The 111,233-nt window shown below is 58.3% G+C and carries 119 protein-coding genes, 1 tRNA gene, 3 pseudogenes and 1 other annotated feature (2 of these 124 cut by a window edge); of the genes and pseudogenes, 75 read left to right on the top strand and 48 right to left on the bottom strand.

Features of this window, described 5'->3' with window-relative positions:
- The 4 genes from sctC to AC4ANK_RS22395 all read left to right on the top strand — a co-directional run.
- Positions 1 to 1,026: the 3' end of a type III secretion system outer membrane ring subunit SctC gene (sctC, locus tag AC4ANK_RS22410; RefSeq protein WP_002552408.1), read on the top strand. 1,074 nt of this gene lie to the left of the window's left edge; 1,026 of the gene's 2,100 nt are visible here — the last part of the coding sequence; its start codon lies beyond the left edge, outside the window; its stop codon occupies positions 1,024 to 1,026.
- Entirely contained in the window at positions 1,023 to 1,226 is a 204-nt protein-coding gene (gene hrpT / locus AC4ANK_RS22405; RefSeq protein ID WP_002552409.1) for an HrpT family type III secretion system protein, read from the top strand. Before sctC ends, hrpT begins: the two co-directional genes overlap by 4 nt.
- Before the next feature lie 2 nt (positions 1,227 to 1,228).
- Positions 1,229 to 1,576 (top strand): hypothetical protein, encoded by a 348-nt coding sequence (locus tag AC4ANK_RS22400; protein ID WP_002552410.1) that lies wholly within the window; start codon positions 1,229 to 1,231, stop codon positions 1,574 to 1,576.
- 357 nt (positions 1,577 to 1,933) lie between these two features.
- Entirely contained in the window at positions 1,934 to 2,395 is a 462-nt protein-coding gene (locus AC4ANK_RS22395) for a hypothetical protein (protein WP_223812463.1), read from the top strand.
- A gap of 89 nt (positions 2,396 to 2,484) precedes the next feature.
- Here the strand turns inward: AC4ANK_RS22395 and AC4ANK_RS22390 are convergent.
- The 13 genes and pseudogenes from AC4ANK_RS22390 to sctW all read right to left on the bottom strand — a co-directional run.
- Positions 2,485 to 2,589 (bottom strand): annotated as a pseudogene (locus AC4ANK_RS22390) (transposase domain-containing protein); the annotation flags it as partial.
- A 51-nt stretch (positions 2,590 to 2,640) separates the two neighbouring features.
- Positions 2,641 to 3,720 carry a type III secretion system export apparatus subunit SctU gene (gene sctU, locus AC4ANK_RS22385; RefSeq protein ID WP_004666089.1) on the bottom strand — a complete coding sequence of 360 codons (1,080 nt, stop codon included), beginning with the start codon at positions 3,718 to 3,720 and terminating at the stop codon, positions 2,641 to 2,643.
- Positions 3,717 to 4,511 carry a type III secretion system export apparatus subunit SctT gene (sctT, locus tag AC4ANK_RS22380; RefSeq protein ID WP_002552412.1) on the bottom strand — a complete coding sequence of 265 codons (795 nt, stop codon included), beginning with the start codon at positions 4,509 to 4,511 and terminating at the stop codon, positions 3,717 to 3,719. Before sctT ends, sctU begins: the two co-directional genes overlap by 4 nt.
- Positions 4,512 to 4,778: a type III secretion system export apparatus subunit SctS gene (sctS, locus tag AC4ANK_RS22375; protein WP_002552413.1), complete on the bottom strand. Its 267-nt coding sequence runs from the start codon at positions 4,776 to 4,778 to the stop codon at positions 4,512 to 4,514.
- Positions 4,779 to 4,785: 7 nt separating this feature from the next.
- Complete coding sequence (gene sctR, locus AC4ANK_RS22370) at positions 4,786 to 5,439, bottom strand: type III secretion system export apparatus subunit SctR (protein ID WP_002552414.1); 654 nt, start codon at positions 5,437 to 5,439, stop codon at positions 4,786 to 4,788.
- Positions 5,436 to 5,825, bottom strand: coding sequence for a FliM/FliN family flagellar motor switch protein (locus AC4ANK_RS22365; RefSeq protein ID WP_002552415.1), 390 nt, complete (start codon positions 5,823 to 5,825; stop codon positions 5,436 to 5,438). Before AC4ANK_RS22365 ends, sctR begins: the two co-directional genes overlap by 4 nt.
- Positions 5,815 to 6,531 carry a hypothetical protein gene (locus AC4ANK_RS22360; protein WP_002552416.1) on the bottom strand — a complete coding sequence of 239 codons (717 nt, stop codon included), beginning with the start codon at positions 6,529 to 6,531 and terminating at the stop codon, positions 5,815 to 5,817. Before AC4ANK_RS22360 ends, AC4ANK_RS22365 begins: the two co-directional genes overlap by 11 nt.
- Positions 6,528 to 7,100: a type III secretion system HrpP C-terminal domain-containing protein gene (locus AC4ANK_RS22355; protein ID WP_002552417.1), complete on the bottom strand. Its 573-nt coding sequence runs from the start codon at positions 7,098 to 7,100 to the stop codon at positions 6,528 to 6,530. The genes AC4ANK_RS22360 and AC4ANK_RS22355 overlap by 4 nt, the downstream gene beginning before the upstream one ends.
- Before the next feature lie 6 nt (positions 7,101 to 7,106).
- Positions 7,107 to 7,553, bottom strand: coding sequence for a YscO family type III secretion system apparatus protein (locus AC4ANK_RS22350; RefSeq protein WP_002552418.1), 447 nt, complete (start codon positions 7,551 to 7,553; stop codon positions 7,107 to 7,109).
- 2 nt (positions 7,554 to 7,555) lie between these two features.
- A complete protein-coding gene (locus tag AC4ANK_RS22345; RefSeq protein WP_002552419.1) occupies positions 7,556 to 8,905 on the bottom strand; it encodes a FliI/YscN family ATPase in 1,350 nt (449 codons plus the stop codon).
- Positions 8,902 to 9,876, bottom strand: a complete 975-nt coding sequence (gene sctD / locus AC4ANK_RS22340) for a type III secretion system inner membrane ring subunit SctD (RefSeq protein ID WP_010203248.1) — start codon at positions 9,874 to 9,876, stop codon at positions 8,902 to 8,904. Before sctD ends, AC4ANK_RS22345 begins: the two co-directional genes overlap by 4 nt.
- Positions 9,877 to 9,909: 33 nt before the next feature.
- On the bottom strand, positions 9,910 to 11,997 hold the full coding sequence (sctV, locus tag AC4ANK_RS22335) for a type III secretion system export apparatus subunit SctV (protein WP_002552421.1): 2,088 nt from the start codon (positions 11,995 to 11,997) through the stop codon (positions 9,910 to 9,912).
- Positions 11,994 to 13,100, bottom strand: coding sequence for a type III secretion system gatekeeper subunit SctW (gene sctW / locus AC4ANK_RS22330; protein ID WP_002552422.1), 1,107 nt, complete (start codon positions 13,098 to 13,100; stop codon positions 11,994 to 11,996). The genes sctV and sctW overlap by 4 nt, the downstream gene beginning before the upstream one ends.
- 243 nt (positions 13,101 to 13,343) lie before the next feature.
- Here sctW and AC4ANK_RS22325 point away from each other — a divergent pair, with 243 nt between their 5' ends.
- The 4 genes from AC4ANK_RS22325 to AC4ANK_RS22310 all read left to right on the top strand — a co-directional run bounded on the left by AC4ANK_RS22325 (position 13,344) and on the right by AC4ANK_RS22310 (position 17,722).
- Positions 13,344 to 13,898, top strand: a complete 555-nt coding sequence (locus AC4ANK_RS22325) for an RNA polymerase sigma factor (RefSeq protein WP_002552423.1) — start codon at positions 13,344 to 13,346, stop codon at positions 13,896 to 13,898.
- 73 nt (positions 13,899 to 13,971) lie between these two features.
- Positions 13,972 to 16,278 (top strand): type III effector HrpK domain-containing protein, encoded by a 2,307-nt coding sequence (locus tag AC4ANK_RS22320; RefSeq protein ID WP_002552424.1) that lies wholly within the window; start codon positions 13,972 to 13,974, stop codon positions 16,276 to 16,278.
- 146 nt (positions 16,279 to 16,424) lie between these two features.
- On the top strand, positions 16,425 to 16,805 hold the full coding sequence (locus AC4ANK_RS22315) for a type III secretion system chaperone (RefSeq protein WP_032074428.1): 381 nt from the start codon (positions 16,425 to 16,427) through the stop codon (positions 16,803 to 16,805).
- 260 nt (positions 16,806 to 17,065) lie between these two features.
- A complete protein-coding gene (locus AC4ANK_RS22310; protein WP_460384456.1) occupies positions 17,066 to 17,722 on the top strand; it encodes a hypothetical protein in 657 nt (218 codons plus the stop codon).
- Here the strand turns inward: AC4ANK_RS22310 and AC4ANK_RS22305 are convergent.
- Positions 17,689 to 18,911 (bottom strand): IS3-like element IS51 family transposase gene (locus tag AC4ANK_RS22305; RefSeq protein ID WP_095178853.1). Its coding sequence is split into 2 segments (ribosomal slippage): positions 17,689 to 18,626 and positions 18,626 to 18,911, totalling 1,224 coding nucleotides; the frame shifts between segments, so codons are not numbered across the junction. The two genes, AC4ANK_RS22310 and AC4ANK_RS22305, sit on opposite strands and share 34 nt — an antisense overlap.
- Positions 18,517 to 18,633 (bottom strand) — a sequence feature (AL1L pseudoknot). (Overlaps the previous gene by 117 nt.)
- A 6-nt stretch (positions 18,912 to 18,917) precedes the next feature.
- Here AC4ANK_RS22305 and AC4ANK_RS22300 point away from each other — a divergent pair.
- Positions 18,918 to 19,280 (top strand): T3SS effector HopA1 family protein, encoded by a 363-nt coding sequence (locus AC4ANK_RS22300; RefSeq protein ID WP_460414694.1) that lies wholly within the window; start codon positions 18,918 to 18,920, stop codon positions 19,278 to 19,280.
- A 420-nt stretch (positions 19,281 to 19,700) separates the two neighbouring features.
- Here the strand turns inward: AC4ANK_RS22300 and AC4ANK_RS22295 are convergent, their stop codons facing one another.
- The 16 genes from AC4ANK_RS22295 to AC4ANK_RS22220 all read right to left on the bottom strand — a co-directional run bounded on the left by AC4ANK_RS22295 (position 19,701) and on the right by AC4ANK_RS22220 (position 29,700).
- Positions 19,701 to 19,922, bottom strand: a complete 222-nt coding sequence (locus AC4ANK_RS22295; protein ID WP_031595338.1) for a helix-turn-helix transcriptional regulator — start codon at positions 19,920 to 19,922, stop codon at positions 19,701 to 19,703.
- A gap of 2 nt (positions 19,923 to 19,924) precedes the next feature.
- On the bottom strand, positions 19,925 to 20,692 hold the full coding sequence (locus AC4ANK_RS22290; RefSeq protein WP_031595336.1) for a hypothetical protein: 768 nt from the start codon (positions 20,690 to 20,692) through the stop codon (positions 19,925 to 19,927).
- A complete protein-coding gene (locus tag AC4ANK_RS22285) occupies positions 20,689 to 21,033 on the bottom strand; it encodes a hypothetical protein (RefSeq protein WP_031595334.1) in 345 nt (114 codons plus the stop codon). The genes AC4ANK_RS22290 and AC4ANK_RS22285 overlap by 4 nt, the downstream gene beginning before the upstream one ends.
- Positions 21,034 to 21,047: 14 nt before the next feature.
- Positions 21,048 to 21,905 (bottom strand): phosphoadenosine phosphosulfate reductase domain-containing protein, encoded by an 858-nt coding sequence (locus tag AC4ANK_RS22280; protein WP_002552426.1) that lies wholly within the window; start codon positions 21,903 to 21,905, stop codon positions 21,048 to 21,050.
- A gap of 2 nt (positions 21,906 to 21,907) precedes the next feature.
- The gene (locus AC4ANK_RS22275) at positions 21,908 to 22,525 is read right to left on the bottom strand and encodes a 3'-5' exonuclease (protein ID WP_031595331.1); all 618 of its coding nucleotides are present in this window, start codon (positions 22,523 to 22,525) and stop codon (positions 21,908 to 21,910) included.
- A 62-nt stretch (positions 22,526 to 22,587) separates the two neighbouring features.
- Positions 22,588 to 24,342: an AAA family ATPase gene (locus tag AC4ANK_RS22270; protein ID WP_460384460.1), complete on the bottom strand. Its 1,755-nt coding sequence runs from the start codon at positions 24,340 to 24,342 to the stop codon at positions 22,588 to 22,590.
- A gap of 7 nt (positions 24,343 to 24,349) precedes the next feature.
- Entirely contained in the window at positions 24,350 to 25,180 is an 831-nt protein-coding gene (locus AC4ANK_RS22265; RefSeq protein WP_031595327.1) for a hypothetical protein, read from the bottom strand.
- A 9-nt stretch (positions 25,181 to 25,189) separates the two neighbouring features.
- Positions 25,190 to 25,390, bottom strand: coding sequence for a hypothetical protein (locus AC4ANK_RS22260; protein ID WP_031595325.1), 201 nt, complete (start codon positions 25,388 to 25,390; stop codon positions 25,190 to 25,192).
- 6 nt (positions 25,391 to 25,396) lie between these two features.
- Complete coding sequence (locus tag AC4ANK_RS22255) at positions 25,397 to 26,347, bottom strand: hypothetical protein (RefSeq protein ID WP_050512909.1); 951 nt, start codon at positions 26,345 to 26,347, stop codon at positions 25,397 to 25,399.
- A 6-nt stretch (positions 26,348 to 26,353) separates the two neighbouring features.
- On the bottom strand, positions 26,354 to 27,157 hold the full coding sequence (locus AC4ANK_RS22250) for a PD-(D/E)XK nuclease family protein (RefSeq protein WP_002552431.1): 804 nt from the start codon (positions 27,155 to 27,157) through the stop codon (positions 26,354 to 26,356).
- Positions 27,158 to 27,166: 9 nt separating this feature from the next.
- Positions 27,167 to 27,295, bottom strand: a complete 129-nt coding sequence (locus AC4ANK_RS22245) for a hypothetical protein (protein ID WP_460414675.1) — start codon at positions 27,293 to 27,295, stop codon at positions 27,167 to 27,169.
- Positions 27,283 to 27,537: a hypothetical protein gene (locus AC4ANK_RS22240; protein WP_460384463.1), complete on the bottom strand. Its 255-nt coding sequence runs from the start codon at positions 27,535 to 27,537 to the stop codon at positions 27,283 to 27,285. The genes AC4ANK_RS22245 and AC4ANK_RS22240 overlap by 13 nt, the downstream gene beginning before the upstream one ends.
- Positions 27,538 to 27,667: 130 nt before the next feature.
- Entirely contained in the window at positions 27,668 to 27,925 is a 258-nt protein-coding gene (locus tag AC4ANK_RS22235) for a hypothetical protein (RefSeq protein WP_031595319.1), read from the bottom strand.
- Positions 27,922 to 28,209 carry a hypothetical protein gene (locus tag AC4ANK_RS22230; RefSeq protein ID WP_031595317.1) on the bottom strand — a complete coding sequence of 96 codons (288 nt, stop codon included), beginning with the start codon at positions 28,207 to 28,209 and terminating at the stop codon, positions 27,922 to 27,924. Before AC4ANK_RS22230 ends, AC4ANK_RS22235 begins: the two co-directional genes overlap by 4 nt.
- 71 nt (positions 28,210 to 28,280) lie before the next feature.
- Positions 28,281 to 28,469, bottom strand: coding sequence for a hypothetical protein (locus AC4ANK_RS22225; protein ID WP_135000757.1), 189 nt, complete (start codon positions 28,467 to 28,469; stop codon positions 28,281 to 28,283).
- A 514-nt stretch (positions 28,470 to 28,983) separates the two neighbouring features.
- On the bottom strand, positions 28,984 to 29,700 hold the full coding sequence (locus tag AC4ANK_RS22220; RefSeq protein WP_002552437.1) for a LexA family transcriptional regulator: 717 nt from the start codon (positions 29,698 to 29,700) through the stop codon (positions 28,984 to 28,986).
- 89 nt (positions 29,701 to 29,789) lie between these two features.
- Between AC4ANK_RS22220 and AC4ANK_RS22215 the strand changes: the two genes are divergently transcribed.
- The 30 genes from AC4ANK_RS22215 (at position 29,790) to AC4ANK_RS22070 (ending at position 56,220) form a co-directional block, all read left to right on the top strand.
- Positions 29,790 to 29,978 carry a Cro/CI family transcriptional regulator gene (locus AC4ANK_RS22215; RefSeq protein WP_031595315.1) on the top strand — a complete coding sequence of 63 codons (189 nt, stop codon included), beginning with the start codon at positions 29,790 to 29,792 and terminating at the stop codon, positions 29,976 to 29,978.
- 2 nt (positions 29,979 to 29,980) lie between these two features.
- The gene (locus tag AC4ANK_RS22210) at positions 29,981 to 30,292 is read left to right on the top strand and encodes a CII family transcriptional regulator (RefSeq protein WP_031595313.1); all 312 of its coding nucleotides are present in this window, start codon (positions 29,981 to 29,983) and stop codon (positions 30,290 to 30,292) included.
- Positions 30,293 to 30,294: 2 nt separating this feature from the next.
- A complete protein-coding gene (locus tag AC4ANK_RS22205; RefSeq protein WP_160188671.1) occupies positions 30,295 to 31,191 on the top strand; it encodes a DUF1376 domain-containing protein in 897 nt (298 codons plus the stop codon).
- Positions 31,145 to 31,759, top strand: a complete 615-nt coding sequence (locus tag AC4ANK_RS22200) for a hypothetical protein (RefSeq protein WP_460414674.1) — start codon at positions 31,145 to 31,147, stop codon at positions 31,757 to 31,759. The genes AC4ANK_RS22205 and AC4ANK_RS22200 overlap by 47 nt, the downstream gene beginning before the upstream one ends.
- Positions 31,752 to 32,213, top strand: a complete 462-nt coding sequence (locus tag AC4ANK_RS22195) for a RusA family crossover junction endodeoxyribonuclease (RefSeq protein WP_031595309.1) — start codon at positions 31,752 to 31,754, stop codon at positions 32,211 to 32,213. The genes AC4ANK_RS22200 and AC4ANK_RS22195 overlap by 8 nt, the downstream gene beginning before the upstream one ends.
- The gene (locus AC4ANK_RS22190) at positions 32,210 to 32,485 is read left to right on the top strand and encodes a hypothetical protein (protein WP_031595307.1); all 276 of its coding nucleotides are present in this window, start codon (positions 32,210 to 32,212) and stop codon (positions 32,483 to 32,485) included. The genes AC4ANK_RS22195 and AC4ANK_RS22190 overlap by 4 nt, the downstream gene beginning before the upstream one ends.
- 2 nt (positions 32,486 to 32,487) lie before the next feature.
- Positions 32,488 to 32,739, top strand: a complete 252-nt coding sequence (locus tag AC4ANK_RS22185; RefSeq protein WP_080718875.1) for a hypothetical protein — start codon at positions 32,488 to 32,490, stop codon at positions 32,737 to 32,739.
- Between the two features lie 10 nt (positions 32,740 to 32,749).
- The gene (locus tag AC4ANK_RS22180; protein WP_031595303.1) at positions 32,750 to 33,013 is read left to right on the top strand and encodes a hypothetical protein; all 264 of its coding nucleotides are present in this window, start codon (positions 32,750 to 32,752) and stop codon (positions 33,011 to 33,013) included.
- A 130-nt stretch (positions 33,014 to 33,143) separates the two neighbouring features.
- Positions 33,144 to 33,395, top strand: coding sequence for a holin (locus AC4ANK_RS22175; RefSeq protein WP_031595301.1), 252 nt, complete (start codon positions 33,144 to 33,146; stop codon positions 33,393 to 33,395).
- Complete coding sequence (locus tag AC4ANK_RS22170; protein WP_002552444.1) at positions 33,392 to 33,901, top strand: glycoside hydrolase family protein; 510 nt, start codon at positions 33,392 to 33,394, stop codon at positions 33,899 to 33,901. Before AC4ANK_RS22175 ends, AC4ANK_RS22170 begins: the two co-directional genes overlap by 4 nt.
- Positions 33,898 to 34,347: a lysis system i-spanin subunit Rz gene (locus AC4ANK_RS22165; protein ID WP_031595299.1), complete on the top strand. Its 450-nt coding sequence runs from the start codon at positions 33,898 to 33,900 to the stop codon at positions 34,345 to 34,347. The genes AC4ANK_RS22170 and AC4ANK_RS22165 overlap by 4 nt, the downstream gene beginning before the upstream one ends.
- 70 nt (positions 34,348 to 34,417) lie before the next feature.
- Entirely contained in the window at positions 34,418 to 34,648 is a 231-nt protein-coding gene (locus AC4ANK_RS22160; RefSeq protein ID WP_031595297.1) for an Acb2/Tad1 domain-containing protein, read from the top strand.
- Positions 34,649 to 34,687: 39 nt separating this feature from the next.
- Complete coding sequence (locus tag AC4ANK_RS22155; RefSeq protein WP_002552447.1) at positions 34,688 to 35,116, top strand: hypothetical protein; 429 nt, start codon at positions 34,688 to 34,690, stop codon at positions 35,114 to 35,116.
- 5 nt (positions 35,117 to 35,121) lie between these two features.
- The gene (locus AC4ANK_RS22150; protein WP_002552448.1) at positions 35,122 to 35,325 is read left to right on the top strand and encodes a hypothetical protein; all 204 of its coding nucleotides are present in this window, start codon (positions 35,122 to 35,124) and stop codon (positions 35,323 to 35,325) included.
- Positions 35,322 to 36,923 carry a portal protein gene (locus AC4ANK_RS22145; RefSeq protein ID WP_031595295.1) on the top strand — a complete coding sequence of 534 codons (1,602 nt, stop codon included), beginning with the start codon at positions 35,322 to 35,324 and terminating at the stop codon, positions 36,921 to 36,923. The genes AC4ANK_RS22150 and AC4ANK_RS22145 overlap by 4 nt, the downstream gene beginning before the upstream one ends.
- Complete coding sequence (locus AC4ANK_RS22140; protein ID WP_031595294.1) at positions 36,923 to 37,156, top strand: Bbp19 family protein; 234 nt, start codon at positions 36,923 to 36,925, stop codon at positions 37,154 to 37,156. Before AC4ANK_RS22145 ends, AC4ANK_RS22140 begins: the two co-directional genes overlap by 1 nt.
- Positions 37,140 to 38,021 (top strand): hypothetical protein, encoded by an 882-nt coding sequence (locus tag AC4ANK_RS22135; RefSeq protein ID WP_050512907.1) that lies wholly within the window; start codon positions 37,140 to 37,142, stop codon positions 38,019 to 38,021. The genes AC4ANK_RS22140 and AC4ANK_RS22135 overlap by 17 nt, the downstream gene beginning before the upstream one ends.
- A gap of 181 nt (positions 38,022 to 38,202) precedes the next feature.
- Entirely contained in the window at positions 38,203 to 39,066 is an 864-nt protein-coding gene (locus AC4ANK_RS22130) for a phage capsid protein (RefSeq protein WP_031595292.1), read from the top strand.
- A gap of 44 nt (positions 39,067 to 39,110) precedes the next feature.
- Positions 39,111 to 39,572 (top strand): hypothetical protein, encoded by a 462-nt coding sequence (locus AC4ANK_RS22125; protein WP_002552452.1) that lies wholly within the window; start codon positions 39,111 to 39,113, stop codon positions 39,570 to 39,572.
- A 75-nt stretch (positions 39,573 to 39,647) separates the two neighbouring features.
- Entirely contained in the window at positions 39,648 to 40,241 is a 594-nt protein-coding gene (locus AC4ANK_RS22120) for a phage connector family protein (RefSeq protein WP_200877629.1), read from the top strand.
- Entirely contained in the window at positions 40,229 to 42,379 is a 2,151-nt protein-coding gene (locus tag AC4ANK_RS22115) for a phage tail protein (RefSeq protein WP_002552454.1), read from the top strand. Before AC4ANK_RS22120 ends, AC4ANK_RS22115 begins: the two co-directional genes overlap by 13 nt.
- Positions 42,372 to 42,815 carry a GNAT family N-acetyltransferase gene (locus AC4ANK_RS22110; protein ID WP_002552455.1) on the top strand — a complete coding sequence of 148 codons (444 nt, stop codon included), beginning with the start codon at positions 42,372 to 42,374 and terminating at the stop codon, positions 42,813 to 42,815. The genes AC4ANK_RS22115 and AC4ANK_RS22110 overlap by 8 nt, the downstream gene beginning before the upstream one ends.
- Positions 42,816 to 42,817: 2 nt before the next feature.
- Positions 42,818 to 43,324, top strand: coding sequence for a hypothetical protein (locus AC4ANK_RS22105; RefSeq protein WP_002552456.1), 507 nt, complete (start codon positions 42,818 to 42,820; stop codon positions 43,322 to 43,324).
- Positions 43,324 to 45,363 carry a hypothetical protein gene (locus AC4ANK_RS22100; protein ID WP_002552457.1) on the top strand — a complete coding sequence of 680 codons (2,040 nt, stop codon included), beginning with the start codon at positions 43,324 to 43,326 and terminating at the stop codon, positions 45,361 to 45,363. The genes AC4ANK_RS22105 and AC4ANK_RS22100 overlap by 1 nt, the downstream gene beginning before the upstream one ends.
- Positions 45,360 to 47,261 (top strand): hypothetical protein, encoded by a 1,902-nt coding sequence (locus AC4ANK_RS22095; RefSeq protein WP_147459579.1) that lies wholly within the window; start codon positions 45,360 to 45,362, stop codon positions 47,259 to 47,261. Before AC4ANK_RS22100 ends, AC4ANK_RS22095 begins: the two co-directional genes overlap by 4 nt.
- A 205-nt stretch (positions 47,262 to 47,466) precedes the next feature.
- A complete protein-coding gene (locus tag AC4ANK_RS22090) occupies positions 47,467 to 49,767 on the top strand; it encodes a hypothetical protein (protein ID WP_460414673.1) in 2,301 nt (766 codons plus the stop codon).
- 1 nt (position 49,768) lies between these two features.
- Entirely contained in the window at positions 49,769 to 50,107 is a 339-nt protein-coding gene (locus tag AC4ANK_RS22085; RefSeq protein ID WP_031595281.1) for a hypothetical protein, read from the top strand.
- Positions 50,097 to 51,722, top strand: a complete 1,626-nt coding sequence (terL, locus tag AC4ANK_RS22080; RefSeq protein WP_031595279.1) for a phage terminase large subunit — start codon at positions 50,097 to 50,099, stop codon at positions 51,720 to 51,722. Before AC4ANK_RS22085 ends, terL begins: the two co-directional genes overlap by 11 nt.
- 24 nt (positions 51,723 to 51,746) lie before the next feature.
- Positions 51,747 to 54,236, top strand: a complete 2,490-nt coding sequence (locus AC4ANK_RS22075; protein WP_122260426.1) for a hypothetical protein — start codon at positions 51,747 to 51,749, stop codon at positions 54,234 to 54,236.
- Between the two features lie 127 nt (positions 54,237 to 54,363).
- Positions 54,364 to 56,220 (top strand): hypothetical protein, encoded by a 1,857-nt coding sequence (locus AC4ANK_RS22070; RefSeq protein ID WP_002552464.1) that lies wholly within the window; start codon positions 54,364 to 54,366, stop codon positions 56,218 to 56,220.
- Between the two features lie 11 nt (positions 56,221 to 56,231).
- On the opposite strand, the gene AC4ANK_RS22065 is transcribed toward AC4ANK_RS22070, so the two are convergent.
- Positions 56,232 to 57,470 (bottom strand): tyrosine-type recombinase/integrase, encoded by a 1,239-nt coding sequence (locus AC4ANK_RS22065; RefSeq protein ID WP_031595277.1) that lies wholly within the window; start codon positions 57,468 to 57,470, stop codon positions 56,232 to 56,234.
- A 166-nt stretch (positions 57,471 to 57,636) separates the two neighbouring features.
- Positions 57,637 to 57,721: transfer RNA gene (locus AC4ANK_RS22060), tRNA-Leu, on the bottom strand.
- 117 nt (positions 57,722 to 57,838) lie between these two features.
- Here AC4ANK_RS22060 and queA point away from each other — a divergent pair.
- From queA to AC4ANK_RS22030, 6 genes are all read left to right on the top strand, one after another.
- Positions 57,839 to 58,903 carry a tRNA preQ1(34) S-adenosylmethionine ribosyltransferase-isomerase QueA gene (gene queA / locus AC4ANK_RS22055; protein WP_002552466.1) on the top strand — a complete coding sequence of 355 codons (1,065 nt, stop codon included), beginning with the start codon at positions 57,839 to 57,841 and terminating at the stop codon, positions 58,901 to 58,903.
- A 14-nt stretch (positions 58,904 to 58,917) separates the two neighbouring features.
- Complete coding sequence (gene tgt / locus AC4ANK_RS22050; protein ID WP_460385151.1) at positions 58,918 to 60,033, top strand: tRNA guanosine(34) transglycosylase Tgt; 1,116 nt, start codon at positions 58,918 to 58,920, stop codon at positions 60,031 to 60,033.
- Positions 60,034 to 60,086: 53 nt separating this feature from the next.
- Entirely contained in the window at positions 60,087 to 60,422 is a 336-nt protein-coding gene (gene yajC, locus AC4ANK_RS22045) for a preprotein translocase subunit YajC (protein WP_002552468.1), read from the top strand.
- A gap of 63 nt (positions 60,423 to 60,485) precedes the next feature.
- A complete protein-coding gene (gene secD, locus AC4ANK_RS22040; protein WP_004666080.1) occupies positions 60,486 to 62,354 on the top strand; it encodes a protein translocase subunit SecD in 1,869 nt (622 codons plus the stop codon).
- A 9-nt stretch (positions 62,355 to 62,363) separates the two neighbouring features.
- Positions 62,364 to 63,275 carry a protein translocase subunit SecF gene (gene secF / locus AC4ANK_RS22035; RefSeq protein WP_002552470.1) on the top strand — a complete coding sequence of 304 codons (912 nt, stop codon included), beginning with the start codon at positions 62,364 to 62,366 and terminating at the stop codon, positions 63,273 to 63,275.
- Positions 63,276 to 63,383: 108 nt separating this feature from the next.
- Positions 63,384 to 63,923, top strand: coding sequence for a glycine zipper 2TM domain-containing protein (locus tag AC4ANK_RS22030; protein WP_002552471.1), 540 nt, complete (start codon positions 63,384 to 63,386; stop codon positions 63,921 to 63,923).
- A 66-nt stretch (positions 63,924 to 63,989) separates the two neighbouring features.
- Here the strand turns inward: AC4ANK_RS22030 and suhB are convergent, their stop codons facing one another.
- Positions 63,990 to 64,805 (bottom strand): type III secretion system regulator SuhB, encoded by an 816-nt coding sequence (gene suhB / locus AC4ANK_RS22025; protein WP_002552472.1) that lies wholly within the window; start codon positions 64,803 to 64,805, stop codon positions 63,990 to 63,992.
- Positions 64,806 to 65,020: 215 nt separating this feature from the next.
- Between suhB and trmJ the strand changes: the two genes are divergently transcribed.
- From trmJ to AC4ANK_RS21915, 22 genes are all read left to right on the top strand, one after another.
- Positions 65,021 to 65,794 carry a tRNA (cytosine(32)/uridine(32)-2'-O)-methyltransferase TrmJ gene (gene trmJ / locus AC4ANK_RS22020; protein WP_005734184.1) on the top strand — a complete coding sequence of 258 codons (774 nt, stop codon included), beginning with the start codon at positions 65,021 to 65,023 and terminating at the stop codon, positions 65,792 to 65,794.
- Complete coding sequence (gene cysE / locus AC4ANK_RS22015) at positions 65,794 to 66,570, top strand: serine O-acetyltransferase (RefSeq protein WP_002552473.1); 777 nt, start codon at positions 65,794 to 65,796, stop codon at positions 66,568 to 66,570. Before trmJ ends, cysE begins: the two co-directional genes overlap by 1 nt.
- A gap of 158 nt (positions 66,571 to 66,728) precedes the next feature.
- Positions 66,729 to 67,220, top strand: a complete 492-nt coding sequence (iscR, locus tag AC4ANK_RS22010; protein WP_002552474.1) for a Fe-S cluster assembly transcriptional regulator IscR — start codon at positions 66,729 to 66,731, stop codon at positions 67,218 to 67,220.
- A 44-nt stretch (positions 67,221 to 67,264) separates the two neighbouring features.
- Positions 67,265 to 68,479, top strand: coding sequence for an IscS subfamily cysteine desulfurase (locus AC4ANK_RS22005; protein WP_002552475.1), 1,215 nt, complete (start codon positions 67,265 to 67,267; stop codon positions 68,477 to 68,479).
- 81 nt (positions 68,480 to 68,560) lie between these two features.
- The gene (gene iscU, locus AC4ANK_RS22000) at positions 68,561 to 68,947 is read left to right on the top strand and encodes a Fe-S cluster assembly scaffold IscU (RefSeq protein WP_002552476.1); all 387 of its coding nucleotides are present in this window, start codon (positions 68,561 to 68,563) and stop codon (positions 68,945 to 68,947) included.
- A gap of 75 nt (positions 68,948 to 69,022) precedes the next feature.
- Positions 69,023 to 69,346 (top strand): iron-sulfur cluster assembly protein IscA, encoded by a 324-nt coding sequence (iscA, locus tag AC4ANK_RS21995; protein ID WP_002552477.1) that lies wholly within the window; start codon positions 69,023 to 69,025, stop codon positions 69,344 to 69,346.
- 10 nt (positions 69,347 to 69,356) lie between these two features.
- Entirely contained in the window at positions 69,357 to 69,878 is a 522-nt protein-coding gene (gene hscB / locus AC4ANK_RS21990; RefSeq protein WP_002552478.1) for a co-chaperone HscB, read from the top strand.
- A gap of 44 nt (positions 69,879 to 69,922) precedes the next feature.
- Positions 69,923 to 71,785, top strand: a complete 1,863-nt coding sequence (gene hscA, locus AC4ANK_RS21985; protein ID WP_002552479.1) for a Fe-S protein assembly chaperone HscA — start codon at positions 69,923 to 69,925, stop codon at positions 71,783 to 71,785.
- Between the two features lie 3 nt (positions 71,786 to 71,788).
- Positions 71,789 to 72,130: an ISC system 2Fe-2S type ferredoxin gene (fdx, locus tag AC4ANK_RS21980; RefSeq protein ID WP_002552480.1), complete on the top strand. Its 342-nt coding sequence runs from the start codon at positions 71,789 to 71,791 to the stop codon at positions 72,128 to 72,130.
- Positions 72,131 to 72,144: 14 nt separating this feature from the next.
- Complete coding sequence (gene iscX / locus AC4ANK_RS21975; RefSeq protein WP_002552481.1) at positions 72,145 to 72,345, top strand: Fe-S cluster assembly protein IscX; 201 nt, start codon at positions 72,145 to 72,147, stop codon at positions 72,343 to 72,345.
- Positions 72,346 to 72,441: 96 nt separating this feature from the next.
- Positions 72,442 to 72,867: a nucleoside-diphosphate kinase gene (gene ndk / locus AC4ANK_RS21970; RefSeq protein WP_002552482.1), complete on the top strand. Its 426-nt coding sequence runs from the start codon at positions 72,442 to 72,444 to the stop codon at positions 72,865 to 72,867.
- A 33-nt stretch (positions 72,868 to 72,900) separates the two neighbouring features.
- Entirely contained in the window at positions 72,901 to 74,049 is a 1,149-nt protein-coding gene (gene rlmN / locus AC4ANK_RS21965) for a dual-specificity RNA methyltransferase RlmN (protein ID WP_002552483.1), read from the top strand.
- A gap of 26 nt (positions 74,050 to 74,075) precedes the next feature.
- A complete protein-coding gene (pilW, locus tag AC4ANK_RS21960) occupies positions 74,076 to 74,834 on the top strand; it encodes a type IV pilus biogenesis/stability protein PilW (protein ID WP_002552484.1) in 759 nt (252 codons plus the stop codon).
- Positions 74,834 to 75,838, top strand: a complete 1,005-nt coding sequence (locus AC4ANK_RS21955; protein WP_002552485.1) for a RodZ domain-containing protein — start codon at positions 74,834 to 74,836, stop codon at positions 75,836 to 75,838. The genes pilW and AC4ANK_RS21955 overlap by 1 nt, the downstream gene beginning before the upstream one ends.
- 3 nt (positions 75,839 to 75,841) lie before the next feature.
- Positions 75,842 to 76,951 carry a flavodoxin-dependent (E)-4-hydroxy-3-methylbut-2-enyl-diphosphate synthase gene (ispG, locus tag AC4ANK_RS21950; RefSeq protein WP_031597363.1) on the top strand — a complete coding sequence of 370 codons (1,110 nt, stop codon included), beginning with the start codon at positions 75,842 to 75,844 and terminating at the stop codon, positions 76,949 to 76,951.
- 22 nt (positions 76,952 to 76,973) lie between these two features.
- Complete coding sequence (gene hisS / locus AC4ANK_RS21945; RefSeq protein WP_002552487.1) at positions 76,974 to 78,263, top strand: histidine--tRNA ligase; 1,290 nt, start codon at positions 76,974 to 76,976, stop codon at positions 78,261 to 78,263.
- A 39-nt stretch (positions 78,264 to 78,302) separates the two neighbouring features.
- Positions 78,303 to 78,944, top strand: coding sequence for a YfgM family protein (locus tag AC4ANK_RS21940; protein ID WP_002552488.1), 642 nt, complete (start codon positions 78,303 to 78,305; stop codon positions 78,942 to 78,944).
- The gene (bamB, locus tag AC4ANK_RS21935; protein WP_003409122.1) at positions 78,937 to 80,091 is read left to right on the top strand and encodes an outer membrane protein assembly factor BamB; all 1,155 of its coding nucleotides are present in this window, start codon (positions 78,937 to 78,939) and stop codon (positions 80,089 to 80,091) included. Before AC4ANK_RS21940 ends, bamB begins: the two co-directional genes overlap by 8 nt.
- A 138-nt stretch (positions 80,092 to 80,229) precedes the next feature.
- Positions 80,230 to 81,702 (top strand): ribosome biogenesis GTPase Der, encoded by a 1,473-nt coding sequence (gene der, locus AC4ANK_RS21930; RefSeq protein WP_002552490.1) that lies wholly within the window; start codon positions 80,230 to 80,232, stop codon positions 81,700 to 81,702.
- A 110-nt stretch (positions 81,703 to 81,812) separates the two neighbouring features.
- On the top strand, positions 81,813 to 82,961 hold the full coding sequence (locus tag AC4ANK_RS21925; protein WP_002552491.1) for a pyridoxal phosphate-dependent aminotransferase: 1,149 nt from the start codon (positions 81,813 to 81,815) through the stop codon (positions 82,959 to 82,961).
- Positions 82,949 to 83,740 carry an amidohydrolase gene (locus AC4ANK_RS21920; RefSeq protein ID WP_460384487.1) on the top strand — a complete coding sequence of 264 codons (792 nt, stop codon included), beginning with the start codon at positions 82,949 to 82,951 and terminating at the stop codon, positions 83,738 to 83,740. Before AC4ANK_RS21925 ends, AC4ANK_RS21920 begins: the two co-directional genes overlap by 13 nt.
- Before the next feature lie 60 nt (positions 83,741 to 83,800).
- Positions 83,801 to 84,235, top strand: coding sequence for a hypothetical protein (locus AC4ANK_RS21915; RefSeq protein ID WP_002552493.1), 435 nt, complete (start codon positions 83,801 to 83,803; stop codon positions 84,233 to 84,235).
- 239 nt (positions 84,236 to 84,474) lie between these two features.
- On the opposite strand, the gene AC4ANK_RS21910 is transcribed toward AC4ANK_RS21915, so the two are convergent.
- The 4 genes from AC4ANK_RS21910 to xseA all read right to left on the bottom strand — a co-directional run bounded on the left by AC4ANK_RS21910 (position 84,475) and on the right by xseA (position 89,953).
- Positions 84,475 to 85,344, bottom strand: coding sequence for an isocitrate lyase/PEP mutase family protein (locus tag AC4ANK_RS21910; RefSeq protein ID WP_002552494.1), 870 nt, complete (start codon positions 85,342 to 85,344; stop codon positions 84,475 to 84,477).
- A 357-nt stretch (positions 85,345 to 85,701) separates the two neighbouring features.
- Positions 85,702 to 87,372, bottom strand: a complete 1,671-nt coding sequence (gene leuA, locus AC4ANK_RS21905) for a 2-isopropylmalate synthase (RefSeq protein WP_002552495.1) — start codon at positions 87,370 to 87,372, stop codon at positions 85,702 to 85,704.
- A 369-nt stretch (positions 87,373 to 87,741) separates the two neighbouring features.
- Positions 87,742 to 88,566, bottom strand: a complete 825-nt coding sequence (locus AC4ANK_RS21900; RefSeq protein ID WP_002552496.1) for a peptidoglycan DD-metalloendopeptidase family protein — start codon at positions 88,564 to 88,566, stop codon at positions 87,742 to 87,744.
- A gap of 7 nt (positions 88,567 to 88,573) precedes the next feature.
- A complete protein-coding gene (gene xseA / locus AC4ANK_RS21895) occupies positions 88,574 to 89,953 on the bottom strand; it encodes an exodeoxyribonuclease VII large subunit (protein WP_002552497.1) in 1,380 nt (459 codons plus the stop codon).
- A 131-nt stretch (positions 89,954 to 90,084) separates the two neighbouring features.
- Here xseA and AC4ANK_RS21890 point away from each other — a divergent pair, with 131 nt between their 5' ends.
- From AC4ANK_RS21890 to AC4ANK_RS21875, 4 genes are all read left to right on the top strand, one after another.
- Entirely contained in the window at positions 90,085 to 90,633 is a 549-nt protein-coding gene (locus AC4ANK_RS21890) for a sugar ABC transporter ATPase (RefSeq protein WP_460384491.1), read from the top strand.
- Between the two features lie 94 nt (positions 90,634 to 90,727).
- On the top strand, positions 90,728 to 92,197 hold the full coding sequence (guaB, locus tag AC4ANK_RS21885) for an IMP dehydrogenase (protein ID WP_002552499.1): 1,470 nt from the start codon (positions 90,728 to 90,730) through the stop codon (positions 92,195 to 92,197).
- 105 nt (positions 92,198 to 92,302) lie between these two features.
- The gene (gene guaA / locus AC4ANK_RS21880) at positions 92,303 to 93,880 is read left to right on the top strand and encodes a glutamine-hydrolyzing GMP synthase (protein WP_002552500.1); all 1,578 of its coding nucleotides are present in this window, start codon (positions 92,303 to 92,305) and stop codon (positions 93,878 to 93,880) included.
- Positions 93,881 to 94,188: 308 nt separating this feature from the next.
- Positions 94,189 to 95,409: a tyrosine-type recombinase/integrase gene (locus tag AC4ANK_RS21875; protein ID WP_031597370.1), complete on the top strand. Its 1,221-nt coding sequence runs from the start codon at positions 94,189 to 94,191 to the stop codon at positions 95,407 to 95,409.
- Positions 95,410 to 95,427: 18 nt separating this feature from the next.
- Here AC4ANK_RS21875 and AC4ANK_RS21870 read toward each other — a convergent pair whose 3' ends face one another.
- Positions 95,428 to 96,288: a hypothetical protein gene (locus AC4ANK_RS21870; RefSeq protein WP_460384494.1), complete on the bottom strand. Its 861-nt coding sequence runs from the start codon at positions 96,286 to 96,288 to the stop codon at positions 95,428 to 95,430.
- 79 nt (positions 96,289 to 96,367) lie between these two features.
- Between AC4ANK_RS21870 and AC4ANK_RS21865 the strand changes: the two genes are divergently transcribed.
- Positions 96,368 to 96,592 carry a helix-turn-helix transcriptional regulator gene (locus tag AC4ANK_RS21865; RefSeq protein ID WP_031597374.1) on the top strand — a complete coding sequence of 75 codons (225 nt, stop codon included), beginning with the start codon at positions 96,368 to 96,370 and terminating at the stop codon, positions 96,590 to 96,592.
- Between the two features lie 910 nt (positions 96,593 to 97,502).
- On the opposite strand, the gene istB (AC4ANK_RS21860) is transcribed toward AC4ANK_RS21865, so the two are convergent.
- Complete coding sequence (istB, locus tag AC4ANK_RS21860; RefSeq protein ID WP_002552598.1) at positions 97,503 to 98,258, bottom strand: IS21-like element ISPsy14 family helper ATPase IstB; 756 nt, start codon at positions 98,256 to 98,258, stop codon at positions 97,503 to 97,505.
- A gap of 20 nt (positions 98,259 to 98,278) precedes the next feature.
- Positions 98,279 to 99,793, bottom strand: a complete 1,515-nt coding sequence (gene istA, locus AC4ANK_RS21855) for an IS21 family transposase (RefSeq protein ID WP_054082386.1) — start codon at positions 99,791 to 99,793, stop codon at positions 98,279 to 98,281.
- 190 nt (positions 99,794 to 99,983) lie between these two features.
- On the opposite strand from istA (AC4ANK_RS21855), the gene AC4ANK_RS21850 reads away from it, so the two are divergent.
- On the top strand, positions 99,984 to 100,607 hold the full coding sequence (locus AC4ANK_RS21850) for a helix-turn-helix domain-containing protein (protein ID WP_230851537.1): 624 nt from the start codon (positions 99,984 to 99,986) through the stop codon (positions 100,605 to 100,607).
- Between the two features lie 192 nt (positions 100,608 to 100,799).
- Here AC4ANK_RS21850 and AC4ANK_RS21845 read toward each other — a convergent pair.
- Positions 100,800 to 102,313, bottom strand: a pseudogene (locus AC4ANK_RS21845) (TIGR04141 family sporadically distributed protein).
- A 298-nt stretch (positions 102,314 to 102,611) separates the two neighbouring features.
- Here AC4ANK_RS21845 and AC4ANK_RS21840 point away from each other — a divergent pair.
- Positions 102,612 to 103,298 carry an FRG domain-containing protein gene (locus AC4ANK_RS21840; RefSeq protein WP_031599092.1) on the top strand — a complete coding sequence of 229 codons (687 nt, stop codon included), beginning with the start codon at positions 102,612 to 102,614 and terminating at the stop codon, positions 103,296 to 103,298.
- 290 nt (positions 103,299 to 103,588) lie between these two features.
- Here the strand turns inward: AC4ANK_RS21840 and AC4ANK_RS21835 are convergent, their stop codons facing one another.
- From AC4ANK_RS21835 to AC4ANK_RS21805, 7 genes and pseudogenes are all read right to left on the bottom strand, one after another.
- Positions 103,589 to 103,909, bottom strand: a complete 321-nt coding sequence (locus AC4ANK_RS21835; RefSeq protein WP_031599091.1) for a hypothetical protein — start codon at positions 103,907 to 103,909, stop codon at positions 103,589 to 103,591.
- Between the two features lie 2 nt (positions 103,910 to 103,911).
- Positions 103,912 to 105,486, bottom strand: coding sequence for a P-type conjugative transfer protein TrbL (gene trbL, locus AC4ANK_RS21830; RefSeq protein ID WP_460384500.1), 1,575 nt, complete (start codon positions 105,484 to 105,486; stop codon positions 103,912 to 103,914).
- Between the two features lie 2 nt (positions 105,487 to 105,488).
- A complete protein-coding gene (locus AC4ANK_RS21825; protein ID WP_057442669.1) occupies positions 105,489 to 105,677 on the bottom strand; it encodes a hypothetical protein in 189 nt (62 codons plus the stop codon).
- A 2-nt stretch (positions 105,678 to 105,679) separates the two neighbouring features.
- Positions 105,680 to 106,474 (bottom strand): P-type conjugative transfer protein TrbJ, encoded by a 795-nt coding sequence (trbJ, locus tag AC4ANK_RS21820; RefSeq protein WP_081029271.1) that lies wholly within the window; start codon positions 106,472 to 106,474, stop codon positions 105,680 to 105,682.
- A gap of 293 nt (positions 106,475 to 106,767) precedes the next feature.
- Entirely contained in the window at positions 106,768 to 107,571 is an 804-nt protein-coding gene (gene istB, locus AC4ANK_RS21815) for an IS21-like element ISPsy20 family helper ATPase IstB (protein WP_031598096.1), read from the bottom strand.
- Positions 107,564 to 109,063, bottom strand: a complete 1,500-nt coding sequence (gene istA, locus AC4ANK_RS21810; RefSeq protein WP_122302115.1) for an IS21-like element ISPsy20 family transposase — start codon at positions 109,061 to 109,063, stop codon at positions 107,564 to 107,566. Before istA (AC4ANK_RS21810) ends, istB (AC4ANK_RS21815) begins: the two co-directional genes overlap by 8 nt.
- Before the next feature lie 113 nt (positions 109,064 to 109,176).
- A pseudogene (locus AC4ANK_RS21805) lies at positions 109,177 to 110,136 on the bottom strand (sigma 54-interacting transcriptional regulator); the annotation flags it as partial.
- Positions 110,137 to 110,265: 129 nt separating this feature from the next.
- Here AC4ANK_RS21805 and hmpA point away from each other — a divergent pair.
- On the top strand, positions 110,266 to 111,233 hold the 5' portion of the coding sequence (gene hmpA / locus AC4ANK_RS21800; RefSeq protein WP_057425446.1) for an NO-inducible flavohemoprotein. The gene runs 220 nt beyond the window's last position; 968 of the gene's 1,188 nt are visible here — the first part of the coding sequence; it begins with the start codon at positions 110,266 to 110,268; its stop codon lies off the right edge, out of view.

Raw genomic sequence — 111,233 nt, 5'->3', positions numbered from 1 at the left:
ACCAGTTCGACGATGTTCATTCAGAACGCGGGCAAGTTTTCTGCAGAGTTGCATGCGCTGGAAGGCAACGGTTCAGCGTCCGTGATCGGCAACCCATCCATTCTTACCCTGGAAAATCAGCCGGCTGTCATTGACTTCAGCCGGACTGAATACATCACGGCGACGTCAGAACGCGTCGCCAATATCGAGCCCATCACCGCCGGGACCAGTCTGCAGGTGATCCCGCGTTCACTGGACCACGATGGCAAGCCTCAGGTGCAACTGATTGTCGACATTGAAGACGGCCAGATCGATATCTCCGATATCAACGATACGCAACCCAGTGTGCGCAAAGGCAACGTCAGCACCCAGGCCGTCATCGCCGAACATGGTTCGCTGGTGATCGGCGGTTTCCACGGGCTGGAAGCCAATGACAAGGTCCACAAGATTCCCTTGCTGGGCGACATTCCCTACATCGGCAAGCTGTTGTTCCAGTCCCGCAGCCGTGAACTGAGCCAGCGCGAACGTCTGTTCATTCTGACGCCGCGGCTGATTGGTGATCAGGTCAACCCGGCTCGCTATGTGCAAAACGGTAACCCGCATGACGTCGATGATCAGATGAAAAGGATCAAGGAGCGACGCGACGGTGGAGAGTTGCCGACCCGCGGCGATGTCCAGAAGGTCTTCACGCAGATGGTCGATGGAACTGCCCCCGTGGGTATGCGCACCGGCGAAACACTGCCATTTGAAACTGATAGCCTTTGTGATCCGGGCGCGGGGCTGACGCTCGACGCTCAACGTTCGCAGTGGTACGCCAGAAAGGATTGGGGTGTTGCGGTTGTCGTGGCGCACAACAATACCGACAAACCGGTACGTATCGACGAGAGCCGCTGCGGCGGTCGCTGGGTCATCGGTGTTGCCGCCTGGCCTCACGCCTGGCTGCAACCGGGTGAAGAGAGCGAGGTGTATATCGCTGTGCGCCAGCCACAGATATCGAAAATGGCGAAAGAGAGTCGGCCATCACTGCTCAAGGGAGCGAAACCATGAAGATCAGTAGCATTGCAGTTGTGCTGGTGCTGTTCGCTACCCTGTCGGGGTGTGCCACCCATGGATGTACGGGAGTTGCCTGCAAACGTCCGGACTCCACAAACCGCGAACTGGTCATCTGGTGGCCGCCGGACATGCGCGACGGTCTGGACGACCAGGACCACGAGCGGGATTACACAGTCGTGAAGTTAAAGGATTAGAAATGATTGAGGTAAAGGAAAAAGCGGCGTTCTACTACAACGTCGCTGCCCAGAGTCCTGCTGTCTGGCCGGTGGCAAACGGAGTGTCCTTCGTCAGTCGGCGCGAGCATCATGACTGGGGCATCGCGCTGCACATCGAAGGGCGTGCGCTGCGTCCCGAGCAACTGAGAGAGGCGCTGCAAATGAGGTTCTCAGAGGCCGAGCGGTTCCGTAACTACTTTCTGTTTCTGGATGTACAGCGTGATTTTGTAGTGTGGCATGCCGTAAGCGACGCGCCGGATGCCGTCACCAACCTGGATGACATACGGCGACATGAGTTGATGCTGGCAGGCCTGGAACACCTGGCTTAGGCAATTCTGCCAGCATGAAAGAAGACCGCCCCTGCAGAGGAGGCGGTTTTTTTTTGGGGCAACTGAAAGAGGCAAGCTACAAGGTAAGCGTTAAGCGTCCGGGCATCACACCTTGCGTGATGAAACCGGTTGGCACTTAGAGGTTTTTCCTGGTTTCTCGATTCGGAGCCGCAGCGCGTCAAAGTCAGTTCAGGCTTGGGCAGATAGCTCACGCAGTGCTCGCCTGATAACCCCCCCGCCCGGGGATTAGCCGAGTGCTCCCCCTGAGGTACTGTGTCAAACTATGTCGTTTTTACCCGTAGCTCCTGGTTTCGTTAGGGGCTTTTTCATGCTCAGGACGAGTCATTCAAGATGTTGATGAAGCTGGCGCCGAAGAAGCGGCGCAACCCGCGTAATTTCTACCTAGGTATCGCTGCGGTGCTCCTGGTTGCCGGGATTGGGCGCTATTTCTCGCTCAAGGCAGAGCAGGAGAAGGTGGCCCAACAGGCTCTGCTTGTCGAGCGCCTCGCCCAGTTGGACGCGACCCTGCCAAAGCAACTGGATGCAATTACCACCCTTGAGTACGTGGGTTTGAGGTACGGTGACACGATCTTCTACCGCTACAGGATCGACTTGCCAGCTAGCAGCCTCTCCGAGGAACGCAAGGCCAGCATGGAGGCGAGAATACGTCTTGGTCTGGACCAACTGGCCTGCAAGGAACCGCAGTTGCTGGCTATGATGCGCAGGTTCAAGTTTCACCAGGAGCATAGCTACCTGGCCAGGGACAGCACGCTCTTTTCCATTGAACTTCACCCTGAACAGTTGAGCTGCCCAGGGTGAAGCCGATAATGGGAGCCGTCGCTCGTTCTTCGCCTCACGCCATTCCCTGAACCGCAAGCGTTCAGCAACTCCGTCTTGCATGACTGAAACGGCATCCGCTTATGCGGCAGCAGTTGATCAACTTCACTCGGCTGCGGCGTCGGTAGGTATGTGAGGACATCCTTCAGATAAGTGTACGGATCATGCCGATTGAGCTACGTTGAGTGCAGCGCTGGCGATGGAGGCTCCGGCTTGCAGCTCCCAGCTTAAAGCTCCACCTCAACCTGAATCACTTCATCGGTGATTTCATCCAGCTGGCGAACCACTTTGTAGATGTGCCCGACAGCTTGCAGCGTGGGGCGAGGGATGTATTTGCCCACCTTGGCGCGGTACAGCGTTCTTGTCAGCCAGATGCTCTGCACCACCGGGATACCGGCCTTTTTGGCCCGAGCAATCAGCGCCAGCGCTTCCTCGTCCTCACCCTTGCAATGAATCAGCGGCAGAGGCGTCTCGCCTGGCCGGTAATACAGCGCCACCGCGTAGTGCGTCGGGTTGACCAGCAGCATGTCTGCTTCCTCCACCGGATTGGGGGCGGCGCTGGGCTCCTGGTTGAGGATTTCATGGGACAGTTGTCGACGATGGCCTTTGACATGAGGATCGCCTTCGGACTGTTTGTATTCTTTTTTGATGTCCTCGTGGCTCATGCGCAGCTTCTTGGCGTGAAAGTATTTCTGCATGGCGAAGTCGACCATGGCGACGACCAGCAGCAACCCCAGAATCACGCGCAAAATATGACGAAAGAGTTCGACCAATGCGTGCCAGTACGTCGTCAGATCGCTGTTGGCCAGCAGGATAAGAGCGCCCAGCGCGGGCTTGACCTGCATGTACAAGGTCGCGCCAATGGCAACAGCTTTGAGGATACTGAGCAGCAGGTTGAGGATGTTCTGCCCGGAAAACATCTGCTTGGCATGCGAGAAGGGGTTGATCTTGTTGATGTCCAGCTTCAAGGCCTTGGGCGCGAACAGAAAGCCGATCTGCATCCAGCTGCTGACCAGGCGCATCAACATGGCCATGCCGACGCTGCATAACGTGAAGCTGAGCAACACGGAAAGGCCTTCGCTGGCGATCAGCTCGACGGATGCAGCGAAGCTCCGGTCAATACCTTTGAAAGACAGTGCGAGCAAGGCCTGCAACCGGTCGACGCTGTCATCGGCCAGGCCCAGGGTGATTTCACTGACGACCATCAGTACCAGCAGTTTGCCAAGGTCCTGACTCTGCCCCACCTGACCTTTTTCGCGAGCGTCACGTATCTGTTTGGGGGTAGCCTTTTCGGTTTTTTCACTCACGGCACTTGCACCAGAAGCGCCAGCAGCGACTTCAGATCAACCAGCTTCAACAGTTGACCGGTGCCCAGCTCCAGCAGCGTTGGCAGGTAGATCAACAGAAAGGCCAGGCCGGCCATGCTTTTGGCTGGCATGGCCAGAATCGATACGTTCAGTTGCTGTGCATACAGGCCGATGATCGCAAACGCGGCTTCGATCAACAGTAGCAGGGCAATGAAGGGCGCGGCATACAACAGCATGTGTTGCATGGTCTGGTTGAGCTGTTCCAGAAAGACGTCCAGACCGCCTGCGGTCATGCCCGGCAGCCAGGCAGTCGGTGGCCAGACGCTGTAGCTGTCCCAGATGACCTGAGTGATGAGTGAAAGACCGCCAGTGAGAATCACCAGCATGATCAGGGTTTCCTGAAACAAATCGCCCAGCGGTGTGGCGTCCGGACCGAGGGCCGGGTTCAACTGGCCACCGCTGAGCGCCCCGCGCTGACTGTCGAGCAGGGCGCCGACCGAGGCAAACATCCAGAACGGCGCATACAGCAACAGCCCCAATAGCGTGCCCAGTACCGCCTCTTTGATCATCAGGCCGCCGATGGCAAACCAGTTATCGTCAAGAGAACCCAGCGCGCGGCTGATTGCGGGGGCCGGGACCATCGCCAGCACGGCCACTACCGCATAGCGCAGCGGGCCTTTCAGGTATTTGAAACAGAAGGCTGGCACCAGAAGCATGCACGGCAGCAGGCGCGCCATCGCCAGACCCATGCCCAGCATGAATTGAAACGCTTCGTGGGCGTCGAAGGGCATTTAGTGATTGACCCCGGACCGTGCAATCAGGTCGAAAGCCATATTGATGAACTGAATCAGCTCGACGCCGATCCAGCGGCCGGTCATGGCCAGGGTCAGCCCGACCGCCCCGAGCTTGATGCCGAAGGGCAGCGTCTGATCCTGAATCTGCATGAGTGCCTGCAGCAGCGAGGTGAGCACCCCGACCAGCACAGCGACACCCAGCGGCGGAGCGGTCAGGATGACGACCAGAAACATGCCTTGCTTGAACAACGCCAACGCTTCCATGGCCGCCTCACATATACGAATAGAAGAGGCTGTCGAGCAGGCGGGACCAACCCGACACCAGCACGAACAGCAGCAGCTTGAGCGGCAACGACAGGGTCATCGGCGAGACCATCTGCATGCCCAGGGCCAGTAGCAGGTTGGAGACAATCAGGTCGATGACGATGAAAGGGATATAGATCAGAAAACCGATCTCGAAACCGGCCTGCAGTTCCGACAGCACAAAGGCCGGAATCGCCAGCAACAGGTCGTTTTTGTTGGCCTGATCGGCCATTTCCTTGGGCCACATACGCTGGGTATTTTCCAGCAGATGGGCGACCACATCCGGGTCGGTATTGCGCGTCATGAAGCGTTGCAGTGGCTCGATCACTGTTTTCAGACTGCTCTGCAGCTTGTCGGCGCTGCCCAGTTCCAGCGGGTGTTCATGGACCCGCTGCTGGATCTCATGCGCCACCGGGGCCATGACGAACATGGTTGCGGCCAGGGCGATGCCGTACAGGGCCATGTTCGGCGGCACCTGCTGAACGCCAATTGCGTTGCGGGTGATCAGCAGGGTCATGGCGATTTTCAGAAAGGCGGTGCAGACAATCAACAGAAAGGGGATCAGTGACAGCGAGCCGAGAAACAGCGCCAGCATGATCGGGTTTACGCCCTCCATGATCATGATCGGGTCACCAGGCGGGTAATCTGCAGACCCAGGCGACCCTCGACATCCACCAGCTCACCCTCGGCCACCACCTGTTCGCCATGGCACAACGTCGCGTGCCCCGGCGAAATGCCGGTGACTTCAAGGATAGTCCCGGCATCCAGCCGGCGCAGTTCGGCGAGCGTCAGCCTGAGCTCGCCGCAACGCAGGGTCAGGTCCAGTGCCAGCGAATCGAGTGCCGGGGGCTCGTCCTGTTCTTCCTGCGCTGCGTGATCGTCCGGTTCGGCCGTCGCATACCCGGATGGCTCGCCGTCTTCTTCTTCGGACCAGTGCTGTTCAGTCGATGGGTCTTCATAGTCGTCGAGCATCTCGACATCTTCCTGATACAGATCTTCAGTACTCATGGTGGCGGTGCTCCTCATGACTGAGCCGCAAAAAAAGACGCTGCGCGTGCTGGTCGGTCTGCGCCGCCCATTGCCGTCCTGCCAGGCTCAGGAACCCTTGACCGGCGCTGTCGAACTGGCAGTGGGCGGGCAGTACCACGTCACCGGGGCGCAGCGAGGCGATTTGTTCCCGGGTCAGCGACATTTCACCGATGATCAGGGGGCTGGCCACTGACCAGGACTCGTCCACAGTGCGCGTGCGGGCTTGCCAGGACGCTGATCGCAGCAGCCTGAGCAGTGTGTCGGGCGTTGCATGCAAGTGCGCGTGAAGCTGCTCACCACCACGCCGTATCTGAACCCGGCAGCCCAGGGTGGGTGCTTGCGGTTTGTTGTGCAGGGGTTCGACCGGTGCCAGCAGTCGGGCAATGGTCGGGCTCAGACGTTGATTGAACAGCTGCCAGTACCAGGCTTGTTGCTCGCCCCCGAGCGTAAAGGGGATATCGCCCAGCAGGCTGAGCAGCGCTTCGGCGTCGCTCAGCAACAGGGGCCCGATGGCTGTGCTCAGCCAGACAGCACCTGCCGGTTCGCCTGTGTCGGCAAGCAGTGGCAACAGGGTCAGTTCGGCGTCCTGACCTGCGGCGCTGAAGCCCAGGCTCTGACCGGCACCCAGCTCACGCGTGGCCTGAGCCAGCAGGGCATCGACCTTGCGCAGACGCAGCGCGCTCATGCTGCAAGATCTTCATGCAGGTCCAGCTCAACGTCATGGCCGAGTGCCCGCGACAGTGAGTCACGGCATGCGCCGGTATGACCCTGCAAACGTTTCAGAACGTCGCGACGGGCGAAGCCCAGCTGGATGCTCCAACGGTGTTCGGTTTTTTCGGCATTGACGCGTACTGTCCCCAGGCTGGGCATCAGCAGGGTAAACGCCAGCGGGCCGGCGGGCTGTTCGGGCAAGCGCTGCGCCAGCTCGTCGATCAATTGGGTCGGTACATTTTCGGCGTGTGCGGGGAGGGCGATGCTGCTGCCGCCGAAACCTTGCTGATCAGGCTCTTCACCGACCTGAGGTATCAGCAGTTGGGAAAAGAACAGGCCGTCGGCGCTCTCCGGTGTCTCTGTCGCCGAACGGTTTTGTGCGAAGCGGACCTTCGGCATGTCGGTACGCGTTGTGCTGCCAAAAGCCGGTGGCTTGTCATCAGCCTTGTCCGGTGCGCGCTGCGTGGGCGCAGAAGGCGGTGTGGCATGCACTACGGGTGGTGCCGTTGGCGCTTTGGCCGGGTGTTTGATCGGTGCGGTCATCGTCACTTAACCTTCTTCGTTGAGCGTCTCCTCCATGCAGGCGAGTTTCTCGACCGCCCGCTGAGACGCTTTGGCTTGCAGGCGCTTCTGCTCAAGCAACGCCTGCTGTTCGGCTACCCGCAATTGCTGTTGCTGCACGTCCTGCCGAATACAGGCCAGGCGGTCGAGCATGTGTTTTTCTTTCTCATGCCATCGGTCGATATCGTTCGGGCTGATGGTCTTTTCCAGGTGTTCCTGAGACAGGCCCTCGCGACGCCGCTTGTGGTTGTCACGTTCCTGATCCAGCGATGCCCGTGTTTTTGATAAGTGGTCGAGCATCGATTTCAGTTCCACCTGCGCGTGGCGATGAGCCCGTTCAGCGCTCGCCTGACGATGCTGGCGCAGCGGGGTCAGCAAGCTGATCACCTGTTCCAGTGCTGCTCGCTGCGGATCGTCTTCCAGTGTGTCTTCCATCGTTACTCCGGCAGTCTGGAAGTGAGCCGCAGCAACCCGTCCAGGGTTTCCTGCAAGGGCACCGGCTCACGCAGGTCCTGGCGCAGAAATTCGTTGATGTCGTCATTCAGTTGCACCGCGCAATCGGTCACCGGGTCTGCACCGGCCTGGTATTCGCCCAGCCGCAGGAGCATTTCCACTTGTTTGTAGGCAGCCAGTAGCTGGCGCAGACGATTGTTCGCTCGCTGGTGTTCGCGGCCGGTGACATTGCTGAGGATCCGGCTGATGCTGGCGGATACGTCAATGGCGGGGTAATGCCCGCGCTCGGCCAGCTTGCGGGACAGCACGATGTGCCCGTCGAGCAGTGAACGCACTTCATCCGCCACCGGATCGTTCATCGAGTCCTGCTCGATCAGCACGGTGTAGAGTGCGGTGATCGAGCCGTTCTCGCTCATGCCGGCGCGCTCGACCAGGCGTGGCAGCAAGGTGTAAACCGAGGGTGGCAGGCCGCCACGCCCCAACGGTTCGCCCGAGGCAATCCCTATCTCCCGCTGCGCACGGGCAAACCGGGTCAGGGAGTCGAGCAGCAACAGCACTTTCTGGCCTCGTGCGCGGAATGCTTCGGCGATAGCGGTCGCGGTGAACGCTGCGCGTGCGCGCTCCATGCTTGAGCGATCAGAGGTGGCACAGACCAGCACCGAGCGGGCGCGTAGGGTTTCGTCCAGTTCATGGTCGAGAAACTCGCGCAGCTCGCGGCCCCGTTCGCCGATCAGCCCGAAGACGATGACATCGCAGCCCATGTTGCGGGCCAGTTCGGCCATCAGTGTGGTCTTGCCACAGCCAGCACCGGCGAACAGCCCCACACGTTGACCCTCGCCCAGAAGAATGGCGCTGTCGATGGCGCGTACCCCGGTGGGCAGGGCGTTGGTAATGCGCGGGCGCTGGGTGGGCGGCAAGGCGTCGGCGATCACCGGCAGTGTTTCGCGACGATCATCCGACCCGGCAAAAGCACCGAGGCAATCACCGAGCAGTGGACGTCCGAAGCCATCCAGGACGCAGCCCAGCAAACTGTCGTCAACGCCAATCCTGTGGGCGATGCCCAGCGGGCGGATCGGAGCACCGACCTGGATTCCGTCGGGTGCGCCCAAGGCGCTGAGCAGCGTACATTCCTGAGTGAAACCGACGATTTCAGCCAGCAGAAAACTGCCGTCGGCTTTGCTCACCTCGCAAAGATCGCCCACCTTGGCCGCAGGAATCTTGCATTCCAGCAGAATCCCGCGCACTGCACTGACCCGGCCACTGACGCGCACGGCGCTGTAGTCACGCAAGCGTGCTGCGTGGGCGTCTTTCCACTGGCTCAGTGCAGCATTCACCAGTTCACCTCAATGTGCCGATTGCCGTCGAATTGCAGGCGCTGATTGTCGATTCGCGTCAGGCGCAAGCCATCCACCTCGTCACCCACATAAATACGGCGGCCGTCTGCAGTCACCAGATGCGCATGCGGGCCGGTCATGATTTGAACCACCACGAAGGGCAGGGCGCTGCGTGTGCTGGCGACGTTGTCGAACACCGTCACCGGCGACTCATAGCGGTCCTTGAAACGCTGCAGCATGCGTTGATAGACCAGCAGGGATTCCTCTTTGAGATCGCCGTTGAGCACCAGCCCCTCGGCTGTTTCTTCCACGCTGACATCGGTCAGCAGCCGGTCGCTGAGCATAGTGCCCAACTGATGGCGTACCGCATCCGCGCTGGTCAGGCGTATGCGTTTATCGGCCGCGGGTTTGATGATCTTTGCCGGTGTAGGAGATGTCTCTACCGGTGCCTCTGCTGTGACCGAGGCCATGTGGCCGGGGCTTTGGTCCATTGCAATGGCGGGCGGGCGGGTCAGGCTCCAGGCGCTGCCGATGACGCCCACCAGCAAGCCGGCGATGATCCCTGTGGTACGGATGAGCGATTGCGAGCGCGACTTGACCTTTTTCAGCGGCACATCATTGCGCACAGGCTCGGGGTCGGCCTGTGGCTGTTTCGGGATGACCGCTGGCACTGAAGGCCACTCATCGCCTGCGGGCGAAACGCACAGCCACACTGAGCCCAACAAGAATGCAGTGTTGAGTGTCAGATCAATACCGGGCCGGGCGTTACCCTCTTCGTCGCACACCGCGCCTTCTTCAGCGTTCAGTGTCCAGCTGTCGTCCAGGCGTTGCAGGCGGCAATGCAGGCTTTCCACTCCTGCGTCGTCCAGTGCCAGATCGTGTTGCGCGGCAGAGCCAATCGACCATTGCTCGCCCACCAGTGGCAAGGCTGCGCCTTGGTGCTGACCGTTCAGTACGCGTAATTCAAACATCTGAAAGTCTCCCTTTGCTCAAGCCTGAAAGGCTCAAGCTGCGTGCTCGTTGTCCATTGGCTCAAGATCGTCTTCAAGGTCGAAGCGACCCATTACCTTGACCTTGGCCGCGTTGCTGATTTCTGCGAAAGACAGTACGGGAACGTGATAGAACTCCTCCCTCAACAAGGTCCGCAGTGGGCTGCGCAGGTCCTGCGCGACCAGCAGTACCGCCTGTTCGGGCGCGCGCACCGGAAATGCGATATTCATTTGTTGCACGAGCATCTGGCTGATCTCGTTACTCAGTGCGAAGAACGTTTCGGTCTGTGTCTGGCGCAGACCGTCGCGCAGCAAGCCCTCGCTTTCCGGCGTGAGCAGCCACACCTGCAGGCCTTCGGCACCGCAATACTGGTGGTAGATCTGCGATTTGAGCGCGATGCGCACGTAGTCGGTCAGCACGTTGGTATCGCGTTCATGCTGGCAATGCTCGATCAGGGTCTCGGCGATCAGCCGTATGGCTCTGAGCGGTACGCGCTCCGACGCGAGACGTTGCAGAACCGCCGAGAAGCGCGTCAGCGTGAGCACTCGCTGTATCTCTTGTGAAAGCTCCGGCTGCTCGGATTCCAGCCAGCTGAGGATGGCTTTGGTCTCCTGCAAGCCGATGAACTGAGGCGCGCAGGACTGCAATGCGCGTTCCATGCGTTCGACGATCAGGGTCATGGCGCTGACCGGGTTCAGCTCACCGCACTGCTCGGCGGGCAACCACACCCATTGATCTTCCTGGCGGTCGGTATTGCCCGGAATCGCCGCCGGGAGGTTTTCACCACCCAGTTGGCGGGCGTCCACGGCGACATGGGACTGGGTAAATGTCGCCTTGAGCATGGGTACGTCGTAGACGGTGAAGCGAAACTCGTCCGGAGGAAGATGATCGGCATGTTCAATGATGAACGATGGCAGGGTCAGACCGTATTGCACCACCAGTCTATTGCGTCGCCGACGTATTTCGCTGATCAGTGCCTCTATCTGTGCGCTGTCCTGGCCAGGGTGAAACTGCAGGACGAACTGCCGACTCGGTGAGAAGGTACGCAGGTCTTCCTTGCCGTTCATTTCCGGGGCGACGGCAGTGGCGCGTTGTTCGTTGGGCTTGGGTTTTGCCCGTTGCAACTGCAGCATGCCCCCGGCACCGCAGATGATCGCGATGGTGATGAATACTCCCGTGGGCATACCCGGCAGAGCCGCGAAGCCGAGCATGGCCACTGCGGCGATGATCCATGCCTTGGGCTGGCTGGTAATCTGTTCGGCGATTTCACGGCCAATGTTGGCCTCCGCGCCAGCCTCGGTATTGGGTACGCGGGTGATGATCATGCCGCAGGTTACGGAGATCAGTAGCGCCGGGATCTGTGCAATCAGGCCGTCACCGATGGTCAGCACGGTGTACAGCTGCAACGCATCGCCCGCGCTCATATTGTGCTGCAACACGCCGATGGAAATACCGCCGATCATGTTGATGGCAACGATGATCAGGCTGGCAATGGCATCACCGTTGACGAACTTCATCGCGCCGTCCATAGCACCGAACAACTGACTTTCCTTGTTCAGCTCAGCGCGGCGATTGCGCGCCTCCTGAACGGTTATCAGGTTGGCACGCAGGTCACTGTCGATGGACATCTGCTTGCCGGGCATAGCGTCCAGCGTAAACCGCGCGCCGACCTCGGCGACCCGTTCCGAACCTTTGGTGATAACCAGAAAGTTGACCACTGTCAGGATCAGAAAGATCACCAGGCCCACCGCCAGGTTGCCACCCACCACGAATTGGCCGAAGGCTTCGACAATGTGCCCGGCGTCCTGATTGAGCAGGATCAATCGTGTTGTGGAAATCGACAGCGCCAGACGAAACATGGTGGTCAGCAACAGCACGGCCGGAAAGGTCGAGAATGCCAGCGGTCTTGGCAAATGCATCGCCAGCATGATCAGCAGGCACGAGATACAGATGTTCACCGCGATCAACACATCAACCAGCCCCGTGGGCAGGGGGGTGATCATCATGAAGACAATGGCGATGACGAAGAATGCGCCGACCAGCTCTGACCGGCGCATGGCCGACAGGGCAATCATGTTCAGAAAGTTGATGACTTGATTCATCCGGCAAGCCCCTCAAAAAGCTGCTTCTGTTCCTGTTGAGTCAGTTCTGCCATCAGGGTGAGCAGGTTATTCAGCGCAGCCTGGCGGCTTTTCATGTCCTTCCAGAGCAGGATGGGCAATTGCATCAGCATCGGCCGCAAGCCATTGAGAAATGCCAGCTGGTTCTTGAGCCTGGCACCGCCGATGTGTTGAGTCAGTTGCAGGGTCTGGTTCACGTTCATTCCATTGGCCGTCAGGGTCAGCAAGTGTTTGAGAAAGGCTGGCGGATCCACCTTCAGGTCAGGGTTCTTGTTGCGCATGCGCCCAAGCAGGTGTTCACAACCGCGCAACAACGTCGTCACGTGGCGTGCCGTGGTCAGCCCGTGCATCAATGTGCGCAGCTGTTCATGAGATGCCGAAGGGGTAATCGCCGAGAGATCGTCGGCAATGGCTCTGCGCATGTCGCGCAGATTGAGGTCGAAGTCTCCGGTCTCTTCCTGCTCGTTGATCAAGGCTTCGATCAGGCCGGTCACGTTTGGCTGTCCGGAAACCGCTACGCCATAAAGGTTGCGCAACGCGGCACGGCGTTTGTTGTCGACGTTCTGCCGCCCGAACGCCCTGGCAGTATTAATGCCTGCCCGGGCGTGTGGTCCGAACTTGCGTCGCAACTGTTTCAGCGTTTGGGTGAGCGCCACGTACTCGCCTTCAGCGCCATCTTCCTCAGCCTGTTTGCGTGCCGCTTGCAGCACCACGTGGGCCTTGGCCGCATCGCCATCGGCAAATTCCAGAACCTGTTCCAGTTCTGTGTCGTTCTCTTGCAGCAGTTTTTTGCGCAGCAGCCTCGCGGCGTTATCCAGACCGGTATCGTTGGCGCTCATCAACAACTGATAGAGCTCACCCAGTTTGACGGCCCGTGATTGCAGTGCATTTCTGCTTGCGATCAGTTCGCGCTGGCGCAGTATCCGGCTGTTTTGCACCAGTGCTGCGGCGAAGCGCGAGACCTGTTGCGATGACGTGCCTTTTTCCGACGACAGGGTCCCGGGAATCGCTCGCGCAGCGGGCGTGACGGCGCGAATCGGCGTGACCGTGTGGGTTGGCAATATAGGCGGGGCGACGATTTTCATAGGACGGTTCTGAGCCTGGTCATGACCGCTGAGTGGGGCCTGGCCAGGATTCGGTTCCCTTGTAAAAGGGGCTGACGCGTTTGTGCCAAAAGCTGTAGTGATAAAAACGGCGTTGCGCAAAAAAATGTATTACAAAGAATTACAAATTTTAAAATAATTATATAAATCAGTAACTTAAATAATTATTTTGGCTGGCACGGTTATCGCTATAGGGCTTGCACACCATTAAATTAAGGTAAGCCCATGTTTCCGAACCTAGTGATCCTTGATGCAACCCAGCCACGCCAGGACTCTTCGTCTGCCGGTATCCGTCAACTGACGGCTGATCAGATACAGATGCTCAGAGCGTTCATTCAGAAGCGCGTAATGAACCCGGATGATGTCGATGACATCTTGCAATGCGTATTTCTGGAGGCCCTGCGCAACGAGCACAAGTTTCAACATGCCAGCAAGCCGCAGACCTGGTTGTGTGGTATTGCGTTGAACCTGATCCGTAATCACTTCCGCAAAATGTATCGCCAGCCCTATCAGGAAAGCTGGGAAGACGACGTTCATTCAGGGCTGGAATGGAATGGCGATATCACTCATCAGGTAGACGGGCACAGGCAATTGGCACGCGTCATCGCAGCCATTGATTGCTTGCCGTCGAACATGCAAAAGGTCCTGGAAGTGTCGCTGGAGATGGATGGCAATTATCAGGATACGGCGAACACGCTCGGCGTTCCGATTGGCACTGTGCGCTCGCGACTGTCCCGGGCACGGGTGCAATTGAAGCAGCAGATTGACCCGTTCGCCTGAGTGGATATCTGTCTGGAACCAACTCGCACGCAAAACCACACAGTTGCCATCCTTCACCACTTGGATGGCAACCATGCGTATATCCAGTTCTCCCAGTCCTGCCCTCGGCAGCATCGTGAATCAACCCACCTCTGGCGAACTGGCTGCTGAGACGCCATTAGCCAAAGCCTCGCTCACGCAGAGCAGCGCAGGTGGTGATCAGGCCTTTGTGCAGTTCGGCCAGGCCAACGACAATACATCTTTCTTTTCTGATGCCGAGCAAAGCGGCTCATCGCTGATGAGTCTGCTGACTCGCAGCAGTAGTAGCGAGAGCACCTCCAGCGTTGATCAGGACAGTGATCAGGTGTCCCCAATGACATCGGTCTCAACAGCCAGCGCGTCACCTGCGGCGGCTGCCTCCGACCCGGCAAATGCTCCCAGCGCTACCGATGCCGCGTTTCTCGATAACTCCGAATACTCTTCGCCCGAGGCCCTCAAGCGCTGGGATCCGATGGTCGCCCATCTGCCGCCCGAAGAACGCGAGCAGGCGGCAAAAGAACTCAACCGGCCGATTGCGGCCGCCTGGATGGCCAGAGAGCACGGCCCCAATGCTGACAAGGCGATGGCGTTCATCAACGCCAACCCTGCGTTGAAGACGGCTGTGGACGTCGGCAAGGATGGCGGTAATGCGGATGGGAAAATCACCAACAAAGACCTCAAGGCGTTCGCCAAAAATATGGAGAAGGCGGCCGACAATGCCGACAAGGACTTGGCCAAGTACATGGAAGATAACCCCGGCGCTGATCCTCAATCCCTTGAAATGGTGCGCAGCGCAGCGGTGATGCGCGCCAATATGCCGTTGGCGACGGCAGCCGACCCTCATCATGCCGTTGGGGCGCCTGACAAAACCGATGTCGATGGTAATGTCAGCGCCGAGGGTCTGAAAGCGCTGATTAAAAGTAACCCCGGGTTGTCAGGTACGCTCAAACAGTCGTCCAACATGTGGTCGCAGGCGGGCTTCCTCAGCCAGGTGGATGAAGCCGGTCTGACCGGGCGCAAGAAGGCTGCGCATAGCCCCGACCAGGTGTTCGATGCGTCCAATATGAGCGAGTGGATCAGGAAGAGCGCCCCCAAAAATGGTGGCCAGTTCGCCAGCATGCTCAGCGACGCCGCGACGTTGAATTCGGTAGCCGGTATCGATATCAGCAAACTCAACGCTCAGGTTTTCGAGAAGCCCAAGGCTTACACCGGCGCGCAGAAGGCCGCTGTGATGATCAAGTTGCAGCAGACTCAGCAGAGCGTGATAGCCGGGCGGGATTTGCGCAATACCGAGAAGACCGAGGCGGGCCTTAATGAGCGAATCGCTCAGTTGCAAGCCGATCCCGATGTTCAGGAGTACCTCAACAAAAGCATTCCCGAACAGGAGCGCAGCCTGGTCAGCAGCGATTCGGCGCTGCAAAAGGCCGTGACTGAGCAGGTTCAAAACGTCAACAGCGGAAAGGCCTTGCAAACCGACCTGGCAACCGCAGACAAGGCCGTCGGCAAACACAACCCCGACCCCGATTACAGCGGCGCCATCACCGGCCTGTCGGCTCAACTGCAACTGCAAAAAGACCTGTTTCCCGATGCCCAAGTGCCCACTGCCCAGCAAGTATTCAACAACCAGCCTGATGAAGTGCAAACGAAGATTGCCGATTCCTACGTTCGCAACTTCAGCGAAGGTGGCGCACTGAAGCAATTGCTTGGCCAGAAAAAGGCCGATGCCAGCGAAGCCCTGCAAACCGCAGACAACCAGAAAGCGGCCTATGAAAGTGTGCTGCCCGCTGATTTCGTTGAAGGCGAGCATGAAAACTACACGACCAGCACATTGAATGAGCTGCAGAACTCCAAAAAAGGCCGCAAGTTGCTGGAAGGCAAAAGTGATGAAGAGGGCGGCCCCTCGCTGTTGGCTCAGCTTGCTGATGCCGGGGCGGGCGGCAAGGTGCTGAACTCAGTCATGGGCTTTGCATCGGTATCCACCATGCTCGCCAACGGCGACAAGCTTGGCGCGACGCAGGCCATTTACGACAGCACGAAGCTGGGCGCCGAGGCGATCAAGGGAGGGGTCGACGCCGGGGCGAAGATGATGGGCCGCGAGGCCTCCGCCGGTCTCGGGCGTCTGGGCGGGCAGATGATCGGCCGCGCTGTCGGCCTGGTCGCCGGCGAAGCCACAGGGCTTGCCGCAGGCGCGGCACTGGGTGCTGCAATCCCGGTTATCGGCTGGGCCATCGACGGTGCCATGGCCTTGGGCTTTGGTATCTCGGCGATCATTGATGCGGTCAAGAAGCACAAGGCGCAGAAGGCGTTCGATCATAACGTTGACCCGGTGCTGGATCAGTTCGGGATTGACCGGGCGCATTGATGCAATGGAGCAGGGCGGCGGCCTTATCTTCCGTCCTGGTCCGTGAATGCATTGTTTTGCAGGCTTCGATGATTAATACCCTGCCTGGGGAATTGATTTATCGACCTCGTCAATTCGTACATTTTTCAGCACGCCGAGGTGTATTAATGACTGACCGATTATACAAAACTGTTCTTGCCGACTTATCAACGTCATTGACGATGCAACCCTTGGTATTCGACGACACAGGCGCTTGTGATCTGGTGGTCGATGAAGAGATTGCGCTGAAAGTGGTCGTGGACCACGTATTCCAGCGCCTGCTGCTGATCGGGCTGATGGACATTTCCCCTGATCTTCCCTTGAAGCGTTTGTTGAGTGGCGCACTTAACCCTCTGTTCAATGATGGACCCGGGCTGGGGTGGCATGCAGGCAGCGAGCTGTATATCGGCTTTAAGGCAATTCCCAGAGAGAAGGTGAGTGTGGTGACGCTGAAGCAGGCGATCGCTGAACTTGTAGAGTGGATAAAAACGTGGCGCGACGCGCATTGAAAGAGGATGAGTCATGAACCCGATACAAACACGTTTCTCTAACGTCGAAGCGCTTAGACATTCAGAGGTGGATGTACAGGAACTCAAAGCACACGGTCAAATAGAAGTGGGTGGCAAATGCTACGACATTCGCGCTGCTGCCAATAACGACCTGACTGTCCAGCGTTCTGACAAACAGATGACGATGAGCAAGTTTTTCAAAAAAGCAGGGTTAAGTGGGAGTTCCGGCAGTCAGTCCGATCAAATTGCCCAGGTACTCAATGAAAAGCGCGGCCCCCGCCGGTCCCCGTCTTATACGCCAGGGGCAGACCCATCTGGGTCGTATGCCATTGAACATCGAAGAGGGGCAAGGCAGTTCGGCCACCACGTCCGTCCAGAAAAGCGGGCTGCCCAATGGCCGCCTGGTAAACAGCAGTATTTTGCAATGGGCCGAAAAGGCGAAAGCCAATGGCAATACAAGTTCCGGTGCTCTTTATCAGATCTACGCAAAAGAACTCCCGCGTGTAGAACTGCTGCCACGCGCTGAGCACAGGGCGTGTTTGGCTCATATGTATAAGCAGAACGCTAAGGACGGTATCAGTATTTGGCCGCAGTTTCTGGATGGAGTGCGTGGGGTGCAGCTAAAACATGACACAAAAGAGTTCATGATGAACAACCCCAAAGCAGCGGACGAGTTCTACAAGATTGAACGTTCGGGCGCGCAATTTCCTGATGAGGCTGTCAAGGCTCGCCTGACGATAAATGTCAAACCTCAATTCCAGAAGGCCATGGTCGACGCAGCGGTCAGGTTGACTGCTGAGCGTCACGATATCATTACTGCCAAAGTGGCAGGTCCTGCAAAGATTGAACCGCCCCGGGTTTCTCGGAGACCCTTTTGTTTGAGTCATGCCACCTGGGCAGACTCGGTGAGTTGCTGATAATAGATTGCTTCTGCTTCGACCGGTGGAATATGACCGATTGGCTCCAGCAGGCGGCGGTGATTGAACCAGTCCACCCATTTCAGGGTTTCCAGCTCCACCGCCCCCCGTGTGGGCCAAGAGCGTCGATGAATCACTTCAGCCTTGTAAAGACCATTGATGGTCTCAGCCAAAGCATTGTCGTAAGAGTCACCGACACTCCCGACCGATGGCTCAATACCGGCTTCGACAAGACGCTCGGTATAGCGAATGGACACGTACTGCACGCCACGGTCACTGTGGTGAATGAGTCCACCCTGCTTGACTGGGCGACGGGCGTAAAGGGCTTGCTCCAGTGCATCGAGTACAAAATCGGTACGCGCTGAACTGGACACCTTCCAACCGACGATGAATCGGGCAAAGACATCAATGATGAAGGCCACGTAAACAAAACCCTGCCAGGTACTGACGTAGGTAAAGTCCGATACCCATAGGGCGTTCGGGCACTCAGCCACAAACTGACGGTTGACATGATCCTGCGGGCACGGCCTGGCTTGGTCGCTGACCGTCGTCTTGACGGGCTTGCCGCGTACCACGCCTTGCAGGCCCAGCTCTCCCATCAGACGTTGCACCGTACAGCGGGCGACTTGCAGTCCGTCACGCAGCAATTGTCGCCAGACCTTGCGCACGCCATATACCTGGAAGTGCTCATCCCAGACTCGCTGGATGTGCTCACCCAGTTCCTGGTCACGCTGCGCACGCGCTGACTGCTGGCTGGGGTCAGCCTGCTGAGCAGCGTACCGGTAGTACGTCGACGGGGCGATTGGCAACACCTTGCAAATCGGCTCGACCCCGTAAGACTGGCGGTTTTCATCAATAAACGTCTTCATCGTTTGAATGGGCGGTCGAGCTCCGCCTGGGCAAAATAGGCTGAGGCCTTACGCAAGATCTCGTTAGCTTGACGCAACTGACGGTTCTCACGCTCCAAGAGCTTGACTCGCTCACGTTCGACTGTGCTCAGCCCATCACGCTGGCCGCTGTTGCGCTCAGATTGGCGAACCCACAGCCGTAATGTCTCGGGCGTGCAGCCGATCTTGGGGGCAATGGCACTGATGGTGGCCCACTGCGACTCGTACTCAGGAAGGTGTTCGAAAACCATCCTGATGGCCCGCTCACGGACCTCTGGGGAATACTTCGGTAGTTTTTTCATCGCTCCATCCTCTCAAAGGTTGGAGTCTCCGAGAAACCCGGGGCGGTTCAGATTGGCACGCTTACAGATGCTGCGGTTTTCTATGTCGGCGGAGATTTTTCCTCTGCGCAGACACTTGCAAAAGAGCTTCAGGCACTGCTCCCTGAAGATGCGTTTATCAATCATACGCCAGCGGGAATGCAATCCATGGGCAAGGGACTGTGTTACGCCCGTACACCGCAGGACAGGACAAGCCACGGAATGTCGCGCGCCAGCATAATCGAGTCTGCATTGGCAGATACCAGCATGTTGTCACTGGAGAAGAAGCTGCGTAATGCTTTCAAGAGCGCCGGATACAATCCCGACAACCCTGCGTTCAGGTTGGAATGAGTATGAATTGCTGAACATCCCAAAGGCGCGGGCGCAGGAAAACGGAACTGAGGGGGCTATTCTCAGGCGTATCCTTCCTTTGCTTGAACACAGGCTTGCCGAGAATCTGTTTCATGGTTCCAGACAGCCTGCCCTGACAGAGAACGGCGTTTTTAGAGATTGAGCCAAACAGATCTTTTCAGGAGATGCATGCGGTAAACGACAACAAACCACTTTCCACCAGACGAACAAAAAACCTTGAATTTCAAGGTCTTTTTTCAAAGGTGGTGCCCCGAGGGGGAACCTAATCTTTCAGGTAATGCAGGGTTTGTGGGTGTCTTGCGAGGGTAGCCATACAGGTGGCCATACAGGGCGGGGTGGGCTGATGCGATTTCATGAGGATATTGCCCCGCGCAGATGGCGGGGCGAGAGGTGATTTGATCAGGCCGCGTGGCGGCTGTCCATCTTGCGTTGTATCCACTCTTCAACTTCATGCTGGACGAAGTAGGCACGCGCCGTGCGGGCGGTGCCGTCCTTGATCGGCTTGGGGAAGGTGCTGTCCTTGTCGCGCAGGCGCTGGAGCGATGTGCGGCTGATGCTCAGCTTTTTCAGGACCTCGGTCAGGGAGAGCAGCACGCGGCCGCTTGGTTCAGTGCTGGTCATGATCAGTCAACTCCGTTATCAAAGCCGTCATATGCGGTGTTTTCGTTCGTGGCCTTACGCTGCATCCGCTCAGCCTCGCCATCACCCAGATCATCGTCATGGCAATCCTGCGTGGCCTCGGGTGGCTCGATGGGGCTGTCGAGGTCTGGCTCGCTCCCGGCTGGCTTGGACAGGGCTTCTAGTTCTACCCTGCGCATGGCTTCCAACACCCATTCATGCGGAGTCCAGTTCTGTGCGTCCTCCGGCAAGGCTGGCATATAGCTGTAACGATGGGCGCTGCTGATAGCTGCCTCACGAGCAACCAAAGTGAGGCGCTCGACTTCACCGCTTAAGCCCGTCGACCCCCGCTGATACTTCGGTAACAGAGCCTCCAGCTCATCACACCGCGCCTTGAGCTGGCCGAGCTCTGCCTTCAACTCGACGTAATCCCGTTTCACGCGCTTCAAATTCAAGGCCTGATCAGCTGACAGTATGCGGAGCTGGGCATTTTCGGCCTGTAGCGGGGCAAGGTGGGCGCGGTCGATCAGCTCAATCACAGCGCAGTTTTCGCGGGTCCACTGATCAATACCTCTATCAAAAATACCAACATCGACTTTGCCTTCGGGGTGTAGCCAATACCCAAATGCTTCCGGCTCCCCGCCGAGCGCAGGCGGTTGAGGGGCTGCGGCGCATTTGAAGCATGTAATCCAGTCAAAGTTAAAGTCCTTGGGGTCTTGCGGCCCGTGTGACTGACAGCGCCTGCAATACATCGGTTTAGATTGGTCATTCATTGCTGCGCTTCCTCTATCACGTCGATAACTGACCAGATGCCCAGCGCCTGACTGACCGGCTTGCCGGCCGCCGAGCGCTTGAGCGTCTGGATAAGGTCGTTGCGCCCGCGCACTGATCGAGCCATGGCGGGCATTGAGTTGATTGTTTCGATGGCGTACTGCCTGCCCTCGACAAAGCCGTAGCGGTCTGGGGGCTGGGTGACGGCAGGGCGGCCCGGTACTGCAAGCGTGGGCTTTTCTGCGCGTACCGCTTTCACTGGCGCGGGCTTGGGGGCTGGCTTACTCGCAGGCGCAAGGTGTTGCAGGGCCATGGATAGGGCCTGTCGTGCGATGGGGTTCATGGGGTTGCCTTGGGTCAATCGCCGCAGAAACAGGCAATAGCCTCGTCGTGGTCGGCGAACATATCGAATTGAGTGTCGGAGTAGTCGAGCATCTGCTGATAGCTCGGCCGGTCGAAGCGGAACAGCGCGCCGTTGGTTGTGGCGGCGCTGCTCTGGGTGGCGCTGCGCTCCATCCGGGCCCACCATTCCGCCTTGTTTCGGTCGCTGGCAATTATTGAATAGACCTGCTTCGCACCCTTGAGGAAGCACAGGTCGCAGTTACCTTCCAAGGTGCGCCCGTTGATCGTCGATAGTGCCAGGTCGAATGGTTGTTCTTTCCAGAATTCACCGATCTGCTGCACGCTAACGCCCGCATCTGCAAGCGGCATCACCATCGTGGCGTGTTTGCTCTCAGACGTGGTCTTGCGGGTCCGGATCTTCGCTACGCGCCGAGGCTCGTCTGCCCGGATGCCGGTCATCATGTCGACCGGGGTTTCTTCGGTGGAGCATCCAACCATCCGCAGATATTTGTGGATCACTCTGATTTTGAGATCGATGGTGCAGAACCTTGTTACCGGGTTTGGCAGGTAGCTGCGCTTGCGGATCAGCGCTTCAAACGGTTCGCCATCCCGACTGGCGGTTTCGTAAGTGACAATGGCGAAGCCGCGATCATCGTCGCGGTACTCCAGCCACACTATGGGCACTTGCCAGCGCCGTGAGCATTCGTTCACAAAATCGAGTGTGGCTGGGTGCTCCTTCCCGGTGTTTGCAAATGTGACAATCAAATCGTCCAGATCATCGTTGGCGTCCAGCACCTGGCGCAGCATGTAGGCACTGGTCCGACCGCCCGAAAAACTGACGACAGTTGTTCCGCGCAGTCGGTAAGGGCTCATTTCTAAGCCACCTGAGCAGGCGGGTTCATGGCGAAGTAGATGCGGGCGCAGGCCTCGGTGTCCGGGCGCGCGCGGTGGCCACCGACCAACTCCTCGCCGGTGAAGTGGCGCAGGGCTTCGGCCACGGTCGGGACCTTGTACATGCCAGGACGACCGAAACCTGCGGCGATCATCTTCGCGGTGGGCGGGCACTTGACGATGTTCTTGCTCGACTGGCATGTGCAGTAGTTCGGCATGGCCTTGAACTCGTTCGCCGCCTGCTCGCCGATAAACCGCTTGATGGCGATACGCATGATTCGGTCGTCGAAGCTGACGTTGTGCGCGACCCGCAGCCCGGCCTGTTCGTAGACGCGCAGGAAACCGCCCAGCGCTTCCAGTTCCGGGATGCCTTGCTCGAGCGCCATTTCGGTGGTGATGCCGTGGATAGCGGCCACTTCGTCGGGGATCGTCCAGCCCTCGGGCTTGATCATCGCTTCGAACGAATCGACCAGCTCGCCTTGCGGTGTGTACAGCAGGATGCAGATATCGACCAGATGCGGCTGGCGCGGATCATCGCTTGGGTCTTTGAAGCGCGGCAGGCCGGTGGTTTCGGTGTCGTAAAAAGCGATCAGTTGGGACATTTGGTTTTCTCCAGGCGAAAAGAAAGCGCCCGTAGGCGCTCTGTGGTGTTGCGTGGGTTGGGTTAGCTGGCTTGCTGCAACTGGACGTCGCCACCGGCAACGCCGCCTTCGATCCACACCGCGTTGATTTCGGCGGGCAGCTTGGCGGGTTTCTCCTTGAGCGAGCCGCACACGATGGCGGTTTCGATATCGCCGGACTTGGCCAGGGACATGAGCATGCCGAACAACTGGCCGCGAACGGTTGGCAGCAGCACGTCGAAGCGGTCCAGCACGATCAGTTTCAGGCCGCATGCAATGGTGATGGCCGTGCCGATCAGTGCATCACAGCGCCACCGCTCAGACTCGGACAGCAGCACGTAGGCGCGGCCACCGGCAGTGATTGCCATGTCGCCGCCGATGGCAGTGACCGGCCAGCCAGCGAGCGTGGACAGGCGTTTCAGGCTGTTGTTGATCGGTTGCAGCGCACCGGCAAGGATTTCACCGGGGATGCCGTCAGGCGCAAGGGCCTTCTCGATCAGAATCCAGTCCAGCACGTCTTTGTGGTGTTTGGCGGCGTCGGCAGCAATCTTGCCTGCGTTGGCGATGGTGTTCAGACGATCCCGGACCATAGTGGCTTTGGCTTCGGCGCGGGTTCGGATATCACGCTGCACCTGAATGGCACTTTCGCAACGAGTGATATCGGCTTCGCTGGAGCTTTGCGGCGTGCTTTCGATGTGGGCAGCCAGGTCACGCTGGGCGGCAAGTGCTGCATCGACGCGCAGGCGGTCATTGTTGCGCGTGCTTTCCAGAAGCTTCACGGCTTCGGCGGCCTTCTTCACTTCCGCCTGAGCCTCGGTCAGTTTCTTGGCGTCAGCAGTTTTGCCCTTGAACACCTCAACCTGCTGGCCTACAACCTTCAACTTGACGTGGCAGCTCGGGCACTCACACGGTGATTCGCCGTTGTACGCCTGTACAGCGTCCTGCCACTGCTTGAGCTTCGGTTGCCACTCGGCCAACGATTCCTCGGTTGCGATCAGCTTTGCACACTCCCGATCCAGCAGTTTCGCCTTCTCTTCAAGGTCTGTTTTGCGTGCAGACCACTTGGCGCTGGCGTTCAGATTGCCTTTGAGTTCGCCCAGGTACTGGTTGCCTTTGTCGATCTCTATCGCGGCCTTGCCCTGTTCTGCCTGTGCCGCCTCAAGGTCCGCTTGAGTCACCTCAGGCACGCCCTCTGGCATTTCGTCGATGAAGACAGCCCAGCATTCAGCCTTTTCAGTGCCGTAAGCCTCGCCGGTGATGGCTTTCCACGCGCCCCGGCTTTCGCTGGTGTTCGATTTGGCCTGTTCCTGAGCAGCAGCAAAGCCGCTCAACAGCAACGGCTTGATGGCCTCGACCTTCTTCGGATCGGCACCCTTGGCCATCAGCTTCTCGGCCACTACCGAAGGCTTGGCGCTGGATTTGGTCAGCGCGAACAACAGCGAACGCTTGGCCTTGTCGTCCAGCTTGGCGAAGGCGTCCGGGTTCAGCACGAACGGCAGGTATTCCTGGCCATCCACGTCGGTGCGCTCGCCCTTGCCGGTGGGCAGGGTGATGGTGCTGGCCGCGCCGTCGTGCCCGATGATGATCTGGCCTTTCTTCTGGCCCTCGGTGATGAGCATTTTGTAATCGCCCTTCTTGGCAACGCGGGCGGCTTCGCCCAGTGCCAGGCCGATGGCCTCTTTCAGGCTGGATTTACCGGCACCGTTGTGACCGCACACCATGGTGATGGGCGCGGTCAGCTCCAGATTGGCGTTGCTCAGACCTTGGAAGTTCTCGATGTAGATCGATTCGATTTTCATGCTTGCGTTACTCCACGCAAAGGCTGCCGAGTTCGGCAATGACCTTGTAGGTGTTATCGATGGACTGCTCGGCTTCGGTTTCCAGTTCGATGACCTGGTTGTCAACGAGGCGCAGCAGCAGGGTGGTGGCTTGATCGCTGTCAATGGCGAGACGACGCTGCAGCCATGCCACGTCCACGGTGGTGGCGTGCAGCACAACCAGTTGGCTGGCGTCTTCGTAGGTGTATTCGCCGAACTCTTTGCCGTGCAGTTGCTGGTGTTCTTCCATCGCCTGCTTGTGCTGTTGCGGTGCCTGCTCAAGATCCCGTTGCTCTACCTCGTCGAAGTCCCGGTCATTTTCCTCAGACTTGAAACGGCCCCGGTGCATAGCCTCGGCAATGGCTCCGGCGCTCAGCGGCAATTCGCGCTGATCACGCTCGGCTCGGATGCCGTCTATGCCCTCGGCGTAGTCGTTCGGGGCCAGCACCAGCAAACAAAGCTTGCCCGCCACGTCGATCAGCCCATGCCGGTTAGGGTCTTGAGCATCAATCGCGGCGGTTACTGTGATGGCCTTGGCCTTGAACTTGGCGTCAACCACTGTCACCGGGATGGTATCGACGCTGCGCGAGCTGATGATGCTGATAGCAGCGGTCACAGCGTCTTCTGTCAGCGCCGTGAGACGGTCGATCACTTCCTGCTGATCTTCTTCGCTCAGGCGGGGAAACGGTGCTTTGATGTTGCGCAGCTCGAACAGCGCAGCATCGACGATATCGTGCACCATCAACTGATGAGCAAGCACCATAGGGTGGACGCCATGCAGGCGGGCGCGCTCGATTGCTTCAATGTGTTCTATCTTCATGGGTGTTCCTCAGTTATTGGCGATGCGCTCCAGCGTCTCGCGCTGTGCGTGGCTCAGATGGGTGCGCGGGCCGTGGCGCTTGAAATTGGCCCGAATGTCGTCGGTAAAGGTCACTTCCCAGTTGTTGGCCGCCAGCAACTCGGCGGCGGCCAACAGCACGGCGAATTCCTCTACCCGGTCGTATTGCTCTTCGACGGATAGGGCGGCCATGGCGGGTTACTCGAAAGCCAGGCCGTCAGTGTCGGCGGGCTCTGATGTAACGTTTTCGGTGGTTTCTGTTGCAGGATCAGCGGTTTCTGTCGCGTTTTCCGCCGCATCTGTAACGATTTCTCCGGCTTCTGTATCAATCGACTGGCCGTCCTCTTCAATGATCGAAGGCGCTTCGGGCTCTTTGTTGCGCAGGTCGTTCATGTCCACCGAGTAGGTGCCAGCGCCGTCGGCGGTGGCGTCGATGAAGTCCTCGACCTCTTCGCGTGACTGCAAGCCCATCAGCAGCTCGGGCGCGTAGAGACGGCCCAGCATGCTGGCTGCCCGGTAGCGCAACATCACTTCCGGCATAGTCAGCCACTTGCTGCCGTTCTTGGTCAGCCAGCCTTCATCAATGGCCATCTGCATGGAAATGGTCGGGCCGTTGAGCCGGTCGCCGGTTTCTTTCTCGATCACCCAGGCTGTGCAGGTCTGGTGCTTGATCTTCGCCTTGCGCTGCTCTGTGACCTTCTTGCCGTCTTTCCAGAACGTGGCGCTGTAGGTCAGCTCCTCGGCCTTTCCTGGCTCGCTCAGGTCAAAGCGCAGCGGGCTGAAACGACCGCAGCTGTTGAGCATCGCGATAATGAACTGGCTTGACCAAGACGGCCGACCCTCGATCACGTACAGGTTCTGCATCACCATCAGCGGGTCAGCGCCCATGCGCAACGCCATGTTCAGCGCTACCACGCAATTGGGCAGGCCAGCAGGGTTTGGCACATGGCCGGTGACGCGGCCGTATTCCTTTGTTTCGGCAAAGGCGCGGTACTGGACTGGCACCAACGTGGAACCGGCGAGCGCTTTGGCAACACGCTGCAGTTGTTCGAAGCCGGAGCCGGTCAGCAGCGACATAGGGGCATCGTTCTTCGGCGGGGCGACAGCGCTGGTCTGCATTGCCGCCAGTGAGGTGGTTTGCTGGGTCATGGTCGTTTACTCGTGGTAAGGGCAGGTTGACCAGCGCGGGCAATACTTCGCGCTGCATAGGAAACTCTGTGGGTTGGGTGGAAACAGGCCGGTGCGGAACATCTCGGCACCGATCTGGATCAGGCCGGGAAAGTCTTCGGTACCCACCATCATTTGCTTGGCGCTACGAATCTCGCCGATGCCGACTTCCGGTTTGCCCTTCGTTTTCAGCCCGATGATGTGGGCCGGTGCGGTGCAGGGCTCGCCGGTCGTGTGTTCTTCAAGGATTTCGTAGGTGCCGATCTGTGCGGCGTGGCCTTTCGTCTTCGCCACGCCTTCACTGACGGCAGCGCCGCCCGTTTTCACGTCAGCGATACCCTTGCCGTCGCCGGTCTTGCAGATCCGCGCCCGGTCGAGCTGGCCGGTCAGGCGGATGATCACGCCACCGCCGCAATCAATCTCCAGCGGCGTGGCTGTGCGCTCGACAGCGAGGTAGTCATAACGCGGGCTGACCTCGTTGCAATACTTCGTGTGCAGGGGCAGGGCTATGCGTTCTGCCTCTTGGAGGGTCAGCTTGTCGGCCTTCCAATCGACCTCACGGTCAGGGTTGCGCAACGTGTGGATGAGCAGCTCGGCCGTGTCGTAAGCGCTCAGGTTGCTGCCGTTCATGCGGGAAACGTCGAACGCCGCGGTGCTGGCATGTATTGACGTTCCCAGGTGGGCGCGTGGGCTGCTCGGGCTTTTGATGCCCAGCAGGTGAACGCCTTCCCATTTGTAGGCGCAGTCAAACAGCGAGCCCCACGACGAGGCCCGCACGGTTGTGACGGACATGATGGATACCTATTGAGTGATCAGGCCGCCGATTGCGGGGCCGATGAGGGTGATTGCGCAGAACAGGGCGCCGGTGATGGCCGACACCCACCAGATGCGGCGGCGCTTTACGCGCTGGTGGCGGGTCATGGGATACATCGATCGCTACGCCCGCAGTAGCTGTAATCAGGATCGAATTCGCTGGCATCGCAGGCTGCCTCGTAGTCATTTCCGCAGGAACGACACTCAGCCACCCAAACGCCGCCATTTCGATGCAAGCCATCTGGCTCACGACCCTGCGCGGCTTCATTGCGGTAGTTACGCTCAATCCGGTTGTTGCGCTTTGCCTTGGCAGCACGTATGCAAAGTGTGTCCGTGGCGTCGAAGCGGCGATTTTTCATGCGCACCTCGCAATCAGCATCCCGCGCTTGCTCAGCTTGAGCCGCATGGGCCCAGGCAGATCAGCAACCAAAAAAATGCCCCGACGATGCAGGGCTTTGATGATTCCGTTCATGTCTCTGGCAATGATCGTCACTGCGCACCCCCGTGTAACAAGTTGAGGGCACCCAGCCGGCGCCCCATGCTTTCGCGGCGCAGCGCCAGGCGACGTGTCGACGCCGCCTCACTTGCACGGCTTTCGAACTCTTCCATCTGCTGCTCATCGATGAGCCCGTGCGCGTAGTTCGCTTGGATCATGCCCTTGCAGAACTCGACGTCCGGGTACTGCGACGTGCCGATCTGCGTTATCTGACGCTCGATCATGGCTACAGCGTTGGCTTGGCGGCTCATGCTGCCCACCGCTGCCGGAACACGCCGACGTCAATCTCGTGCCAGAGCGCGGTGCGGATCTGCGCGTCATGCAGCCGTGAGGCTTCTCGCAAGTCCCAACCGGTGCAGTCCATGCGAATACCGTCGCTGTCGTAGGTGATGCCCGACAGCAGTTTGTATTCAAGTTCGCGGGTGCCCATGCAATCCCAATCGCTGTCGCGGTTGTTCGGCTGGGGCGGGCTGTTCTCGCAATGGGTTACGTCCACTTGAAGGACAAACCCCTCAACAATCACTTCGTGGATCATGTGTTCGCCCTCCAAGGTGGCGCTGGTTACATCCGTCTGCCCACTCGTTGGAATGGACAGAGGTGATGCGGTCAGCCTTCCCGGCTCATCTGCTCGTGACTGGCGTGCTCTTCGCTGCAGAACGGCAAGCTTTGGGTGCGGACGTACTTCTTGTTGGTGATCGGGTGGATTGCCTGATCAATGATGTTTCGATAGATCACAGGGTCAGCAGGCTTGCGGCAGCGGGTGCATTTCACGGTTGTTTCGGTCGCTTGTTCCATGGTGTTTCTCCGGTTGATTTCCCAATGCACCCGGTTGCCCAGGTACATCAGTGAAATTTTCCGTTTGCCAACGGCCCCGAGGTCTATACGGCGCAGCCAGTGAGGGAATCGCCCCCGCCCAGCGCGTCAAAGCCTTTCCAAGCCATCAGCGGTGAATCGTTTGGTTTTTAAAGAGCGCTGACTTTCGCCAAGGCCCGCACATGCAAGCGGACTTGCATATATAAAAGCATGCTTGTGGTTTATGTGCAAGTTCCCTTGTGTTTATTTCCTTGGGACGAAAAAAAGCCCGCTCAATGGCGGGCTTCGGTGACTCTTGTTTCAGATTGGTTCTATCTGGACCGGGTTGACCTGATCAGGTCTCGGGTTTTCGATCCTTCCTCCTCCAACTGCCTGACAACCGCGTCAGGAGAGGCCGAGTAAGAGGCGTAACGTATTTCCTTGCGGATGACGTATGTGCAGGCCGCCATCGTGATGATCGTGGCAGTGAACCCAAGAACAAGAATGCGCTCGATCTTCATAGCTTCTTCGCATTCCAGGCCAGCAGCACCCGGGCATGTATGACGATACTGTTCAGCTCGTCGCCCTTGATGTCATACGGCGGGAACGTTTCATTGTCAGACAACATGCGCAACATCTTCGGAAGGCGCTGCAACCGCTTGATGTAGAGCATCCCGTCGAGCGTGAAGACGTACACGCCATCAACCACAACCTCGTTGATGCCTTGGTCGACAATCAGCGGATCGCCGCTGGCAAAGGTTGCCCCCATGCTTTCGCCAAACCCGGTGATCACCGATAGGTTCTTGTCATGGGTGTAGGTGATGCCCTGCTCACGTAGGTATTCAGTGCGCACCGTGATGTTGCGTACCGTCTCAATGTATTCCTTGGGCAGCACCTGGCCTGGGCCCATTGACCCAACGACGTCGTACTGAGGGATATCAATCTCGTCGTCTCTTTGATGCCGCGTGAAGTCACCCTGCGCGACGTTACCCGCAGCACGTCGCTGTGGTGGTTCGCCAGCGCCGTCCAGCAGCCAATCGACAGTCGTATCAAGGGATCGAGCGAGGGACAACAGATGCTCGTTCTTGATGTTTCCTGTGTCTCCCGCAAACCACTGGCGCACTGCCTCGTAGCTGACTCCACATGTGTTGGATATCAGCCGTTTCACGCCCCGCACGCCGGTTTCAGGCTTTCGGACCAGCACAAGCTTTGTCATTCGATCAGTGATGTTCATTTGCCCAATCTACAAGTTAGCTTGTCAAGCATGCTTGCTTATTAAGTACAAGCATGCTTGAATTTGACGAACGAGCATTGGAGGTGCCTATGAAACGTCAACAAGCTATCGATTTTTATGGCTCCATCCCCGCCCTCGCCAAGGCCCTCAAGATCACTTATGAGGCTGTGCGGCAGTGGGGGGAGGAGGTCCCTGAGTTACGTCAGTACCAGCTGGAAAAACTCACCAACGGGAAGCTGAAAGCAGGCGCGGACAGCGCGTCGCAGTCGGCGGCCTGACCATGTCAACGACCTCAGTAAGCCAAGAAACCGATGAAACCGCACGGGAGACGGAAACCCTGATCTTGCAGCGGGTTTTGTCCGTGGGTCAGAAAGAGATAGCCCGTGAAACCGGGTTGAGTGAGTCCACGGTTTCGAGGTGGAACGAGGGCGAGTACGCAAGATGGGCCAAGGTGCTGTCGTTCCTCGGCCTGCGCGTCGTTCCTCAGTCCGCGATGCTCGTCACGCCTGCCTACCTGCACTCGCTGGAAACCCTGGCAGAGATCGGGTTGAAGGCTGAGAAGAAGCGGCCGGGCCCGCTCGGGTGGGACTGATCATGGCCGCCCTCCCGTACATGCAGCTCTACGTCGCTGACTACCTCGCCGACACCATGCATCTGAACACCGAAGAGCATGGCGCGTACCTGTTGCTGATCTTCAACTACTGGCAGACCGGCAAGCCCATACCAGTGTCTCGACTTGCTCGTATCGCACGACTTTCCAACGAGCGTTGGACGGACGTTGAACGGTCGTTGAACGAGTTCTTCAACGAGCGTGATAACGAATGGGTTCATGACCGAATTGAGCGGGATTTAGAAGCGGTTCATGCAACACAAACTCAACGAATTGCAGCCGGAAAGGCTTCTGCCGAGGCTCGCAAGCAGGCCGCAAAGGCCCGTAAACCAAAGGCTGCGAACGCCCGTTCAACGCCCGTTGAAATCTCGTTGAACGAAAACCCAACGAATAAAGAAGAGAAGAGAAGAGACGAGATAAGAGATACACCACCACTCTACGCGCAGGACGTTTTCGACAATCGGGCCAAATTCAGCATGAATCCCGATTGGCTTCCCTGCGAAAAGACATTCGCCGCCGTGCTGACCATGAACGCCATGGCCAACCAGCAGTTCGACGAATCGCAACTGCTCGAATTCAAGTCTTTCTGGATCGCATCCCCTGACGAACACCGCACCCAGGCCAAGTGGGAACACGCACTTGCCCAGCATTTGAAACGTGACCTTCGCCACCAGCAGGCCAACGGGAGAAGTACCGATGGAAACCAAAACGCCGAACTATCGGGAAATTCCCAAAACAATCAGGGCCGTGGTCCCCAAGATCGCTACTCACGACCTGCTCGACAGGGCCCCCTCTCTGCTCCAGACCGTGTCCGAGCCGCAATCGCAGAGCGCGATGCTCTCGAGGACGCTTCTCGACAAGCTGTGGATCAAGATGGCTGAGTTCTACGGACACCGCTGGACGTCGAGCTTTGGCGTGATCGCTGATCCTGAACACACATGGGCCAAGGTCCTGGCAGGCGTCACCGGCATCCAGATCGCCAACGGCTTGCACGCGCTGATCGAACGCGGCGATGAATTCGACTGGCCACCACCTGCGAATGTGTTCCTGTCGCTGTGCTTGCAGGTCAAGGGCTTGCCGACTGAGGCGCAAGCATGGGACGAAGCCAGGTCAGGCAAGTACACCCACGAAGCCGTGCGCATTGCCGCAGAAGCCACCAGCACGTTCGACCTGCACGGTTCTGACAGCAACGACAAGGCCCTGCGCCAACGCTTCGAACGCAACTACGCCATCGTCATGCGCCGTGCACAGACCGGCCAAAATCTGGAAGGGCGCATTGCTCACGGCGTCGGCCACGACAGCATGCGCGACCCACGACAGGTCCAGCTCGAGCATTCCCGCAAGGAAGCTGAGGCCCTTGTCGCTGCGCAGGGCATACCAAACAACGCACAGGCGGCGCGTTACCAGCTGCTGACGATGCTTGGCATCCGGAGAAACGACCATGTCTGATCACAAGCCCGTCACGTTTCTGGTACCCGGTGAGCCAGTAGGCAAGGGCAGGCCACGCGTGCGCATGCTCGCCGCGAAGCCTGGGGGGAAGCCCATGCCCATGCTGTATACGCCAGCTGAGACCAGAGCCTACGAAGAACTGATTGCCCTGCACGCAGGCGTCGTGATGGCCGGTCGCGAGCTGATCGGCTGCCCGGTCCTGATGGAACTGCGAATCATGGTGCCCATCGCCGCGTCATGGTCGAAGAAGAAAACCGCCCAGGCACTTGCAGGTCAGGTCATGCCCACCAAGAAACCAGACGCCGACAACGTCCTGAAAGCCATCTGCGACGGCATCAACGGCATCGTGTTCAAGGACGACGTGCAGGTTGTGAACGTCTCCCTGAGCAAGCGTTTCAGCTCCACGCCCGGTGTGTACGTGCGTGTTGTTCCCCTCGAGGCATTGCCATCATGACCAATCCCAAATTGATCTGGACCACGCACAAGCTCGCCGATGGCTGGGTGCTGCTGTGTGTCGACGCCGACCTCGAACAGCCAGGAGAGCCCGAGGCAATGCTCGGTATGAGGCGCGCTGTACACCCGTTCCACTTCGACCAGATGAACGAACCGGTTATAGCTTTCACGCTGGTTATCGCTGAAATGACTAACGCGATTATGTGGGGGGTAAGTGGGGCGCAGTGCGCTCAATCACTGCCTGCCTCGCGTGCGCACGCGTTTGGGGCCTGACCTTGACGCCCCTACAGATCGATTGGTTTCAGGTCATCACGGTGCTTTTGCGCCGGGGCTACTCGCTGTCGTCTGTCGCGTCACACATAGCCGTACCCAAGTCCACGCTGATTGGCTGGAAGCAAGGCGCTGAACCGCGTTACAGCGAGGGAGAGCGCCTTATCTCGTTCTGGGTGCAGGTCACAGGTGGTGACCGCGCCGCACTTCCCATGGTCGCAATCGGCGACTGGTGGGCTTATCACTCCAAAGCATGAGGTAACACCGATGAAAATTTCACCCGAAGTCGAACAACGCGCAATCAACCTGTCGGACGCGGCTGCACGGGCGTCACTGGCGGGCAATCACGAACTGTCGAAGAAGCTGGAGGATTCTGCCAGTGCGTTGCTGGAAGGCTCAGCGCCAAGCTTTGAGGAGTTCGCAGCCATGCGCAATCACAACATCGAGCGCCACGAAGGCAAGTACATCAGCAAGCAAACCCAGGAGCTGTACGAGTGCTGGCAGGCTGCTGGTGGTGCGGCCCTGACCTGATGGCCAAATGAAATAGTCGGGAAACCGACCGATCCGCAGAACGATCCTGCTGTCATCGATGCCCAGCCACCGCGCTGGGCTTTTTTTTGACCTGGAGGCAACACCCATGAAGCCCCAGCAGGAGAGACACATGGCTAGTCCGGCACCGGAAAGCATCGTTGAGGTTGTCGGAGCGTCAGTTGCCAGCAAAGGCATGATGGTCGGCGGGGCCGCTGGCCTTGTCGGCTGGCTGTCGCAAGTGAACTGGATCGGGATATCAGGCGTTGTGATTGCCGTCCTCGGTCTGCTGATCAACCTGTACTTCCAAGTGCGCAAAGATCGACGTGAGGACGCCGAGAGCGCCGCCCGCATCGAAGCATTGCGCGAGCAGTTCCGCCGATGAGCGCCCGTAACCGCATCGCGGTCGCAGTGCTGACGATGAGCCTCGCTGGGCTTGGTGCCTGGAAGGCCAACGAAGGGTTCACCGATCACGCCATCATCCCCACCGTGGGCGACGTAGCCACCATCGGCCACGGCTCGACCCGGTACGAAGACGGCAGCCCCGTCAAGCTGGGCGACCGCATCACACCGCAGCGTGCTGACGTGCTGGCCCGAAACCTGATCAGTCAGGACGAGAAGAAGTTTGCCGCGTCACTGCCTGGCGTGCGCCTGCACCAAGCCGAGTTCGATCTGTACATGGACTTCGTCGGCCAATACGGACTGGGCAACTGGCGTCAGTCGTCGATTCGCTCCAACCTGCTGGCAGGGCGATACGCGCAGGCCTGCGAATCCCTGCTCAAGTGGCGCTATGCCGCTGGCTATGACTGCTCGACACCGGGCAACAAGCGCTGTCTGGGCGTGTGGACGCGTCAGGTTGAGCGCAACGCACAGTGCAGGGCAGCGCAATGAAGATCCTTGCAGGCATCTGCGCTGTGCTGCTGGTGGGCTTGTTGCTCGCCCTCTGGCGCATCGATCACGTCAGCACCAGCCTGACCAGCGCAACCAGCACCATTGCCACGCTCGAGGCCGCCGCCGAATCTCGCCGCAACACCCAACGACTGCTGCTCGACCTCGACACCAAGCACACACAGGACCTCACCAATGCCCAGAACACCAATGCTCAGTTGCGTGCTGCTGTCGCTACTGGCAAGCGCAGGCTGTCAGTCAAAGCCACCTGTCCCACTGTGCGAGGCACCGCCAGCCCCACCGGCATGGATGATGATCAAGCGCGAGCCGACATTGACCCAGCGTCTGCTGAACGAATTGTCACCATCGCCAACGACGGAGACGACGCCATCCGCGCCTTGAACGGCCTGCAGGACTACATCACCACCGCTTGCATCCCTCGCAAATAGTCGGGAAACCGACCACCCGCCACACCGATGCTGGCCCTCGTTGATCACATCCATCACGAGGGCAGCACCCATGGACAACCAGCACAAGAAAATCACCGGCTATCGCGACCTCACGCAATCTGAGATCGACGGTATCAACTCCATCAAGGCTCTTGAGGCTGATGCCGCTGCGCTGGTCAAGCAGTTGAAAGCGATCCCCGATGTTGATCAGCGCGCCATTGCCCTTGCCGTCACCAATTTGCAGCAGGCCTGCATGTGGTTGACCAAGGGTGTTGCCCGTTCGGACAACCCATTCGCCTGATCCCCGCCATTCACCCGCAGCAGCACCGGAGACACAACCATGCCAGCACCAGACGACCTCACCACCCAAACCCCAGGCCAACCGCTGGCCACCATCACGCCGCTTGCAGGCGCGATCAGTGACGCCAACACGGGCAACCCCAACGCTAACGAGAGCCTGACCGCCAATGCGCAGGCCCCGCTGTACGTCGCCAAGCACAACGGTGGCGGCCGCTGGATCATCGTTGATGCACAGGGCGAGCGGTTCAGCGAGTTCATGACCAATGACAAGCCCGAAGCCGAAGCCGAGGCGCTGCGCCTGATCGACGGTGGCGCGCCCTACGTCAAGCCCGACGAGTCAGCCAGTCAGGCCCAGAGCCAATCACTGGCCACGACCAAGCCTGACGCGGTCGACCCCACCAAGCTCAAAGCCGCAGTGATGACCGCCGATGGCTGGCTGTGCCCTGAGCCCGCAGCGGCAAAGGAGTAAGGCCCATGGGCAGCAAGCCAAGCAAACCGAAAGTCGTTGAGACGGAAGACCCGGCCGTCACAGCCCAGAAGGCAGCGGATGCCGCCGCCAAAGCTGCCAACGAAGAAACCGCCGTGCGCAAGAAACGCAAGTCCGAGAGCAGCCTGCTTTCGAGTGCTGGCGCGCAAGGCACCGTACTCAGCCAAGGTAAGAGCACTCTCGGATCATGATGACAGCCGCCCAGATCTGCAAAACGTTGAGCACGCTCAAGTCGTTACGCTCGCCGCACGAGTCGGTCTGGCGCGATTGCTTTGACCATAGCTACCCCATCCGGGGGAGTGGCTTCTGCATCGAACAGATCACGGCCATGGAGGCGCAGATGCGCAAGGCCAGGATGATCGACGGCACCACCACGGACGCTGCACGGATTCTTTCGTCCGGCATCATGTCGGGCCTGACCCCGGCCAACTCACTGTGGTTCGGCATGGACGTGGGGCAGGAGAGCGACGAGGAACGCCGCTGGCTGGACGGATCAGCCGACATACTCTGGCAGAACATCCACGCATCCAACTTCGACGCAGCCGCCTTTGAGGGGCTTATCGACGTTGTGTGTGCTGGGTGGTTTGCCCTGTACATCGATCAGGACATGGAGAAGGGCGGCTTCACGTTCGATCTGTGGCCTATCGCGAGCGTGTACTGCTCGGCGTCGAAGGCTGGCGGCAAGATCGACACCGTGTATCGCACGTACAAGCTCACGGCAGAGCAGGCGGTGAACGAGTTCGGCGAGGACAACCTGAGCGAGACCACGCGCAAGCTGGCCAAGGAAAAGCCGCAGGAGCTGGTCGAGTTCATTCACGCGATCTACCCACGCACCACACACATGGTCGGCGCTCGGCTGGCCAAGAACATGCCGGTTGCTTCGTGCAAGGTCGAAGTCGCCGCCAAGACGCTGGTTAGCGAGTCGGGCTATCACGAAATGCCAGTCGTTGTGCCGCGCTGGATGATGATCCCGGACAGCGTGTACGCGGTTGGCCCGGTGTTCGACGCACTGCCTGACTCGCGCACCCTCAACGAGCTGTGCCGCATGGACCTGGCTGCCGGTGACCTGGCCATCGCTGGTATGTGGATTGCCGAGGACGACGGCGTGCTGAACCCGCGCACGGTCAAGGTCGGCCCGCGCAAGATCATCGTTGCGAACTCTGTGGACAGCATGAAGCCCCTGCAAAGCGGCTCCAACTTCCAGTACGCGGAGACCAAGATTGCCCGCCTGCAAGGCTCTATCCGCAAGATCCTGATGGCCGATCAGCTTCAGGCACAGGACGGCCCGGCGATGACGGCAACCGAAGTGCATGTGCGTGTGAACCTGATCCGTCAGTTGCTGGGCCCAGTCTATGGCCGCCTGCAAACCGAGTACCTGCAACCGATGATTGAGCGGTGCTTCGGCATTGCGTATCGCGCTGGTGTGCTTGGTCAGGCCCCAGAGTCATTGGCCGGTCGTGACTTCACCGTTCGCTACCTGTCGCCGCTGGCACGCTCTCAGAAGCTCGAGGAGGTCAGCGCCATTGACCAGTTCGTGCAGGGCGCTCTGATCGTTGCTCAGGCAGATCCAAGCGTCATGGACAACATCGACATGGACGAGGCCCAGCGCTTCAAGGGCGAGGCTCTGGGCGTGCCGTCGTCGGTCATCCGGAGCAAAGCCGACCGCGACAAGCTCCGCGAGGATCGTGCAGCGCAGCAGAAGGCCGCGCAGGAGCAAGAACAGCAGGCAGCCATGCAGCAAATGGCTGCTCAGACGGCAATGAAACAGCAACCGGGAGCAGCAGCCTGATGGCAATTGAAGTCGATGCAGCCATGTACAAGCGCGTGTTCGAGGATCACCACGAAGGCCGGTTGATCCTCGACGCGCTCACGCAGCAGTTCGCCAGGCCAGCAGTGGTCAAGGGCGGGATTGATGCAGTCCTCGAAACCTACCAGCGTGACGGCCAGCGCCGTGTGCTGGAGTTCATCGTTTCCCAAATCAACAGAGCGGACGGAGTAGATACCAATGCGTTTGAAGAATAGTTTTTCCCAGTTCATGGATGTGTTCCTGATGGCCGAGGCGGGGACTGAGGGTTCGCCGGGCGGTGGTCCAGCACCTGCCCCGGCACCCGCTCCAGCAGCGCCAGCGCCAGCACCTGCACCCGGCTCAGTGCTGGCCAACGTCGCAGGCTCGGACTACATCCCGGAGAAGTATCGGACCAACAAAGAGGACGGCACCCTTGATCTGGAAGCATCGTCGCGCAAGATGTCCGAAGCGTACAAACACCTCGAAACGCGCCTTGGTTCCGGTGATGCGCCGCCCAAGACCGCCGAAGAGTATGCCCCCAAGGTCGAGATCGAGGGTTTCAACTGGGAAGAGTTCAAGGCGGACGAGAGCACCCAGTCGTTCCTGAAAGGCGCGCATGCCAAGGGCCTGACGAATGATCAGGTTTCGTTCGTGATCGGCGAATACATGCGTGTAGCGCCTGAACTGGTCGGCGGCGCAGCGCAGCTCACCAGCCAGGATTGCACCGCCACACTCAAGACACTGTGGCCAGACGATCAAGCAATGACGGGCAACCTGCAATCGTCCTACCGCGCAGCCCAGGCGTTTGCGGGCGAGGCGGGCAAGCCTGGCAGCTTCGAAGCGCTGATGAGCAAGTACGGCAACGACCCGGACTTCATCGCGTTCACCGCGAATATCGGCAAGGAAATCAGGGAAGACAGCCAGATCAACGGCGGCAACGTGGTCAATGACGGTGACTTCGACGTCAAGACGTCCGAGCTGCGCGGCCAGATTCAAGCCCTGCCAGCCCACGACCCCAAGCTGCCGGGCCTGCGCCAGCAACTGAACGATATGTACAACTCCCGCTACAACAAGCCCGCCTCACGCCTCGTCACCAAATAGTCGGGAAACCGACCGACTCCCCCGCACAACATCGCAGGCATTCCAGTAATGGACCGGCCTGCGATGGCATGCAGATACCCGGAAAGCCCCGAGGCGCAGCACAGCCGATGCACGCCAGGAACCCGGCCCACGCAAGTGGACACCCGGAAGGCAATCAACTATCTGCATTGGAGTGCATTACATGTCACAACAGATCACCGAAGCTTTTGTCCAGCAGTTCGCTGACAACTTCATGCACGTCGCTCAGCAGTCGCAAAGCCGACTGGAATCGACTGTCACCATCGAGCCGAACATCGTCGGTATGTCCAAGTCGGTTAACCGTCTGGGTCAACGTACCGCGACCCGCCGCACCCAGCGCCACGGCGATACCCCGATCAATGATCAACCGCACAGCACCCGGTACGTAGACCTCTACGACTGGGAAGACGGCGACATGGTCGATGATCAGGACAAGATCCGCATGCTGGTTGACCCGACGTCGGACTACGTCAAAGCAATGGTCAACTCTCTGAACCGCGCCAAGGATGACGTAATCATCGGTGCGCTCGGCGGCTTCTCCCGCGCCACGTCCGGCCAGATCATCCTGCCAACCAGCCAGAAAATTGCCGTGGGCGGCACTGGCCTCACCAAGGCAAAGATCATCCAGGCCAAGAAAATCTTCCGCCTGAACGAAGCCGACGAGGAAGCGGGCGAAGAGCTGTACATGGTGTACAGCGCACAGGCTGCCGCTGACATTCTCGCCGACCCAACCCTGACCAGCGCTGACTACCTGGCTGGCCAGTTCCTGCAACAGGGCAGCGTTCGCGGTAAGTGGATGGGCTTCAACTGGATTCCGTCCGAGCGCATGGGCAAGTCCGGTACCACCCGCTACCTGAACGCCTACGCCAAATCAGGCGTCGTTCTGGGCAAGGGCGCGGAGATCACTACCAAGGTCGGCGAAGATCCGGGCAAGGGCTTCAACGTCCGTATCTACGCAAAAATGTCCATCGGTGCGGTCCGCGTCGAGGAAGAGAAAGTTGTTGAGATCGCCTGTCTGGAGTCGTAAGCCAGGCGTTTCACCCTCAACCCCATGATTCAGGAGCTTCAACAATGGCAACCGTTCTCGCATCTCTCGCGGCAGCCCGAGTGGCTTACCCGCAAACGCTGGTGAAACCGAACCTTCAAGGTGCGGACATTCAAGTGCTGGTTAGCACCTACACCGTTCCAGCCGGTGGCCAGGCTATTGGCGACGTCATTTCGTGGGGCTTCTTGCCTCTCGGTGCGCGCCTGATGCCTGGCACCAAGTTCTATTTCGGCGCTGGCGCTGCATCGTCTGGCATCAACCTGGGCGACGCTGTTCTGGCCAACCGCTACATGACCACTGCCAGCCTTGCAGCCGCAGGCAGTGCGGCTGCTGAAAACCAGTACGCCGGTGGTGCGCTGTTCGAAGTGGGCGTGGTCAAGCCCAATGACGCTACCGACATGAGCGAACTTCGCTCGCAGGTGTTGGGCGCTGCGTTGCAGGCAGGTCAGGTGATCACGCTGGTGGCGCAGTACGCCGGTCAGAACTGATTCGGGCGCAGCCACGGAAGGCAATTATTCAACCGGGGCCGAGTGCCCCGGTTCTTTTATCTGGAGGTTGTGAGGATGACAATGGCGACCGCTGTGTCGATCTGTTCCAACGCGCTGCTGATGCTTGGTGCGCAGCCGATCAACGACTTTCAAGAGGCCGTGGACCGGGCCAAGATCGCTGCAAATCTTTATCCATCTACAAGGGATGACCTGCTGCGCAACCATCCGTGGAACTGCTGCATCCGGCGCGCTGTGCTTGCGCCTGACGCGGAGCCCCCAGCGTTTGGTTATGACCAGCAATTCGAGTTGCCATCTGACTGCCTGCGCGTGCTTGAGGTCGGATCAGCCGATGCTCAGATCGATTACGTGGTTGAGGGCAAGCGTATCCAGGCAAACACGACAGTGCTGGAACTCAAGTACGTGTTTCGCAACGAAGTGGAAAACACTTGGGACGCGGCTCTTGTTGAGCTGATGACGCTGTCCATGGCGGCAAAAATGGCTTACGCCATCACGCAGTCATCCGCCGTACAGCAGTCTGTAAAGCAAGACCTTGAAATGGCCAAGCGCAGAGCACGCGCCATTGACGGTCAGGAAGACCCACCGCAAACGCTCGGTGACGAACGTCTTTACGCGGCTAGGTTCCAGGGTGGCCAATCATGGCGAAACTGACCCTCATCCAGACCAACTTTACGGCCGGCGAGCTTTCCCCTCGCATGCTTGGTCGTGTCGATATCGCTCGTTACCAGAACGGGGCCAAGGTCATAGAGAATGCCTGGCCTCTTGTGCATGGTGGCGTCACACGGCGCAACGGCACTCTCTTCTGTGCTGCAGCCAAGTTTCCAGACCGGCGCGCACGCCTTGTGCCTTACGTGTTCAACACTGAACAGGCATACATGATCGAGTTCGGAGACTTCTACATCAGGATCTATTACCCCAATGGGGGGTGGACAGGTGTTGAGTTGGCAAGCCCCTATGGTCAGACGATGCTGGCGGCGCTGGAGTACGTGCAAGGCGCTGACACCATGTTCCTGTTTCATGGTCGAGTTCCGATCTATCGGCTCAAACGCATCAGTAACACCGAATGGAGCTTGGCCCCCGCGCCGTTTGTAACGACGCCATTTGAAGAGCGCGGTATGGACTTTGCCTTTGCAATGGCTATCACCAACCCCGCTGCCGGTGCCGCCAGCACAGTGACGCCGGGCGCGCCTGCGTTCTTTATCTCAGACGTAGGCCGGGAAATCTGGGCGGGGAGCGGCATTGCACGCATCACGGCGTTTGGTTCTTCAGGCTCCGTATCGGTGCTGGTGATCAATGCTTTCTCGCAGACCCTTTACCCTACATGGTCGCTCAAGGGTTCGCCCCAAACGACTTGCACAGCCAGTGCATTCTCGCCGGTCGGCGCAACGGTGACGCTGACGCTGGGCGCTGCTGGCTGGCGTCCCGAGGACGTGGGCAAGTTCGTCAAGCTGAACGGTGGGCTGTTCCAGATATCTGGCTTCACCAGTTCAACGGTTGTGAACGCCGTGATTCGATCTATCGCTACGTCCGTCGTGGCTGCGCCCGCTGGTGCCTGGAGCCTTGAGGCAAGCGTCTGGAACGATTTCGACGGGTACCCTAGCACCGGCACGCTTTACGAGCAGCGCCTCGTTGCGGCGGGATCACCGAACTACCCGCAGACAATTTGGGAGTCGCGGACAGGGGAGTATTTGAACTTCGAGCTTGGCACCAAAGACGACGACGCCATGTCGTTCAACGTGTCCTCTGACCAGATCAACCCAATCATGCACGTTGGCCAGGTCAAAGCGCTTGTGACACTGACTTATGGCGGTGAATTCACGGTCACAGGCGGTGTTGAGAAGCCAATCACCCCGACCAACATCCAGATCAAGAACCAGTCGGTGTACGGGTGCAATGGCGTGCGCCCGATACGAATCGGCAACGAGCTGTATTTTGTTCAGCGTGCCGGCCGGAAACTGCGCGCAATGGCCTACAAATACGATTCGGACAGCTACGGCTCGCCGGATATGTCTGTGCTTTCCGAGCATGCGACCAAGTCCGGGGTCGTGGACATGGCTTTCCAACAAGAGCCGGAATCGATTCTTTTCATGGTTCGCTCGGATGGCGTCATGGCCACGATGACTGTTGACCGTGATCAGGATGTGGTGGGCTGGGCAAGGCAGGTCACTGATGGCGCATACGAGTCAGTAGCCGTCATCCCTTCGGCCGAAGGTGATCAGGTGTGGGCTGTCGTTCGCCGGACTGTGAATGGTCAGAACGTGCGCTACCTCGAAAGGTTTGTTCCTGGCACGCAGGTCGATTGCGGTATCAACGCCTTTAGCGCAGCGGGTGCGAGCGTTTGGGGCGGGCTCGCTCATCTGGAGGGCAAGACCGTGGATGTCGTCGCCGACGGTGTTGTGCTGCAACCTCAGGTCGTAACGGGCGGCCAGATCACGCTGCCTCGTAACGCCTTCTCGGTTCAGATCGGCCTGCACTTCAAAACCAGCATCACTACTTTGACGCCAGAAGTTCAGGGCGGCACCGGCAGTGCCCAGGGCAACAGCATGCGGATTGCTGAAATAACGCTGCGCTTCCTTGAAACCATCGGGTGCAGCATCAACGGCCAGGTTGTTGCTTTCCGCAACATGGGCAATCAGGTGCTGGATAAATCCCCCGCGTTATTCACCGGCGTGCATCGCATGGAGAACCTTGGATGGGAGCGCGGCGAAGCCGTGTTGACCATCGAGCAGGATCAGCCGCTGCCATTCCATCTGCTCAACGTCATCAAGAAGGTCACATTCAATGATTAGGCCAGCCACCCACGACGACGTCCCACGCCTGATTGAACTGGGCACAGCTCTTCACCAGACCAGCACCTATGCCGCGATGGCCTTCATACCCGAGAAGGCCGCCAGCTTTCTGCACGCATTGATCGATGGCGTTGGCGTGATCTTCGTTGCCGAGGTCGGCGGCGAGGTTGTGGGCGGCTTTGCCGGTGCCGTGACTGAACAGTGGTTCTCTGACGATCTGCTGGCCTATGACTACTCGTTCTTCCTTGATCCCAAGACCCGCAGCGGTATCACGGCCACAAGGCTGCTGATCACGTTCATTGAGTGGGCTCGCATCAAGGGGGCGAAACGCATTCATATCGGAATCACAACCGGCATCCATGTGTCCGGAACGTCTGATCTTTATCGCAGCCTGGGCTTTGCTGATGCCGGGTTATTTTTCAGTAAGGAGCTTTGACCATGGGTGTTGAAACGGCAATTATCGCGGCATCCATTGCCGCAACCGCATTTTCGGCTTATTCGACGGTGCAGTCAGGCAAGCAGGCGAGCCTCAACGCCGAGGCCCAGTCGGATCAGGCTCAGATCGATGCAGACGGTGCGGCCAGTGCAGCAGTCGTCCAGGCTGACCGCATACGACGGTTGGCACGAACGCAGGCTGGCTCAGCAAACGCTGCGCTGGCCGCGTCTGGCGTGGAAGTGGGGGCCGGTACCGCGATCAACATCAACGAAGAGATCATTGGTAACGCCGAAGAGGATGCGGCTCTCACGATATTCAATGGTGAAAACCAGAAGAAGCGCGGGTACGTGGATGCCAGCAACATCGCGGCAGGTGGTCGGCAAGCACAATCGTCTGCCAATTCCCAAGCAGCTGGCACCGTGCTGGCTGGTGCTGCTCAGACGGGGATGGCATGGAAGGCGTCGGCAACCCGTAACGGGACAACGGCAAAAGTTGGGGGGGCAGACTGATGGCAAGAATTCCTATCGGTCCGGGCGTTCCTCAGGTCATGCCAGAGGTCCAGCAAAACCGAGTCATCACCCGCGATACAAGCGGCGAGGCGCGTGGCGCTCAGCAAATCGCCAACGCAGTGACGACGGGTGCGCTGGGATACCTTGAGCAGCAGCAGCGCGAAGACAGCGCACTTGCCAAGGTGAAGGCCAGCAACTCGCTGTTGGACCGTGAGACGGCCATCAGCGCAATCAATCGCGACCTGAGCGAGCAGGTGGCCACCGGCAAGCTTAGCTATGACCAACTCGAGGAAACCTATGGTTCGGCGGTGTCAAAGCTTGAGCCCTTGCAGGCGTCTGGCCTTGACCCTACCACGGCTGGCGAGCTGGAGCGCTCTGCCAAACGGATGCAAATCAAAGGGCTGGAAGGCGTTCAGACACTCAAGGTTGCCGCCCGGAAAGACTCTGCCGCTGCCGATCTGACGTCACGCATGGACCTGCTTGGCAAAGACGCTGCTATGCCTGGCGCAAACATCGATCAGATCAACGCCCGCATGGATGCCGAGGATATCGACATTGCCGGGCACCTGGCCTATGGCGAGCAGTGGCAGAACCGCAAGCAGCAGTTCAAGGACAACAACTGGACCACGCATGCCACGCAGCGCGTTGTCGAAGCCCGTGACAACCTGGGCACCATGCAGAAGATCCAGAACGACCTGACGTCTGGCGAAGGGTTCTACGCTGGCAAGCTTGATCCGGAGAAGCGCACCCAGCTGCTGAACACCATCACCGGCCGCATCTACCAGATCAAAGAGCACAACGAACGCCAAGCTGAAATCCGTGAAAACAAGGCCGAACGCGCCTTAACTCAGATGGACCGCCAAGCCGCCACTGGTATTCCGCCAACGCCCGCCGATCAGCAGCGTTGGCAATCGCTGGTTTCGGGTACGTCCGCAGCGGGCGAGTTCAAGGAACGCATCAACCAGATGGCAGAGGTTCAGGGCTTGTTGCGCCAGCCAATTGAGGCCCAGCAGCAGTACGTCGACCAGAAGCGTCAGCAGATGGCCGCAAATGGCGGGGGCGTTGCCGAACAGGCCAACCTCAACCGGCTGCAATCGGCAATCGATACCAACGTCAAACTGATGAAAACCGACCCGCTGTCGTTCTCGGCGCTGCGCACCGGCAGTGACGTTGAGCCGCTGGACCTGTCGCAAATCGGTACCACTGAGGGCCAGCAGGCTTTGGGCGAGCAGATCGCATCCCGTTTTGACGTGACCAATGCGGTGCGCAAGAAGTACGGCCCCGAGGTTTCCCGCGTTCCGTTCAAGGCACAAGAGCTGGAAGCGATCAAGGCAGGGTACGAGGCTGCCGACGACAAGACCAAGATCGGCATATTGGCCGCCGTTGGTGGCGCAGCGCCTACCGGCCCAGACGCTGCCGCTGCGATCAAAGCGATTGCACCAGAGCAACCTATCACGCTGCTGGCGGGCATGGCCCAGTATCGAGGCCTCAAGGCTGCAGACGGCACCGACGTTGCCAAAACCCTGATGGTGGGCAGCAAGATCCTGAAAGACAAGTCCGTTGCCACGCCAGAAGATTCGGTGATGCAAGCATCGTTTGAAAGCATCGTAGGCAACGCCATGCCCGGTGGCACGCAGCAGCGCGAGCATGCTTACACGGGCTTCAAGGCTATATACGCAGGCCTCGCAGAAGCATCAGGGAAGCGATACGACCCGGCTGTAAAAGACGTCGATGGTGCTCTGGCCAAAAAGGCCGCAGACATGATCACAGGCGGCGTAACAACCCGTGGTGGTGGGTGGTTTAGCGGGTCGAGCTACAAGGTCATCAAGCCATACGGCATGGACGATGATGCATTCGACAAGGCCGTTACCGGCCAGTTGGGTGCTGTTGCTGCAAGCGCGGGCCTATCGGTCGAACAACTGAACGACATGCCGCTGTCGGCGGTACCGGGCACTGAGGGGGCGTATTACCTGCTCAACGCTGGCCGCATTCAGCTTGATCCGAAAACCAATCAACCTGTCGTGGTGAAAGTCAAATGAGCTGGTTAGACGGAATGCTTGATGACAGCGAGGCCGCGAGCCAGGATCAGCGGCTTGAACGGACGTCTGAGCGCTTGGCTCCGACGTTTTTCGAAGGTGGCTATGACTCGCTGGGCAAAGGTCTGGTGCGTGGCGCTATCGAGGGCGGGGCGGCGGCAGAGTCAACGTACTGGAATGCCATTCTCAGTGGCGGGCCAGAACAGAACATCTTCGATTACACCCAGTCCACGACGCTCAGCCGGGAGTCGCAGCAGAAAATCGGGGATGACCTGAACACGCTGCGCGAGGAAACCGCCAGTGCCGTCATGGACCTGCGCCCAGATCCCGCAGAGGTCGGCATTGCCGGTCAGATCATTGGTGAGGCTGCTGCGATCCTGCCGCGTGCCGTGATCGGTGCCGTGGCTGCTGGTCCTGCCGGTGCTGCGATTGCTGCCGGTGCGCCCGCTGGCTACTCCCGCCGCGCCGTCTCTATGGCCGAGGGTATCGACGAGAACACCGCCACGCTGCTGGGCCTGAGCGAAGGCGTAGTAACCGGTGCCGGTGCGATCCTGCCCGCCGCCCAGTTCGTCAAGCCAGTGCTGGGTGATGCAGCCATCGCCATTGGTGCCAACGTGGGGCTGGGCATGGCCCATCGCGGTACCGCCGCTGCGCTGCTGGATTCGAACGGCTATGCCGCCCAGGCTGCTCAGTATCGCGCTATGGACGGAACAGCAATTGCCACCGATGCCATTCTGGGTGCTGCCTTCTTCGGCATTGGCCGCTCCTCGATGCGCCGCCCGACCACGGATCAGGTCGACGCCGCGCTGACAGAACGCAACGCGCAGCACGCCGATATCGACACCGCGCCGGGTTTGCCGGTAGATCCTCGTTCCGCCATTGCGCATCAGGACGCTCTGCGTGCTGCAATCGAACAGATCAACCGCGGCGAAGCGGTGGTACTGCCTGACAACATCCAGTCGGCGACCTTTCTGCGCACGCCTGACGATGTTGCGCCTATTGCACCGTCGCGTGCCGAAGCGCTGATAGCTGCTCGTGAAGAGCTGGCCCCGGTGTTGCGCAACGAACTGCAACAGGATGCAACAGCTGCGATTCCCAACGTGAAGGACGTCAGGACCGAACTTGCGAACTTGAGCAAGTCGCTTGATGGTCTGGACGAATCATTCCGCGCTCGAGCAAAAGAGTTCCAGCAGCAGGGGCAGAGCCGCAAGCAGGCTGAATCCGCTGCGCGTCAGTCCATTGCCGACGAGCGCACGCAGTTGACTGACCGTCAGACCGAACTGAACGAGAGTCTTGACGGCAACCGATCTGCCGAGTTTGCTCGAGCGGATCTGAACGCCCTTGACCGAGGCGAGGCCCCAGCGCGCTTTGAAGAGCGCGTAAACGCTCGAGCAGATGAAATCATTCAGGGCTTCCAACGCAAGCCGCTGGCCGATGGTGTCGCCGAAGCCAGGTTGACGCCGCGCCAGATCAACGAACGCTCAGCACGCGACGAACTGGACACCCTCGTGCGCGAGCATGAAGCGACTTTGCCGCGTGAGCCTGTCGATACCGTCACCTCATCTGACGTGCCAAAACCGGAAACACCGGGCCCGGCAGTTTCTCCGGCAGGTGGTAAGCCTGATGCCGCCAAAGTTACCACCCCTGATAAAACGGGGGCTGAGCCGGTAAGCGAGAGTGGTAAGTCAGCGGCAGGTGCCGAACCACCAGAGCTGCAAATGCTGCGCGGTGCGGTGGCGCGTAACCCTGATGCCATGGTTAGAACCGGCTTTGCCGAGGACGGTACACCCAACAGCGTTCGTGCTGCTGATGCGCTTGAAGAGATCGAGGCAGAGTACCGGGCAGGCGTGCAAGACGCACACGCCTACAACGCTGCGATAGGTTGCTTGCTCAGGCTCTAAATAGTCGGGAAACCGTCTGGTCTGCCGCCATAGGCTTGCGCTCTAATCAGGAGGCAAGCCCATGGCTATGAGTGCAAATTGCAAACGAGAAGTTGAACAGGCCATTGGCCGACCTCTCAAAAAGTCCGAAGCGGATGCGATAAACGACAAGATCAGCTTTCACATACGCGACCTTGCCCGCACCGATCCCACCAAATTCAACGCCATGACTGAGCAGCAGCGCCAACTCGCTGGGGCCCAGGCTGCAATGGCCGATCACATGGCCGACGTCGCCAAGAAGGCCCAGCGCAAAGGCCTGAACCTGTTGGCTCAAACACGCGAGCTGGACAACCAAACGGCAAGGGCGGCGGTTCTCGGCGGGAAACAGCCTTTCACGTCGGCGCTATTTGAGCGTTTGCGCCAGGTTGATACCCGCATCAAGGGCGAGCGCAACCGGGCGTTCACCTCGATCATGGACACCATCATGGCTGCCGAGCCTAAGTTTATGGGACTCATCACCAACAAGGCCGTCGAACGGGATTTTGTACACGAGGTGTTCGGCCAGGACAGCGGCAACGCCATTGCCAAGAACGCCGCCAAGGTCTGGCGCGACCAGATGGATTCCATTCGTGAACGGCAGAACGCAGCGGGTGCCGATATCGGCCGGCTGGATTATGGCTGGCTTCCTCAGCCACACAGCTTGGTCAAGGTTCGCCGCGCAGCTCCGCAAGAGTGGGCATCGTTTGTCCTGGGTCGCTTGGATCGACGCCGGTACCTGAACGAAGACGGCACGCAGATGAACGACGGGCAGGTGACTGACTTCCTGCTGGCCGCCCACGAGACGCTGCGAACCGATGGCCTGAACAAGATGACGCCCGGTACCGGGAACGGCTCCAGCCGCGCCGCCAAGCACGACAACGCCCACCGGCAGATCCACTTCAAGGATGGCGATTCCTATCTGGAGTACATGCGCGACTTCGGGCCGACGTCTGTTTTCGAGGCAATGAACGGCTCTGTGCATGCCCAGATCAAAGACACCGTCTTGACTGAGCAGCTCGGGCCGAACGCGGCGCAGACCTACCGACTGTTGCACGACACCGCCAAGCAGAAGGACGCGGGCGGAAGCGGCGCGTTTGCCGGTACCGAGTTCGGTGCCACGCCTGACATGGTCTGGAACGTTCTCAACGGCAGCCTGGGTGTTCCGGTGAATGCGCGGTTTGCCGAGTTCAATCAAGGTATCCGCAACTTCATGGTGGCGGCAAAGCTCCAGGCAACGCTGATCGCTTCTGTGATCGGCGATGTTCAGTCGCTCGCCATCACCAGCGCCTACCACGGCCTGCCCATCGGAAAGACGCTGGTAAGCGCGCTCAAGAGCGTTTCGAAGGACTACCGCACCGAGGCCGGGCGTATGTCCATCGGCATGGATAGCATCACCTCGGACATGGTCAGCTTTCACACCGACAACCTGTCGGCGGGCTGGACCTCGAAACTTGCCAACGCAACCATGAAAGTGACACTGCTCGAGGGATGGACCAACGCAATGCGCCGGGGCTTCTCCGTCGAGATTATGTCGCGCATGGCCGGTGATACCCGCAAGGCGTGGGGGGACGACCCGGTGTTGCAATCCCGCCTTGAGCGCCACGGCATCACCCAGGACGACTGGGCCGTCTGGCAGGCTGCAACCCCTGAGGACTGGCGCGGGCACCAGATGCTGACGCCAGAGTCGGTCGCATCCATGAAGGGGTTCAGCACCAAACAGAAGAACGATGCCATCGGCAAATTGCTGGGCTACATCCAGGAAGAGTCAGAATTCACCTCGATCCTGCCGGGCATCATGACGCGGGCCACCCTGCGCCAAGGCACCCAGGCGGGCAGCGTCGGCGGCGAAGCCCTGCGACACCTGACGTTGTTCAAGTCCTTTGGGCTGGCGATGTTCGAACGTCACTGGAAGCGGGTGTCACAGATCGAATCGACCGGGGGCAAGCTGGCCTATTCGGCGTCTGTGTTCACTGGCCTGCTGATGGCTGGCGCGATGACCAATCAGCTGATGGATATCATGAACGGGCGCGACCCACGCGACATGAAGGACGGCAAGTTCTGGTTGCAGGCCATGTTGCGCGGCGGCGGTGTCGGCATCTTCGGCGACATTCTCAACACCGGGTTGGGCGGTGATAACCGTGGCGGCCAGTCGAACCTGACCGGCCTGCTGGGCCCGGTGTACGGAACTGCCGCCGACGTCGGTCTGACGTTGGGCAGCGTGTTCAAAGAGAAGACAGAGCCCGCCGACGTGGGCGCAAACCTGCTCAGAATCGGGTACCAGAACACGCCCTTCATCCGCAGCTGGTACACCAAGGCCGCGTTCGAGCATGCCGTTATGCATGACATGCAGGAAATGCTATCGCCGGGCTACCTGAGCCGGATGAAGAAGCGAGCCAAGAAAGACTTCAATCAACGTTTCTGGTGGGAACCGGGCGAAACAGCACCGTCTCGCGCCCCGAACCTTGGCGCAGCCGTGGGGAATAACTGACATGCGTGATGACCAGATCACCCGATTGCAAGCCCTTAGCGAACGCCTGGGCGAGGTAGTTATTTCCGAAGTCGATCCGAACAACTGGCCCGGTGCTGAGAAGCTCCCTACCGATCTGACCCAGCAGGAACGTGGCGACCGCTACTGGTGCAAGAAGAACGCCGCCGCCACCATGACGTTGCTGCTCAAGGTCGTGAACATCGCCGGGATGATGAACAGGCAGAAGCCTGCGCCCGATGCTGGTCACCAGATAGACGAGCTGGATGGCGAGCTGGCAGCCGCCGAACGCGAAGCCCAGGCCATGATCGAGCGCATGCAGAAAGGTGGCCATGTCCACTGACCCTGATAAGAAAGTCAGCCTGCTGGTTTTCTTTATGCTGTGGGCCCGGCGCATGAGGTGGGATGTGCCGGTCATCCACGTTCGAGCATTGATATGGCTGGAGGCTAAAGGGTCTCTGGCCGTTTTGCGTTGCTTCCGGGGCTTTGGCAAATCGACGATCCTGGCGATTTACAACGCCTGGCTTTATTACAAAGACCCTACCTTTCGGATTCTCCACCAGTCGGAGTCAGACCCGACCGCCTACAAGACCAGTCGCGACACACAGAACGTCATTCGCAATCACCCGCTGACGCGCCATCTGCTGCCGCCCAATCAGGGCACGGTTGAACAATGGTGGGTTGAAGGTGCTGCCGACTTCCGGAACGCCAGCATGTTCGCCAAGGGCATCCTGTCGAACGTGACGTCAGCCCGTGCCGACGAGTGCCAGAACGATGACGTGGAGGTGCCGCGAAACATCCAGACGCCCGAGGCCCGCGAGAAGCTTCGGTACCGCCTGGGTGAACAGACGCACATTCTGGTGCCAGGTGGCAGCAAGCTGTACATCGGCACGCCGCATACCCATGACAGCCTGTACGACGAGCTGGAAAGCATGGGTGCGGACTGCCTGACCATCCGAATGTTTGACCAAGAACACCGCATTGAGGACGCCAAGCAAAACGCCTATGACGTTCCGTTTGTGCCTGAGGTCGTGTTCTCTGGCATTGGTAAGCACGCCCGGGTGCTGGTGGCCGGCACGGATTACCTGATCACGAAAACCGGTATTGCCTTTTTTACACCACCCGGCACGTTGGTCGATTGCTATGCCGGCAGTGCGTGGCCAGAACGTTTTGACATGAAAGAGTTGGGCGTCCGCAGAAAGGCGACCCGGACCATCAACGAATGGGATTCGCAGTATCAGCTGCACTCGAAGCCCGTCACGGAGGTTCGATTGAATCCAGAGCGCATCATCCCTTATGACGTGCAGCCGACCATGCGCGAGGCCAACGGCAGCGTAGGCATGTACCTGGGCACCACACAAATCGTGGGCGCAATCGCATACTGGGACGTGTCACTGGGCAAGATCAAGTCGGACGCCTCGGCCCTGTCGCTGCTGCTCACAGACGCACGCGGTCAGCTGTATTGGCACCTTGCCGAAGGGCTCACGGGCGAGTTGGCCGAATTTGACGCGCAGGGCCGGATCATTGGTGGCCAGGTGCATGCCGTTCGTGAATTCGTCATCAAGTACCAGATCCCCCGCGTCATCGTTGAAACCAACGGGCCGGGCGGCTTCGTGCCGAACATCCTCAAGCAGGCCCTCAAGGGTACGGGATGCGGGGTAGGGGAAGAGCATTCAACCACCAACAAACAGAAACGCATTCTCGATGCCTTTGAGTCGCCATTGTCGGCCCGCTTCCTGTGGGCGCACGTCGACGTGCTGCGCGGTCCGGTGTGGGATCAGATGCGGGACTTTAATCCGGCAGTCAACAATCAGGATGATGACTATATCGATTCGTGCGCTGGCGCGATCCTGCAAACCCCCGTGCGCATTGGGCGAATAGTCGGGAAACCGACCGAGACCCGGCGTGACGATTGGCGCCCAGACGCGGGCGTGCACGAAGTGCAAGTTGATTACTAGCCCGCCTTCATCAAGGGGCTCAGCATGGCAGTTCAAGCAGGACCAACCGACAAGCGCTATGCCGCTAACGGAATCACTACCACTTACCCCATCCCTTTCTTGCTACTGGACGCCGGAGACCTGCAAGTGCAGCTCAACGGCGTGGCTATCACAGCAGGCTTCACGCTGGCTGGAGTTGGCAGCCCGGCCAGCAGCATCACGTTCACCGCTGCGCCGCTCGGGGACCTCTACCTGGTCTTGAACATTCCGTTTCAGCGACTCACCGACTACCAAGAGAACGGCGAATTCCGGTCCAACACAGTCAACAAGGATTTTGATCGTGTCTGGCAGGCACTGAAACAGTTGCTGCGATACGCAGGCCGGGCTCTGACACTTGGGTTTGCCGATATCGACGGGTCGGGCAGCTACCAGGCTAAGGGAAATCGAATCTCAGGCCTTGGCGATCCGGTAGCCCCGCAGGATGCCGTGACGAAAAGCTGGTTGCAGTCATTGATCGATAGCGTGAACTCGCCGCTGCTCAGCATCTTCAACATCTACTACGACGGGGTCAGCCTCTATCAATTCCTGAAAACAGGTGTTGCCCGGAACGTCGATAACATTGCTGCTCTTCGCTCGCTGGATGGCACCCGCAACCAGCGGGCTTTCGTGCGTGACAACTCTGCTGTGGGCGACCGTTTCGGCGCAATGTGGTGGCTGAACACCTCAGACACGACCAGCGCAGAAGATCTATCCAAAGGCATAGTCGTTGGTAACGATGGCAGTCGCTGGTATTTCAGCGGGCCTGGTGCGATGAGCCTGGGTCAGCAGGGGCTAGCCGCGCTCAATGATAACGGTGTGGTTTGGGGGTACAGATCAACCGGCAGTAACGCTCAGGGAAACGGCAACAAGTACAACTTCTTCAAGCTTGAAGTGGCCAACGATAGCGTCTCTCAGGTTGCCGGGCAGAACGGTGCGACCGGCAGCAAAGTCAACGGCATCCACATGTTCCACAACTTCGGCGGCCCCCTTGCAAAAGGCGGCCGGCACGCGGGCGACTTCGTGCTGATCCAAGGGTTTGGGGGCGGTGGCGTCACGTCTGCAACGAATCAAGATCGCAACTACGTAGGCTTGCAAAGCCAGGTACTGACTGATTGCGGTGACGGCGGAACATCTGCTGCCGACGTGCGCGGCGCTTATTTCGGTGGGTCTTCTTATGCGGCGATTCTAGGTGGCAATCGAATTGCCAACGCAACTGGCTTTGAATTCAATACTGAAATCACTGCGGGCAGTGGCAACCGTGTCGCGATTCATACAGGCATTCAAATTGCCTCGAAGATCGGCGAGCGTGGTTACGGTATCGATGCAGCCGTATCAATAGGCAACCTCGGCGGCAGCCCTCGCGGATGGTTGTATGGCCTCTGCGGGCATGGTGCAAACGGCGCACCTGCCTTTGAGGCAGACAGTACGGTCATCAAGATTTTCCCGTCTGCATCGGGTTCAGCGTCTATCGACAAAGTGATCGACACTGTTGGCGTTACGGTGAATAGCATAATCGCGGCTGACGGCATCAACCTGAGACGCGGCGTTTTAGACATGAGTGCGCCCGGCTCACAGGTCAGCATAGGCTCAGGCACCTCGAACACACCGCGCCTGCAATTAAGGTCCAGCGGGCTAAATACGACCTATGACGCGGCAATCGTTGGCGGTGGTGGCACCTCAGGAACTGGCGAAGGGACAATGTCTCTTGTAGCCGCTGCCGGGATAATCACGAACTCAGCCCTTGTACGGCCGCAAATTGATAACTTTACGCAATACGCCAACGCGTCTTTCCGCATAAGCCAAATCACTCTGGCGACAGCGCCTGTCGTGACGTCAGATATCCGTGAGAAGGACGACATTATTCCGCTGTCGTTTGGTCTGGACTTCCTCGGGGCGATCAAACCAATTCAATACACTTGTCGCGAGAGCGGCACGGGTGAGGTTTCAAAGGTTATCGTCCGCGTCGATCAGATCGAGGTGCCTGACGAGGAGGAATACGAAGAGCAGGTTGTTGAACTTTCAATAGAAGATGGCAAAGCTATCAGAACTTTTTCAACCGTCAAAAAAATGCGTCAGATAATGGACACCTATCCAGAGTTCGACGCAGACGGGAAGCGTGTAATGGTTATGGTGAAAATTCCTGACGGGACTTATGTAGACCCAGAAACTGGGGATACGAAAATACAGTTTCGCGAGGAGCTTCAAGAGTCGTCAATTCAAGTTGGACGAATGAAAACGGTAGACGTGGAAGTTTACGAAGACGACATCAAAAAAGATAAGGGCTGCCGCTTGCACTTCGGGCTAGGTGCCCAGCAGGTCAAGGAAGCTATGACGGCCGTCGGCATCGACGACTTCGCGGGCTGGGTTTTGTCAGACAAGAATGATCCAGAGTCGCGCCAAGGCCTTCGCTATGAGCAATTCATTGCGGTCCTGATCAACGGCGTTAACCAGCTCAATGCACGCTTGGAGCTGCTGGAAAAGCAATCTGACGTGTGACCAGATGTAGCGGCTTGGGGCTTCGGCCCTGAGTTTGTTTTTTCATCACCGCATGACAGCATGATATTTGTAATATCTATGGTACAGTCCGGCCAAATTTTCGTACCTAAAGCGAAGGAATGCATCAATGACAACCCTTGTACAGTCAGACTTGGCTGCGCAGAAAATTAGAATCGAAACGTTTTGTAAGCGTGTTCTGATCGTTGTGCTAGTTGGGCTTCCCATATTTTCCGCTGCTTTCAATCTGGTTTCATGGCTTCGGTTCGGTGTAGATCTACCTTATTTGGACGATATCAGGCCGTACTACAACGAAACCGCTGGCTCTCTTAGGTTGACTGATCTTTTTACATCTTCGAACGACACCCTTTATCCGTTCGGAATGGCGCTGGATTCGCTTGCGTTCAGATGGTTGAGCGGTAACAGCGTTGCATATCAGGCCATCAGCATGATGACGGTGCTTGGCGGTATATTGCTGATTCAGTGGAAACTGCTTGAGTATTGCTTAGACGACAAGTTGCTATCGGCGGCTGCGTTTTCAAGTCTTCTATTGATGTTGCAGCCTGATTCATACTGGGGCCTTCAAAATATGGCATACCATCAGGTATTGCCTTTGCTCTTCATCCTGATGGCCTCACTTGTCAGCGTAAGTTCGCTGGGCACAAAGCTTAAATGTACATTCGGCGTTCTTCTGGCGACGGCATCCGGGCTGGTCTATATCAGCGGTGCCTTTGCCTTTCTCGCGTTTTCCTTGGCAATGCTTATCCGTGAACTGTTCGTGGTTAAGAAGTCGCAGCAGATAATCAGCATGTCGATATTTATGCTGATCCCGTCTGTACTCACAAGCCTTTTGCAAGGTTGGGTGATTGTAGGAATACAGCACGGTGTTCACCGCGCTGATACCGCAATGTCTTATCCGTGGGATGCTGAGTTCTGGATATTCATTCTGTCCAAAATCGCACGCTCTCTGTATCTGTCCGATTTGTTCCCGTTTCTCTCGCTGGGTATAGCAAGTTGTGGGCTTGCCGTGCTGTTGCTGATATCTCTGCTGTCATTGATGGTGGCTCGACGGTACGGAAACTATAGCGTTCTCGGTCGAGTTTCATTTGTCGCTTTCCCAGTGATCGCCGCAATATTGGTTTACCTCGGATTGGTCGCAGCAGGGCGAACTAATCTTCATCCTGCGAGCATCGATTCTGGAATGAAGTTGTTCACATTCAGCTTTGTGAGGTTCCATTTTTTCTGGGTATGCGCTGCGTGGCCACTGGTGATAGCTGCCGTGTTTGCTGCAATGTCAAAAGCCAACAAGGTGTTCCCTGTATCTCTAGTCGTGGTTATGTGTTTCGCATCTGTCGCGCTCGTCGGCGGTACAAAAATCACAGAGCACGGCGCGTACTACAAACAAACCTACGATATACGCGTTGAAAATCTTGCCTGCCTAAATCAAGGGAATCAGCGTGGCGGTCACTTCCAGTGCCCAGGCCTTCACCCTGGGATTGATATGAGCCCCATCCTGCGTTACGCCCGATCTATGGGGGCGTCCTTTGCTGGGCTGGCTACCACGTCGCCTGCCGCATTTGGCACCACTGGTGCGCTCTACAACATTGGGTCGGACAAATTCGACGTTGCAAACCTTACCGTTCTCGACGCTGACAACCGGATGACGACTGGGGCTGACCCCATGATTATCCTGAACCCAGCCATGCTGGCCACGTTGCCCGCTTGCCAACTGTTACAGGTCAGGGTTCGTCTTGATGTTGAGAGGGCAGACCTGGCGCAGTTGTTCTACACGCCAGTTGGGGAAACGCTTTCTGAAATCAACTCGCTGGTTAAGCCAGTCGGTTTGGGCACCAATGACCTGACGTTTGAAATGAAGAGCGACAAAGGGTTTGCAGGGTATCTGCGCTTTGACCCGGTTACAGGAGCCCAGAACATCAAAGTCCAGCACCTTGAAGTTCGATGCCTGTACGACGTGAAGGCAATCTAAGGCATCTTGCTCTATTGCTTAGGGCGTTCGGGCGGGGTCGTACCCAGCTCCAGCGCCTCTAAGTAGTCGGCATACCATTGCATCATCATCCTGCGCTGCAATAGATACGCCGCCTTGTTGTAAACCCCGCTCACACCTTCTTCTTTGTGCGCGAGCTGCGCCTCTACGTGATCCTTGTCCCATCCATGTTCCCGCAACAGCGTGCTTGCTGTGTGGCGAGTGCCGTGCCCAACAATGCGATCCTTGTAACCGATGCGGTTGAACACTGAATTGATCGTGTTTTCGCTGATCACCGCGTTCACCTCACCGATGCCAGGAAACACCAGCTTGTGGCGGCCGGTGAATTCGTGCAGTTCGCGCAGCGCGGTGACAGCCTGGGTGGGCAGCGGCACAACGTGGTCCCGGCGCATCTTCATCTTCTCTGCCGATATCGTCCATGTACCTGTTTCAAGATCGATATCCCGCCATTCAGCGTAACGCACCATGCCCGGTCGGCTGGCTGTCCAGATCGTGAGCCACGCTGCGGTGCGCGCAATGATCCGGCTTTTGCTGTTCCGCATGGCCTTGAGGAAGTCAGGCAGCTCTGGCTCGAGCAGGTGAGGGTACTGCTCTGTCTTGGGGGCTGGCGCAGCGATGGCCAGAAGTTCGGACGCCGGATTGTTTTCGCACAAGCCGCGTGCAATGGCCTGGCTGAATATCTGCTGCAGCCACCCGCGGACTTTCTTCGCCACGTTGAACGCCTTCCTGCCCTCGATGGTTGCCAGCAGGGCGGCGCAGTCCTTGCGGTGGATATCCTCTAATTGCAGATCGCCCAGGAACGGCAGAATGTCGTTGTCCAGATACCCGCGCATTTTATCAAGCGTCGAGTCGGCCCTGCCTGAGTCAGCCTTTCGGGCATACCAGGTCTCGGCGGCAGCACGGAAAGTGTTTGCTGCATTCGTCTCTTCGACTTTCTTCGCCGACTGCTTGTGTTGAACAGGATCTATGCCGCTGTCGACCAGCTTGATGTTGTCGGCGGCTTTCTCTCTGGCGCGCTTGGCCGAGACGTCCGGATAGGTGCCGAGACCGACCCATGACCATTTGCCGTCGGCGCGTTTGTACCGGAACTCCCACCGCTTGTTGCCCTTCGCGGACACGACAAAGTAGAGCCGGTCGACCCCGTAGGCTTCGCGGTATTCCTTTTGCTCGGGTTCAAGTGATGCCAAGACGGTGTCGGCGAGAGGGCGGCGCTTTATGTCTGATCGCTTCAATTCGTGTATGGCCAAGATCCGTGGTGCGGCTGAACATACACGCAGCCATACACGCCATCAAGGTTCAATAGGAATTAAGGTGGGTTAAGCAGAAATAACAAACCCGGCGCAAGGGCCGGGTTTATTGGGGTTCAGGTTGAAGCGGAATCAACCTGGATACAGCAAATGGTGCCCCGAGGGAGAATCGAACTCCCACTTCTTTCGAAAACGGATTTTGAATCCGCCGCGTCTACCAATTCCGCCATCAGGGCTCAATGGCGGCGAAGTATAAGGATGAGTTTTCCGTTGGTCAACAGGGATTTACGCAGGTTTTTTACTAATGCCGCCAAACCGGATAAACTTCCCGGCCCTGCTAAACGAACCCGATCATGCGCGTCGCTGACTTTACCTTCGAACTCCCCGATTCCCTGATTGCTCGCCATCCACTGGCCGAGCGTCGCAGTAGTCGTCTGTTGACCCTCGACGGGCCGACTGGCGCGCTGGCACATCGTCAATTCACTGATTTGCTTGAGCATTTGCGCCCGGGCGATTTGATGGTGTTCAACAATACCCGTGTGATTCCCGCGCGGCTGTTCGGGCAGAAGGCGTCCGGCGGCAAGCTGGAGATTCTGGTCGAGCGCGTGCTGGACAGCCATCGTGTGCTGGCGCATGTGCGTTCCAGCAAGTCGCCCAAGCCTGGCTCGTCGATTCTGATCGATGGCGGTGGCGAGGCCGAGATGGTTGCGCGGCATGACGCGCTGTTCGAGCTGCGCTTTGCCGAAGAGGTTCTGCCGTTGCTGGAGCGTGTCGGCCATATGCCGTTGCCTCCTTATATAGACCGACCGGATGAGGGCGCGGACCGCGAGCGCTATCAGACTGTTTACGCGCAGCGTGCAGGCGCTGTGGCTGCACCAACTGCCGGCCTGCATTTCGATCAGCCGCTGCTGGAGGCGATCGCCGCCAAGGGCGTCGAGACTGCGTTCGTCACGCTGCACGTCGGCGCGGGTACATTCCAGCCGGTGCGCGTCGAGCAGATCGAAGATCACCACATGCACAGCGAATGGCTGGAAGTTGGCCAGGACGTGGTCGACGCTGTGGCCGCGTGCCGTGCACGGGGCGGGCGAGTGGTTGCCGTCGGGACCACCAGCGTGCGCTCGCTGGAGAGTGCGGCGCGTGACGGCGAACTGAAGCCGTTCAGCGGCGATACCGACATCTTCATCTATCCAGGCCGGCCGTTTCACGTGGTCGATGCCCTGGTGACCAATTTCCATTTGCCTGAATCCACGCTGTTGATGCTGGTTTCGGCGTTCGCCGGTTATCCCGAGACGATGGCGGCTTATGCTGCGGCCATCGAGCACGGCTACCGCTTCTTCAGTTACGGTGATGCGATGTTCATCACCCGCAATCCCGCGCCGACGGCCCCACAGGAATCGGCACCAGAGGATCACGCATGAGTCGCACCTGTCGTATGTCTTTCGAATTGCTGGCCACCGACGGCAAGGCCCGTCGCGGCCGGCTGACCTTTCCGCGTGGTGTGGTGGAGACCCCGGCGTTCATGCCGGTGGGCACCTATGGCACGGTCAAGGGCATGCTGCCCCGTGATATCGAGGCGACCGGCGCGCAGATGATTCTGGGCAACACGTTTCATCTGTGGCTGCGTCCGGGTACCGAAGTCATCAAGGGCCACGGCGACCTGCACGATTTCATGCAGTGGAAGGGGCCGATTCTGACCGACTCCGGCGGCTTTCAGGTGTTCAGCCTGGGCGCCATGCGCAAGATCAAGGAGGAGGGCGTGACCTTCGCCTCGCCGGTCGATGGTGCCAAGGTGTTCATGGGCCCTGAAGAGTCGATGCAGGTTCAGCGTGATCTGGGCTCGGACGTCGTGATGATCTTCGACGAATGCACGCCGTACCCGGCCGACGAAGATGTGGCGCGTGTCTCCATGGAGCTGTCGTTGCGTTGGGCCAAGCGCTCCAAGATCGCGCATGGCGAAAACACTGCTGCGTTGTTCGGCATCGTTCAGGGCGGGATGCACGAGAACCTGCGCAAGCGCTCGCTGGAAGGCCTGGACGAGATCGGCTTTGACGGTCTGGCGATCGGCGGTCTGTCGGTGGGCGAACCCAAGCACGAGATGATCAAGGTGCTGGACTACCTGCCAGGCCTCATGCCGGCAGACAAACCTCGTTACCTGATGGGTGTAGGCAAGCCGGAAGATCTGGTCGAAGGTGTGCGCCGTGGCGTCGACATGTTCGACTGCGTGATGCCCACCCGCAACGCCCGCAACGGCCATCTGTTCACTGATACCGGTGTATTGAAAATCCGTAACGCGTTCCATCGCCACGACAATTCGCCGATGGACCCGACCTGCGATTGCTACACCTGCAAGAACTTCTCGCGCGCTTATCTGCATCACCTGGACAAGTGCGGGGAAATGCTGGGGAGCATGCTCAATACAATCCATAATTTGCGGCACTACCAGCTGCTTATGGCTGGTTTGCGCGAGGCTATTCAACAGGGTACATTGGCCGCCTTCGTCGATGCCTTCTATGCCAAACGCGGTCTTCCAACGCCGCCTCTGGGTTGAAACAGAACGAGTTTTTCCTGCTTTTTATACTAATTATGTAACTGGAGCGACAAATGAGCTTTTTCATCTCTCCCGCTTTTGCGGATGCTGCTGCACCGGCTGCCGGTCCTGCGGGCAGTGGTTTCGAGTGGATTTTCCTGGTCGGCTTCCTGGTCATCTTCTACCTGATGATCTGGCGTCCACAGGCCAAGCGCGCCAAAGAGCAGAAAAACCTGCTGGGCAACCTGCAGAAAGGCGATGAAGTTGTGACCAGCGGCGGCATCGCGGGCAAGATCAACAAAGTGACCGACGACTTCGTGGTCATCGAAGTGTCTGACACCGTTGAGCTGAAAATCCAGAAGGGCGCCATCGCGGCCACTCTGCCAAAAGGCACCCTGAAAGCGATCTGAGCAGTAACTTTTTACCCATCGACGGGGCGCGCAAGGCGCCCCGCGTTTTAAGCGGGCGGCGTGATGCTGAACAAATACCCTCTGTGGAAATACATACTGATCCTGGCGGTGCTGGTGGTCGGTTTTATTTATTCCGCACCCAATCTCTACCCTGATGATTCTGCCATCCAGATCAGCGGTGCAAGCACTGCACTGCAAGTCAATCAGGCAGACGTGGATCGTGCAGCCAAGGCGCTTGCCGATGCAGGCATCTCGGTCAAGGCTTCTTCTCTGGCCGAGAATGGCAAGGGCGGTTTGTTGCGTCTGAGCAAGCAGGAAGACCAGTTGCCAGCCAAGGATGTCGTGCGCAAGGCGCTGGGTGACGACTATGTCGTTGCGCTGAACCTGGCGCGTACCACGCCGACCTGGTTGCGTAACCTGGGTGCAAGCCCGATGAAGCTCGGTCTCGACCTTTCCGGTGGTGTGCACTTCCTGCTGGAAGTCGACATGGACAAGGCGATCGATGCACGTCTGAAAGTCTACGAAGGCGAAGTCAAATCCCTGTTGCGCAAGGAAAAGGTGCGTTATCGCAGCCTGCCGCAGCTGGGCAATGTGATTCAGCTGGGCTTTAGCGATGACGCAGAGCGCGAACAGGCTCGTGCACTGGTGCGCAAGACCTTCACCGATTTCGAAATCACGCCTGCCGAGCTGAACGGTATTCCCGTGCTGCGCATGGCGCTGACCCCGGCCAAACTGGCCGAGATTCGCGAATACTCGATCAAGCAGAACCTGACTACCGTGCGTAACCGGGTCAACGAGCTGGGTGTTGCCGAGCCGCTGGTTCAGCGCCAGGGTGCCAATCGCATCGTGGTCGAGCTGCCGGGTGTGCAGGACACGGCCGAAGCCAAGCGTATTCTGGGCAAGACCGCCAACCTCGAATTCCGTCTGGGGGCAGGCCCGGATGATTCGAAAGGCACCACCGAAATGTTCGAATTCCGCGAAGGCGGTCGTCCGGCAGCGGCGGTGGAGCGTGGTCTGATCATCACCGGCGATCAGGTGACTGACGCCAAGGCCAGCTTCGACGAACATGGCCGTCCACAGGTGAACATCAATCTTGATGGCCACGGTGGCGAGCTGATGAGCCGCGCAACCCGCAGCAATGTGGGTCGCAGCATGGCGGTGATCTTCATCGAGCAGCGTCCGACCACCACCTACACCAAACAGATGGTCAACGGCGTCGAAAAAGACGTGCCGGTGCAGACCTTCAAGGAAGAAAAGAAAATCATTAGTCTGGCGACCATTCAGTCGCCGCTGGGCAGTCAGTTCCGGATTACCGGTCTGAACGGTCAGGGTGAGTCTTCCGAGCTGGCGCTGCTGTTGCGTGCCGGTGGTCTGGCGGCGCCGATGTACTTCGCTGAAGAGCGCACCATCGGTCCTAGCCTGGGTGCCGACAACATCACCAAGGGTATCGACGCTTCCCTGTGGGGCATGCTGTTCGTCTCGCTGTTCATCATGGCGATCTACCGCTTCTTCGGTCTGATCGCGACCGTCGCACTGGCCTTGAACATGGTCATGCTGCTGGCACTGATGTCCTTGCTGGGTGCAACACTGACCCTGCCAGGTATCGCCGGTATCGTGTTGACCATGGGTATGGCGGTGGATGCCAACGTGCTGATCTTCTCGCGTATTCGTGAAGAGATCGCCAATGGCATGACGGTCCAGCGCGCTATCAACGAAGGTTTCGATCGTGCCTACACGGCGATCCTCGACGCCAACCTGACGACGCTGCTGGTCGGCGGCATTCTCTTTGCGATGGGCACCGGCCCGGTCAAAGGGTTTGCGGTGACCATGTCGCTCGGGATCTTTACCTCGATGTTCACGGCCATCATGGTGACCCGCGCTATGGTCAACCTGATCTACGGCGGTCGTGACTTCAAGAAGTTGTGGATTTAAGGGGCTGCCATGTTACGTACCATCAACTTCATGGGCGTTCGCAATGTTGCGTTCGCCATCACGATGCTCCTTACCGCACTGGCGCTGTTCAGCTGGTTCCATAAAGGGCTCAACTTTGGTCTGGACTTCACTGGCGGTACGCTCATCGAGCTGACCTACGAGCGTCCAGCCGATCTGGGCAAGGTGCGCCAGGAGCTGGTTTCGGCGGGCTATCACGAAGCCGTTGTTCAGAGCTTTGGTGCCACCACTGACTTACTGGTGCGCATGCCGGGTGAAGACCCGCAACTGGGCACTCAGGTGGCCGAAGCGCTGCGCAAGGCCGGTGCCGATAACCCGGCAGTGGTCAAGCGTGTCGAGTTCGTCGGCCCGCAGGTCGGTGAAGAGCTGCGCGATCAGGGCGGCCTCGGCATGCTGATGGCGCTGGGCGGTGTTCTGATCTACCTGGCATTCCGCTTCCAGTGGAAATTCGCAGTCGGGGCGATCGTCTCGCTGATTCACGACGTGGTGGTGACGATGGGGATCCTGTCGTTCTTCCAGATCACCTTCGACCTGACGGTGCTGGCGGCGGTGCTGGCGATCATCGGCTACTCGCTGAACGACACCATTGTGGTCTTCGACCGGGTACGCGAAAACTTCCGCCTGCTGCGCAAGGCTTCGTTGATCGAGAACATCAACATCTCCACCACGCAGACACTGCTGCGCACCATTGCCACCTCGGTTTCGACCCTGTTGGCGATTGTTGCACTGTGGGCGTTTGGCGGCGACAGCCTGGAAGGCTTCTCCATCGCATTGTTCATCGGTGTTCTGGCGGGTACTTACTCGTCCATCTACATCGCTAACGTGGTGCTGATCTGGCTGAACCTGACCACTGAGGACCTGATTCCTCCAGTGGTCGTCGAGAAGGCTGACGACCTCCCGTAGGTCCGGCCATCATAAAAAAGGCGCGAGTGCTGAACTCGCGCCTTTTTTTATGCTCCAAGGCTAGGCATTGCGCAGCCATGCTGCGTTTCGATTGGTCAGGAGGTTCAAGTGAACAAGTCTATGCTTGTTGGTGCTGTGTTAGGTGCTGCTGTCGTGACTGCTGGCGGCGCCGTTGCCACCTATAGCTTGGTCAAGGGTGGTCCTGAGTATGCGGATGTATTGGCAGTAGAGCCGATCAACCAGCAGATCAAAACCCCCCGTGAAGTTTGCAAGGACGTAACCGTTACTCGTCAGGCGCCGGTCAAGGACCAGCATCAGATCGTAGGTAGCGTTATTGGCGCGGTTGCCGGTGGTTTGCTGGGTAACCAGATCGGTGGCGGTAACGGCAAGAAGATCGCTACAGTCGCGGGTGCGGTAGGTGGTGGTTATGCGGGCAACAAGGTTCAGGAAGGCATGCAGGAGCGTGATACCTACACCACTACGCAGAACCGCTGCACGACGGTCAACGATGTGAGCGACAAGGTTGTGGGCTACAACGTCAAATACAAGTTGAACGAGAAAGTGGGTCAGGTTCGTATGGAACGTGATCCGGGCAGCCAGATTCCGGTCGACAAGAATGGTCAGCTGATATTGGGTCAGGCGCAGTAACGCCAGCCGCTGCGCTTTAGAAGACATAAAAAAACCGGCTTTCGCCGGTTTTTTTACGTCTGCAGCTTAGCGTTTGAGCGAAGGCGGCAGGTGCGGTGCGATTGCGGTCAGTACGGCCTTGAAGCATTTGGTGTTGCCGGCAACGATATGGCCTTTCTCGAGGAAGTCGTGACCGCCGGTGAAATCGCTGACCAGACCGCCTGCTTCCTGAATCAGCAGAGCGCCTGCTGCCATGTCCCATTCGGACAGGCCCGACTCCCAGAACGCATCGAAACGACCGGCAGCTACGTAAGCCAGATCGAGGCTTGCAGCGCCTGCGCGACGGATGCCGGCGGTCTGGCCTACCAGGCTGCGGAACATGCCCAGGTAGTTTTCGATGTTGTCCATCTGGTTGTCACGGAACGGGAAGCCGGTGCCCAGCAGTGCGCCTTCCAGGCTCTTGCGCTGGCTGACGCGCAGACGGCGACCGTTCAGGGCTGCGCCACGACCACGGCTGGCGGTGAATTCTTCCTGGCGGACCGGGTCGAGAACCACGGCGTGCTCAAGGCGGCCGCGGTATTTGCAGGCGATGCTGACGGCAAAGTGCGGAATGCCACGAACGAAGTTGGTGGTGCCGTCCAGTGGGTCGATGATCCACAGGTAGTCGGTGCCTTCGCCGCTGCCTTCGTGCAGGCCGCTTTCTTCGCCGAGAATGCCGTGAGTCGGGTAGGCCTTGCGCAGAGCGGTGATGATGCTTTGCTCGGCAGCTCGGTCGATCTCTGTGACGTAGTCTTTGGCTTCTTTTTCGTCAACCTTGATGGTATCCAGGCGCTCGATGGAGCGGAAAATCAATTCGCTGGCGCTGCGGGCGGCGCGCAGCGCGATATTCAGCATGGGCTGCATGGATAATTCACCTAAGGTTGTTAAAGAGAGCCGGGCATTCTATGGGCTGATTCGAATTATTTCCAGCCTTGCGTGGTTACGGTTGTCGGGTTCGTGTGGATTTTTTCATGTCGCAAGCGGTCAGTTCCGATCTTCCGGCCCGCACAGCTTCATAGCGTTAGTCGAACCGTTTCTGTAAGATTTGCCCCCCTAATTCGCGTCAGTGAGCGTTCGCTTTGTTGCAGAACATTCGTGTTGTCCTGGTCGGCACTACCCATCCCGGAAATATCGGCGGGGCCGCTCGCGCCATGAAAAACATGGGGCTTTCGCGTCTGGTGCTTGTCGATCCGCGCATCTTTCCTTCGCCTGATGCCGATGCGCGTGCGTCAGGCGCCACCGATATTCTTGAAAGTGCAAAGGTTGTTGCGACTCTTGAAGACGCGTTGGTCGGCTGTCGTCTGGTGCTCGGTACCAGTGCGCGTGATCGCAGTTTGCCGTGGCCGTTGCTCGATCCGCGCGCTTCCGGTGAAAAAGTCATCGAGCAGGCCGGAGAGGGCGCGGAAGTGGCGCTGGTTTTCGGTCGCGAGCACGCCGGCCTGACCAATGAAGAACTGCAGCGTTGCCACTTCCATGTGCACATCCCGTCGGACCCCGGGTTCAGCTCGCTGAACCTCGCCGCGGCTGTGCAGGTGCTCAGCTACGAAGTGCGCATGGCCTGGCTGGCGGCTTCGGCACACTCAGAGCAGGGCGAAACGCCCAAGGCAGTCTCGGCGCATAACGCCGAGCTGGCGACGATGGATGAGATGGAAGGCTTTTACACGCATCTTGAAGCCACGCTTGTGGCCATCGGTTTCCTTGATCCGGAAAAACCACGTCATCTGATGGCGCGACTGCGCAGGCTATACGGGCGTAGCGAGGTCGAGCGATCCGAACTGAGTATCCTGCGCGGTGTGCTCACCGAAACCCAGAAAGCCGCACGCGGTGAGCCCTACAAGCGGAAGGATCAGTAATGTTCAAGCGTCTGCGAGAAGACATTCAAAGCGTATTCCATCGTGACCCTGCTGCGCGCAACGCCTTTGAGGTGCTGACCTGCTATCCGGGCATGCATGCCATCTGGCTGCACCGCTTTGCGCACATTCTGTGGCGCAACGGCTGGAAGTGGCTCGCGCGGCTGGTCTCCAATTTCGGTCGCTGGATGACCGGTATCGAGATCCACCCGGGGGCGCGCATTGGTCGCCGTTTTTTCATCGACCACGGCATGGGCATCGTGATCGGCGAAACCGCCGAGATCGGCAATGACGTAACGCTTTACCAGGGCGTGACCCTGGGCGGTACCAGCTGGAATGTCGGCAAGCGTCACCCGACGCTGGAAGATGGCGTAGTGGTCGGGGCGGGTGCCAAGGTGCTCGGGCCGTTCACAGTGGGTGCCGGTGCCAAGATTGGTTCCAACGCAGTGGTGACCAAGGCGGTGCCTGCGGGGGCAACTGCCGTGGGTATTCCGGGGCGCATCATCGTCAAGTCCGACGATGAAACCGAAGCCCGGCGCAAGGTCATGGCTGAAAAGCTCGGTTTCGACGCGTACGGCGTCAGCGCCGACATGCCGGACCCTATCGCTCGCGCCATTGGCCAGTTGCTCGACCATTTGCAGGCTGTCGACGGCCGTCTTGAGGGCATGTGCGATGCGCTCGGCAGGCTGGGCAGTGATTATTGCGCCAAAGACCTTCCCGAGCTGCGTGATGAAGTATTTGACTGCGTCAAGGATCGCCACGAAGACAAGGTTGGCTAGGCGACACGGCGGCGTGACGCGTGCCATTACGCCGCACCTTTGCTATGATGCAGCCCGCGCTTTTCGCTAATCCCGACTGTTTTACTTGGTCTAATAGTTGACTCTTTTACTCGGGAATAGCATACTCGCTGTCATTCCGAACCTCTGCGGTATACGCCATGCGACTGACTACTAAAGGCCGATACGCTGTAACAGCCATGCTTGACCTGGCGTTGCACGCGCAGAACGGGCCAGTGTCTCTGGCCGACATCTCCGAGCGGCAGGGTATTTCCCTGTCCTACCTCGAGCAGCTGTTCGCCAAGCTGCGTCGCGGCAATCTGGTTTCCAGTGTTCGTGGTCCAGGTGGTGGTTACCAGCTGTCGCGCGACATGAAAGGCATCCAGGTTGCTCAAGTCGTCGATGCAGTCAATGAATCGGTCGACGCCACGCGGTGTCAGGGTCTGGGCGATTGCCACGCTGGCGATACCTGCCTGACCCACCACTTGTGGTGTGACCTGAGCCAGCAGATTCACGAATTTCTAAGCGGTATCAGCTTGGCGGATCTTGTCACTCGCCGTGAGGTACAAGAAGTCGCTCAGCGCCAGGATATGCGCCGTGGTCATAACCACATGTCGCAACTGGGTAAGATCGAAACGTCCGCCGTCGAATGAACGCAGATGAATGAGCGGTGCGCCTGCCTGATAGGAGAGCTTCAATGAAATTGCCAATTTACCTCGACTACTCCGCGACGACCCCGGTCGATCCGCGTGTCGCGCAGAAAATGATCGATTGCCTGACCGTCGAAGGAAACTTCGGCAACCCGGCCTCGCGCTCCCACGTCTTTGGCTGGAAAGCCGAAGAAGCGGTCGAGAACGCTCGTCGTCAGGTCGCTGATCTGGTCAACGCCGATCCGCGCGAAATCGTCTGGACCTCGGGTGCCACTGAATCCAACAACCTGGCTATTAAAGGTGTTGCGCATTTCTACGCCAGCAAAGGCAAGCACCTGATCACGTCGAAGGTCGAACACAAGGCTGTCCTCGACACCACTCGCCAGCTGGAACGCGAAGGTTTCGAAGTTACCTACATCGAGCCAGGTGAAGACGGTCTGATCACGCCTGCCATGATTGAAGCGGCACTGCGCGACGACACCATCCTGGTTTCGATCATGCATGTGAACAACGAGATCGGCACCATCAACGATATCGCTGCGATCGGTGAACTGACCCGTTCGCGTGGCGTGCTGTTCCACGTTGACGGCGCGCAGTCGACCGGCAAGGTTGAAATCGATCTGACCAGCCTCAAGGTTGACCTCATGTCGTTCTCGGCGCACAAGACCTATGGTCCTAAAGGTATCGGCGCGCTCTACGTCAGCCGCAAGCCGCGTGTTCGCCTTGAAGCGACCATGCACGGCGGTGGTCACGAGCGTGGCATGCGTTCCGGCACCCTGGCGACCCACCAGATCGTCGGTATGGGCGAAGCATTCCGCATTGCCAAGGAAGAAATGGCTGCTGAAAACGTGCGCATCAAGGCACTCAGCGATCGTTTCTTCAAGCAGGTCGAAAATCTGGAAGAGCTGTACGTCAACGGCAGCCTGACTGCACGCGTACCGCACAACCTGAACCTGAGCTTCAACTACGTCGAAGGCGAGTCGCTGATCATGGCGCTCAAGGATCTGGCGGTATCGTCCGGTTCGGCCTGTACCTCGGCCTCGCTTGAGCCTTCGTATGTGCTGCGTGCCCTGGGTCGCAACGATGAGCTGGCGCACAGCTCGATTCGTTTCACCTTCGGCCGTTTCAGCACTGAAGAAGAAATCGATTACGCCGCGCAGAAGGTTTGCGAGGCTGTCACCCGGCTGCGCACACTTTCGCCGCTGTGGGACATGTTCAAAGACGGCGTCGACATCTCCAAGATCGAGTGGGCGGCGCACTAATTTAAAGTCGCCTCCAACACAGGTCATGTGCAATTGCGCGTGACCTGCAGAGCGGCTCCCTGATGTGAGAGGAATAGAATCATGGCTTACAGCGAAAAGGTCATCGACCACTACGAGAACCCACGTAACGTCGGCAAGATGAACGCGGAAGATCCTGATGTCGGCACCGGCATGGTCGGCGCTCCAGCGTGCGGCGACGTAATGCGTTTGCAGATCAAGGTCAACGAGCAGGGCGTTATCGAAGACGCCAAGTTCAAGACCTACGGCTGCGGTTCGGCCATTGCTTCCAGCTCGCTGGCGACCGAGTGGATGAAAGGCAAGACTCTGGATGAAGCAGAGACCATCAAGAACACTCAGCTGGCTGAAGAGCTGGCGCTGCCGCCGGTCAAGATTCACTGCTCGGTACTCGCTGAAGACGCCATCAAGGCCGCCGTTCGCGATTACAAGCAGAAGAAAGGTCTGCTGTAAGCAGGCAGGCTTTTCAAGAGAAGCTTGCAACAGAGTCAACTGCAACAGGCTAATGCAACAGGCTAAGGAGTTCCGATGGCTATCAGCATGACAGAAGCTGCCGCTAACCACGTACGACGTTCCCTTGAGGGACGCGGCAAGGGTGATGGCGTTCGTCTGGGTGTTCGCACCACAGGCTGTTCAGGTCTTGCCTATGTGCTTGAGTTCGTCGATGAGGCGGCTGGCGAAGACACTGTGTTTGAAATGCACGGCGTCAAGGTGATCATTGACCCGAAAAGTCTGGTCTATCTGGATGGCACCGAGCTCGACTTCGTGCGTGAAGGGTTGAATGAAGGCTTCAAGTTCAACAACCCCAACTCGCGCGGTGAGTGCGGCTGTGGCGAAAGCTTCAACGTCTGAGGCTTTTATTGTGGGTACTCCCTGTCACTTCGCCCTGTTCGATCTCAAGCCCGAGTTTCAGCTTGATCTTGACCAGCTGGCCACGCGCTACCGTGAGCTTGCGCGTAACGTGCATCCGGATCGCTTTGCGGATGCCCCCGAGCGTGAGCAGCGTGTGGCGCTGGAGCGCTCGGCCAGTCTCAACGAGGCCTATCAGACCCTGAAAAGCCCGCCGAAAAGGGCGCGCTACCTGCTGGCAATGAACGGCAACGAAGTGCCGCTCGAAGTCACGGTGCATGATCCCGAGTTTCTTCTGCAGCAGATGCAATTGCGCGAAGACCTCGAGGACTTGCAGGAAGAGGCTGATCTCGCCGGCGTTGCGACCTTCAAGCGTCAGCTCAAGGTCGCTCAGGACGAGCTGAACCAGAGCTTCGCGGCCTGTTGGAATGATGCTGCACAACGCGAGCACGCTGAAAAGCTGATGCGGCGTATGCAGTTTCTCGACAAGCTCTCTCACGAAGTGCGCCAGTTAGAAGAGCGCCTCGACGATTAACCCCGCGCGGCTTCGGCCGCGCGCCAGTGATTATTCTGAACAGCATGGCTTTACTGCAGATCGCCGAACCCGGCCTGAGTCCTCAACCGCACCAGCGTCGTCTGGCTGTGGGTATCGACCTGGGCACCACCAATTCTCTGGTTGCTGCAGTACGCAGCGGCCTGTCCGAACCGCTGGCCGATGCAGAGGGGCAGGTCATTCTGCCGTCTGCCGTGCGCTATCACGCTGATCGTGTCGAAGTAGGGCAGTCAGCGAAGATCGCCGCCTCCCAGGATCCGTTCAATACCGTTCTGTCAGTCAAGCGCCTCATGGGGCGCGGGCTGACTGACGTCAAGCAATTGGGCGAGCAACTGCCGTACCGGTTTGTTGGCGGTGAGTCGCACATGCCGTTCATCGACACCGTGCAGGGGCCGAAAAGTCCTGTTGAAGTGTCTGCCGACATTCTCAAGGTCCTGCGCGAACGCGCCGAGTCCACGCTGGGTGGCGAACTGGTGGGGGCGGTGATTACCGTGCCTGCTTATTTCGACGACTCTCAGCGCCAGGCGACCAAGGATGCCGCCAGACTTGCCGGCCTCAATGTGTTGCGCCTGCTTAATGAGCCAACGGCTGCTGCCGTTGCCTATGGTCTGGATCAGAAAGCCGAAGGCGTGGTTGCCATCTATGATCTGGGCGGCGGAACCTTCGACATCTCGATCCTGCGCCTGACCGGCGGTGTGTTTGAAGTACTGGCCACTGGCGGGGATACCGCTCTGGGTGGCGATGACTTCGATCATGCGATAGCCAACTGGATTGTCACTGATGCCGGTCTGTCTGCGGATATCGACCCTTCCGCGCAACGCAGCCTGCTGCAGGCTGCCTGCTCGGCCAAGGAAGCGCTGACTGACGCCGAGTCTGTCGAGGTCGCCTACGGTGACTGGCGTGGCACGCTGACCCGCGAGGCGCTCAATGCGCTGATCGAGCCTATGGTCGCGCGCAGTCTCAAGGCCTGTCGTCGTGCGGTGCGTGATACCGGTATCGAGCTTGAAGAAGTCGAGGCGGTGGTCATGGTCGGCGGTTCGACCCAAGTTCCACGCGTACGCGAAGCGGTGGCCGAGCTGTTCGGTCGTCAGCCATTGACCCAGATTGACCCGGATCAAGTGGTGGCCATCGGGGCTGCGATCCAGGCCGATACGCTGGCAGGCAACAAGCGTGACGGTGGCGAACTGCTATTGCTCGATGTGATTCCGCTCTCGCTGGGGCTGGAAACCATGGGCGGGCTGATGGAGAAGGTCATTCCGCGCAACACCACCATCCCTGTCGCGCGTGGTCAGGAATTCACCACGTACAAGGACGGCCAGACGGCCATGAAGATTCATGTTCTGCAGGGCGAGCGCGAGTTGATCAGTGACTGCCGTTCCCTTGCACGTTTCGAATTGCGCGGCATTCCGCCGATGGTCGCGGGTGCGGCAAAGATTCGTGTCACCTTCCAGGTTGATGCTGACGGTCTGCTCAGCGTTTCGGCGCGTGAAATGGGCTCGGGTATCGAGTCGAGCATTCAGGTCAAGCCTTCCTACGGGCTGACCGATGACGAAGTCACCCGCATGCTCAAGGACTCCTTCGAGTATGCCGGCGACGATAAGGTCGCTCGTGTGCTGCGCGAGCACCAGGTTGACGCCGAGCGCTTGCTCGAAGCGGTTCAAGGTGCCCTTGAGGCTGATGGTGAGCGTCTTCTCGACGAAGAAGAGCGCCTGGTCATCAACCTGCAGATGAACGAATTACGTGAATTGATGCAAGGCACCGATGGTTATGCCATCGAGCAGCAGACCAAGCGTCTGTCGCAGGTGACCGATGCATTTGCTGCCCGACGCCTCGATTCGACGGTAAAAGCCGCACTGGCCGGGCGCAACTTGAATGAGATTGAGGAATAACTGATGCCGCAGGTGATTTTTCTGCCCCACGCCGAGCATTGTCCGGACGGGCTGGTTGTAGAAGTGGAGCCGGGCACGTCTATTCTCGAGATTGCCCACGAGCACCACATCGAGATTGAAAGCGCCTGTGGTGGCGTGTGTGCCTGTACCACCTGTCACTGCGTCATTCGCGAAGGCTTCAATTCGCTCAATGAAGCGGACGAGCTGGAAGAAGACATGCTCGACAAAGCCTGGGGCCTGGAAGCGCAATCGCGTCTGTCCTGTCAGGCCATTGTCGGCAACGAAGACCTCACGGTCGAAATACCCAAGTATTCGCTCAACCACGCCGCTGAAGCGCCACACTGATTCAAGGATTGCTCATGAGTCTCAAATGGGTTGATGTGCAGGAAATCGCCATCCAGCTGGCTGAAAGCCACCCGGATGTCGATCCGCTGACTGTGAGTTTTCCCAGGCTGCGTAATCTGGTCATGGCCTTGCCCGAGTTCGATGACCACCCGGACCGTAGTGGGGAAAAGGTTCTCGAGGCGATCCAGGGGTTATGGATCGAAGAGGCCGATTGACGTTCAGTAACGTACGCAGTTAGGCAATACACCAGAACCCGCGTATAATTCGCGGGTTTAATTTTTCGCTTCAATCACTGCTTCTGGAGTTTCACCATGGCTGTTCAACGTACTTTCTCCATCATCAAGCCTGACGCCGTTGCCAAGAACGTAATCGGCGAGATCACCACTCGTTTCGAAAAAGCCGGTCTGCGCGTTGTCGCTTCCAAGCTGAAGCAACTGTCCAAGGCCGAAGCTGAAGGTTTCTACGCTGAGCACAGCGCTCGCGGTTTCTTCGGCGACCTGGTTGCCTTCATGATCTCCGGCCCGGTTGTCGTTCAGGTTCTGGAAGGTGAAAACGCTATCGCTCTGAACCGTGAGCTGATGGGCGCTACCAACCCTAAAGAAGCTGCTGCCGGCACCATCCGCGCTGATTTCGCTGACTCCATCGACGCCAACGCTGTTCATGGCTCCGATTCGGAAGCAGCCGCCGCTCGCGAAATCTCGTACTTCTTCGCAGCTACCGAAGTAACCGCTCGCTAAGTCATTTTTGACTGACGAGTGAAGGGTGAATTCATGATTGCATCGACTGGTAAAACCAACCTGCTGGGGCTGACTCAACAGGAAATGGAGAAATTCTTCGACTCTATCGGGGAGAAGCGCTTCCGTGCCGGTCAGGTCATGAAGTGGATTCACCACTTCGGCGTCGACGATTTCGACGCGATGACGAACGTCAGCAAGGCCCTGCGCGAAAAGCTCAAGGCCTGTGCCGAAGTTCGCGGTCCCGAAGTGGTCAGCGAGGACATCTCCAGCGACGGCACCCGTAAATGGGTGGTGCGCGTAGAGTCCGGCAGCTGTGTCGAGACCGTCTATATCCCGCAGGGCAAGCGTGGCACCTTGTGTGTTTCGTCCCAGGCGGGCTGTGCCCTGGATTGCAGTTTCTGCTCCACCGGCAAGCAAGGCTTCAACAGCAACCTCACCGCCGCCGAAGTCATCGGTCAGGTGTGGATTGCCAACAAATCCTTTGGCAGCGTACCGGCGACCGTCGACCGTGCCATCACCAACGTGGTGATGATGGGCATGGGTGAGCCGCTGCTGAACTTCGACAATGTCATTGCTGCCATGCATCTGATGATGGATGACCTGGGGTATGGCATTTCCAAGCGCCGGGTGACCTTGTCCACCTCCGGCGTGGTACCGATGATCGATGAGCTTTCCAAGCATATCGACGTTTCCCTGGCCTTGTCGCTGCACGCGCCGAACGATGCGCTGCGTAACCAGTTGGTGCCGATCAACAAGAAATACCCGCTGCAAATGCTCCTTGATTCCTGCCGCCGTTACATGTCCAGTCTGGGCGAAAAGCGTGTGCTCACCATTGAATACACCATGCTCAAGGACATCAACGACAAGGTTGAACACGCCGTCGAGATGATCGAGCTGCTCAAGGACACGCCTTGCAAGATCAACCTGATCCCGTTCAACCCGTTTCCGCACTCCGGTTACGAGCGTCCCAGCAATAACGCGATCCGTCGTTTTCAGGACCTGTTGCATCAGGCTGGTTATAACGTCACTGTGCGCACCACGCGCGGTGAAGACATTGATGCAGCATGCGGCCAGCTGGTCGGGCAGGTGATGGACCGTACACGCCGTAGTGAACGCTACATTGCTGTGCGTGAGTTGAGCGCCGAGGCCGAGACGGCCCCGGTTGCGGCGACTCGAACCTGACTGCCAACCTGATCGAGAGAGACTCCATGTCTGTGCGTGCCTCGCTGTTGCTATGTGTTGTCATGTTGCTGACGGCGTGCGTATCCACCGGCAACGTCAACCCGATGACAACGGCGCAGGGGCGCGAGGAAGCGCGCAGAGCGTACGTGCAGCTTGGGCTGGGTTACTTTCAGCAGGGGCAGACCGAGCGCGCCAAGGTTCCGCTGAAAAAGGCGCTCGAGCTCGACAGTTCCGACGCGCAGGCCAATGCCGCACTGGCGCTGGTGTTCCAGACCGAGATGGAGCCGGAGCTTGCAGAGCAGTACTTTCGCAAGGCGCTGGCTTCCAGTAACAACGAAACACGCATCGTCAATAATTACGGCAGTTTTCTGTTCGAACAAAAGCGTTACAAGGAAGCCTACGAGCGTTTTGAACAGGCCGCTGCCGACAACCTGTATCCTGAGCGGTCGCGAGTCTTTGAGAGCCTGGGCATGACTTCGCTGAAGCTGGGTAATCGCGAGCAGGCCCGTGAGCATTTTACCAAGGCGTTGCGCCTGGACCGCCAGTTGCCAAGGTCCTTGCTGGAAATGGCGCAGATATCCTACGAAGACAAGCAATATGTGCCGGCGCGTGATTATTACGACCGTTTTAGCCAACTCAGCGAGCAAAATGCACGTAGTCTATTGCTCGGTACACGCCTGGCGAAGATCTATGATGATCGTAACAAGGCGGCCAGTTTTGGTCTGCTGTTGAAAAGACTCTATCCCGGTACGCCGGAATATCAGCAATACCTGTCGGAGCAATGATGAAAGCGGCGCATCCCGAAGTTGTAGCAACCACCCGCGTGAACCCTGGAGAAACCCTGCGCCAGGTCCGCGAGAGCAGGAGCTGGTCGCTGCCAGATGTGGCTTTGAGACTGAACCTCACCGTGACCTCCCTGAGCAATCTGGAGAACGGACATTTTGAAAAGCTGCCTGGGCATACGTTTGCCCGGGGGTATGTACGCGCCTACGCCAAGCTGCTTGACCTCGATCAGGCGGCGCTGGTCGAACAGTTCGACCAGTTCACCGGCACCGATGGCAAGGGCAGTTCGGTCCACGCATTGGGCCGTATCGAAGAGCCGGTCAGGCTGTCACACAACATCCTGCGTATCGTCAGCCTGTTGTTGCTGGTGCTTCTGGTCGGTGGCGGTTTCTTCTGGTGGCAGGATCAGGCTTCTCTGCGTGGCAGGGACCAGTCCGGGCTGAACATGGAGCACGTCGAGGTCGAAAGCGCCGACGGCACCACTCAGATTCACCCGCTGGACGAGCCGGAAGAGCCCGCAGTGGCCGAAACGCCTAATGCCGGACAGACTTCGCTGCCGTTGAACACCGGTGCGCCTGCCAGTGAATCTCCGAGCGCGACGCCTGCTGCTCCTACTGCAGGTGTTACGAGTCATGCGCCTGCGCAGACACAGACACCGGCCGCCACTACGCCGCCTGCAAATGCTCCACAAGCGCCTGTTGCTGCGCCGACCGTACCGTCGATGCCGACCGCACCAGCCGAGCAGCCAGCGCCAGTCATGGCCGGGGCCGGTCAGATTACTGTGCAGTTCGTCGCCGATTGCTGGACCCAGGTCACTGACGGAAACGGCAAGGTGCTGGTCAGCGGCCTTAAGCGCAAGGGCGACAGCCTGGATGTCAGCGGCAAGCCGCCATTGACGCTGCGCCTGGGCTACGCACGCGGCGCGCAGGTCAGCTACAACGGTCAGCCTGTAGACGTGGCACCTTTTACCAGCGGCGAAACTGCTCGCCTGAAGCTAGGGCAATAAGTCATGCACGGCGAATCTCCAATCAAGCGTCGCGAATCCCGAAAAATATGGGTCGGTTCCGTACCGGTCGGCGGTGATGCGCCGATTGCCGTGCAGAGCATGACCAACAGCGATACCAACGATGTTGCGGCCACCGTCGCCCAGATCAACCGTCTGGAAGCTGCCGGTGTCGACATCGTGCGTGTTTCTGTACCGGACATGGACGCTGCCGAAGCCTTTGGTCGCATCAAGCAACTGGTCAAAGTGCCATTGGTCGCCGACATCCACTTCGACTATCGCATCGCCCTGCGTGTGGCGGAGCTGGACGTCGACTGTCTGCGTATCAACCCGGGCAATATCGGTCGTGAAGACCGGGTGCGGGCCGTGGTCGATGCTGCGCGTGATCGCGGTATTCCGATCCGCATCGGCGTCAACGCCGGGTCGCTGGAAAAAGACCTGCAGAAGAAGTACGGCGAGCCGACGCCAGAGGCGTTGGTGGAGTCTGCGTTGCGCCACGTCGAGCACCTGGAGCGCCTGAACTTTCAGGACTTCAAGGTCAGCGTCAAGGCGTCCGATGTGTTCATGGCCGTCGCAGCCTACCGCCTGCTGGCCAAACAGATCGTCCAGCCTCTGCATCTGGGTATCACCGAAGCTGGCGGCTTGCGTTCAGGCACGGTGAAATCGGCTGTCGGTCTTGGAATGCTGCTTGCCGAAGGAATTGGCGATACTATCCGCATCTCGCTGGCTGCTGATCCGGTCGAGGAAGTGAAAGTCGGGTACGACATCCTCAAATCGTTGCGCCTTCGTTCCCGTGGTATCAACTTCATCGCCTGCCCGAGCTGCTCGCGGCAGAACTTCGATGTGGTCAAGACCATGAACGAGCTTGAAGGTCGCCTTGAAGATTTGCTGGTGCCGCTTGATGTCGCAGTGATCGGTTGTGTAGTCAACGGTCCGGGCGAGGCCAAGGAAGCGCATATCGGCCTGACTGGTGGTACGCCGAACCTGATTTACATCGACGGCAAGCCTGCGCAGAAACTGACCAACGACAATCTCGTGGACGAGCTTGAACGCTTGATTCGCGAGAAAGCGGCTGAAAAGGCCGAAGCTGACGCATCTGTCATCGTGCGCGGCTAACCAGGATTGCTAAGGATTTTCTGTGAGTAAGTCTCTACAAGCCATTCGTGGCATGAACGACATCCTGCCCGAGCAGACGCCGCTGTGGCGCCACTTCGAAGGCACCGTTTCACGTCTGCTGGATAACTACGGTTACCGGCAGATTCGTATGCCTATCGTCGAATTCACCGAGCTGTTCAAGCGCTCCATCGGTGAAGTGACCGATATCGTCGAGAAGGAAATGTACACCTTCGCCGATCGCAACGGCGACTCCCTGACCCTGCGTCCGGAAGGTACTGCTGCCTGTGTGCGTGCGGTCCTGGAGCACGGCATCACCGGTGGCGGTCAGGTTCAGAAACTGTGGTACATCGGGCCGATGTTTCGTCACGAGCGTCCACAGAAAGGCCGTTATCGCCAGTTTCACCAGATTGGTGTCGAGGTCTTCAATCTTGACGGTCCGGACATCGATGCCGAACTGATCGTCATGACCTGGCGCCTGTGGGGCATGCTGGGCATTCGCAATGCGGTCAAGCTTGAACTCAACAGCCTGGGCACCAGCGAAGCGCGTGCGCGTTATCGTGATGCGCTGGTCGAGTTTCTGTCGGCACGTCTTGATCAACTCGACGAAGACAGCCAGCGTCGTCTGAAAACCAATCCGCTGCGCGTGCTGGACACCAAACACCCTGAAACCCAGGCTGTGCTGGTCGATGCTCCAAAGCTGGCAGATTATCTGGATGACGAATCCCGCGTTCACTTCGAAGGCCTGAAGGCCCGTCTGGACGCAGCCGGCATTCCTTATGTCATCAACCCGAAGCTGGTTCGCGGGCTGGATTATTACAGCAAGACCGTTTTCGAGTGGGTTACCGACCAATTGGGTGCTCAGGGTACGGTCTGTGCAGGCGGTCGTTATGACGGTCTGGTCGAGCAGATGGGCGGCAAGCCGACGACCGGCGTTGGTTTCGCGATGGGTATCGAGCGTCTGGTTCTGTTGCTTGAAACCCTCGGGCAGGTCCCGGAAGAAATTGCCCGTCAGGTCGATGTTTACCTGTGCGCCTTTGGCGAAGCAGCTGAGCTGGCTGCGCTGGCTCTCACCGAAAAGGTGCGCGATCAGTTGCCGAGCCTGCGTTTGCAGGTCAACGCCGGTGCCGGCAGCTTCAAAAGCCAGTTCAAGAAAGCCGACAAGAGCGGTGCGCTGTATGCGCTGATTCTCGGTGAAGAAGAACTGGCGGCAAAGGTCATTGGCGTCAAACCCCTGCGCGGTCAGGGTGAACAACAAAATATTGCCTGGGACGCTCTGTCAGAGCACCTGGCCTCCTGCGTTGTGCAGGGTTGAAGCTGATTTAACAGCCGTTTAGCGAATAGGAGTATTGGGGTGTCGGGTACCGAAGATGAAGAGCTGGCGGTAATGAAGGACTGGTGGCAGCGTAACGGCAAACCCCTGTTGACCGGTGGTCTGCTTGCGTTGGTCGTGGTCTTGGGTTGGCAGTTCTGGCACAGGTATCAGGCCAGCCAGTCGCAAGGCGCCTCGATGCTTTATCAGCAATTGCTGGAAACCGCACTGACGCCCAGTGGCCAGGCAGACACCGCACGTGTCGCCGAGATATCCGGCAAACTGAAAAGCGAATTCGGTGGCACTACCTATGCACAGTTCGGTAGCCTGTTCGTCGCCAAGGTGGCGGTCGATGCCGGTAAGCTGGACGATGCTGCAGCCGAGCTGAAAACCGTGGCCGACAAGCCTGCCAATGACACGCTGGGCGAGATTGCCCGTCAGCGTCTGGCTCGCGTGCTGGCTGCGCAGAACAAGACCGATGACGCGCTGAAGCTGCTCGACGGCGATGCCGACAAGGCCTTCCTCGCCAGTCGTGAAGAACTCAAGGGTGACCTGCTGGTACAGCTGGGTCGTACCGACGAGGCATATGCTGCATACCAAAAGGCCAAATCCGCTCTGTCCGAAGACGCAGCAGTGGGTGGCCTGCAAATGAAGCTCGACGATTTGGCGAAAGGGGATGCGTGACGTGATTCGTTGGAAACATGCAGCATTGCTGGCTCTGGCCATTCTGGCCGCGGGTTGCAGCAGCAACAGCAAAAAGGAATTGCCTCCGGCCGAGCTGACCGACTTCAAAGAAGAAGTGGTTCTGCACAAGCAATGGAGCCGTTCCGTCGGCGACGGTCAGGGCAAGACGTACAACATGCTCGTGCCAGCCATCGATGGCGATCGCATCTACGCGGCTGACGTCACTGGCGAAGTCGTATCGCTGGATCGTCTGACCGGTGATGTGATCTGGAAGAAAGATCTCGATCTGCCGGTTTCCGGTGCAGTCGGCGTGGGCTATGGCCTGGTGATGATCGGTACCCTCAAGGGTGAAGTCATTGCCATGGACGCCACCTCCGGTGAGGAAAAGTGGCGCGCTCGCGTGACCAGCGAAGTGCTGGCTCCGCCTGCCACCAACGGTTCTGTGGTAGTGGTTCAGACTCAGGATGACCGTATTGTCGGTTTCGATGCCTCCACAGGTTCCCAGCTCTGGATTTACGAAAGCACCCCAGCGGTGCTGACCCTGCGTGGTACCGGTGCTCCACTTGCAACCAATCGTCTCGCCGTGGCGGGTCTGTCGACCGGTAAGGTCGTCGCGCTGGACATTACCAACGGCGTGCCTGTCTGGGAGCAGCGTGTTGCTATCCCGCAAGGTCGCTCGGAACTGGATCGTGTCGTGGATATCGACGGCGGCCTGTTGCTGTCCGGCGGTACACTGTACGTCGCTACCTATCAGGGTCGCGTCGCCGGTCTGGACCTGGAAAGCGGTCGTGTGCTCTGGCAGCGTGATGCCTCTAGCTACTCGGGCGTTGCCCAGGGCTTTGGCAGCGTTTACGCAACCCTGGCCTCCGGCACTGTTGAAGGTATCGACGAGCGTTCGTCCTCTGCACTGTGGAGCAACGAATCACTGGCTCGCCGCCAGCTCGGCGCGCCGGAAGTGTATTCCAGCTATGTAGCGGTCGGTGACATGGAAGGCTACCTGCACCTGTTGAGCCAGGTGGACGGTCGTTTTGTCGGTCGCGAACGTATCGACAGCGACGGCCTGCGTGCTCGTCCGCTGGTGGTTGGGGACATGATTTACGTGTATGGCAACAGCGGCAAACTGGAAGCCCTGACCATCAAGCAATAAGTGTCCATGCCCGGGGCCGATGGCCCCGGGTGCCTTTGCTTCGGCAAGGCTGCGGTGCCTTTATGGCATCGCCCCGAACTCCGGCCGCTGCCCTGCAGCGGCTTTTGTATTTTCTGAAATAACGAAGTGGAGAGCCGCATGGTTCCCGTAATCGCCCTGGTGGGTCGACCGAACGTCGGCAAGTCCACCATGTTCAACCGCCTGACCAGGACTCGCGACGCCATTGTCGGTGATCTGTCCGGTCTTACCCGTGATCGCCAATACGGAGAGGCGAAGTGGCAAGGGCGCTCCTATATTCTGATCGACACCGGCGGTATTTCCGGTGACGAGCATGGCATGGACGAAAAGATGGCCGAGCAGTCGCTGCTGGCCATTGAAGAAGCCGATGTGGTGCTGTTTCTGGTGGACGCCCGTGCGGGCTACACCGCTGCTGATCAGATGATTGGTGAGCACCTGCGCAAGCGCAACAAGCGTTCCTACGTGGTTGCCAACAAGATCGACAACATCGACGAAAACCTGGCACGTGCCGAGTTCAGCCCGATGGGTCTGGGCGACGCCATTCCGGTGGCTGGTGCCCATGGTCGTGGCATCTCGCAGATGCTCGAAATCGCCCTGCGGGAGTTTCCCAAGGACGAAGACGAGCTGGAAGAGGGCGAGGAGGTCGAGGAAGTTGCCGAAGGTCAGGAAGCCAAGCGCATTCCTGGTCCAAGCGAAAAAGACGGCATCAAGATCGCAATCATCGGGCGTCCCAACGTCGGCAAATCGACGCTGGTCAACCGAATGCTGGGTGAAGACCGGGTTATCGTCTATGACGAGCCAGGCACCACGCGCGACAGTATCTACATTCCCTTCGAGCGTAATGAAGAGAAGTACACGCTGATCGACACTGCCGGTGTGCGCAAGCGCGGCAAGATCCACGAGGAAGTTGAAAAGTTCTCGGTGGTCAAGACGCTGCAGGCCATCAAGGACGCCAACGTGGTGATCTTTGTGATGGACGCCCGCGAAGGTGTGGTCGACCACGACCTGAACCTGCTGGGCTTCGCCCTTGAAGCGGGTCGTGCGCTGGTCATCGCGCTGAACAAGTGGGACGGCATGACGCCGGGCGAACGCGATTTCGTGAAGATCGAGCTGGAGCGCCGGTTGTTCTTCGTCGACTTCGCCGACATCCACTTCATCTCCGCACTGCACGGCACGGGCGTGGGCAACCTGTATCAGTCGGTACAGAACTCGTTCAAGTCTGCGGTAACCCGCTGGCCAACCAGCCGCCTGACCCAGATTCTCGAAGATGCGGTCAGCGAGCATGCGCCACCGATGGTCGGCAGCCGCCGCATCAAGCTGCGCTACGCTCACCTGGGCGGCGCCAACCCGCCGCTGATCGTGATCCACGGTAACCAGGTCGAGAAAGTACCCAAGTCCTACGTTCGTTACCTGGAAAACACTTACCGGCGTGTGCTCAAACTGGTCGGTACGCCGATCCGTATCGAGTTCAAGGGCGGCGAGAACCCGTATGAAGGCAACAAGAACACGCTCACCGACCGTCAGGTCAACAAGAAGCGTCGGATGATGTCGCACCACAAGAAGGCCGACAAGAAGCGCCGCGACAAGCGCTGAGTCAGCATCTGGAAAAAGGCGCTTCGGCGCCTTTTTTTGTGTCCGTTTAATGGGCTATCCTGCCTGACCCCGTGCCGCCCGGTGCCGGGAGATTGCAGGGAAAGGGTTCCATGATCGACAGCAAGTTGCCCAACGTGGGCACCACTATCTTCACCGTCATGTCACAGCTGGCCGCCGAAACCGGAGCTATCAACCTGTCCCAGGGGTTTCCTGATTTTGACGGGCCGCAGGCGCTGCGTGATGCGGTTTGCCGACATATCACTCAAGGCCATAACCAATACTCACCGATGACCGGGCTGCCTGCGCTTCGTCAGCAAGTTGCGGCAAAGATCGCCCGCAGCTATGGGCGTACGGTCAATGCGGACACTGAAATCACTATTACACCGGGTGCCACCCAGGCGATTTTCTGCGCGATCCATAGCGTTATTCGCGCTGGCGACGAAGTGATCATTTTTGACCCTTGCTATGACAGCTACGAGCCCGCTGTCGAGCTGGCCGGTGGGCGCTGCGTCCATGTGCAACTGGGGCTGGATGACTTCTCCATCGACTGGCAAAAGCTCAGCGATGCGTTAAGCCCGCGTACACGCATGATTGTCATCAATAGCCCGCACAACCCGAGCGGTGCCCTGATCAGTCGTGCAGAGCTTGATCGACTGGCTGCGCTGATCGCCGATCGTGATATCTACCTGCTTAGCGATGAAGTTTATGAACACCTGGTCTTCGATGGCGCGCGCCATGTCAGCGTGCTTGATCACGAGGCACTGTATCAGCGCGCCTTCGTCGTCAGCTCGTTCGGCAAGACATATCACGTCACAGGCTGGAAAACCGGTTACGTGGTCGCGCCGCCCGCGCTGACTTCCGAACTGCGCAAGGTGCATCAGTACGTCAGTTTCTGTGGTGTCACGCCATTGCAGTATGCGCTGGCCGATTTCATGGCCGAGCACCCTGAGCATGTCGATGAGCTGCCAGGCTTCTATCAGGCCAAGCGCGACTTTTTCTGTGGTCATCTGGCTGAGTCGCGTTTCAGCTTCCGGCCTGTTGGCGGTACTTATTTCCAGTTGGTCGATTATTCGCAGATACGGCCTGACCTGAATGACGTGGACATGGCGCTGTGGATGACCCGTGAACACGGTGTGGCGAGCATTCCGATTTCTGTGTTCTACCAGAGCCCTCCAGCAGGCCAGCGTCTGATTCGCCTGTGCTTCGCCAAGCAAGAGGACACGTTGCGTCAGGCGGCGGAGAAACTATGCGCGATATAAGCGAACTGCCAAACCTGAACCTTGCGCTGATTCAGACGATTCTGGCATGGCATGATCGGGAGGCCAATCTGGAGCATTTCGAGCACTTGCTGGGCCAGGCGCATGGCGCTGATCTGGTGATCCTGCCTGAAATGTTCACCACCGGGTTCTCGATGGAGTCCGAGGCGCTGGCTGAGCCTGAGGCAGGTCCTACATCGACCTGGCTGTTGGCGCAGGCTAAGCGGATCAATGCGGTGGTGACCGGCAGCGTCATCATTCGCGCTGCCGATGGCACTTATCGCAACCGTCTGCTGTGGGCGCGACCGGAGGGTGAGTTGCTGCATTATGACAAGCGTCACTTGTTTCGTATGGCGGGTGAACACGAACACTACACGCCGGGCGAGCGTCAGGTGATGTTTGAGCTTAATGGGTGGCGTATTCGCCCGCTGATCTGCTACGACCTGCGCTTTCCGGTCTGGAGCCGTGACGCCGAAAGTACCGACCTGTTGCTGTACACCGCCAACTGGCCAGGCGCGCGACGTCTGCACTGGAACCGCCTGCTGCCCGCCAGGGCCATCGAAAACCTGTGCTACGTTGCCGCGGTCAATCGGGTAGGGTCGGACGGGAAGGGCTTTGCGTACACCGGTGACAGTCAGGTTCTGGATTTTCAAGGCGAGAGCCTGTTGGGGGCAGGCGAAGCGGATGGAGTGTTCAGGGCGACGTTAAGCGCGGCAGACTTACAAGCCTATCGCACACGCTTTCCAGCCGGTCTGGACGCTGACTCTTTTAATATTCAATAAAAATTACTTCAGAATGTTACGAGTCGGCCGATAGCGTGTGCAGGCAACCTGGAGACCGCCATGATTACCATCAATACGTCCACATTGAACAGCTATTCAAGCCCGTTGACCCTAGCGGTTAAATCTACCGACGCAGAGGCAATCAAGTCTGCAACTACCACGACTGAAACAGAGAAGACCTCTGATCAGGCCTCGACCGAAGGCGGTAAGGCCGGAGCGGCCGGTGGTGGGGGCAGCGTTGGCGGCTCCAGCAAATCGGCTCTTAATCAGACGATCGAACAGATAAAGCAGCAGATCAAGGACGCCCAGAAGCAACTGGCTCAACAGCAGGCGCAATTGGCTGCCGCTCAAAGCGGTAATGGCACTGCGGAAGAAAAGGCCCAGAAAGCCATGGCGATTCAGGGTCAGATTGCGTCCACCAGCGCTAACCTGCAGACCTTGCAGGCATCGTTGTTGCAGCTGGAGACTGAAGGTGGCGTGAATACCACTGCCTGATGTCCTGGCACGGATGATGGTCGTGCCGACGCGCCGCGTCGGCATGCGGTGCTTACGTTACGGGTCTGCTCCCGGCTATGTGGTGCGCGCAGATCTGTGACGCAGAGCGTCACGACAGGCGTTCCCACGCTGGAGCGTGCGGAACGATAACCTGACTATCGTGCGACGCTCTGCGTCGGATCTTGAGTGTGCGGCTTGGCGCAGATCTGTGACGCAAAGCGTCACAGCACCCAGAGCCCTTACTCGTTCACATTCATGAACTTGCGTGCCCACTCTACGTAGTCTTCAGGCTGCGTATAGGTGTGGGTCAATTCGGTAGCGCTCATGTTCGACTCGCTGCCCAGAATCTGGCGTTGCTCGCGCAAGCAGTCGTAGGTGGCTTTGATTGCGGCAAAGTACGCAGCGTGGCCATGCACGCAGACTCGCACGCCCATCTCGGCAAGACGCGCATTGTCGTGCAGCTCAGGGTTGCCGTAGGTCACCAGCATCAGCGGTACGGTCACGCCTTCGGATATCTGTGCCAGGTGATCAAAGTCACGAATGCCGACGATGGTAATGCCGTCAGCCCCGGCAGCCTGATACTGCTGAACCCGACTGATGGCTTCCTGAACCGGGATGATCGCCGCGTTGGTTCGAGCGAAAATCGACATCTCCGGGTCGACACGTGCCTCCAGTGCTGCGCGGATCTTGCCAACACCTTCAGCCGTGGAAATCAGGTCAGTGGATTTGCGTCCGAACTGCGCAGGCAGCAGGGTATCTTCAATCGTCAACGCCGAGATGCCGGCGCGTTCCAGTTCAACAACGGTACGCATGACGTTAAGGGCATTGCCATAACCATGGTCTGCGTCCGCGATAACCGGCAGTTGCGCAACGCGGCCGATGCGCGTGGCCTGTTCAACGAACTCGCTCAGGGTGATCAGTGCGAAGTCAGGTGCTGCCAGTACTTGCAGCGATGCGACAGAACCGCCGAGGATGCCTACTTCAAAGCCCAGATCCGCTGCGATTCGCGCTGACATGGGGTCGAATACCGAGGCGGTGTGAAAGCACGAGTTCGACGAGGTAAGCGCACGGAAACTGCGGCGCAAATCTTGATGGGAAGCCTTGGGCATAATCGCTCCAAATGTGATTGGATCAGCTCAGCGTACCGAGGCCGATAGTAATTTCAATGCACGGTGGGTCTGCCCGAGCATTCTTTTCGTCCGGAAATCAATGCAATAGTCGTCTTGGTTTTATAGGAAAGATGTAGCTGGCAGGTAAGTCCGGATGGGCATCGTCAGCATATGAATTGCTGTTGGATGTTGGCCCGTCCTGGAATAAAGGCAGCATGCTACCACAGCATAAATGAAAAAGATTATGCCGAAACAGGCAGGGTCATGCGTGGAATGCAAGAGGCTGGCGAGGAGGGGAGTCGCGCGCTCGGTTTGGGTGAGGATGGCGAACTGGCGTCCGCCATCCTGCCTGTAGACTCAGGCGGCCTTGGCTTGTGTCTGGCTCAACGAGCGGTTCAGTGCGCTGAACAGTGCCCGGAAGCTGGCGGTGGTAATGTTTTCATCAATACCCACGCCATGCACGGCACGCTCGCCATTCACGCGCAGTTCGATGTAGGCAGCGGCTTTGGCCGTGGTGCCCGAGCCAATGGCGTGCTCGTTGTAGTCCATGATCTCCACGGCAACTGGCAGACCGGCGACCAGCGCTTCCAGAGCGCCTTTGCCCTTGCCGCGCCAATGCTGGGTTTCACCGTCCACATGCACTTCGGCATCGACCGCACTGTTGCCGTTCTCCTCCTGCAACTTGTGGCTGATCAGCGCGTAAGGTGTGTTGGCTTGCAGGTATTCACGGCGCAACAGCGAATGAATCTGCTGAGCGGACATCTCCAGGCCCAGACGATCGGTTTCACCCTGAACTACCTGGCTGAACTCGATCTGCATACGGCGCGGCAGGGAAATGCCATATTCCTGCTCCAGCAGGTAAGTGATGCCACCTTTGCCTGACTGGCTGTTGACGCGAATCACCGCCTCGTAGCTACGGCCAATGTCGGCGGGGTCAATCGGCAGGTAAGGCACTTCCCACAGCTCGCCGTCCTTCTGCTGGGTGAAGCCCTTGCGGATGGCGTCCTGGTGCGAACCGGAGAACGCGGTGTGTACCAGGTCGCCAACGTACGGGTGACGTGGATGAACCGGAATCTGGTTGCACTCTTCGACGACCTTACGCACACCGTCGATATCCGAGAAGTCCAGCTCCGGGTCGATGCCCTGGGTGTAGAGGTTCAATGCAACGGTGACCAGATCGACGTTGCCGGTCCGCTCGCCGTTACCGAACAGGCAGCCTTCGACGCGATCCGCACCGGCCATCAGGCCCAGCTCGGTAGCAGCGACGCCTGTACCACGGTCGTTATGGGTGTGCAGGCTGATCAGCACGCTGTCGCGGCGGGTGATGTTGCGGCCGAACCATTCGATCTGGTCAGCGTAAATGTTGGGTGTCGCCACTTCCACGGTGGCCGGGAGGTTGAGGATCACCTTGTTCTCGGGCGTCGGGTTCCACACCTCGATCACCGCATCGCAGACTTCCTTGGCGAATTCCAGCTCGGTCGCACTGAAGGTTTCCGGCGAGTACTCGAAGGTCCACTGGGTTTCAGGCTGTTGTGCTGCATATTTGACGAAAAGCTTGGCCGCGTTGACCGCGATCTCTTTCACCCCGGCCTTGTCCTGATTGAAGACGATGCGGCGGAACGACGGGCTGGTCGCGTTATACAGGTGGACGATGGCTTTCTTCGCGCCACGCAGCGATTCGAACGTGCGAGCGATCAGGTCTTCGCGAGCCTGGGTCAGCACCTGAATGGTGGTGTCATCCGGGATATGGCCGTCTTCGATCAGGGTACGCACGAAATCGAAGTCAGTCTGCGAAGCTGATGGAAAGGATGCCTCGATTTCCTTGACGCCAACGCTGACCAGGATTTTCCAGAAGCGCAGTTTCTTGGCCGCGTCCATTGGTTCGATCAACGACTGGTTGCCGTCGCGCAGGTCGGAGCTGCACCAGATCGGCGCTGCATCGATGGTCTTCGAAGGCCAGGTGCGGTCAGGCAGATCGATGGTCGGGAATGCGCGGTACTTCTTCGATGGGTCTTTGAGCATGGTCATCAGGAAATCCTTTTGTATTCACGGGGCCGGGTTAGGGTCGGCCTTCCGTTCTAAAAAGCACAGGGGTTGCGAACACAGGGGCGAGGCACAGCAATCTAGCCTGGCAGTCGGGCGCTGACCAGGCTGAGGCACCGATGTTGGCGCAACAGAATAAGGGTTTGAGAGGTTTTCATGAGCCCAACCGTAACCATTGGAATGAATGATGGCAAGCACTTGAAAAAGATTAGGATAAATTCTCGAAAATACGCCGTTATCGATTTTTTATAGCGGGTTATGAGCTTTTATTTGCTGGTTATTGTTGGTCGAAAGCGATGTGCGCAAAGAACGACTGTCGTTGGCAAGCGCCTTAGCGCTTGCTGACGAAAAGTGTTACGGCTGAAACGCGCCGATGAAGATTGCCGGGTCCACGCGCGCATCGTTGAGGCTGACGTTCCAGTGCATGTGCGGGCCGGTTGCGCGACCTGTAGCACCGACCTTGCCGACCACGCCGCCACGAGGGACCAGATCACCGACTTTCACATCGATTTTCGACATGTGGCAAAACATGCTGATGAAGCCTTGGCCGTGGTCAACGAATACAGTGTTGCCATTGAAAAAGTAATTACCGGTCAGGATGACCTTGCCCGCAGCCGGAGATTTGATCGGCGTGCCTGCCGGTACAGCGAAATCCAGTCCTGAGTGCGGGTTGCGCTCCTCGCCGTTGAAGAATCTACGTACGCCGAACCTGCTCGATAGCGGTCCGTTGACTGGCTTGTCCAGAATCAGGTTGCTCGGCGTTCCGGGGCTGAAGCTGCGGTAGGCGCGTAGCTGTTCAGCCAGTTCGCCCTCGATACGCTTGTTGTCTTCAGGGTTTGGGTTCACCTGACGTTTGTTTTTGAGCGTGATGTGCTGTTCCGGGTATTTCTTGCTGCCGACAGTGAAGTTCAGCGTGCGCCCGCCCGAGGTCACTTGTTGAGTGCCGGGTTTGACCGTTAACGGGATGCCGACGATGGCCAGCCATCGCGTGCCCTGTGCCTTGACCACCAGCACCGGTTTGCCTTGATAGGTGGCGGTCGGAGCCTGAGCGCCAGTGCCCAGATCGACAACCGCCACGCCGCCTGGCACCGGTTTGTCGAGTGCGCGGGTAATAAAGCTGTCAGCGTGAGCGGGAAGACAGAGCAGCAGGGCGAACAGCGGGGCAATAAAACGTAGCATCAGGCAGTCAGTCCAGAAGGGAGAGGGTCACGGGTGTGAGGTGATTGTCTTCAACGCGCACTTGCAGTTCGCCTTCGCCGAGCCTGGCGGTAAGCCGTTGGCCCGTTTGCGTCTGTGCCGCGCTGCGGATCGCGTGGCCGCGCTCGTCGAGCAGGATGCTGTAACCGCGTCCCAGTGTGGCGAGCGGGCTGACCACGTTGAGGGTCTGCACCTGACTTTGCAGTTGCAGCTTGCGTGCCTTGATCTGTTCACGAATGGCTCGCGGCAGACGCTCGGCCAAGGCATCCAGACGCTGACGCAGAAAACCCAGGGTTCGGCCCGGATGCTGTGCAGCTAGACGGCTCTGCATATGGGCGAGACGCACCTGACGTTGGTGCATGTTCTGTTCGAAAGCGCGGCGCAGGCGCATGTCCAGGTCGTCCAGCCGTTGCGACTGCTGACGCAAGCGCTCGCCAGGATGACGCAGACGCCGCGAAATGCCCTCAAGACGCAAGCGCTCGCGCATCAGTCGATCCTGCATACGGCTCACCAGTCGGCGGTGCAGGCTGTCGACGCGTCGATGCAGGTCACTGGAGTCCGGAGCGAGCAGTTCGGCGGCAGCGGAGGGCGTCGGCGCTCGTACGTCGGCCACGAAATCGCTGATGGAAACATCGGTTTCATGTCCAACAGCACTGACAATCGGCGTCACGCACGCGTCGATGGCGCGGGCGACAGCTTCTTCGTTGAAGCACCACAGGTCCTCCAGCGATCCACCACCACGGGCGAGTATCAGTGCATCGAAGCCTCTGCTGTCGGCCAGTTTCAGTGCGCGGACAATCTGGTTGATCGCCTCACGCCCCTGAACGGCGGTGGGGATCAATGTCAGTTCGACCCTCGGTGCGCGGCGGCGGAACACACTAATGATGTCGCGGATTACCGCGCCGGTCGGTGAGCTGATGATGCCGATACGTTGCGGATGCAACGGCAAGGCAACCTTGCGCTCGGCGCTGAACAGGCCTTCGTCGCTGAGCTTGGCTTTCAACGCATCGAATGCCAGGCGCAACGCACCATCACCGGCAGGTTCCACCGTGTCGAGAATCAGCTGGTAGTCGCCACGGCCTTCAAACAGCGACACCTTGCCGCGCACCTTGACCTGCAAGCCGTCCTTGAGCGCCTGACGCACACGCGCCGCGCTCTGCCGGAACAGTGCGCAACGCACTTGCGCGCCAGAGTCCTTCAGCGTGAAGTACACATGGCCAGACGCCGGGCGAGAGAGGTTGGATATCTCGCCTTCGACCCAGATACTGCTGAACACGTCCTCCAGCAACACCCGCGCACGGCCGTTGAGCTGGCTGACAGTAAGGACTTCCCGGTCGAGGCCGAGTCTTGCGAAAGGGTCTTTGATCATGTCGGGCATCATAATGGCAATGCCGGTCTGGCGCACGGGTCCGTAGCGCCACTTCGATCATGATTTCACCTTGACCAGAATCATCAGCCTATTAAGCTGCGGCCTCGAACAGCTTTAAGCGACGCTCCGTTATGAACACCCAAAGCATTATCGTCCCGCAAATTTCCACTTTTCCCGGGCACGAGGCCAGGGCGCGGCTGATTCTGCGCTGGCTGGTCAAGCTCGATGTAGTCGAGCCGGAGCTGACGACATGCGGGCGCACCTATAACAAGATGGCCTACGCCGTGGCACCCGGAGCGAGAAGGGTAGTAAAGCACTCCGATGCCTTGCCTTTCGGGCAAACAGTCAATGGTCTGGAAATCGTCACCAAGCGCTGCATCTATACCCCGCTGAACGACTTTGCCGAAGAGGCCGGTTGCCCGAAGTGTCGTCGCGAAGTGGGGGAGGCGCTGTTCGACAGCCTGGAAGACTGGATGCCCGGTCACACCGATAATTTTACCTGCCCCGAATGCCGCCACGAAGATGACATCAACGGCTTTCTTTTTCTCGACGCCTGCGGGTTTTCCAACCTCGGTTTCATCTTCAATAACTGGCTGGATGCGTCGTTCACGCAGACCTTTCTGGATGACTTCGCCGAACGTCTGGATCGCCCGGTCTCCTGCGTTAATGTGCGTCTATAAACAGCTTTGATAATAGGCTGAGGTTTACATTGAGCCGGGCGGGGTCTGTGGGTATAATGGCGCGCTTCCAATTTCCCGCCCGGGAGCCCCCGCGATGCTGCGTATCAGTCAAGAAGCCCTTACATTCGACGACATTCTCCTTGTGCCCGGTTATTCCGAGGTACTTCCCAACGAAGTCAGTCTGAAAACCCGTTTGACCCGTGGCATCGAGCTGAATATACCTTTGGTCTCTGCTGCAATGGATACAGTCACCGAGGCCCGTCTGGCAATTGCCATGGCCCAGGAAGGCGGTATCGGTATCATCCACAAGAACATGACCATCGAGCAGCAAGCAGCCGAAGTGCGCAAGGTCAAGAAGTTCGAGGCTGGTGTCGTCAAGGACCCGATCACGATCGAAGCCGATGCCACTGTTCGTGATCTGTTCGAACTTACCCGCATGCACAACATTTCCGGCGTACCGGTGCTGCACAATGGCGACCTGGTCGGCATCGTGACGTCCCGCGACGTACGCTTCGAAAACCGTCTTGATGTCCCTGTCCGCGAAGTGATGACGCCTAAAGAGCGTCTGGTCACCGTGCGTGAAGGTGCCGACAAGAACGAAGTGCGTGAGCTGCTGCACAAACACCGTCTGGAAAAAGTCCTGATCGTGGATGCCCACTTCGCGCTCAAGGGCATGATGACCGTCAAGGACATCGAAAAAGCCAAGGCTTATCCGCTGGCCAGCAAGGACGATCAGGCTCGCCTGCGCGTCGGCGCTGCTGTCGGTACCGGCAAGGACACCGGCGAGCGCGTCACTGCGCTGGTCGCTGCCGGCGTTGACGTTGTTGTGGTCGACACCGCTCACGGCCATTCCAAAGGCGTGATCGACCGCGTTCGCTGGGTCAAGGAAAACTTCCCTCAGGTGCAGGTCATCGGCGGCAACATCGCCACTGGCGAAGCTGCGAAGGCTCTGGTTGCTGCAGGCGCCGATGCAGTCAAGGTCGGTATCGGCCCAGGCTCCATCTGCACCACGCGCATCGTTGCCGGTGTCGGCGTGCCGCAGATCAGCGCCATCGCCAATGTTTCCGCAGCCCTTGAAGGCACAGGCGTGCCGATGATCGCCGATGGCGGCATCCGCTTCTCCGGTGACCTGTCCAAGGCCATCGTGGCCGGTGCCTCCTGCGTGATGATGGGTTCGATGTTCGCCGGTACTGAAGAAGCACCAGGCGAGATCGAACTGTTCCAGGGCCGTTCCTACAAGGCCTATCGCGGCATGGGTTCGCTGGGTGCGATGTCCCAGGCGCAAGGCTCGTCCGATCGCTATTTCCAGGACTCGTCCGCAGGTGCCGAGAAACTGGTGCCGGAAGGTATCGAAGGCCGTGTGGCCTACAAAGGTCCGTTGTCGGCCATCATCCATCAGTTGATGGGCGGTCTGCGTTCCTCCATGGGTTACACCGGCAGTGCCGACATCGAGCAGATGCGCACCAAGCCCGAGTTCGTTCGCATTACCGGCGCAGGCATGGCTGAATCCCACGTCCATGATGTGCAGATCACCAAGGAAGCGCCGAACTATCGCGTTGGTTGATCCGGACTGCATCGTGGTGTGCGCCGCGATGCAGGCCAACACTTTTTATAGCCGGGGCTGTTGACGCAGCCCCGTGTCGTTTCTGTTTTTTGACGAGAATGAGTCATGGCCCTCGACATTCACGCCCACCGTATCCTGATCCTCGACTTCGGTTCCCAGTACACCCAGCTGATCGCCCGCCGCGTGCGTGAAATCGGCGTGTATTGCGAGCTGCATCCGTTTGACATGGACGACGAAGCGATTCGCGAATTCGCTCCAAAAGGCGTGATCCTCGCCGGCGGCCCCGAGTCCGTACACGAAGCCAACAGCCCACGCTGCCCGCAAGCAGTATTTGACCTGGGTGTGCCGGTGTTCGGTATCTGCTACGGCATGCAGACCATGGCCGAGCAGTTGGGCGGCAAGGTTGCCGGTTCCGAGCTGCGCGAGTTCGGCTACGCTCGCGTTGACGTAGTCGGCAAAAGCCGTCTGCTCGATGGTATCGAAGACCATATCGACGCCGACGGCCTGTTTGGCCTCGACGTATGGATGAGTCACGGTGACAAGGTCACCAAACTGCCGGAAGACTTCCACATTCTGGCCAGTACCCCGAGCTGCCCGATTGCCGGTATGGCTGACGACGCTCGCGGTTACTACGGCGTGCAGTTCCACCCGGAAGTGACCCACACCAAGCAGGGCGGTCGCATCCTGTCGCGCTTCATCCTCGACATCTGCGGCTGTGAAGCGCTGTGGACCCCGTCGAAGATTGCTGAAGACGCTATCGCTCAGGTTCGCGCCCAGGTAGGCACCGACAACGTCCTGCTGGGCCTGTCCGGCGGCGTTGACTCGTCTGTCGTTGCCGCGTTGCTGCACAAGGCCATCGGCGATCAACTGACCTGCGTATTCGTCGACAACGGCCTGCTGCGTCTGCATGAAGGCGAGCAAGTGATGGCCATGTTCGCCGAGAACATGGGCGTCAAGGTGATCCGCGCCAACGCCGAAGAGCGGTTCCTGAACAACCTGGAAGGCGAGAGCGATCCAGAGAAGAAGCGCAAGATCATCGGCCGCACCTTCATCGACGTGTTCGATGCCGAGTCCTGCAAGCTGGACAACATCAAGTACCTGGCGCAAGGCACCATCTACCCGGACGTGATCGAGTCGGCTGGCGCGAAAAGCGGCAAGGCCCACGTCATCAAGTCGCACCACAACGTGGGCGGCCTGCCGGAAGAAATGAACCTCAAGCTGGTCGAGCCACTGCGCGAGCTGTTCAAGGACGAAGTCCGCCGCCTGGGCCTCGAACTCGGCCTGCCGTACGACATGGTCTACCGCCACCCATTCCCAGGCCCAGGCCTGGGCGTGCGCATCCTCGGCGAAGTGAAGAAGGAATACGCCGACCTCCTGCGTCGTGCCGACCACATCTTCATCGAAGAACTGCGCAAGGCCGACTGGTATCACAAAGTCAGCCAGGCGTTCGTGGTGTTCCAGCCGGTTAAATCGGTTGGCGTGGTCGGCGACGGCCGCCGCTACGCCTGGGTCGTCGCGCTGCGCGCTGTCGAAACCATCGACTTCATGACCGCTCGTTGGGCGCACCTGCCTTATGAGCTGCTGGAGACGGTGAGTGGCCGGATCATCAATGAGATCGAAGGGATCTCGCGGGTGACTTATGACGTGTCGAGCAAGCCGCCGGCTACTATTGAGTGGGAATGATTGGACGTCCGGCATTGTCCGGCACCAACTAGCAAGAAATGCTCTGGAGCCCGCGTAATTGCGGGCTTTTGGCTTTTTGGGTCTGGCAAGTTCTGGCAGCTTTGTGCATCGCCAAGCACCGTGTTTGTATGGCATGGTACGGGGCATTGACTGAACCAAATGCCATGTTCGGTGCTCGATACCATGTCGCCCTAGTAGGGCAGGGCATGGTATCAAATCTCATCATCAGCCCGGTTTCATTGGGTTTTATCGTGGTGCATGAGTGCTTTTCTGAGCATGGTATTTTTTCAATGGAATCCGTAACTGCCATGCTGACCGATACCAAGCTGCGTAACCTCAAACCGCAAGAAAAACTCTACAAGGTGAACGACCGTGACGGGCTGTACGTGGCCGTCACTGCTGCCGGTTCCATCTCCTTTCGTTACAACTACTCAATCAATGGCCGTCAGGAGACCATCACGTTCGGTCGTTATGGCGTGGGTGGCATCACACTTGCGGAAGCCAGAGAGCGCTTGGGCGAGGCTAAAAAAATGGTTTCGGCGGGTAAGTCACCTGCCAAAGAGAAAGCCCGTGCCAAGGCACGCATCAAAGGGGCAGAGACGTTTGATGCGTGGGCGGAGAAATGGCTGCGTGGGTATCAGATGGCTGACTCGACGCGTGACATGCGCCGATCGGTTTACGAGCGCGAGCTAAAGCCGCACTTCGGTAATCAGAAACTGGTGGAAATCAATCATGAGGATCTGCGTACCCTGACAGATGCAATTGTGGAGCGTGGAGCTCCAGCCACGGCCGTGCACTCCCGCGAGATTGTGATGCAGGTGTTCCGATGGGCGATAGAGCGTGGCCAGAAGGTTGAGAATCCGGCCGATCTGGTGCGTCCTGCAAGCATCGCTAAATTCGAGCCACGCGATCGCGCTCTAGGGCCTGACGAAATCGCGTTGATGTATCAGTACCTGGACCGCATCGGCACTGCCTCATCCGTGAGAGTCGCCGCTAAGCTGCTGTTACTGACCATGGTTCGCAAAAGTGAATTGACCAACGCTACCTGGAACGAAATCAATTTCAGCGAAGCCCTGTGGACTATTCCGAAAGAGCGGATGAAGCGGCGCAATCCCCATTTGGTGTTCTTATCTCAGCAGGCGCTGGATTTCTTCATTGCTCTGAAGACGTTTGCCGGTGGTTCGGATTATGTCTTTCCCTCTCGGTACGATTCTGATTTGCCGATGAGTACCGCGACGATCAATCAGGTGCTGACGCTGACCTACCGGCTTGCGCAGAAAGAAGGGCAGCCGTTGAGCAAGTTCGGACCGCATGATTTGAGGCGCACAGCGAGCACGCTGCTGCATGAGGCGGGTTACAACTCAGATTGGATTGAGAAGTGCCTTGCGCACGAGCAGAAGGGCGTACGGGCCGTTTACAACAAGGCTGAATACCGCGATCAGCGTCGGGCGATGTTGCAGGATTGGGCGGATATGATTGACGAGTGGACGCTCAAACGACCACGTCCAAGCAATGGCGGAAAAAAATGAAACTAGAGCTTTGAGCTTTTATGATGATGCCTGCTTTCCAGACCGTCGCTTGATGGCCGCAGAAACAGCTTGGCGTGATACGCCAAGCTGCCGGGCGATTTCAGCCTGACTTGTAATTCCTTGCATCAACAGATCATCTATCGTGCTAGTTGGTGACTTCAGTGCTTGGAGAAGGCGGTATGCCTCTTTTCTGACCTCGGCATGGGTCTCGATATCCCAGCTTGGAAGGAAAGCAGCTTCTTGAGACCAGATTTTTGCAATCAAATCCTCATAATCCAGCACGAACCTCCTATCGCGTTGGTAAGCGCGGCGTGCCTCATCGCTACGTCGCGGATTGTGGGCCTCACAATAGAGTTTGCTCGGTTTAGCTGACCCCTCTGGTTGGCCGGGTAGGGCCGCAGGCCTTAGTAATTCACCGTGTTGCGCCCAAGTAGAAACGAGCATTCGGCGCTCCACGTGCTCACGAAATGCTGTTATCGAAAAGTCCCCGCGTAATTCCTGAATGTCACAGTACTTCGACAACATTCGAGGGGGCTCATACCTGCCGAACTCCCCATTCAATGCCCGTTCGTATCGATCCACCAAGGCATCGGCTTTTTTCTGAGCTTCGGTGCGAACAGACTCCGTTAATGGAACTGCTTTGATATTCCCGCGCTTTAGGCGCTTGAAGACTTTCGGCGCCGCGATGCTGATCACATATTCGGTGGAGCGCCAACATAGCTCGCAGAAGCACCACTCGTATCGGTTACTCAACTTGGCCCGGATGCGATCCGACGATGTGTCGCTCTCTCTAACCAGCATTTGCAAAAGCGGGTCGTAGGTGCTCGACGTTTTTAAGTGTTTTCCCATCCTCCGATGATAGCTCTGATTGACAACCAAATTCTAACTTTTTTGCGCCCTGGTTCTGGCGCTCGAAGGCATTGTCAAGCATCTGACAACTTCGAAGGAAAGCGACCCCATGGAGACCAAACCAAAGAGCAAGACACTCATCAACCGTAAGAAATTGCATGCGATGATCCCGCTAGCAGAGCGCACGATCTACAACATGGAGCAGCGGGGCGAATTCCCGCGCCGTATTGCGTTAACCAGTCGAAATGTCGCTTGGGATTTGGCTGAAGTCGAAGAATGGATTGATGCGTGCAAGGCTTCTGGCCCAGCTCCCAGACCCGGAATTGGAGCCTGAATAGTGTGGGTCGGGCCCGACTCAGGGCCCATGCCGCAGCCGCATGTGCGAACTTCCCGCGCTCAACTTCAACGTTCACAGCTTGCGCTGTTCAGCTCTCAGGACGAGGCGCAGATGTACCATGACAGCAACAGGAGCGGGTTCTTCTCGCTACTGGTTGACGTTCGTGGCGAAAAGCGTCAATCGTCCCACCGGCTCGCGGATATGCCCACCATACTCAATCTGGTGGACAACACTCGCGATACTTGGATGTCTCAGGCCGAATTCATCCGCCCCAATCGCCGGGTAGTGAACCTCGCTCGCCTGGGGTTGTTGTTCACCGATCTTGATACCTACCGCATACCCGCGCTGGCAGGCCGCACGCCTGACCAACTGGCGGCATCGGTGCTCTATTTCTGCGCGGAAGATGGTCTACCTGCACCGTCTGTGCTGATCTACAGCGGCCGGGGCATCCAAGCGAAATGGCTACTCGATGGCACTATCCCGCGTCACGCTTTGCCACGCTGGAATGCGTGCCAGCGCTACCTAGTGGATCGCCTCGCACATGTCGGTGCCGATCCGATGGCCAAAGATGCAAGCCGCGTTCTACGGACCATCGAGACAGTCAACAGCAAGAGCGGTGAAGTCTGCCGCGTTGTTCACGTCACGAACGACACCGACGGGCAGCCCGTCCGCTATAACTTCGAGTATCTAGCTGATGTCCTGCTACCAACCGCTCGCTGGACAATCGAGCAGCAACGGCAGGAGCAGACAGAGCGGGCCAAGCGCAAATCCAGGCGTTTCCTTTTGGTGCCCGGTGGCAAGACTGCGAATTCCACGTCATCCGGACACTCAGCCCACCAACATCCGGACACTCGTTCCACGCTTATCCGGACAGGCAGTCGGAGCGCAGCGACGCAGGTTTGCATTGTTAGTCTGAAGCCCCTGCCGCCGTCAATTTCGTTGCGCGCCTGCGCATCGATTCACCCTTCAGTTCAATTCGATAAGCGTTATGCACCAGCCGGTCGAGGATCGCATCGCCCAAGGTCGGATCGCCGATCAACGCATGCCATTTGTCCACTGGCATTTGGCTGGTCACCAGCGTCGAGCGGTTGCCGTAGCGGTCGTCCAGCAGCTCAAGCATGTCGCGCCGTTGCGCGGCGGTAAACGGTGCCAGGCCCCAGTCGTCCAGGATCAGCAGGTCAGTCTTGGCGTAGCCGGCCATCAATTTGGCGAAGCGGCCATCGCCGTGGGCCAGGCCTAGTTCTTCCATCAAGCGCGGCAGACGCAGATAGCGCACGCTGTAACCGTCGCGGCAGGCTTTGTGAGCCAGCGCGCAGGCAAGCCAGGTTTTACCTACGCCCGTCGGCCCGCCGATGATCAGGTTCAGGCCATCGCGCAGCCATTGGCCGCTGCCCAGTTGCAGGATCAAGGCCTTATCCAGGCCACGCGGGCTGCGGTAGTCGATGTCTTCCAGGCAGGCGTTGTGGCGCAACCGCGCGGCTTTGAGGCGGGTGGTCAGGCGGGCGTCTTCGCGCTCGGTCAGCTCGCGATCGACCATCAGACCGAAGCGTTCGTCGAAGCTCAGATCATTGATATCAGGCGTTGCGTGTTGTTCGCCCAGCGACTTGATCATGCCGTGCAGGCGCAAGGTTTGTAGCTTGTCGAGCGTTGGATTCGGTAGCATTTCGAAGCTCCTTTCTCAGGTCAGTGGTAGTAGCCCGGGCCACGCAGGTTGATGTGCTCGTCAGGCAGCAGCGGCAGGTTTTGCTGGGCCAGCGGCAGGCGCTCCAGCCCTTGGCGCAGGATCGACTCGAGGCTTTTGTAGCTGCATGCGCCCAGTGCCAGCGCCCGCTGGCACGCGGCTTCCAGCCGCGCTTCGCCGTGCTGTTTGCTCAGGCGCAGGATGCCCAGGCAGGCGCGGAAGCCGTGTTGCGGATGGATTCGGCGTTCGAGGATGTAGGTGATGACGCCGGCGGTGTTAGGCCCGGTCTGCTCTGCCCAGCGGATCAGCCGTTGCGGTGTCCATTCGGCGTGCTCGCGGTGGCTCTTGGGCATGTGCTCGGTTTGGGTGGTGTGGCGGCCTTTGTGCTGCGAGCGAAGGTGGCTGGCCACGCGCTGGTTGGCGTGGAAGCACTCGACGGTCTGGGCCGTGAGCCGCACTTCGACTTGGTGCTTCACCAGCTGGTACGGCACCGAGTAAAAGTGGCCATCGACCTCAACGTGATAGTCGATATGGACGCGTACCTTTTTCCATTCGGCATAGACGTACGGGTGTTCCGGCAGGCCTTCCAGGGCCGGTTGGTCGATGGCCTCGAAGGCTGACCGGCGTGAGCCGGGCAGCTTTTTGAAGGGCTTGTGGTTGAGGCGATCCAGCAGTAGCGCGATGGCTGTGTTGAGTTCGCCAAGCGAGAAGAACTGGCGGTTGCGCAGCACCGCCAGGATCCAGCGTTCGACCACTTGCACGCCGACTTCGACCTTGGCTTTGTCCTTGGGCTTGCGCGAGCGAGCAGGCAAGACGGCGACGCCGTAATGCTCGGCCAGATCGCGGTAGCTGGGGTTGATATCCGGCTCGTAACGGTGCGCTTTAGTCACGCCACTGCGCAGATTATCGGGCACCAGGATCTGCGTTGTGCCGCCGAAAAAAGCAAAGCATCGGACGTGCGAGCCCAGCCAGTCGGGCAGTTTCTGCGACCAGGTGGCCTCGGCAAAGGTGTAGCTGGACGCGCCGAGAACGGCGACGAAGATCTGAGCCTGACGGATCTCGCCGGTTTGTCGGTCGATGACCGGCGCTGTTTGCCCGGCGTAATCGACGAACAGCTTTTCGCCAGCACGATGCTCCTGGCGCATGACCACGTCGACCTTGGCGGTCCAAAGGCGGTAGTGCTCGCAGAACCAGCTGTATTGGAAGCCTTGCGGGTGAGCGAGTCGATATTCCTGCCAGAGCAAGGCCAAAGTGACGCCGGGGCGGCGCAACTCCGCGTGTACCCATGCCCAGTCAGGCATTGGGCGCTGGTCGGTCGGCACTGGCACTGCCGGTGGAAACAGCCGTCGATTCAACTCCGCGTCAGAAATATCGATGGGCCACTGAAGCCCACTGGCGGCGAACCGGCAAAGGTAATCCCCTGCACTCGAATGGCCGATGGATAAGCTGGCGGCGATCTTGCGCACGGACAGGCCAGCGTCGAACTTTAGGCGTAGTACCTCTCGGATTTTACGCATGGATAAACGCTCCACGACGACCTCTTCGCTTCGAAAAAAGAGGTCGATAGTAGTGAATAGTCCTGCGTTGCTGCCTGCCTGAAAGTGTCCGGATGGCCGTGGAATCGGTGTCCAGATGCTTGTGGAATGAGTGTCCGGATCAGCATGGAATCAGTGTCCGGATGTTGGTGGAATGGGTGTCCGGATAGTCGTGGAATCCGCAGGCAAGACTGACAATCTACACGGATTCTCAGGCCGCAAGCTCGCGTGGGACCGCCTCGAAGACCTGCGCAAGCTCGCTGAGCTGCGCGGTGGTGTCAGCGAAGGCAGCCGGATGAAACACCTGTTTTGGCGCTTGAACTTCCTGTTGTTGTCCGGTGCAACCAACAGCAAACAGATGTATCACGAAGCCTCAGCGCTGGCCCGTGAGCTAGATCCGCAATGGAATAGCCGCTCCAAAGAGCTGATGACCTTGTTCAGCAAGGCCAAAGCTTACGAATCCGGCGAGCGGGTCAACTTCGGAGGCAGGGACTATCCATCGCTATACACGCCCAAGAACGATACCCTCATAAACCTGTTTGGAATCACTACGGATGAGCAACGGCAGCTCAAGACGATCATCAGTTCGGAGATGGCCCGAGAGCGTGATAGGAAGCGCCACGAGATCCGTAGGCGCGCCGCCGGAGTCAGAGACCGAGAAACCTACCTCGAAGCGGCTAACGCCAAGTTGGTAAAGGCGCAAGCCCTCAGAGCTGAAGGTTTGAGCGTGCGAGCAATCGCCAAGCAAATGGGCGTATCAGTTATGGCTGTGTCGAGGTACATAAACACCCCATAAAATCAGTGTACCAAGTCCGTCCGTATTACTAATGGCGAAGCCTCCGGGCATTTGGATGGTCGCTTGTTTTCGCTGAGTTAGAGGGCGTCTGGTCATTGGTCTGCACCTGAGCATCAGTACGCATTGCCACTGTTTTAACGCCTGCATCGAATTGACCGGCAAGCTGAACGGAGTTGATCGAGGCAGAATGGGTCAATTACTGATTCTACAAACCTCAACCTGGTAGCCCATTGCACCGAGCCTTTGGGCGAACTGCCGGAAGTTAACCTTTGAGAAAAATGGTACGTGCAAGGTCTCGTTGGGTTGCATGATAGCGAAAACGATTCTGTTGCGCGGTTGTGTGACAGGATTGAAGGAAAACTGGAAACTACCCAATTCCGCCAGATAGCCGTTCACCTGAGTAACAACGTCTGGGGCATTGATAAGGGCTTCAGCGGACACATAGGCCTGGGAAAAACGCTCGACGATGAGTACTTCTTGACGTGGATGATGTGGTGATCCGGCGTCAGCAGGTCACAAAATTCGAATGGGCCGCCAGCGCCCATCAACCTCACTAATTTCTGGTCCAGCAGATAGAAGTTTATGTTATCTGCGATGCGTCTTAGGTAAGCGCCCTCGTGGTCGGTGCCATACGGAGGAAACACCAGGTTGCATGGAACTGCAGCGTCAAAGAAGCGATTCACTTGCTCAGTGTAATCGCGGTCTATCTGGTACCAATCACCCTCGCTGAGCAAATAGATTTTTCCCTCGTGCTCGATCTCCGCCTCAAGGCACGTATACAGAGGCCACGTGGCAATACGGTGCTCATCTGCCCCGTAAAGGTAGATACATTCGGATGCCAGTGCCTGGCGGGAGATACCCCGCAGAAGGTGCTTGGCGAGCAGCGCCTGCCGCAGATCTAGGTCGAATGCGATCGTCGGGCCGTTGCGAGATCGAGCGCTGTGTTTCACATAGCCGAAGCCGCTTATGTCATTGCCAAGTAGCTCGGGTGGCGCCGCACGGACGCGGTCGAACTGCTCTTGATTTATCGCAACCACTAAAAGCCCATCCAGTTGGCCCATGAGTGCGGAGTCGCGTACTGGGACGATGAAGTCCATCCAAGGGTATTTTTCCTTGCAATGCTCGTCTTCGTACGCCGTCAATAGTCGAAGCGCGATTTCCGGGAGGTCTTCGAGGCTTACATCGGAATGCAACGCCAATGAGTCCGAACCGCTAACGTACTCATCCTCATCCTGATCGCTCTGCACGATGCCGGTTAGCGATTTCAAGATCTCCGAGTCGAACTTGAAATCGAACTCCGAAATCGATAGCAGCCTCGATGACTGAGCCTTTGAGCGCAGGGGCGTGCGATCGATATTAGACTTTTCCACGGATTTGATCAGTAGTGGATCAGTCAAACTGAGCGCCGTGCGCAGCCCGAAATAACGCTCAATGGCTAGCTGATTGATCATGTGTCTGGCGTGGCCAAAAGTGAAGCAAAAGACCCTGCCATGGACTGCCAGGACGAGGAGGGCTTTAAGTGATCTGTCGGTAAGATCGAGACCAGCCACTTCTGGGATGGCACTGAATAGCTGCGTCCATTTAGGATGGGAAGGATTTTTCTGGTAGTAAAAGAGGCAATCAGCATCGCCCAACGAAAAAGCGATAGGTCGCAAGTTGACCTCATCGGAAAGAGCGTTTTGGGCGGTTAGCCCGTCTTTGAGCATGAACACGTTGATGGTGATCTTCACATGTCACTCCTTGACCTTTCGCTTTGATGTTAAATTGGCATCTGCCTCTCTTTCCGTCAAGACACGGACGATGTGGGTAGCGTCAGCACTGCTGCTTTTGAAATCTAGAAGTCCGTAGGGACCAGCGTCACCTTTGTCGTACTCTTCACTTGGTGATGTCGCGCTAGCTATTCTAGCTAGGTAGGGACCTACAGGAAGCTCAGAAGCTTTTTACCCGAATGACAAGCTACTCGACGTGGCTTGTCACCCAATCAAAGTTTATTGTCGAGCCATTATGATTATTAATAACTTTATAGAGCTTCATAAAGCTTTTGAAAAATACAAGAATAATAGCGCTTGGATATTCAGGGGGCACGCTGATCCTTCGTGGGAGCTAAAACCTAAGTCTGGGCGTTTACCATATTCAAAATCAAATGAACAAAATATCTTCAAGGCTTGGGTACGTCGCGCAAATGAATTCATAAAAGAGAGACCTGAGAGCGAGTGGGAATGGCTTGCAATTGCTCAGCACCATGGTCTAGCGACTAGGCTGTTGGACTGGAGCTATAATCCTTTGGTAGCTGCATTTTTTGCGGTATCAGAAGGAGCTCCGGATCGAGATGCAAAAATATTCTGCTATAAGTGTCTATGGGAGTTTGATAGCAAAAAAACCAAAAGCCCATTCGATGTTAAAAGTGCGGGGAAATTCAAGCCAACTGGGGTTGTTCCTCGAATAATTAGGCAGGGCGGAGTTTTTACAGTGAGTCCAGACCCTAAAAAAGCCATTGATGAACTAATGCGCGAAAATGAAGAGCTTGAAATAATCACCATATCAAAGGAGTACAGAAAAATGCTCCTTGAAGACCTGAATTTTTATGGGATTAATATTTCTTCGATATATCCGGATCTTGATGGGCTTTCAGCTCATGTGAATTGGATTGTTGAGAACAATATCTACAATCTTGCTCCTGAAAAAACGTAGCTATACGGGTAGGTCGTTTGCTTCGAATATTGGGACTGGCTTTCGCGTACCTTTAGCCAAACGCTGTGAGGTTATGCAGAGGGTCGATTTCTGCTGGTTGCGTGACTGAGACAGGTCCGTGCGTATTACTGATGGCGGATCCCTCCGCGCCATTACTGCTCTTCGTCCGCATTGATGGTTGAAGGTGGTAAACGATCCGTTCAGAAATGGGCATAAGATAAGAGCGTAACTTCGGAAAACAAAACCCCGCGCTCGGGCGGGGTTGTTATTGATAGCTCAGCAATCGGCAATCAGCGACTGCCGCGACGCTCTCGTTTCTGCGCTTCCTGAGCCGCTTGGATGGCCATCAACACTTGCCGGTTCAGAACGGCGCTACTCTTACTGCCCAGCAGAGGCAAACGATTCATGGTCTGCATCCCCGCAAACATACGGTAGGAAGCCGACAAGGCAAGCGGGCTTACTCGAAGCTGCAAGGCCGTATATTGATGATCCAGCCTATCGAGCTGCGGCCCATAGCCCTTGCTACGCAGCCACCTGCCGAGCGCCCACATGCCGACTGCGAACGTCGAAGCTAATACTACGAATCCAGCGAATATCAGAACGTCCATCATGGTTATTTCTCCGATTGATCGTTGTTCGAGGTCGCGCCCGGCACCTTGAGTGAGGCGAGGCGTCCAGGAGTAGAGTTAGTTTCCGAGGCCGGACGGATGACGTTAGGCTCTGCTTGTGAAGCTTCTGCGGCCGATTCTGCTTCATTGGCTGGAGTGGTCGAGTAGGTATCGTCGGGAAAGGGTTGCGGAGATCCTGCACCAAGAGACAAGGCGTGCGCATTTTCCATACCTGGCACTGCTATCGAGGCCATCACGCCGAGCATTTTTGCGCCACCGTCGGCCGCTTGGGAAAGCGCGCTGCCGGAGCTGACAACTCCCCCTTTGGGTGTTGTCTGCTGGTCTTTGTCGTCGTTGCCCTGCGCGGTCTTTCCGGCCTGCTGTACGCCGCTGCTTGGAGAGGACGGCGCGGCCGACGCCTGCCCGGGAGAATTGGTGGAGCTGCCGCCGACCTTCGCGCCTGCGGAACTGGCACCCTTGGCCGCTGCGCCGCCGGTGCTGGCACCCACGCCGGAGGACGCCGCTGAGCCCATAGACGACGCGGCACCACCTGCGGAGCTGGCACCGGCAAAGCTGGAGTTAATCGCCCCCGCCAGACCGCCGCCGCCGAGTCCACCGACACCCGCCGCCCCGGCGCCGGCTGCGCTACCAGTGCCGGCAGCACCGAGGGCAGCAGCAGGAGCCGCCGCCCCGGCAGCACCGGCCACAGCCATCCCACCAATGGCCGAGCCGCCGCCCATTGACGTCCCGCTAATCATGCCACCGATCAGGTCAGGAATTGTCTTCGTGAGGTAACAGCACACCAAGGCCAAACCAACCATCGTCATCAATGATGCTTCATCATTGGTATAGGCGGCCAACCATTGTTTTGCCGACTGTACGATCAGGCTGACAATCAGGGTCAGTACAAATAGCTTGGCGCCAATCGCAACGGTGAAGCGCATCGGCGCAATTGCAAAGTCCCGCGTCCATTGCGAACCGCCAAAGCCGAAGAACAACACGGAAGCATTGATGATGACGTAAGACTCTACCAGCGTGACAAACATGAATGCAGCGATGAAGGCGAAACATGCCAACACAAGGATTGCGCACACAGCGATGAGAAGTCCCTTGGCTGGAGAAAACACTGAAATGCCTTCCACCATGGTGCGGCCAAAATCCAGCGCAACTGCCAGCATATCGCCGGGCTCTAACGCGCGCCCGAGGCCGCTCGCCGATGCCGCCGCATCACGGAAGCTATCGACAATGGCCGTCGACCATTCCACCGAGTACTTCATGACTGCAAGGAAGAAACCGATCACCAGCACGAAGCGCAGCAGCTCGCCGACAATCTCGCCGAAATCGGCTTGTTTCATGACCAGAGGCATGAACGTCCAGATGAACTGGATCGAGGCCAGCAGCCAGAACAGTCTGATGGCATAGTCATACAGCTTCCCTGACCACTGGTGCGACTGTTGCAAAACGAGGTCGAGTAGGCCCTGAATTGATGTATCGGCATGGGAAAGGTCGGTCGCGGCCACAGCATCTTTGCCCACGAACGCACCAGCCAAGGCGAGGAACAACAATAGACGACGATCCATAGCTAGTACTCCTTCACGCCGCCGCGAGTGTTCGGGCGCGCCTCAAATGAAGCATCAGCGCCACGCTGTTGACGTTGTTGCTCAGCCTCGGCAGTACATTCGCTGTTGCTTTGAACCACCACGGTGACCATGGAACCAGCTAGTGCAGACCCGGCGCACATCAACGCGGTGAGCCATTTCGAAATAGTCATTCTCAGTACTCCTTCACGCCGCCGCGTGTGTTTTTCCGCGCTTCAAACTGCTGTTCAGCCGCTTCGCTAGCGGCCTTCCGGTCGCCTTGCTGGGCCATGTAGTTGCCCTGCATGTTGATTTGGGTGGCCATCAGATCGCGCAGTTTTTGCAGTTGCTGCACGTTCTGGGAGGCGATTTCGTTGCCCGCCTGTATAGCTTGCATGCGACCTGCGGCTGACTGCGAACGGGCCACCATGCGATCAAGCTGGATGTCTTCAGACTCGAACTTGCTGGTATTGAGGTTTGCCGCCTCGAGTGCCGTCTTTACGTTGTTGCTGCCTTGTTCCGACCACTTCTGATAGCGCTCATGAGCTGGTACTTCTGCTGAGTTCGCGGCTTGATTTAGGTAGGACTGAAAGCCGGGGAAAGCGGTGTTGAACTGAGAGTCCATATTCTGGATCTGGCGGCCTAGGGACTGCGAACGGGTGTAAAGGTTGGCCACGTTTTTAAGATCGACCGCGATGCTGCCAAACATGGTGCTTGGCAAGCCCGTGCCTTGGGTGACCATATTCTGATACTGCTGAATCTGCGTCTGAAGCTGCTCTGCAGTGTTCAGCGCCGTGTTGACTGCCTCGGCGTACTCAAACATCTGTTGATAGAACGTCGAGCAGTTTGAGCAGTAGATGGCATATGCGGGGGGTGGTGCCAGGTAGAGACCCACACTAAGGCTTGTGCTTTTCATAGCTAAAACAAGGGCAGTACGTATTCTCGATTTTCGAGCCGATAAAATCGGCGATTTCAGTAATTCCGTATTCATGCCGAACACCTCGTTTTGTCATGGTTCGAGGTCTGATTATTGGCTGATATGGTGTAGTTTGGAACATGCGGATAAGTATCTATCCGCATAGAAATCAATGACTTGCAGGCGCTGGCTGGGTGAGATCGACACTGTTGGCGCTGATTGAAAACTGACCCACCCTGCCGATTGAAAATTGACCCAGGACGGATTGCTGATTTTTGCCCCAGCAATTGTGGATAAGCTTAGCAGCAGTGTTCCGATTGAAGACGCATCAAGCCCCACCGCATGCAGCAGGGCATTTATGGTGCGGATCAAAATGGCTCATCGTCCTCGATATCATTTCCGTCCTTTCGCTTTCGTTCGCGTGTTTTGATCTTTGTCTGGGCAGCCAATGTGCTGTGTTGTAGGCGGTAGGACTCGTTGCCCGTTTCGACGATGTGGCAGTGGTGTGTCAGCCGATCCAGCAACGCGGTGGTCATCTTGGCGTCGCCAAACACACTCGACCATTCCGAGAAGCTCAGGTTGGTGGTGATGACCACGCTGGTGTGTTCGTACAGTTTGGACAGCAGGTGAAATAACAGGGCGCCACCGCTTTGGCTGAAGGGCAAATATCCGAGTTCATCCAGTATCACCAGGTCTGTGCGCAGCAGTGCCTGGGCGATTCGCCCTGCCTTGCCATCGTACTTCTCACGCTCCAGCAGATTCACCAGATCCACCGTGGAAAAGAAGCGCACGCGTTTGTTGTAGGCCGTGATTCCGGATACAGCCAAGGCACTGGCCAGGTGTGTTTTCCCGGTGCCAGGGCCGCCGATGAACACGACATTCTGCGCGGTTTCAGTGAACGCCAAGCTGGATAGATCGCTGACCAGCCGGGCATCAGCGCTGGAAGCGCTGAAGTCAAAGCCAGCTAAGTCACGGTGCATGGGGAGTTTTGCCATGTTCATCTGATGATTCACCGAGCGCACCGCGCGATCCGCATGTTCCTGCTGAAGCAGATGTTCCAGCAGCCATTTCGATGAAGCCGTCGACGCTGTTCCTTGAGAGACCAGTTCTTCCCAAGCACTGGCCATGCCGTGCAGGCGCAGTTCTTTGAGTTCAGTCATTAGGTCACGCATTGCGATTCTCCTCATCGGTCGTACGGAGCCGGTCGTAGCGTGCTGTATTGGCAACCGGCGCCACTTTGAGTTGCAGGCTGGTTTCTACACAGGGAGGTGGTGCGGTGGAGGTCAGGCGGGCAACGACATTGAGGATGTGATCGGCGCTCAGACTTCCCGATTCAAGTACCAGCTCCACCGCCACCAGCACTGGTTCGAGACCGGCGATGGGCACAGCAGCCAGTACCTGCATCATGATTCGATCACCGTTGGTGTGACGCCTCAGTCCGCGTTTAAGAAGCTGTAACGGTTTTGGCAGATCAGCAAATGGAGCGCCATTGCGCAGTGCACCAGGCTTGCGTTCGATGAGTGGGATGTAGTGCTGCCAGTCAAAACCGATCTGATCTCGATCAAAGAGGCGCTCGTGACTGGCGATCACCGTTTCGTCGGCAATGACCACGATTCGCGAAGGGTACAAACGGCTGCTGACCCATTGACCCACACGCTCGCAAGGCACCGAATAACGATTGCGCGCCACGCTGATCAGGCAGGTGCTAGAGACACGGACGGTGCGTTCCACGTAGCCATCAAAGGCCGTCGGCATTGGCATCATTTCAGCCTGCTCCAGCTCCAGGACTTCTGCCACCGTCAAACCGTTGTACTGCGGATGTACAAGTTCAGCCCAGAGCGTACGACAGCGTTGGCCGAGCCAGACGTTCAGCTCCTCGAAGGTATGGAACATGCAATTTTGAGCATCGAGCCAGATTCGCCTCCGGCTGTCTTGCACGTTCTTTTCGACGATGCCTTTCTCCCAGCCAGAGGCCACGTTGCAGAAGTCCGGATCGAACAGATAGTGCGCGCACATCACGGAAAACCGGGCATTGACCGTGCGGCCTTTGCCTTTGTTAACCTTGTCGACAGCCGTTTTCATGTTGTCGTAGATGCCGCGACGTGGCACGCCACCCAACGCTCCAAACGAACGTGTATGGGCATCAAACAGCATCTCGTGGCCTTGACTGGGGTACGCAACCAACCAGAACGCGCGACTTGCGCACAGCTTCATATGGGAGACCTGGATACGTCGAAACAGGCCACCGATCAGCAGGCCTTCTTCGCTCCAGTCAAACTGAAAGGCCTCACCGAGGGCAAAAGTCAGCGGTACAAAAGCGCGTACAGACTTGCCTTGCTCGCACCGCCAAGAGCGGACAAACGCCGTGAGCTGGCTGTAACCGCCGTCATAACCCTCGGCCTTGATCTGCTCAAAAAGTGCCTTGGCGCTCCTACGGTTGTGTTTTGGCCGGAACGAATCAGCCTTGAGCGCCTGCTCTAAGGTCTCGTGAAAAGGGTTGAGCTTATTGAAGGATGCGCACCGTTGGTACGCTGGTTGATTGGCTTCGGGCGCTCTGACCCATTTTCGGATGGTGTTTCTCGACAGCCCGGTACGCTTGGCTATCTGATGCAGCGAGAGCTTGTCGCGGAAGTACATCCGCCGGATTTTTCCCAACATTTCCATGCTGATCACCCTGTGTTCTCCTGCTCAAAAAGTGAGCAGAAGCAGTTGAACACCTGGGTCAGTTTTCAGTCGGCAGAACAGCCTCTACTGGGTCAGTTTTCGGTCAGCGGCAACAGCTGGCCGCCCTGAAGTACGCGAAGCAGGGTGGCTTGCACGGCCAACGGAAGCTCGCCGATCTCATCCAGGAACAGCGTGCCGGTGCTGGCCACTTCAAATTTACCCAGCCGATTTTCGATGGCCCCCGAAAAGGCGCCTTTGACGTGCCCGAAAAGCTCGCTTTCGACCAGGTGCTCAGGAAGCGCGGCGCAATTGACCGTGATGAACGGTTTGTCCGCTCGCGCCGAGAGATCGTGTAGCCGCTGGGCAACCAGTTCTTTACCTACTCCGGTTTCGCCGGTAATCAACACCGTGAGGTCGCTTGAAGCGACCAGATCGATTTCAGAGATGAGTTGCCTGAAACTGTCGCTGTTGCCGATCATTTCAGGCTTGGGCCTGCGTGCAGAGAGTCGGTAGGCTTCTGCCCGTTTCCGTTCTCCGGCAACGGTGCGCAACAGATCATCGAATTGGGAGGCCGCCACGACGGTCGCCGCCGCGAACACGGCAAAGGTCTCGACGGTTTGCAGATCCTGCTCAGTGAACTGCCCAACGGTCAGGGCGTCCAGGGTCAGAACCCCCCAGGTTTTGTCATTGATCCGCAATGAGCAACCCATGCAGTCGTGCACGGGCAAGGCGCTTGAACCGATCAGTCCGTCATAGGGGTCCGGGAGATCACAGTTTGAGGGGAACAGCACGGCCCCCTTGGCTTCAATGATCGCGTTCAGTCGAGGATGGTTGGCGACACGGTAGCGTCGGGCCATTGCGTCACTGGCCAAGCCGTGCGCTGCGACAGGAATAAGTTCGCCCCGCTCCAGGCGCAATAATGCCAGAGCATCCGAGGGGACAAGCTCTCGCAACGCATCCAGCACGCGGTAATAACGGTGTTCGGCAGACAGCTCTACGGCTAAATCACCCAAGAGAGGAAGGAGGGCGTGCAACGCCTTCAACTGATGAGTCGAAATGACATCTTTTTTCACGGATCAGGTCTTAATAACACAGTCATAAAGACTCTATATGCCTTCGAATTGCTGTTTTACAAGGCTTTTATGCCTGGCACGGCGGTTGCTCTAGCCAAGGGGATAGATGCTTACCTTCTGGAGCCCACCATGCTGACCTCAGCCCAGCGCGACATCATCAAAGCAACTGTGCCTCTGCTAGAAACCGGAGGGGAAGCGCTGATCACGTATTTTTATAAACTCATGCTCGACATGCACCCTGAAGTGCGTCCGTTGTTTAATCAGGCGAATCAAGCTAACGGGTCGCAGCCCCGTGCGCTTGCCAATGGCGTGCTGATGTACGCGAGGAACATCGACAGGCTCGAAAACCTGGGCGGGCCGGCGAGCCAGATAATCAACAAGCATGTGGCACTGCAGATACTTCCCCAGCATTACCCTATAGTCGGCGCCTGCCTTTTGCAGGCTATCCGCGAGGTACTGGGCGCAGAAACCGCAACAGATGAAGTCATCGCAGCGTGGGCCGCAGCCTATCAACAGCTCGCAGACATCCTCATTGCCGGTGAGCGGAGTGCCTACGACGCCATCGCTGCTGCACCGGGCGGCTGGCGGGGTGCGCGTCCGTTCACCGTCCAGAGAAAGGTGGCCGAAAGCGCTGAAATTACGTCGTTTTATCTTGCGCCTACTGATCATCAGCCCGTTATCAAGCACAAGGCCGGACAGTACATCGGCGTGCGGCTCATGATCGATGGCCAAGAGGTGCGACGTAACTACTCGTTGAGTGAGCAGGCTGACGGTGTTTTATACCGAATCAGCGTCAAGCGTGAGCAGGGCGGGCTCGCGTCTACTTATCTGCACGATCATGTGGAAGAGGGAAGCACGCTCGATGTGTTCCCTCCTTCCGGGAATTTCACACTTAGCGACCATACCAGGCCACTACTACTTATCAGCGGCGGCGTCGGTATCACGCCAACGCTGGCAATGGCCGAGCAAGCGCTGGAGTCCGGCGAACGACCAGTCACCTTCATTCACTATGCGCGTAATGGTCAGGCGCATGCGTTCTCAGTCCTCTTGCGAGACTGGCAACAACGCTATCCGCTGTTCAAGGCGCATGTCGTTTA

It is taken from the genome of Pseudomonas sp. Pmew2, from assembly GCF_058129885.1.
This window is presented reverse-complemented; position numbering and strand designations above follow the sequence as displayed.

Bases quoted from the DNA above. Each gene is read 5' to 3' on its own strand.
- secD (WP_004666080.1), top strand. From the start codon at position 60,486: ATGCTGAACAAATACCCTCTGTGGAAATACATACTGATCCTGGCGGTG.
- AC4ANK_RS22190 (WP_031595307.1), top strand. From the start codon at position 32,210: ATGACCAATCCCAAATTGATCTGGACCACGCACAAGCTCGCCGATGGC.
- fdx (WP_002552480.1), top strand. From the start codon at position 71,789: ATGCCGCAGGTGATTTTTCTGCCCCACGCCGAGCATTGTCCGGACGGG.
- AC4ANK_RS22165 (WP_031595299.1), top strand. From the start codon at position 33,898: ATGAAGATCCTTGCAGGCATCTGCGCTGTGCTGCTGGTGGGCTTGTTG.
- AC4ANK_RS22125 (WP_002552452.1), top strand. From the start codon at position 39,111: ATGGCAACCGTTCTCGCATCTCTCGCGGCAGCCCGAGTGGCTTACCCG.
- secF (WP_002552470.1), top strand. From the start codon at position 62,364: ATGTTACGTACCATCAACTTCATGGGCGTTCGCAATGTTGCGTTCGCC.
- AC4ANK_RS22310 (WP_460384456.1), top strand. From the start codon at position 17,066: ATGAAAAGCGCGGCCCCCGCCGGTCCCCGTCTTATACGCCAGGGGCAG.
- AC4ANK_RS22160 (WP_031595297.1), top strand. From the start codon at position 34,418: ATGGACAACCAGCACAAGAAAATCACCGGCTATCGCGACCTCACGCAA.
- AC4ANK_RS22155 (WP_002552447.1), top strand. From the start codon at position 34,688: ATGCCAGCACCAGACGACCTCACCACCCAAACCCCAGGCCAACCGCTG.
- AC4ANK_RS22195 (WP_031595309.1), top strand. From the start codon at position 31,752: ATGTCTGATCACAAGCCCGTCACGTTTCTGGTACCCGGTGAGCCAGTA.
- iscX (WP_002552481.1), top strand. From the start codon at position 72,145: ATGAGTCTCAAATGGGTTGATGTGCAGGAAATCGCCATCCAGCTGGCT.
- guaB (WP_002552499.1), top strand. From the start codon at position 90,728: ATGCTGCGTATCAGTCAAGAAGCCCTTACATTCGACGACATTCTCCTT.
- iscR (WP_002552474.1), top strand. From the start codon at position 66,729: ATGCGACTGACTACTAAAGGCCGATACGCTGTAACAGCCATGCTTGAC.
- sctW (WP_002552422.1), bottom strand. From the start codon at position 13,100: ATGAAAATCGTCGCCCCGCCTATATTGCCAACCCACACGGTCACGCCG.
- queA (WP_002552466.1), top strand. From the start codon at position 57,839: ATGCGCGTCGCTGACTTTACCTTCGAACTCCCCGATTCCCTGATTGCT.
- istB (WP_031598096.1), bottom strand. From the start codon at position 107,571: ATGCGTGACCTAATGACTGAACTCAAAGAACTGCGCCTGCACGGCATG.
- sctD (WP_010203248.1), bottom strand. From the start codon at position 9,876: ATGTTTGAATTACGCGTACTGAACGGTCAGCACCAAGGCGCAGCCTTG.
- AC4ANK_RS22200 (WP_460414674.1), top strand. From the start codon at position 31,145: ATGCTCTCGAGGACGCTTCTCGACAAGCTGTGGATCAAGATGGCTGAG.
- AC4ANK_RS21920 (WP_460384487.1), top strand. From the start codon at position 82,949: ATGCGCGATATAAGCGAACTGCCAAACCTGAACCTTGCGCTGATTCAG.
- AC4ANK_RS21900 (WP_002552496.1), bottom strand. From the start codon at position 88,566: ATGCTACGTTTTATTGCCCCGCTGTTCGCCCTGCTGCTCTGTCTTCCC.
- AC4ANK_RS22270 (WP_460384460.1), bottom strand. From the start codon at position 24,342: ATGAAAATCGAATCGATCTACATCGAGAACTTCCAAGGTCTGAGCAAC.
- sctS (WP_002552413.1), bottom strand. From the start codon at position 4,778: ATGGAAGCGTTGGCGTTGTTCAAGCAAGGCATGTTTCTGGTCGTCATC.
- AC4ANK_RS22130 (WP_031595292.1), top strand. From the start codon at position 38,203: ATGTCACAACAGATCACCGAAGCTTTTGTCCAGCAGTTCGCTGACAAC.
- AC4ANK_RS22145 (WP_031595295.1), top strand. From the start codon at position 35,322: ATGATGACAGCCGCCCAGATCTGCAAAACGTTGAGCACGCTCAAGTCG.
- AC4ANK_RS22320 (WP_002552424.1), top strand. From the start codon at position 13,972: ATGCGTATATCCAGTTCTCCCAGTCCTGCCCTCGGCAGCATCGTGAAT.
- AC4ANK_RS22085 (WP_031595281.1), top strand. From the start codon at position 49,769: ATGCGTGATGACCAGATCACCCGATTGCAAGCCCTTAGCGAACGCCTG.
- hrpT (WP_002552409.1), top strand. From the start codon at position 1,023: ATGAAGATCAGTAGCATTGCAGTTGTGCTGGTGCTGTTCGCTACCCTG.
- rlmN (WP_002552483.1), top strand. From the start codon at position 72,901: ATGATTGCATCGACTGGTAAAACCAACCTGCTGGGGCTGACTCAACAG.
- AC4ANK_RS22280 (WP_002552426.1), bottom strand. From the start codon at position 21,905: ATGAGCCCTTACCGACTGCGCGGAACAACTGTCGTCAGTTTTTCGGGC.
- AC4ANK_RS22400 (WP_002552410.1), top strand. From the start codon at position 1,229: ATGATTGAGGTAAAGGAAAAAGCGGCGTTCTACTACAACGTCGCTGCC.
- AC4ANK_RS22150 (WP_002552448.1), top strand. From the start codon at position 35,122: ATGGGCAGCAAGCCAAGCAAACCGAAAGTCGTTGAGACGGAAGACCCG.
- istA (WP_054082386.1), bottom strand. From the start codon at position 99,793: ATGCGTAAAATCCGAGAGGTACTACGCCTAAAGTTCGACGCTGGCCTG.
- AC4ANK_RS22095 (WP_147459579.1), top strand. From the start codon at position 45,360: ATGAGCTGGTTAGACGGAATGCTTGATGACAGCGAGGCCGCGAGCCAG.
- AC4ANK_RS22110 (WP_002552455.1), top strand. From the start codon at position 42,372: ATGATTAGGCCAGCCACCCACGACGACGTCCCACGCCTGATTGAACTG.
- sctT (WP_002552412.1), bottom strand. From the start codon at position 4,511: ATGCCCTTCGACGCCCACGAAGCGTTTCAATTCATGCTGGGCATGGGT.
- AC4ANK_RS22355 (WP_002552417.1), bottom strand. From the start codon at position 7,100: ATGACCGCACCGATCAAACACCCGGCCAAAGCGCCAACGGCACCACCC.
- sctV (WP_002552421.1), bottom strand. From the start codon at position 11,997: ATGAATCAAGTCATCAACTTTCTGAACATGATTGCCCTGTCGGCCATG.
- AC4ANK_RS22365 (WP_002552415.1), bottom strand. From the start codon at position 5,825: ATGAGTACTGAAGATCTGTATCAGGAAGATGTCGAGATGCTCGACGAC.
- AC4ANK_RS22395 (WP_223812463.1), top strand. From the start codon at position 1,934: ATGAAGCTGGCGCCGAAGAAGCGGCGCAACCCGCGTAATTTCTACCTA.
- istA (WP_122302115.1), bottom strand. From the start codon at position 109,063: ATGGAAATGTTGGGAAAAATCCGGCGGATGTACTTCCGCGACAAGCTC.
- AC4ANK_RS21840 (WP_031599092.1), top strand. From the start codon at position 102,612: ATGATTATTAATAACTTTATAGAGCTTCATAAAGCTTTTGAAAAATAC.
- yajC (WP_002552468.1), top strand. From the start codon at position 60,087: ATGAGCTTTTTCATCTCTCCCGCTTTTGCGGATGCTGCTGCACCGGCT.
- AC4ANK_RS22275 (WP_031595331.1), bottom strand. From the start codon at position 22,525: ATGTCCCAACTGATCGCTTTTTACGACACCGAAACCACCGGCCTGCCG.
- AC4ANK_RS22105 (WP_002552456.1), top strand. From the start codon at position 42,818: ATGGGTGTTGAAACGGCAATTATCGCGGCATCCATTGCCGCAACCGCA.
- AC4ANK_RS21875 (WP_031597370.1), top strand. From the start codon at position 94,189: ATGCTGACCGATACCAAGCTGCGTAACCTCAAACCGCAAGAAAAACTC.
- AC4ANK_RS22265 (WP_031595327.1), bottom strand. From the start codon at position 25,180: ATGAAGATAGAACACATTGAAGCAATCGAGCGCGCCCGCCTGCATGGC.
- AC4ANK_RS22230 (WP_031595317.1), bottom strand. From the start codon at position 28,209: ATGATCCACGAAGTGATTGTTGAGGGGTTTGTCCTTCAAGTGGACGTA.
- AC4ANK_RS22205 (WP_160188671.1), top strand. From the start codon at position 30,295: ATGGCCGCCCTCCCGTACATGCAGCTCTACGTCGCTGACTACCTCGCC.
- AC4ANK_RS22120 (WP_200877629.1), top strand. From the start codon at position 39,648: ATGACAATGGCGACCGCTGTGTCGATCTGTTCCAACGCGCTGCTGATG.
- AC4ANK_RS22255 (WP_050512909.1), bottom strand. From the start codon at position 26,347: ATGACCCAGCAAACCACCTCACTGGCGGCAATGCAGACCAGCGCTGTC.
- AC4ANK_RS21835 (WP_031599091.1), bottom strand. From the start codon at position 103,909: ATGATGGACGTTCTGATATTCGCTGGATTCGTAGTATTAGCTTCGACG.
- iscU (WP_002552476.1), top strand. From the start codon at position 68,561: ATGGCTTACAGCGAAAAGGTCATCGACCACTACGAGAACCCACGTAAC.
- AC4ANK_RS22315 (WP_032074428.1), top strand. From the start codon at position 16,425: ATGACTGACCGATTATACAAAACTGTTCTTGCCGACTTATCAACGTCA.
- AC4ANK_RS22260 (WP_031595325.1), bottom strand. From the start codon at position 25,390: ATGGCCGCCCTATCCGTCGAAGAGCAATACGACCGGGTAGAGGAATTC.
- suhB (WP_002552472.1), bottom strand. From the start codon at position 64,805: ATGCAGCCCATGCTGAATATCGCGCTGCGCGCCGCCCGCAGCGCCAGC.
- terL (WP_031595279.1), top strand. From the start codon at position 50,097: ATGTCCACTGACCCTGATAAGAAAGTCAGCCTGCTGGTTTTCTTTATG.
- AC4ANK_RS22135 (WP_050512907.1), top strand. From the start codon at position 37,140: ATGCGTTTGAAGAATAGTTTTTCCCAGTTCATGGATGTGTTCCTGATG.
- AC4ANK_RS21865 (WP_031597374.1), top strand. From the start codon at position 96,368: ATGGAGACCAAACCAAAGAGCAAGACACTCATCAACCGTAAGAAATTG.
- AC4ANK_RS21925 (WP_002552491.1), top strand. From the start codon at position 81,813: ATGATCGACAGCAAGTTGCCCAACGTGGGCACCACTATCTTCACCGTC.
- trbL (WP_460384500.1), bottom strand. From the start codon at position 105,486: ATGGATCGTCGTCTATTGTTGTTCCTCGCCTTGGCTGGTGCGTTCGTG.
- AC4ANK_RS22220 (WP_002552437.1), bottom strand. From the start codon at position 29,700: ATGAACATCACTGATCGAATGACAAAGCTTGTGCTGGTCCGAAAGCCT.
- leuA (WP_002552495.1), bottom strand. From the start codon at position 87,372: ATGACCATGCTCAAAGACCCATCGAAGAAGTACCGCGCATTCCCGACC.
- pilW (WP_002552484.1), top strand. From the start codon at position 74,076: ATGTCTGTGCGTGCCTCGCTGTTGCTATGTGTTGTCATGTTGCTGACG.
- AC4ANK_RS22290 (WP_031595336.1), bottom strand. From the start codon at position 20,692: ATGAATGACCAATCTAAACCGATGTATTGCAGGCGCTGTCAGTCACAC.
- AC4ANK_RS21910 (WP_002552494.1), bottom strand. From the start codon at position 85,344: ATGCCCAAGGCTTCCCATCAAGATTTGCGCCGCAGTTTCCGTGCGCTT.
- cysE (WP_002552473.1), top strand. From the start codon at position 65,794: ATGTTCAAGCGTCTGCGAGAAGACATTCAAAGCGTATTCCATCGTGAC.
- AC4ANK_RS22180 (WP_031595303.1), top strand. From the start codon at position 32,750: ATGAAAATTTCACCCGAAGTCGAACAACGCGCAATCAACCTGTCGGAC.
- AC4ANK_RS22075 (WP_122260426.1), top strand. From the start codon at position 51,747: ATGGCAGTTCAAGCAGGACCAACCGACAAGCGCTATGCCGCTAACGGA.
- AC4ANK_RS22090 (WP_460414673.1), top strand. From the start codon at position 47,467: ATGACTGAGCAGCAGCGCCAACTCGCTGGGGCCCAGGCTGCAATGGCC.
- AC4ANK_RS22325 (WP_002552423.1), top strand. From the start codon at position 13,344: ATGTTTCCGAACCTAGTGATCCTTGATGCAACCCAGCCACGCCAGGAC.
- AC4ANK_RS21955 (WP_002552485.1), top strand. From the start codon at position 74,834: ATGAAAGCGGCGCATCCCGAAGTTGTAGCAACCACCCGCGTGAACCCT.
- AC4ANK_RS22170 (WP_002552444.1), top strand. From the start codon at position 33,392: ATGAGCGCCCGTAACCGCATCGCGGTCGCAGTGCTGACGATGAGCCTC.
- AC4ANK_RS22100 (WP_002552457.1), top strand. From the start codon at position 43,324: ATGGCAAGAATTCCTATCGGTCCGGGCGTTCCTCAGGTCATGCCAGAG.
- AC4ANK_RS22070 (WP_002552464.1), top strand. From the start codon at position 54,364: ATGACAACCCTTGTACAGTCAGACTTGGCTGCGCAGAAAATTAGAATC.
- AC4ANK_RS22250 (WP_002552431.1), bottom strand. From the start codon at position 27,157: ATGTCCGTCACAACCGTGCGGGCCTCGTCGTGGGGCTCGCTGTTTGAC.
- der (WP_002552490.1), top strand. From the start codon at position 80,230: ATGGTTCCCGTAATCGCCCTGGTGGGTCGACCGAACGTCGGCAAGTCC.
- AC4ANK_RS22215 (WP_031595315.1), top strand. From the start codon at position 29,790: ATGAAACGTCAACAAGCTATCGATTTTTATGGCTCCATCCCCGCCCTC.
- AC4ANK_RS22005 (WP_002552475.1), top strand. From the start codon at position 67,265: ATGAAATTGCCAATTTACCTCGACTACTCCGCGACGACCCCGGTCGAT.
- AC4ANK_RS22225 (WP_135000757.1), bottom strand. From the start codon at position 28,469: ATGGAACAAGCGACCGAAACAACCGTGAAATGCACCCGCTGCCGCAAG.
- AC4ANK_RS21890 (WP_460384491.1), top strand. From the start codon at position 90,085: ATGAACACCCAAAGCATTATCGTCCCGCAAATTTCCACTTTTCCCGGG.
- tgt (WP_460385151.1), top strand. From the start codon at position 58,918: ATGTCTTTCGAATTGCTGGCCACCGACGGCAAGGCCCGTCGCGGCCGG.
- AC4ANK_RS22285 (WP_031595334.1), bottom strand. From the start codon at position 21,033: ATGAACCCCATCGCACGACAGGCCCTATCCATGGCCCTGCAACACCTT.
- AC4ANK_RS22240 (WP_460384463.1), bottom strand. From the start codon at position 27,537: ATGAAAAATCGCCGCTTCGACGCCACGGACACACTTTGCATACGTGCT.
- AC4ANK_RS22360 (WP_002552416.1), bottom strand. From the start codon at position 6,531: ATGAGCGCGCTGCGTCTGCGCAAGGTCGATGCCCTGCTGGCTCAGGCC.
- AC4ANK_RS21825 (WP_057442669.1), bottom strand. From the start codon at position 105,677: ATGACTATTTCGAAATGGCTCACCGCGTTGATGTGCGCCGGGTCTGCA.
- ispG (WP_031597363.1), top strand. From the start codon at position 75,842: ATGCACGGCGAATCTCCAATCAAGCGTCGCGAATCCCGAAAAATATGG.
- trbJ (WP_081029271.1), bottom strand. From the start codon at position 106,474: ATGAATACGGAATTACTGAAATCGCCGATTTTATCGGCTCGAAAATCG.
- xseA (WP_002552497.1), bottom strand. From the start codon at position 89,953: ATGATCAAAGACCCTTTCGCAAGACTCGGCCTCGACCGGGAAGTCCTT.
- AC4ANK_RS22295 (WP_031595338.1), bottom strand. From the start codon at position 19,922: ATGACCAGCACTGAACCAAGCGGCCGCGTGCTGCTCTCCCTGACCGAG.
- hscA (WP_002552479.1), top strand. From the start codon at position 69,923: ATGGCTTTACTGCAGATCGCCGAACCCGGCCTGAGTCCTCAACCGCAC.
- AC4ANK_RS22210 (WP_031595313.1), top strand. From the start codon at position 29,981: ATGTCAACGACCTCAGTAAGCCAAGAAACCGATGAAACCGCACGGGAG.
- AC4ANK_RS22235 (WP_031595319.1), bottom strand. From the start codon at position 27,925: ATGAGCCGCCAAGCCAACGCTGTAGCCATGATCGAGCGTCAGATAACG.
- ndk (WP_002552482.1), top strand. From the start codon at position 72,442: ATGGCTGTTCAACGTACTTTCTCCATCATCAAGCCTGACGCCGTTGCC.
- bamB (WP_003409122.1), top strand. From the start codon at position 78,937: ATGCGTGACGTGATTCGTTGGAAACATGCAGCATTGCTGGCTCTGGCC.
- sctR (WP_002552414.1), bottom strand. From the start codon at position 5,439: ATGATCATGGAGGGCGTAAACCCGATCATGCTGGCGCTGTTTCTCGGC.
- guaA (WP_002552500.1), top strand. From the start codon at position 92,303: ATGGCCCTCGACATTCACGCCCACCGTATCCTGATCCTCGACTTCGGT.
- istB (WP_002552598.1), bottom strand. From the start codon at position 98,258: ATGCTACCGAATCCAACGCTCGACAAGCTACAAACCTTGCGCCTGCAC.
- AC4ANK_RS22115 (WP_002552454.1), top strand. From the start codon at position 40,229: ATGGCGAAACTGACCCTCATCCAGACCAACTTTACGGCCGGCGAGCTT.
- AC4ANK_RS22140 (WP_031595294.1), top strand. From the start codon at position 36,923: ATGGCAATTGAAGTCGATGCAGCCATGTACAAGCGCGTGTTCGAGGAT.
- AC4ANK_RS22350 (WP_002552418.1), bottom strand. From the start codon at position 7,553: ATGGAAGACACACTGGAAGACGATCCGCAGCGAGCAGCACTGGAACAG.
- AC4ANK_RS22245 (WP_460414675.1), bottom strand. From the start codon at position 27,295: ATGTATCCCATGACCCGCCACCAGCGCGTAAAGCGCCGCCGCATCTGG.
- iscA (WP_002552477.1), top strand. From the start codon at position 69,023: ATGGCTATCAGCATGACAGAAGCTGCCGCTAACCACGTACGACGTTCC.
- AC4ANK_RS22175 (WP_031595301.1), top strand. From the start codon at position 33,144: ATGGCTAGTCCGGCACCGGAAAGCATCGTTGAGGTTGTCGGAGCGTCA.
- AC4ANK_RS21915 (WP_002552493.1), top strand. From the start codon at position 83,801: ATGATTACCATCAATACGTCCACATTGAACAGCTATTCAAGCCCGTTG.